The sequence below is a fragment of the Alteromonas portus genome (genome assembly GCF_005117025.1).
GTDB lineage: Bacteria > Pseudomonadota > Gammaproteobacteria > Enterobacterales > Alteromonadaceae > Alteromonas > Alteromonas portus.
The window spans coordinates 288,358-403,700 of the sequence record NZ_SWCO01000005.1 but is presented as its reverse complement, the minus strand read 5'-3'; the positions used below and the strand labels follow the sequence as shown (position 1 = coordinate 403,700).

Here is a 115,343-nt window from a genome sequence, read left to right as displayed (position 1 = left end):
TATTTTGTTTACCAGAGGTACCGCTAAATCAGATATATCCCGCGTAACTGTACCACCTGTTTTAAGCACAAAGTCACTGGCGCCAAGGGCGAGTGCTTCCAAGGTGATAGTTGCACCTTTCTGCGTTAAAGAGGACACCATGATAATTGGGCATGGATACAGCTTTTTTAGCATGGCTAAGCAGGTCATGCCGTCCATTACCGGCATATTTATATCCAAGGTGATGCAGTCGGGTTCGAACTCTACGGCTTTCGTCAATGCCTCTTCGCCGTTACGCGCCACCTGAACAACAAATCCTTCTTTTTCAAAGAGTTGAGTAAACAGCTTTCGCATTAACGCAGAGTCATCAACGATAAGTACTTTAACTGTCATACACTACCTCAATCGTCTTCTTAACACTGCTGTTGTGCCGCGGCTACGGCATTGTCATTGAGTAACACATTGGGTTCGATGATCTGAATGATGCGCTTTTCGTCATTAAGTTTTATCAAGCGGTTTAAAAACTCTGACTGCATATCAGAGAGTGACGGCGCATTTTCGATGGTTTGTCTTACCACCGTTTTTACTTCCGCCACACCATCGACGATGAACCCCGTGCGCTGCTTGTCTTTGGTTAGAACAACAATGCGCTGGCGCTCTGAGGTCTCGCTGCTAGGCATACCCAAGCGACTGCGCAAGTCGATGACAGGCAGCACCGTACCACGAAGGTTCACAATTCCTTTTAAGTAATCGGGCGTGCTCGGCACACTTTCTAGTTTTTCAGGCACGCGCGTAATCTCTTGAGTATCGTCAATGCTCACGCCATATTCTTGCCCGTTAATCCAAAAGATGACGTATTGTTCGCAATCATCTTCATCGATAGTCACATCATTGCCTTCGCTCATTTGCGACTCCTGCTTGATATCGTCTTCAATGCTGCTAAGTGCGCTCATTAATGCACGACCGTAGATATTAGAAAGGTTAATAATTGACACTAGTCGTTTGCCGCCATCGCTGCGATATACTGCTTCTAGCAAGCCTGATTCCGCGCCGTCATTACATACTGAAGGTACACTCTCTAGCTCTGAATCAGATATAGACACCACATTACTAACTTTAGCGACGACAAAGCCTACACTGCCGTACTCACTGTTTTGCGTTACCACTATTCGCGAGGCTTCATTGATATCGGTATGCATCATGCCAATAGCATTGGAAAGGTCGACAATTGGGATAATGCGGCCACGAAGATTTACCAACCCCAACACTGCTGGCGCACTGTCTGGCAACTGAGAAATTTCTGAAGGTACTCGCACGATTTCTTCTACGTCTTGGAGATGAAAAGCGAACTCTTGCTCTTCAAGAGAAAAACAAACTAGCTGCTGTAGACTGTCATCCTCTTCGGCTTCTTGAACTTCGTCGTTATCAATACGTTTCATTCCCGACAACTGCATGGCATTACCGTCCTGCTTAGTCACAGCTTGCGCCTTAGCAAGTGCAGATACATCTAGAATTTGCTCGACTGGCTGGTCGCTTTGTTTGATGATGCCCAGCATATAGTCATAGGCGATAGAGTCTGTCATTGCCGATTTATCAATGACTGTGTCGTTAGGTGCGCTGTACACACGAAGTACTCTATCGACCAAGAAACCAACGCTGCCAAGCTCAGACTCAACGACAATAACGCGAGTCACATCACTTGTTTGTGTTTGGGTTCCCAGCAAAATCGCGCTTAGGTCATAAACGGGCAATACATTCCCACGAAGATTAGCTAAACCAATCATTTGCGGCGGCCCCAGCGGTACCGACACCATTGTCGGCACGCGAATAATTTCCCCTACGGACAACATAGGAAAAGTAAAACGCTCTTTGTTGACCAAGAAGGAGACAAACTGTTGTTCGCCGTCCGCCGCTTGTTCTGTATTGCGTTCAGTTTCGTCAAAAGTGTTATCGTTACTCATGAGGCAGCTCCTCGTTAAAGCCTAGGGCGATGGATTAGCCGTTTTGCATTTCATCTGCTACTGAAGCGATTTCTTCAATAGACTTAGCCAGTATCTCCATGCCCTTACTTTGCTGGTCGGCCGCGTTGAGTGCCTGCTGACAGTTACTGCTCGCTTGCTCATTTGCTGTCGCAATTTGCTCTAGCCCACGCTGGGCCTGTGTAACACCGGCAGCAATTTCTTCACCCCGCTCTTTCATCGCTTGGTTATATTGCACAACTTCGTTGATGTCAGTCGCAATTTGTTCGACATCTTGCGTCGTTTGCTTCGCTTTCATGACCTCTCTATACGCGCTTTCAGCAACGTTTGTTAAGTCAGTTTTCACGCTCATGGTTTGATCTTGAATGGCTTTGATGAGGTCTTTTATCTGCTCTACGTTTTCAGCCGCTTCATCAGCTAGGCTTTGAATATCTGCTGACACAACCGCAAAACCTTTGCCATACTCACCTGCTCGCGCCGCTTCTACCGCACCATTAACCGCCAGCATGCTGGTTTTCACTGATACTGTGGTGATAGTATCGATAACCTTATCTATTTGACGTGTCATGACTTCCATCTCACTGATGGCACTCACATTTTCCTTGCTAGTTTCAAGGGCGAGGTTTATGCCGCTAACCATTCCCTCAATCAACGCACGGTTTTCTTTAAGCAATCCAGTAATAGCATTCCCTTTCTCTAACGCTACATCACACTGCGCTGAAGCTTTATCAACGCCTTCTCTTAACAGGTCGATATTTCCTACGGCTTGGTCGACAGAGCTTGCCGCTTGTTGCGAGCCATTATTAACTTGGGTCAGTGCCGTCATGATTTCACTGGATGAACGATTGATTTCTTCAAGGGTTGCTGACAATTCTTCTGCTGACGATGCCACCTCTTCTGCGCTCTTATTAATGTCTGTACTGTTTTTAAGCTCTTCAGTGATTATTTCTAGTGACTGTGCGGCCTGTTCAGCCTGAGATAAAGCTACGCTCTGCTCAGAGACATTAGATGACACTTCCTGGGCTGCAGTTGACTGCTCGTCGGCAGCACACGAGATTGCTTCTGAACCGGTTTGAATTTCTTTGGCTGCGGCATCCATACTCTTGACCTGTGCCTGTAGTTCATCTGCACCATCGGCAATACTCTGCATGTCTGATTTGATGGTTGTAAGCTGTTCGGTAACCGCTTCGCCTTTAGTCACTTCCTCAAGCGCTGCTTCTGAAGACGATTTAACCGCATCAGAGACTCGATTTGATTGCTCTTGAATACGCTCTATTTGTTTGGCTATGTCAGCAGCGCTCTTATCGGAGACTTCTGCGAGTGCGCGCACCGTATCAGCGACTACGGCAAATCCCTTTCCGTGCTTACCAGCCCGTCCCGCTTCAATAGCAGCGTTAAGCGCTAGCAAGTTAGTCTGATCGGCAATGCGGGTCACTTGTTTTACAGCTTCGCCGATGTTCGATGCTTGTTGCTCTAACTCGCTCATCATCACCACTGAGCGTGATTGATGCTCAGACGCAGTTTTAACGCTGGTCATCATGGTGCTTAAATCGCCAACCACACGCTCAAGGTAAGTTTGAAGCTCGTTGGTTTTGTCCATTGTCGAGCCTGCCAATTCAAGCTGCGCAACCAGGCCACCTGAAATCTGAGTGATAGCCGCTAAGCTTTCTTGGCTTGCACTGCTTGACTCTTCGGCCCCGGCGGCAATCTCGTTAACCGCCGTTGAGAGTTGGTCGGTGGCACTTGATGCCTGGTTAATACCGCTGGCTAACTCTGTTGTAGCCGAAGCTACTCGCTCTGCTGCCTGTTGCTGCCTTGCTAACGTTCTCGCTTTGCGGCGCTCCTCTTCCGCTTCTTTTCTCATTTTTGCATCTACGCGAACGGCAGGTGCGGCTACTGGGTCAGATGATTTTTTGAGCGCCATAATTAACCTCGATATATAAATGGCTGTTAATGCACCCTTTAAATATCGTTTAAATCTCGACCGCTAAAAGTATAAATCCGTATACGTTTATATAAAAACAAGCACCCAACACGCAAATTCTTGCGCCCCAAACTAAAAATGTCATTAAAGTCACAAATGGCACTTTTTGACATTGCCATATAAAAACAAAAACTTATATATTAGATGTTATGCAAGGCGAGAATGGCAATTTTGTCAAAGTACAAAAGTCTAATAATCTGGTTAGAAGTGTGCTTTTTTTGAAAAGAAAATGTTTCAAAATGAGCAGTTTATACTTAGGTATAATAAAAAAGCGGCCATTGGCCGCTTTGATTTGTTGCTATTTAGATCGCATTCACTGCAGTGCACTAATAATAGGAACGTTAGCTTCTGGAAAGTCAGAGGCGTTAAGTGCTTTCACATTTACCCATCGAGACTGCTGCCCCTCTTTGCCATGGGGCTCACCTGAAAAATCACACACGCGATGAACATCTAGTTTAACTTGCTTGTCGCCGTAATCATGGGTGATCACAATCACAGGTTCACTGCGGTTCACAATAATCCCAACTTCTTCAGCAAGCTCACGTTTTAACGCCTGAAGTACAGTTTCACCGGCTTCTACTTTACCGCCAGGAAATTCCCATTTTCCGCCCTGATGGACATTGTCAGGGCGAAGAGTAATAAATATATCATCGCCGCGGGCGATAACGCCCACAGCAACGTGTACCACTTTCATTACTTAAGCTTACCGTGACACTGCTTATACTTTTTACCAGAGCCACAAGGACATGGGTCGTTACGGCCTACTTTCGCACCTTCGCGAACTTGCGTACGTACTTTGTCGCTTGCCTCTTCTGGCGTTGCGTTCGCTTCTTCGTGCTCGAAGTTCTTAGGCACATCGTCAGCTTGACGACGTTGTTCTTCTACTTTTTGCACGTCTTCTTCAGCTTGTACTTTTACACGCGCAAGAATAGTGATCACTTCAACTTTAAGCGCTTCTAACATTTGTGAGAACAAAGCAAACGACTCACGCTTGTATTCTTGCTTAGGATTTTTCTGCGCATAGCCGCGTAAATGAATACCTTGGCGCAGGTGATCCATTGCCGCCAAATGCTCCTTCCAATGGCTGTCTAGGTTTTGAAGCATTACCGCTTTTTCAAACTGGCGCAGTACCTGCTCGCCCACTACCGCTTCTTTCTGCTTATAAGCATCCACGACTTCACCTAGAATGCGCTCTCGAAGCTTCTCTTCGTAAAGCTTGTCATCATTTTCAAGCCAAGTCTTAATTGGCAAGTCTACGGCGAAATCGGCGCGCATGCGCTCTTCAAGTCCACTCACATCCCACATTTCTTCAAGAGACTGTGGCGGAATGTACTCATCGACAACACTTGAAATAACATCTTCACGAATAGCTGCGATAGTCTCGCTAATATCGCCTTCATCAAGAAGTTCATTGCGCTGTTCGTAAATAACTTTACGCTGATCGTTGGCTACATCATCGTATTCAAGCAATTGCTTGCGAATATCGAAGTTACGGCCTTCTACCTTACGCTGTGCATTTTCAATGGCCCGAGTTACCCATGGGTGCTCAATGGCTTCACCGCGCTCCATACCCAAACGCTTCATCATATTGCCCATTTTTTCAGAGGCAAAGATACGCATAAGTGCGTCGTCTAATGACAGGTAGAAACGGCTTGAACCCGGGTCGCCCTGACGGCCCGAACGACCGCGAAGCTGGTTATCAATACGGCGAGACTCGTGACGCTCTGTACCAATAATGTGTAAACCACCTGAAGCAAGAACAGCGTCATGGCTTTCTTTCCATTCGGCTTTGATCTTCTCGATTTGCGCTTCAGTTGGATTTTCAAGCTTCTCTACTTCTGCTTGCCAGTTACCACCTAGCACGATATCAGTACCACGACCCGCCATGTTGGTTGCAATCGTAACCGCACCAGGTTTACCTGCCTGAGCAACGATATCCGCCTCGTGTTCGTGGAACTTAGCGTTTAGTACCTTGTGAGGAATCTTCGATTTCTTAAGAATGCGAGAGATAAGTTCTGAATTCTCGATAGATACTGTACCTACAAGGGTAGGTTGACCGCGTTTAACGCACTCTTTAATGTCTTCAACAATGGCTTCGTACTTTTCTTCTGCCGTTAGGTAGATGAGATCAGCCATATCTTTACGCTGCATAGGGCGGTTAGTTGGGATAACTACCGTTTCCAGGCCGTAAATATGGTTAAATTCGAAGGCTTCTGTATCTGCTGTACCTGTCATACCCGCAAGCTTGTTATACAAGCGGAAATAATTCTGGAAGGTAATTGACGCAAGGGTTTGGTTTTCGTTTTGAATACGAACCCCTTCTTTCGCTTCTACAGCCTGATGCAGACCTTCAGACCAGCGACGGCCTTCCATCGTACGGCCGGTGTGCTCGTCAACAATTACAATTTGGTCGTCTTTTACAATGTAGTCTACGTCTTTAGCGAATAGCTTATGTGCACGAAGCGCAGCGTTAATATGATGAAGCAGTGAAATATTACCTGCAGCAAACAGCGACTCACCTTCAGGTAGCATGCCTTCTTGCTGAAGTATTTCTTCAACGTGAATTTGACCGCGCTCGGTAAGGTGTATTTGTTTGGCTTTAAGGTCAATCGTGTAATCACCATCGCCTTCTTGGCCTTCTTCGTCTTCTTTTTCTTGCTGAACAAGCTTAGGAATAATGGTGTTGATACGGCGATATAGCTCTGAGCTATCTTCGGCCTGACCTGAGATGATTAGCGGCGTACGGGCTTCGTCAATAAGAATTGAGTCAACTTCGTCCACTACGGCGTAATTTAGCGGGCGCTGAACGCGATCTTGCGGGCTAAACGCCATATTGTCACGAAGGTAGTCAAAACCAAATTCGTTGTTCGTACCATAGGTGACGTCTGCTTGGTAAGCTTCACGCTTTTGCTGAGGCGACATACCAGGTACGTTACAGCCAACGCGCATGCCTAAGAAAGTAAATAACTGGTTACTCCACTCAGCGTCACGGCGAGCAAGGTAGTCGTTCACGGTAACAACGTGAACCCCTTTGCCTGACAAAGCGTTAAGGTAGGTTGGCAAAGTAGCGGTAAGGGTTTTACCTTCACCCGTACGCATTTCTGAAATTTTACCTTCGTGAAGTACTTGACCGCCTAGCATCTGCACGTCGAAGTGACGCATGCCGTATACCCGTTTACTCGCTTCGCGCACGGTAGCGAAGGCTTCAACAAGAATATTGTCAAGGGTTTCACCCTTTTCAATACGTGCTTTGAATTCGTCAGTTTTAGCCTTTAGCGCCTCATCAGAAAGCTTTTCAAATTCTGCTTCCAGTGCATTAATGGCATCTACGTTTTTGCGTAATTTTTTTAATAGTCGGTCGTTTCTGCTACCGAATACTTTTCGAAGGATGCTTGAAAACATTAGCTTTTATATTCCACTACTTGTCGAGGCGCCGCACATCGTGCACAGCTAAATTAAACGTATAAAACACAACGTTCACCACGTTGTGTTTTGCGATGTTCTAAAATAATGCTTCTTCGTTTTAAATGACTTTAAATTATAAAGGCACCGTCTACGAGAATTACCTGGCTGCTGCCTGCGCTACTTTTTGTAAACAAAAGGCAGAGGATCGACTTGTTTTCCGTTTCTTATTACTTCGTAGTGAACATGAACGCCCGTAGAGCGCCCCGTATTGCCCATTTTCGCGATAGGTTCCCCTTTAGTTACCACATCGCCTATTGAAACAGTAAGGGTGTCGTTATGCCCATAGCGGGTAACATAGCCATCACCGTGATCAATTTCTACTAGTTGGCCATAGCCGTAGCGCTCTCCTGCCCAGGTAACAATACCTGCAGCCGTAGCCACCACGTTTTCCCCAGCTTTACCTGCGAAGTCCAACCCTTTATGCATGGTAGGTTCGCCGGTAAACGGGTCGGCCCGCATACCGTAATAAGAAGACAACCATCCTGACTTTATCGGACGACCAGATAATTGGCTCTGTTCGTTGATATGGTGACCCCTGACCAAACTTTCAAGCATAGACAACTGTTGAGACTTTAAATCAAGGGATTGCTCTAGTTTGGCTATTTCGTGAAGGATGGGATCGTCTTGAAGGTTATCCGGTATCGATACCGGTACGAAAGCGTCCAGGTCAGTCGCTGACATACCTAATTCTGTTGCAATTTGCTTACCTTTCTCGTCTAGCAGGGTAGCTTGCGCAGATAGCTCTGCAACGTGAGAAAGCAAAGCTTTTAATTTTATTGTGGTTTGCTGTTTTAGCGCTTCAACGTCTTTCTGTTTTTCGCTGACTTCAGTTTGCGCTAAACGAACCCGAGCAACATCTTCAGAGACCGATTCCGTTGACCGGCTCGACACCAGCATAAAAATAGACGAGAGCACGGTTGCGCTCACGAGCGTACGGACACTAATACTGTGTCTGTAGCGTTTATTTTTACCTGCAAGTGTAATTGTTAATTTCATACCACGAAGAATGTTGCTTTTTCACGCCATTTTTTTTAACACTATGAATGTGTTTTTAGCCAAAGGCGACAGCCTTTAAGCGATATTTTTGTCGCATGGGTGAAATTTATATTAATTATTTGGCTACTGTATCATTTATTCCAGTAATTGCCATATGAAAAAAAGCCGCCCGTTAGGCGGCTTTTCAAATTTTTACGCTAACGCGGGTTGAGCATAACGAATCGGTGCCGTTTCCTGCGAGTCGTAGGTCACGAACTCCCAACACTCTTTTTGCGCAAGTACTGCGTTTAATAGCTTATTGTTCAGACCATGACCTGTTTTGTACGCACGCAATTCGCCAATTAGACTATGGCCGCCAAGGTACAAGTCACCAATAGCATCCAAAATCTTGTGCTTTAAGAATTCATCGTCGTAACGTAACCCTTCAGGATTAAGCACGCGGAATTCGTCTAGCGCTACAGCATTTTCCATGCTGCCACCTAACGCTAGGTTGTTAGCGTTCATATACTCTAAGTCACGCATAAAGCCGAAAGTACGGGCACGACTTACTTCGTTCACATACGAGCATGAATCAAAATCCATCACCATATGCTGACGAGTTTGACTGATCACGGGGTGGTCAAAGTCAATTTGGAAGTCAACGCGGAAACCGTCGTAAGGCACTAATTCGGCCCACTTATCACCATCTTCTACACGAACTGGCTTTTTAATACGAATAAATTGCTTAGGCGCGTTTAGCTCTTCGATACCGGCAGATTGAAGTAAGAATACGAACGGGCTAGCACTTCCGTCCATAATTGGCAGCTCGTTACTGTCTACTTCAACAATAATGTTGTCGATACCTAAACCTGCAAGTGCAGACGCTAAGTGCTCTACCGTTTGGATAGTTACACCGTCTTCGTTATTCAGGCACGTACACAGCATGGTATTACCTACCGCGTTCGCACGCGAAGGTATGTCAACATGTGGTTCAAGGTCAACACGCCTAAACACGATACCCGTGTTTGCTGGCGCAGGTCGGAGAGTCATTGTGACCTTTTCCCCTTTATGAAGCCCAATTCCGGTCTCTTGTACCGATTGCTTGATTGTACGTTGTCTAATCATCTACTTAAGCTTTTACCTATTAAAAAAGCGGGCGCGAATTATAGTGAGTTATTACTCACATGTCAAAAATACCCGATCTGACGGATTTAACTCTGTCAGATTACGTATTTAATCAACCTATCCACGCGAAATTTTTCACGCTGTGTAAATACACCTTACTAGGTAAGACATCACAAACGCAAAATAATTCCCTTCCGTTTCAGGCAGCTAAATTAGTCTGCCTGCTTACGAAGAAACGCAGGAATATCTAAGTATTCCAAATCGTTGTCTGGCTGCGCACTATCATCAGCTTTTAGCGCCTGGTTGCCCTCTGTACCGCCTACTGCAGAACGTGGCTCACTTGATTGCGTGCTACCATATTCTTTTGCAGGCTGAGTTAGACGAGAACCTTCAGAGCTAACTAGCGAAATGTCAGGCTTGCGCTCTGCGCCAATACCGGTTGCAACAACCGTAACGCGAAGCTCATCTGTCATTTCCATATCGATAACCGTACCAACAACCACTGTGGCATTTTCTGAAGCAAATGCTTTAACGGCGTTACCTACAGTCTCAAACTCGTCGATAGCGAAATCTGGACCCGCTGTGATATTCACAAGAATACCGCGCGCACCTGACAAGTCGATATCTTCAAGAAGCGGGCTAGCAATTGCTGCTTCAGCAGCTTCTTCTGCACGGTCAGGACCGCTTGCAGCCCCACTACCCATCATGGCTTTACCCATTTCAGACATAACAGTACGTACGTCTGCAAAGTCAACGTTGATTAGACCAGGGCGAGTGATAAGCTCGGCAATACCTTGAACTGCACCGCGTAATACGTCATTTGCTGCGCTAAACGCTTGAAGAAGCGGCGTGCCCGGACCCATAACTTTAAGTAGTTTTTCGTTTGGAATAGTAATTAACGAGTCAACGTTGTTAGACAGTTCGACAATACCCTGTTCAGCAAACGAAGTACGCTTTTTACCTTCAAATGGGAATGGCTTAGTTACCACCGCTACCGTAAGAATACCCATTTCACGTGCAATCTTCGCCACTTCTGGCGCTGCACCCGTACCTGTACCACCACCCATACCGGCAGTGATGAAAACCATATCTGCACCGTCTAGCGCCTGACGAATGGTTTCTCTGTCTTCTTGTGCTGCTTCACGACCAATGTTCGGATCAGCACCCGCACCTAACCCTTTCGTTACACTTGAACCAATTTGAAGTGTAACGTCTGCACTTGAGCTGCGAAGCACCTGTGCATCGGTGTTAACTGCAATAAATTCTACGCCTTCAATGCTTTGAGACACCATGTGCTCAACAGCATTGCCGCCGCCGCCACCGACACCGATGACTTTGATTACGGCTTCTTCGCCGTGACTATCCATTAATTCGAACATACTTACTCTCCGGTTGTACGTCTTTTTAAACACTACGCCAGGTCATTCCCTTAGGCTAATTGCTTCCTGCTAGCCTTGATGCCGTAGCTATAGCGCCCCCAAATAAAATTAAAATTCACCTTTAAACCAGCTTTGCACTCGATGAAATAAACTTTCACCGGTCTTCTGCGTACTGGACTTCTTATTATCAGATTGTACTTTGCCATATTGCAGCAGTCCTACGACTGTCGCAAAGCCAGCATCATCAACATATTCGGACAAGCCTTTTACGTTGATGGGTTTGCCCACGCGCACGGGCATCTGGAAAAGTTCTTCGGCAAATTCAACAGCACCTTCCATCTTAGCGGTACCGCCAGTAAGTACAAGACCTGCTGCGATTTGCTCTTCCAGACCGCTGGCACGAATTTCATCATGTACCAGCTCAAAAAGTTCTTGATAGCGAGGTTCTATGACCTCAGCTAACGTATGGCGAGACATCACTCTAGCTGGGCGTCCACCCACGCTAGGTACTTCAATGCTGTCTTCCATACTCACCATATCTTTCAATGCACAGGCGTAATTCACCTTAATTTCTTCTGCATTGCTAATAGGCGTTCTAAATATTTTAGCGATGTCACTAGTAATTTGATTACCCGCAACCGGTATAACGGCGGTGTGGCGAATGGCACCATCTGTGAATATAACCATATCCATTGTGCCGCCACCGATATCAACCACGCATACGCCAAGCTCACGCTCGTCGTCAGTGAGAACCGCATAACTCGATGCCAATGCTGAGAAGATCAACTGATCGGCATTAAGTTCACAACGCTCTACACATTTCACCATGTTTTTCGCCATATCGTCGGCACAGGTAATAATGTGAGCATCAGCTTCCATTCTTACTCCTGACATACCAATAGGGTTTTTAATCCCTTCCTGCACATCAATAGTAAATTCTTGTGGTAACACGTGTAGTAGACGACGTTCAGCTGCAATTGGCACACTGCGCGCTGCATGAATAACGTTATCTACGTCTTCTTGTGTTACTTCCTGATTGTTAATCGGTACCATGCCATTTTCATTTTGGCACTTAACGTGGCGACCCGAGATAGACATGAAAACTGAAGACACACGGCAATCTGCCATTAACTCCATCTCGTTCACAGCACGCTGCACTGACTTAACCACCAGGTTCAAATCGTTAACGCCGCCCTTATCCATGCCTTTCGATGCATGGGTGCCCACGCCAACAATACTGATTTGATCATCTTCTAGTAATTCACCCACCACAGCTTTTACTTGGCTGGTGCCGATATCTAGTCCTACAATCAAATTGCGTTCAGCAGGTTTTGACATGGTTTCCTTAACTCTCTTCATCTGTGGCGCTGTCGTCTTTCCATCCGACTGCTACGCCCGTGTCATAGCGAAGGTCGACGTATTTCACCGCCTTCTCTTGTTGCGCCAGAAGTGGATAAACATCAATAAAGCGTTGTAGCCTATCGATAAACTCCTGACGTCCTAAATTCAATTTAATGCCGTTTTTCAACTGCACTTGCCATGCAAATCGCTCGCTTAAAGATAACTCTTCTAACGTCATATCCGTTGTCGCGATTAGCGCGTGCATGGCGTTGTAGCCCTCAAGGGCCGTTTTTTCACTGCCGCCCGGCCCGTAAAGGCGTGGTAAATCTAATTTCACACCTTCGTCGTTAAACGTATCGCCATAAGGGTTTAACAACAAATCTTCATTCCATTGCGCAACAGGCTGCTGCTCAACCAAATAAATTTTTAACGTATTCGGCCATTTTTTTCTTACTGACGCGCGATAAACCCAAGGCTGCGATTCAACAAGCTCAAATACTTCGTTGACATCAAGCGCAAAAAAGCTTCCAGGCTGCGCCTTGCGTATTAATCGCTCTAGCTTGGTAATATCAATGTGCTGATAATCACCAGAAAAATCGATAACCTGTACCGGCATTTGCTGTTCATCTTGCAAATACTGGTTTGCTTTAAGCCCACCAAACACTAATCCTGCAATAACAAACAGTAAGAAAGCGACGCCGCCCCACACTGCCGTTTTACTTTTGCCGCTCTTTACAGAAGCAGGCTTACCTTGATTAGTATTGGTATCTGCCACGTTTACGCCTTGTTTGCAACGTCATCAAAACTAGTAGAAAGAATACTTAGTACCAGTTCATCAAAAGTTAATCCTGCAACTTTGGCTGCCTTGGGCACCAAACTTTTCTCTGTCATGCCAGGTACTGTGTTCGCCTCTAGCAAATAAAATTGCCTTTGGTTGTCCTGCATAACGTCAATTCTTCCCCAACCGCTGCCAGAAATAGCGTCAAAAGCACGAGATGCCAGTTTTGCTAGCTGTGCTTCTTGCTCTTCAGACAAGCCGCTTGGGCAATAGTATTCTGTTGTATTATCCTGATATTTCGCAGCATAATCATAGAATGTATGTGGAGTAGACATGCGAATAGACGGCAACGCCTGTCCCTGCAATACAGAAACAGTGAATTCGGGGCCATCTATGTACTGCTCTAACAGGACTTGATTATCGTATTTAAAGGCGTCCTGAATGGCAGTTTCGAGCTGTTTAGCGCTTGTCACTCTCGCCATGCCAATACTCGACCCTTCTCTGGCCGGTTTTACCATGACTTCATTCCCCAATTTATCCATTATAGCGCTGCACTTACCAGCTTCAAAGTGCCTTTTATCAGCAATTTCATATTTTGCAGTGGGTAAGCCTAAACTTTGCCACACTTGCTTAGTATGAATTTTGTCCATTGCCAGCGCAGAGCCTAAAACTCGGCTTCCCGTGTAGGGGATTTTTAGGAACTGAAGGGCTCCTTGCATAGAACCATCTTCACCACCGCGACCATGCAGCATAATGAGTGCTCTATCGACATTGAGGTCGATAAGGTCGGTCAGAGGTCGCTCTGCTGGGTCAAACGCAAACGCATCGACGCCTTGTCTCAACAGTGCATTTAACACCGCATTGCCCGAATTAAGCGATACTTCCCGTTCGGCAGAATCTCCACCAAGCAGCACAGCCACTTTGCCATACTCGCTCGGCGAGTGGGTTTTCTGTGAGTGAATACTTACTGAGGGTATAGACATCTTATTCCCCTTCCTTTGCAAGTGATGTTGCTTCAAGTTCATGGCGGGCTAGAAGCTTAGCAATCTGTCCAATATTGCCTGCGCCTTGGGTCATAACGATGTCGCCATCTTGCATGATATTCGCCAAAATAGCTGGCAAGGCGTCTTTGTCACCTACGTATACAGGCTCTATTTGTCCGCGCTGACGAATGGAACGGCATAGCGCTTTACTGTCAGCCCCTTCAATAGGTTGTTCACTGGCGGCATACACATCCAGAAGTAAAAGAGCATCAACGCTCGACAGTACTTCAACAAAATCTTCATAAAGGTCTCGGGTGCGCGTAAAGCGATGTGGTTGATAAACCATAACCAAGCGTTTATCAGGCCAGTTTGCACGAGCCGCAGCAATAGTTGCCCTTACTTCCGTTGGATGGTGACCATAGTCATCCACCAAACACACCTCGCCTTTGCTGGTATTAAACGTACCTAGCTGCTCGAAACGACGGCCTATTCCACCAAAGCTGGCTAGTGCGCGAATGATAGCGTCGTCATCTACACCTTCATCCGTAGCTACAGCGATAGCAGCAAGGGCATTAAGAACATTGTGGTTGCCGGTAAGATTCAACGTTATATCTAACGGTTCGCGTTCCGGGCGAATAACTGTAAAATTCGCTTTACCGAATGACAAAGACACGTTTTCTGCGCGATAGTCATTATGTGATTCAAAACCGTAAGTAAGAATACTTCGGCCTATACGAGGGCGAATCTCTTGAATATTCGCATCGTCACCGCATACGATGGCCTGCCCGTAAAATGGTAGGTTCGACAAGAAATCGACAAAGGTGTCTTTTACCTTTGAGAAATCGCCACCATAAGTATCCATATGGTCGGCTTCAATATTGGTCACTACAGAAACCATCGGCTGCAAATGAAGGAAAGACGCATCACTTTCATCAGCCTCTGCAATCAGATAGCGGCTTTTACCCAAACGCGCATTGGTGCCTGCACTGTTAAGCAAGCCACCGATAACAAACGTAGGGTCATATTCCGCTTCTGCAAAAATCGTTGAAATTAAACTGGTTGTGGTCGTTTTACCGTGAGTGCCTGCCACTGCGATACCGTGGCGGAATCGCATCAGTTCAGCCAGCATTTCTGCACGGCGAATGATCGGAATGCGCTTTTCACGAGCAACAATAATTTCTGGGTTTTGTTCATTGATGGCGCTAGACACCACAATAACGTCCATGCCTTCAACATTTTCAGCGCGATGGCCAATTTTCACATCAGCGCCTAATTCGCTTAAACGCTGTGTCATTGGCCCTTCTTGAATGTCAGAGCCAGCAATAGCATAGCCTTCATTTAACAATACTTCGGCAATACCACCCATACCGGCACCGCCGATACCAATAAAGAATATATTTTTAACCCTGCGCATTTGCGGGCTTTCAAATGGGGTTTTAAAAACCATTAGTCCCCTACTCCTACCACGCTTTTTACGTGGCTTACTACATTTTCCGTGGCATGAGTGCTTGCACATGTTTTTGCTACAGCGCCCATCTTTAAGCAGTCTTCAGGGTGTTGTAACCACTGACGCACCGCCTGCCCTAAATTTTCTTTTAAAACTGATTGAGCGATCATCAGTGCCGCATTTTGCTTTACTAATGACTGCGCATTTTTTGTTTGGTGATCGTCAACCGCGAATGGTAGCGGAACGAAGATCGCTGCCCGCCCCGCTGCTGCAACTTCACTTACCGTAAGCGCACCGGCTCTACATACAATAAAGTCTGCCCATTCATAAGCTGCGGCCATGTCGTCGATAAAGTCGCTGACATCGATTTTCGACATATCTGCGCCCACCGACGTGTAGGTTTTGATGACACCTTCACTGTTACCTCTACCGCACTGGTGCTTTATCGATAAGCTTTCCAATACACCGCATGTTTCAGGCACAGTTTCATTCAGTACTTGAGCGCCTAAACTTCCGCCAACGACAAGCATATTCAGGCTATCCGTTCGCTCACTGCTGTTTTCAAGAGTGGCTTCGCTATTACTCGCGTTAATGTCTACAGATTTGGGCATTACCTGCCAAATTTCATCACGGACAGGGTTGCCAACAGTATGCACCTTAGCCCCTACACCTGAAAATTGTTCTTTAGCATCGTTAAAGCCAAGTAATACGCGGCTTGCGATTTTACTGAGGAGCTTATTGGTCATGCCCGCAGCAGCATTTTGCTCATGTACTATCACAGGAATACCTAAGCTTTTTGCGGCAACGCCGCCTGGGCCGCTGGCATAGCCGCCAAACCCAATAACGATGTCAGGCTGTAGGCGTTTTATAATTCGTCTTGCTGAAAACAAACTTTTTACTAAAGCAACAGCACCTTGAAGACGTGCCGAAACACCTTTGCCACGAAGCCCTTTTACCGGAATAAAGTGAATAGGTATGTCGTGCTTAGGCACAACTTGCGCTTCCATTCGCTCGGCGGTGCCTAGCCAATGAATGTCCCAGCCTTCATTTCGAAGCGCGTTTGCCACTGCAAGTCCTGGAAAAACATGTCCGCCAGTACCGCCAGCCATAATTAAGCAACGCTTAGCCATTATCTGCCTCCTGCGCTACCCGCGCGAGTATGGCTTTAATGCCAGCTTTGCCTTCATCTTCCGCACTTGATGTTTTAGTGGGTTTAGCTTCAACCGTCGCTGTAGAAAAGTCAGCTTCGTCGCTCTTGTCCTCTGCACTCGCCCCACTTTCAGCATGTGCCGCTTTAGTTTGCGACGCGCTTGTAGGAATAGGCTTTTTACGACGGGCTTTGCTTTTACCGGACTTGCTATCGCCTCGACCAATCGCCTGTACGCCATCAACCCGTAATTCAAAATCGATACGAAGTAATATGGCTACCGCTACTGACATAATGATAAGTGATGAACCGCCGTAACTAACTAGCGGCAGTGTTAGCCCTTTGGTTGGCAGGATACCCGCGCTTGCACCAATATTTACCGCCGTCTGGAAACTGAACCAAATGCCTATGCTGTAAGCCATGTAACCATCAAACGCTCGCCCTTTTTCAAGTGCCTTATTTCCAATGCTTAGCGCACGTAATACCATCCATAAAATAAGGCCAAGTACGGCAAGCACGCCAACAAAGCCGAGCTCTTCAGCTAAAATAGCCATAACAAAGTCAGTGTGTGCTTCGGGTAAGAATTCCAGTTTTTGCAAGCTATTGCCTAGGCCTTGCCCAAACCAGTTACCGCGGCCATAGGCCATTAAAGACTGGGTAAGCTGATAACCAGCACCAAATGGGTCGGCCCAAGGATCTAAAAAGGAGGTAACCCGTTTCATTCGGTATTCTTCAAACACAATAAGCGCTACAACCGCCAATATGCCCGCAAACACCAATGCAAAGAACTGCCAAAGTCTTGCACCTGCTAAAAACAACAGGCCAATCGTGGTGGCAAACATCACGACTACTGTACCTAAGTCGGGCTGAAGCAAAAGCAACATTGCAAGTGCAAAGAACACCACAAGGGGCTTTATGAAGCCTTTTAGGTTCTCGGTAACCTCTTCGTAGCGGCGAACCAAATAACCCGCCAAATAGGCAAAGAAAAAGAGCTTAGCTGGCTCGGCAGCTTGAATGGTTATAGGCCCAATTGCTAACCAACGGGTACTACCATTCACGGTTCTCCCCACCACCAATACTGCTAGTAATAGCGCGATAGCCGCAAGCAGAAGATAGGGATTTGTCATGCGCCAAAACTGCATAGGCAAATTGAGCACTACCATAGCGGCAATGATCGCCCCAACTATATAAATACCGTGGCGAATAGCAAAATAAAAAGGATTGTCGTGCAGCCTATCGGCCACCGGCATAGACGCCGAGGTAACAATAACAACCCCAATGCTCATCAGTGCAAGCGCAATCAAGATCAGCGTTACATCATAGGGTTGCGTTGTCGAGGGCTGCCCGTCGTGCTTCGCGGCAAATAACGCGCTAAGTTTAGTAGAGGCAGTCATCATGATGTAACCTCCACAGCGCCCTTGTCCTTACTGTGTAAATTATGTAGGTCGTGTACATCTTGTTTAAACACGTCACCGCGATGCATATAGTTTTTAAACATATCTAAACTTGCACACGCAGGCGAAAGCAATACCACATCACCAGGGGCTGCAAGTCTCGTTGCTGCTTTTACGGCGTCTTTCATGGTTGCCACACGAGTAGTATGCGCAAAACTCTTTTCAAACAAGTGTGCATCTTTGCCCAATGCAAACACGTGCGAGACATATTTAGTCAGATAAGGCGAAAGGCTGGCTATATCAGCACCTTTAGCGTCACCACCAGCAATAAGAATCAGCTTTCCTTGTATAGTCGGGGCTAACCCTTCAAGGGCAGCTACCGTGGCGCCAATGTTGGTTGCTTTAGAATCGTCGATATAGCGGATGTCGTTTACACAAGCTATTTCCACACAGCGATGTGGTGCAGATTTAAAACTGTATAAGTGTTTAACCGCGAGCTCTGGCGAAACACCTAGCTGAAGGCAAATACCCAATGCAGCCATGATGTTTAGTACGTTATGCATGCCCGCTAAATGGATATCGCTAAGGGCAATAAGCTTTTCGCCATTAAACGTAATGTATAGACTTTGTTCATCGTCACGAGCACTACCATCACCGTCAAAAGACGCAATCGCAAACCCTGTGGTCGACTCTCCCAGTCCATATTCAACGATGGTTTTTGACGCTAGCGCGTCTTCATTAAATTCAGCATTAGATACGGCATTTAATGCAGCATTCCCCTTAGCATCAGCAATAAGCTGCTCGTCTGGCGCTACAAACTCACCGTCCCGCCATACAATCGCAGATTTCGCGTTATCAAAAATGCGATGCTTGGCTTCGATATAGGCTTCAAGGGTACCGTGACGGTCTAGGTGATCATCGGAAATATTAAGCACTGTGGCTGCTTCAAGTTCCAGGCTAGACGTAGTTTCAAGCTGAAAACTTGATAGCTCCATCACCACTACATCGGCATCACTTTGAAGCGCTTCAAGCACAGGGCGACCTACGTTGCCCGCTTCAATACTTTTTACGCCACAGCTTTTAAGCAGATGGTTCACTAATAAAGTAACCGTGGTTTTACCGTTAGAACCGGTTATTCCTACTACGCGCTTTGCTGGCGTAGCGCCGTTTTTGGTGGCATTTAAACGGGCGAACAACTCAACATCGCCGATTACTTCAACGCCACACTTTTGCGCTAAAGCTACTTGTTCAATGTTCAGAGCAAGCCCAGGGCTTAACACCAAGGTGTCTACGCCTTCAAAGTAGTTTTCGCTTAGTGCACTGCAAGTGATCTTGTTTGCCATAAACGCTTGCATGTCGGTATCAAGACCAGAATCAGGGTCGGTAACTAGAGTAAAATTAGCACGTGTATCAAACGCTTTAACCGTTGCCCGCTTTTGCAACAAAAAGCGCACGCAAGCCTGACCTGTGACACCTAGGCCACCGACTACATAACTATGCTCACGTACGTTATACGCCATTACGATTTATCTCTTTACCGCTTATCTAAGTTTGAGGGTAGCTAAACCCACTAAAACCAAAATGATTGAAATGATCCAAAAACGCACGATAACTCGCGGCTCTGGCCAGCCCTTCAATTCATAGTGATGGTGAATAGGCGCCATACGAAAAATACGCTGGCCCCGCAATTTGTAAGAACCCACCTGAAGGATGACCGACAGGGTTTCCATAACAAAAACACCACCCATGATGATTAACACGAGTTCTTGGCGCACTAATACAGCTAACACACCTAGTGTGCCGCCTAACGCTAATGAACCAACGTCACCCATAAATACTTGTGCCGGATACGTGTTAAACCATAAAAAGCCTAAGCCAGCCCCGACCATGGCGGTACACACAATCACCAGTTCACTGGTAAGCGGAATATGAGGAATATTCAGGTATTCGGCAAAGTTCGCATTACCTGTTACATAAGCAAATATGGCAAATGCGCCCGCCACTAAAATAGTGGGCACGATGGCAAGTCCATCCAATCCATCGGTAAGGTTTACCGCGTTACTTGTGCCTACAATGGCAAAGTAGGTAATAATGATGAAGAACGCACCTAACTGCGGAAACACTTCTTTGAAGAAAGGCACCAGTAGTGAGGTTTCAGCGCTTATTGTTGCACTGCTGTATAGATAGAATGCGACGCCTAACGCAACCACAGATTGCCAGAAATATTTCCAACGGGCGATGAGCCCTTTCGAGTCTTTGCGGATCACTTTTCTGTAGTCGTCAACAAACCCAATAATACCGTAGGCCACAACCACGGTCAGGGTTACCAATACATAACGGTTAGTAAGGTCAGCCCAAAGCAGGCCGCTTACCACAATTGCTGCGAGTATAAGTAACCCGCCCATAGTGGGTGTGCCTGATTTTGATAAATGGCTTTGCGGGCCATCATCACGTACAGTTTGACCGATTTGCATACGCTGCAAATAACGAATCATCTTAGGGCCAATAAGAATGGCAATAAGTAACGCGGTCAGCGTGCTTAAAATTGCGCGAAGGGTAAGGTATGAAAATACGTTAAACCCTGAATCGAATTGTGTCAGCCAGTCGGCTAGCCAAATTAACATGCTATTCGCTCCCGACGGCTATCGTGCTTTCCCAGCGTAGAGGCCTCGACCGCCTCTACCACACGTTCCATTTTGGAACTGCGTGAACCTTTAACTAAAATTGAAATATCGCGCTGCTGCACTAACAAATCACTCTCCATTGCGGCCAACAAACTTTCAACATCGCTGAAATGGCCACCGTTTTCATTAAACACAGCACTGGCTGATTGACTCAAAACACCCATGGTATACAGGAAATTAATTCCTTTTTGTTTAGCGTATTCCCCTACCTGCTCGTGGTAGAAACGCGCTTTTTCGCCTAACTCTTTCATGTCGCCCAGCACAAGAACGCGAATGCCTGAAAAGCTGCTTAACGTATCAATTGCTGCATTAACAGACGCTACGTTGGCGTTGTAGGTGTCATCTAATAGGCGAACTTGTTCGGTAAGCTGTTTCACATTCAAGCGACCGCTAACTTGCTTCATAGCAAGTAGACCGTCGCGCACGTTTTCTAGTGTGGCGCCAACTTGCAGCGTTAATGCCGCAGCGACAAGAGCATTCCCCACGTTGTGAACGCCAGGAATAGTCAGTTGAATAGACATATCACCCTGCGGGCAAACCAAGTGGAACGCGGCGCAGCCATCTAATCCAATGGTGATATCTTCTGCTCTAAAGTCGGCATTATTTTTCTGCTGCGGGGAAAACGTAAGCGTTTTAGTCTGTTTAAGTTTGCCTTGCCAAAATTCGGCAAACTGACTATCAACGTTAACTACCGCCACGCCATCACTGCCTAAACCTTTAAAAATTTCACTTTTGGCGCGCGCTACACCGAGCAAACTTCCAAAGCCTTCTAGATGAGAAGCGGCGGCGTTTACGATAGTCGCTACGTCCGGCTTAACAAGGTTCGTGGTATAAGCGATTTCGCCAATGTGATTTGCGCCTAACTCCATCACTGCATATTCATGCTGAGGTTCAAGGCGTAGAAGGGTTAGCGGCACACCGATATCATTATTGAAGTTACCGTTTGTGGCTAATACATTGCCTCTTCGCTCCAAAATAGCGGCACACATTTCCTTTACGGTGGTTTTGCCACTACTTCCGGTAATCGCAATCGTTTTGGGCGCCACATAAGCTTTTACTGCCGCACCTAAGAGGCCAAGTGCTTCTTTGGTATCTTCAACCATGATGACAGGTAACGTGGTCGCTACGTCTTCACTGGCAATAACCGCGCTTGCTCCCGCTTTTTCGGCCATTGAGACAAAATCGTGGCCGTTAAAATTCGGGCCTTTCAAGGCTAGATACACTGCGCCATCTTCAAGGGTGCGGGTATCGGTACTTACTGCTGATACTTCGATGTCAGCAGCGCCTTTTAATAAATTTCCGTTAACCTTTTCGGCTATCCATGACAGCGTTGTTGTTATCATTTGCTGTACTCCTGTTGCAGTCGCGCCACAACTGCACGTTCGTTATAGTTAGTCTTTTTGTCACCGATAATTTGGTAATCTTCATGGCCTTTTCCGGCCACAATGATGATGTCGCTTTCATGCGCATGCTCAAGGCAATGACGAATAGCTTGCTCGCGGTCGGGAATAGACACTGCCAGCTCACGGTTCTTCAAACCCGCCATGATATCCTCGGCGATAGATTCAGGGTCTTCACTTCTGCTGTTATCAGTAGTGATCACAATAGCGTCAGCACCAACCTCGGCAGCCTGCCCCATTAGCGGTCGCTTGCCTTTATCACGGTCGCCACCGCAGCCAAACACACACCACACTTTACCCGTTGTATGAAATTTGGCGCTTAACAGCACTTTCTCCAGAGCGTCTGGCGTGTGCGCGTAGTCCACCACTAGGTTCGCCGCACCCGTTATAGGGAAAACTTCCATTCGCCCGGGAACAGGCGTGATTGCATTTACCGCGTTAACCACGTCATCAAAACGCTCGCCTTCAGCGAGTAACGTACCTATAGCGCTAAGTACATTGCTGATATTGAACTTTCCAAATAGTGGCAGCGAAATAGCAGCGCTTCCCCACGAACTCACCAGTTCAAAGCTACATCCACCTGCATGATAAGAAGCATTTGTGGCGAAACAATGGCGACTTTGAGGATTGTTATGCGCTCGCATCAACTCACTTTCACCGCTTTCATCCAGACCGCTTTCGTCTATACCTGTCCAGACGCGTGTAATCGTCTTATCTGCTGCACCATCCCACTTCTTACTTTCATCATCATTAGCGTTTAATACCACAGCCTTTAAACCTGGCTGCTGAAGCAGCAAGCGCTTTGCTTTGCCGTACTCTTCCATGGTGCCGTGGTAATCGAGATGATCTCGAGTAAGGTTGGTGAAAACAGCGATATCGGTTTTTACTGTACCAAGCCGCCCCTGAACCAATGCGTGAGAGCTTGCTTCAAAAGCCGTATGGCGCACTTCGCTTTGCACAAAGTCTGCCAACAAATATTGCATACGTATGGCATCGGGCGTGGTGTTTGCTGCAGGCGTGTTCGACCACTGGGTTTCATCGCCCTCAAACACACTACTTCCTAAGGTTCCTATGCTTGCGCTACGTGTGCCCAAAGCATCTTTCAACTGGGTAAGCAATTGAACTGTAGAGGTTTTTCCGTTTGTCCCTGTTACCGCTACCGTAGTCATTTTCTGGGCTGGGTAGTCATAAAATGCAGCAGCTAATGCAGAAAGCATTTGCGGTAGTTCATATAGCGAAATGATGACACTGTGATCACGCATTTCCATTTGACCATGGGCACTACTGTCTTCAGTTTGCGCCAGAATTACACGGGCCCCTAAACTTATTGCCTGGGGTATAAAATCTCGTCCATCACGTTCATGACCTTTCACCGCTACAAATGCTAAGCGCGTATTCACTTCTCGGCTGTCTAGCGTTAAACCCTCAATGCGAATATCGGGGGCATCTACACCAAATTTCGCCAACAAGGCTTTTATACTTTGAATAAAGGCACTAACTACCACTTTGACCTCCTTTCAATAAGCGACTAGAAGTAACCTGTTTGTCATCGGGCGTAACGTTCAGCATATGCAGTGCGCCACTCATAATTGATGAAAAGACAGGAGCAGCAGTATCCCCAGCATGATACAAATCACCACCAGGTTCGTTGATCAATACAATTGTCACTAATCTTGGGTCAGACACTGGTGCAATACCGGCGAAAATATTGACGTACTCTTCACCGTAGCCGCCGGCTACCGCTTTTCTACTTGTTCCTGTTTTACCTGCTACGCGATAGCCCGGAACCGCTGCTTTTGTTGCCGTGCCGCCACGCTGGGTGACGCTTTCCATCATTTGAACAATGGCTTTTGCGTTTTCTTCGCTGATCACCCGTTCTGATTGGGCTTGCCACGACGGTTGTTCCGGTGACTTGATGATATTAAGTGGTGTTTTTATACCGCCGTTTGCCAACGTTGCGTAAAGACGCCCTAGCTGTGCTGTAGTGACAGAGATACCGTACCCAAACGACAGCGTGGCTAATTCAAACTCAGACCAGCGGCTGCGCTCATGGAAAATACCGCTACTTTCCCCAGCCATATTAAGTCCGGTATCGCTCATTAAGCCCATGTTGTAGTAAGTATCCAGCAGGAACTGTTTAGGCACTGAAAGCGCCAGCTTCGATGTGCCCATATTGGAGGAATGCTGAATAATTTCTTCCAGCGTTAGCTCGCCATAGTTGCGTGAGTCTTTCACTAGGCTACCGCCTAAACGCATCCAACCTGGATGGGTGTTTACTGAATCTTCAGGCTCAACTTCACCGAATTCCAATGCAGTGAGGACAGCTAGAGGCTTCAATGCTGAGCCTGGCTCGAACGCATCAGTAATAACCCGGTTACGCATTCTGTGTGCAGACAATTTGCTTCTGTCGTTCGGGTTGAATGACGGTGCATTCACCATAGCTAATACATCACCACTTTTTACATCAATTACGATGGCGGAAGCCGAGCTTGATTGATAGTAAATCATGGCTTCTTTGATTTCTTTATAAGCAAGTGCTTGAATGCGCTGATCGATAGTTAACTGCAGGTCACCGGCTTTTTCACCAGATTTAGTTTCTAATATTTCAACCTGGCGGCCTTTCGCATCGCGGCGTATTTTACGAGAACCAGGCGTGCCTGTTAGCCACTCGTTATACATGCGCTCTAAGCCTTCAACGCCCGTGTCGTCAACATCGGTTACCCCAATTAACTGCGCTGAAACTTCACCAGTAGGATAGTAACGGCGGCTTTCACGACGAAGATAAATGCCCGGAATGTCTAGTTTGTCAACGTACTCTGCCATTGCAGGCGAGACTTGACGCTGTAAATAAACAAAACGGCGCTTGGGGTTGGCTACTTTTTCTTTCAGTTCATTGACGTCTTGGCGCAGTACATCCGCCAGCGCTTCCCAGCGGCGCTCTTCCTCAAAGCCGTTATTTTCATGGATAATCTTAGGGTCTGCGTAAATGGCCCGAACAGGAACACTTACCGCCAGTTCGACACCATTTCTGTCGGTAATAAGCCCGCGATAGGTCGGCATATCTCGGGTTCTAAGCGTGCGGTTGTCACCCTGTTGAATTAACTCGTCTGGTTCAATAACTTGGATGTAGGCCGCTCGAGCAGCTAGCACGCCGAAAACCAGCATGATTACCACAAGTACAACGACAAAACGCCAATGCACTAAACTTGGCGTTACATTTTGCTTTGCACCGGTCTTTTTACGCTTACGAGAAAGTGCTGTTGTACTCATTTCAACTTCACCACTACTTCATCGTCTGCGGTTGGACGGTACATTTCTAACTGTTTTTCAACCAGGTTTTCTATGCGGTTGTGCTCGGTCAACGCACGTTGCTCAAGCACTAGGTTTCGCCATTCAACATCCAGCTCATCTTTCTCTTGCATAAGGTCTTCAAGAGCAATGACCTGCTGTCTGTTGTGATGACTGCTAAGCGTTACCGCCATGGCACTTGCGATAACCATTAAATACAACAAAACCCGCAACTTGTTGCGGGTCAAATCTGAAACAATTATTAGCAATAATTTAAAATTAGTGCTGGCCTTGTCTGGCGCGGCTTTGGTCATAACTTTTCTGCCACACGTAATACCGAACTGCGAGAGCGAACGTTGTTCGCAATCTCCTGTTCTGAAGGTTTTATTGCTTTACCCAGAGCTTTTAGCACTTTATCTGCATCTATTTCAGCCTGAGTAATCGGCAAGTTGTGTGGTACTGATTTCCCTTTACTTTGCTCCTTAATGAAACGTTTTACTAAACGGTCTTCAAGCGAGTGAAACGAAATAACGGCAAGACGGCCTTCTTTCGCCAACACTTGCGTCGCCGCTTTAAGGCCAACGCGAAGTTGCTCTAGCTCCGCATTGATATAAATGCGAATGCCTTGGAATGCACGAGTTGCCGGATGTTTAAACTTATCCTTTACAGGAACCGCTTCGTCGATAATTTTGGCTAGCTGAGCTGTGCGCGTGATGGGTGTTTCTTTGCGTGTGTTCACAATGGCGTGAGCAATGCGCTTGCCGAATTTCTCTTCGCCAAACTCTTTGATAACCTGCGTAATGTCTTGCTCTTCGGCGTTAGCCAACCAGTCGGCTGCACTCTGTCCACGTGAGGTATCCATGCGCATATCAAGGGGGCCGTCACGAAGGAAGCTAAAGCCACGCTCAGCATCGTCTAATTGAGGTGAAGATACACCTAAATCCATTAGCACGCCGTCAATCTTACCGGTTAGCCCTAGCGCTTCGATTTCTTCTGCCATATCACCAAACGGTGAGTGGATAATGCTAAAACGCTTATCATCGGCAAAGCGTTCAGCCGCTTTAATCGCTTGTGGGTCACGGTCAAATGCTATAAGACGCCCGTTTTCACCCAATGCATCCAAAATATGCGCTGAGTGCCCCCCACGGCCGAAAGTGGCGTCTATGTAGATACCGTTCGGCTTAATCGCTAGAGCTTCAATGCATTCATCAAGCAATACTGAAATATGTTTAAATTCGCTAGGCTGCGTCATAAAGAAAAGTCCTGTAATCGTTCGGTAAGTTCAAATTCGCCTTTGCGTTCGGTGTCTATATCAGCTTCAACTTGTTGTGCCCAAATATCGGCATCCCAAATTTCGAATTTGTTTAACTGACCAACTAACATGACTTCTTTTGAGAGTTTTGCGAAACTTCGCAGTGGAGTAGGAACAAGAATGCGCCCGCTTTTATCCATCTCACCTTCTGAAGCATAACCTAGTAGCAATCGCTGCAAGCGACGCTCAGCTGGGATCATGCTTGAAAGTTTAGAGAGTTTAAGCTCAATCTCTTCCCATTCGGGAAGTGGGTAAAGTAGCAAACAACTTTGTTGTGTATCGACTGTGCAGACCAGTTGTCCCTGACAATCATCCAGCAGCGACTGACGATACTTCGTCGGTATAGCCAGTCTGCCTTTTGTATCCAGATTGATTGCGTTAGCGCCGCGGAACATTCCCCTAGCCTTTTATTATTTGCTCTTGGTTTTCTTGTTTTTTGAGTACTAATCTGCAAAGTGATGATGATTTGATCCACAATTCGCCACATTTACCCACTGAGATACAGTTTAGGTACCAATGATCCCCACTGTCAAGTAGAAAAAAGGCGTGAAAGCCGCATAAACACTGGGATTAAACTGTTTGGATATACAGTACTTTTGGGAAGTGTATGATTAGGCGCGTAAAAAAGATTAAAAAATATTCAGATGGGCAAAAATAAAGGGGAAATTAATCGATGAACTGCTGTTTTTATCTAAACAAAGAGGTTAGGTCTCGCAAGCGGGTACAATGCTACATTACCTGACGTAGAGCAAAAACCAAGTGCAAAAATGAACGCTTACATCGTACATTAGCTTTTAATAGGTGTTTACGAAGCGCAGTGGATTACGCCACATTTCTTATAAAGATCTTTGTTCAAAACAAACGTCTGCATGTGAATAGCGCTTACAACCGAGAAAAGGCTTAAAGAAAAAAGAGTTAACACCTTAGGGCGTTAACTCTTCGCAATTCATCAATAGCTGACAATAGCGTTAGTATATAGCTGGCCCGCTCTTAGAAACGATAAGAGGCAGTGAGCGAGGCCACGTCACTGTCTACGTCGCTATCGATATCTGTTTCATAGCTAGCTGACACCGAAAACTGCTCATTGACCCAATAATCGAGTGAAACACCTGCGGCTTTCACGTTATCGAAACCATCTGGTGCATTGGTATAGCTATAGCTTCCTTGAACACTCAAACCTGGGCTAAAGAAGTATCGTGCACTTCCTGATAAAACATCAACATCGTCTGCTATGTACTGGGCGGTGAAGTCCCAGCCAGTTCCCCCATTACCTACCGTGGTGTAGCGAGTAAATACAAGTGGTGAAGTTTCATTCTCACTTTCGCTGTAACTTTGTCCACCGGCATTAAAGTCGTACGTGGCACGCTGATAGATGACACCTGCACCAATTTGCCATTGACGGGATAAGTTAAATCCGACTTTGAAATCAATATTGGTGTAATCCTCTTCACTAAATTCGTCGTCAAATTTGCTGTGGGCACCTTCTACAGCAATCATCCATGTATCGTCTAGGTAGAAAGTACTGCCTAGATTAAATACATCAATACCATCTAAATTAGCGTAACCACCAGACAAGCTAGACACGCGCTGTAGATAAGGGTTGATAAGGTAAGCGCCGCTATTTCCGCTAACTTCATCAAGGTAGCGCACATATCTTGCACCGTAGAGGTTGTCATCTAACCCCTCAAAATCAACAGCGGTAACTTGTACTTCGTTTTGCGTAGCTGCATGTGATGCTGAGACTGTAAATGCTGAAGCTGTAATGAGTGAAAGTGCAGTTAGCGTTGTTGAAAGTTTATTGGATTTGATATTCATGTCTTTTGTCCTTAAAAAATGTGTTGGGAACGTCATGTAAGATAAGGTATTCAAACTTAACGGTTTCTGAACGAAACATGACGAAGTCTGAACGAGTGCAAGATACATTAAAAAACCCGCTGTTAAGCGGGTTTTTTATATTTAGAATGAAGAAGCAATTAAGCTTTTGGTGCTGCTTCAGCGTCAGCTTTAACTGCTGAAAGCTGCATGCTGCGAATTGGGTTTTCTGTGTCGTTAGAAAGCTCAACAAGACGGTTAAGCTGACCAACAGACATCATTACTGCGTAGATAGCACCTAGGAAGCCTTGCTTGTGTAGCTCAAGTACCTGCTCTTCTGGTAGCTCAAGAAGCTTCTTCTCGTTGATGCTCATCATGCCAGTAACATTGCGCTGTTTACCATCTTGATAAGTTAGACGAATTTGAATTGGATCAAGAAGGTCTAGTTCAACCACTTTAGCAACAAAACGCTGAGTTAGCATTTCGCTATTTGCAAGGTCTGCCAAGAACTTCTGACGGCTATCAAGGAACTCAGTGGCTTCACCAGCTTCTGTAAATAGTGCTTGGCCTTCATCAGAAATAAGGTCAGAGTTTTCATCAATGTAAACGCCTAGCTTATCGCCGTCTGGACGCACGTCAAACGGATAGCGAAGGATATTCATTGGTACATGAGGGCCTTTCCAGCTGTCGCCAGTTAGGAATAGGTTTTGACCCTGCTCCATACCAAGCATAGTTACAACATGGTGACGCTGAGTATTATTGTCTTCAATAAATACTAACGGCATAGTGGCTGCTAGTTGAGCAAACTCACGGATTGATGCTGCTGCAAGGTGTGTATTTTTCGCAAAGCTGAAAGATGTATTTACCGCAACCTTTAGGTCTTTATGCTTTTCTTTGTCTAGCGGTACAAAATTAATAGCCATATTTATTTCTCATACTTGTTAGCTGTGGCCCCGGCTTGATTATGTGAGAAGAGCGGGTGCCACTAAAAAATTACGTCGGCCGCGCTGATGCATAGTAGTCATCGATAATTGGCGGAGCGCTTGGGAGTATCCCGTATTCGCGCAATGAAGTCACGCAGTCTTCACCATAACAAGTTTTAAATTTTTATTGCAATGTAAACTTGAAGTAAACAAGCACAAACGCTCTAAAAATGAGCAATATCGACTATTTTAGGGCTTAGCGGGAGCGATATAAGCTAAATGCATAGCAAGTAAAAGCCTATTGTCGCGGTTCGCATTATCCTTTAGTCTCGTATTGCTATTAAGTTAGCAGTTGTTGACCTAAGCGATACAAAAACAAAATAAGGATTTACTATGAAGGGGCGCTTCCCACTCTCATCTTGCGCATTACTTATCTCTGCGCTTTTTGCTTCACATTCTGCACTTGCTGATACCCCCACGTATTCAGCATCTGAAAAAGCCATCAAGATCGCACAAGAAACTATTATTGTAGATGGTCACATTGATGTACCTTATCGCGTAAAGGAAAAGTGGGTTGATGTCACTAAAGCCACGCAGGACGGCGACTTTGACTACCCTCGCGCAGTATCTGGTGGCTTGAACGCTCCTTTTATGAGTATTTACGTGCCCGCTAGTTTAGATAACTCGCCAGAGTCTACACAGCTTGCCCATGAGCTCATCGATTCAGTAGAAGCCATTGTTGCCCGTGCACCTGATAAATTTGCCATTGCTAAAAGCCCTTCTGACGTAAAAGCACAATTTGAAAAAGGGTTAATTTCACTGCCAATGGGTATGGAAAATGGTTCGCCTATTCAAGGTGACTTGGCGAATCTAACGGCTTTTTACGAGCGAGGCATTCGCTACATCACCCTTGCTCATAGTCAAGCCAACCATATTTCTGACTCTTCGTATGACCTGCGCAGAAAATGGAAAGGCCTTAGCCCGTTTGGCAAAACCCTAGTGGGCGAAATGAACAACATCGGCATTATGCTGGATATTTCCCATGTGTCTGACGACGCCTTTTACCAAGTTATTGAGTTAACAAAGGTACCAGTTATAGCATCGCACTCTTCACTGCGCCGTTTTACACCTGGCTTTGAACGCAACATGGACGACGAGATGATCAAGAAGCTCGGTGAAAATGGCGGTGTGATCATGATTAACTTTGGTTCTAGTTTTGTATCTAAAGAAGCTGGTAAGTGGCGTAGTGGCCTTACTGCTGCGCGCAAAGCATTGATCGAAAAAGAGGGTGAAGACAGCCCTAAGCTAGAGAACTTTGAAGAGAATTATCGCAAAGAAGTGCCTTACCCTTATTCAACCCTAGACGAAGTGCTTGACCATATCGACCACGTGGTAAAACTGATTGGTGTTGATCATGTAGGTATTGGTTCAGACTATGACGGTGTAGGTGACTCACTCCCCATTGGGCTTAAAGATGTGGCGAGTTTTCCAAACTTAGTACAAGGATTGCTGGATAGAGGTTATAGCCGTGCCGACATTGAAAAGATATTGAGCGGAAACCTTTTACGCGTTTGGCAACAAGTTGAGGATTATGCGAAAGAGCATGCGGAAGGTTATTCGGAAGATCATGCGGCAGCGCACTAGTCGCGCAATGCTTTAAAAACGAAGCGTAGGGAAGCGTGTTATCGCTTCCCCATGCTTTTTCTACTGTATCGCACGTTCAATTCTATTATTTTTTGCGTGACACAATTAAGTAAAACACGCTTGGCAATACCAACAGCGTTAATACCAGTGCACTCGCCATACCGCCTACCATAGGCGCCGCAATTCGCTGCATCACCTCACTACCAGTTCCAGTGGCATAAAGCACAGGCAGCAAGCCCACAATAATAGAAAGCGATGTCATCATAACAGGGCGAAGCCTTGCCGAGGCGGCATGGACAATAGCCGTTTTAACAAGCTCAACTTTTTTAGTGTTGCCATTTTCTTTTTCGTGGCTAGTGAGTGCTTCTGATACATATTGGTTTAGATAGACCAGCATGATAACGCCTATTTCTACCGCTACACCTGCTAAGGCAATAAACCCAACACCTACCGCCACCGACAGATTAAAATTAAGAAGGTAAAGCAACCATACACTGCCCACCAGCGCCAACGGTAAGGTAGCGAGTATGAGTGCCACATCGCGAAAGCGTTTAAATGCCAGATAAAGCAAAAGGCAGATAATGGCCAACGTTAGCGGTATAACCACCGACAGTTTTGCTTTCGCGCGCTCTAGGTAAGCAAACTGCCCCGCCCACGTAATAGAGTATCCAGTGGGTAAATCAAGGTTCTGTGACAAATGACGTTTCGCGCTATCTACATAGCCCCCTAAGTCAATACCTGTGGCCGAGTCTGACGAGATATCAATGTATACCCATCCATTTAATCGGGCATTTTCGCTTTTAATCCCGGCCGGCCCGTCGTCAATACGCACAGTTGCCACATCGCCAAGAGTAATGTGAACACCGCTTGGCGTGACAAATGGCATGGATGCTAAAGATTCAGGCGTATCGCGGTAGTGCTGTAAAAAACGCATGGCAATAGGAAAACGCTCACGCCCTTCCACTGATTGTGTAATCACTTTGCCGCCCACCGCCGAGCCTACAATACTGTGAACATCGTCTATCGTCATGCCATAACGCGCCGCCAACTGCCTGTCGATATCGATATAAACGTAACGGCCACCCACCACCCGCTCAGCGTAAACTGATGCTGTATTGGGCAGGTCTTTAAGCAGTATCTCAATATCCTTTCCAATGGCTTCAATGCCTGCTAGGTCAGGCCCCGCAATCTTGATCCCAACAGGGGTTTTTATCCCGGTTGCCAACATGTCGATGCGGGTTTTAATTGGCATTACCCACGCATTGGTCAGCCCTGGAAATTGCACCAGAGCGTTAAGCTCTTCTTTGAGCTTTTCAGTGGTCATGCCCTCCCTCCACTGGGCTTTCGGTTTAAGCTGAATGAAGGTTTCAATCATAGTCAATGGTGCAGGGTCTGTGGCCGTATCGGCGCGTCCTATTTTCCCGAATACCGTTTCAACCTCGGGCAAGGTTGCAATAAGCTTATCTGTCTGCTGTAAAAGCTCTCTGGCTTTACCCACCGAAATACCCGGGTAGGTTGTAGGCATATACATCAAATCGCCTTCGTCCAGTTCGGGCATAAATTCACTACCTAGTTGGCTTAACGGCCAGTACATGGAAAGCAACAAGCAAAATGCCCCCGCCAAAGTGAGCAGTGGGTAGTTAAGCAACCGCGTCAGCAATGGTTGATATACGCGCTCTAAAGCTCTATTTACCGGGTTCTGGGCTTCAGATCGTATTTTTCCGCGTACAAAATAACCCGCCAGCACAGGAATTAGAGTAATTGCCAGAGCCGCAGCTGCTGCCATGGCATAGGTTTTGGTAAAGGCAAGAGGCGCAAAAAGACGCCCTTCTTGCGCTTCCAATGCAAAAACAGGAATAAAGGATACGGTGATAATTAGCAGCGCAAAGAATAAAGCTGGACCAACTTCGGTGGTCGACTTAATCACCAGTTCCCAGCGTTTGGCTGCCGAAAGCTTTGCAAATGTTGGCGCAGAGGCTGGTATAGATGTTCGCGACTGGGCACTCCCTGTCCCCCCCTGACTTGTTGAATCCCTTTGACTCGCCAAAGCTCCCTGACTTGATGAAACAGCATGCTGATGAATGTGCTTGTGTAAATTTTCAACCACAACAATAGCGCCATCCACCATTGCACCGATAGCGATAGCAATGCCACCTAAAGACATGATGTTGGCATTAAGTCCCTGCAGCTTCATTACGATAAACGCGGCGAGAATACCAATAGGCAAACTGATTAGCGCAACCATAGATGAACGTAAGTGAAACAAGAAGATAGCGCACACCAAACCGACAACCAGTAATTCCTCCACCAACTTATTGGAGAGGGTATCGACGGACTTATCAATAAGGGTGGAGCGGTCGTAAACGGGGACGATGTTCACCCCTTCCGGCAAGCTCGCTTTTAGTGAATCCAGCTTAGCTTTAACCGCATCGATAGTGGCTTTTGCGTTTTCGCCATAGCGCATCACTATAATGCCACCCACGGTTTCGCCATTCCCGTTTAGTTCAGCAATACCGCGGCGCATCAACGGGCTTTCTACCACTTGAGCTACATCGTTAATCGTTATGCTAACGCCGTCTTTGATAACGCCTGTGGGCAACGCCAGTATGTCATCAATGCCCTGAATATAGCTTTGTGCACTAACCATGTACTCTGCCTCGGCCATTTCAATAACCGAAGCGCCTGACGCGCGGTTACCCCGTTTAAGGGCAATGTCTATCATGGATGGCTGAATGTTATAGGCACGTAATTTTTCAGGGTCGACAATAACTTGGTATTGTTTAACCATCCCTCCAACGGACGCCACTTCAGATACGCCTTCAACTGACTGAAGCTCAAACTTTAAGAACCAGTCTTGCAACGCCCTTAATTCACCAGCATCTAGCGCATTTGGCTGACTAACATCGTTCTCCAACGCATAAATGTAAACCCAACCTACCCCTGTCGCATCTGGACCTAGCTGAGGTGTCACGCCTTCTGGAAGTTGCGAAGACGCTTGGCTTAGGTATTCCAATACTCTGCTCCGCGCCCAGTACATGTCGGTATCATCATCGAAAATGACATAAACGTACGCGTTGCCAAAGAACGAATATCCGCGCACCGTTTGTGCTCCGGGCACAGACATAAGTGCTGATGTAAGTGGAAAGGTCACTTGATCTTCGACCACTTGTGGCGACTGACCGGGATAGTTTACTTTCACTATAACTTGGACATCAGATAAATCAGGGATAGCATCGACGGGGGTGTTTTTCACCGCCCAGACACCTGCAATACTGAGCATAATAGCGCTCAGCAATACCAGTATTCTATTGTTTACCGACCAGCGAATTACCGATTCAATCATGGTGCATATGCTCCTTATGATTTATCGATTTTTGTTCTGCCGACTTGTGAACCATTGACTTATGAACCGATGACTCGTGAGCATCGCTTTGCTCTCCATCGCCCTTCAGGTTGCTCGTATCATGTTTATGATTGCTGTGACCTGAGTCATGCATTATGCCCCTGTCCATTGCATGTTCACTGCGCTTTCGCATATCGATAACCGTGAACTCTTCGCCAGTCACAAAGGTGAACATGATGTTGTCACCTTCTTTGAACTGAGATAAGTCAATATGCTTTGATACAGCAAATGACATTGTCGCAGGTCCCCGCCCCCATTTTTCAATCGGACCGCGAGCGATCACTAACTTTGCGTTATTCGAAGCGCCATTCGTTTCGGTGTCAGCCGGCAATTCAATTGTCTCAATAGTACCTGTTGTCGTGGCCTGGTGATCTGGCGCTTTCATTCGCTTAAAGTCACTGCTTTTCGACGACTCTGAATCAATCAAAAATTGTGCTGATACCACAACATCATCCTCTGGCAACAAGCCTTCGACTACTTCAAAATGTGTACTATCGCTTTGCCCCAGCGTTACCCGTACTGACTTAAAATTGCCATCGCCATCACTGAGTACCACTTTTACGCCTTCAGCCGTGCGAATGACGGCACTACGAGGAACCAGTAACGCCGCTTTACGTTGAGTAGGCATAATTACAACGTGGGCAAACATATTGGGCTTTAACGTGTGGTTGCTATTGTTTAGCGGTATGCGCACTTTCAAGGTTCGGGTTGTTTCTGACAAAGACGGATAAATATACTCTACGTGGCTTTCCCATTTAGCACCTACCCCATGGGTCATTTCATCAAGGGTAACCACAGCGCTATTATGAGGCGCGATAATTTGCGCGTATTTTTCAGGCACCTCAGCAATCACCCACACCGAATCTAGCTGCGCGATGCTCATCAAGGTTGTCCCGGGCTGAACGTAAAACCCCTCCCGAATATTCAGCGCTTCTACTACACCGCTTTGCGGCGCGTTAAATGTAACGGTTTGTGTTACTCGTCTAGTTTTTTGTAATGCTTCAATAACGCCCTTTGATAGCCCCAGAGTTTTTAAGCGCTCGGCTGCGCCTTCAATTAAACGTGCGTCTCCTCGTCTAAGGGCTAGAACGAATTCTTCTTGTGCGCTAACTAATTCTGGCGAATACAGGGTATAAAGTGCCTGCCCTTTTTCAACTTGCTCACCTTGGGATTTAATGAAAAGCCTGTCGACCCAACCAGATACTCTAGGGTGGATGTGCATAATACTCTCTTCATCGTAAGCCACGTTGCCCACCGCCGTTACGGTCTGTTGAAGTGTTCCAATGGTAACAGGCGCGACTTTAACCCCCATATTGTGCTGAACATTTGGCAGAATCATTACGGTACCAGGCGTACGCTCATTACTTTTCGCAGATGCTGCGTCGTCATTGGCGTATACGGGGACTAAGTCCATTCCCATCGGTGACTTTCCCGGTTTGTCACGGCGGTAGCTGTCATCCATAGGCGCTACCCAATATAAAGGGGCTTTATTGCCTGCTTCGTCGCTGTGGGCACTTTTCTCGCTGTGGGTACTTTTATCGCTGTGGGCACTTTTATCGCTGTGGGCACTTACACCGCTGTGGGTGTTTACTCCGCTGTGGGTGTTTACTCCGCTGTGGGTGTTTACTCCGCTGTGGGCACTTTCACCATTTCCGTGTTTTGATGAATCAGACAACAATAGTGAGGCCAAGCCGAACGCTAACAGGCCGCCAAATAGCAGACCTATTAGCAAGCCTTTTATTAGCGTGCTTTTTGTATCTGGAGCAGGGCGAGTTGAAGATGTCATATTAACTACTCTTTATTCGAAAAATGGGCGTGAGTGGGCAAGTACAAATAAGCAAGTGACACCAGTGTTCTGGCGCGCTCGATGTCTATTTTGAGTAAATCATCCTGTACCTGTACTTGCTTGAGGTTGGCATTAACAACATCACTAATATCACCGGTGTCTGTGGTGTAAGCTGTCAGTTCCGCTTCAGAAAGTTGCTGTGTTTCACCAATTAACGCCGTTTCATAAAGCGCTTTGCGCTCACTTAGCGCTGACAAGCGTGATTTAAGCACCTCTGCGTTCGCGGCAAGCTCGTTCACTTTCAATCGGAAGTCCGTTTCAGACGCACTCATTTTGGAAGCCGCCGCGGCTATTGAAGCGTCTTGACGAGATTTATTGAAAAACGGAAGGTCTACTTGAACACCCAATGACACAAAATCAGCTCGGCTTGCGCCATTTTGCGCGTCTTGTCTGTATCCATAACTTGCTTCAAATGCCCACTGAGACTTAGTTTGCTCTCGCGCTATGTTCACATTTTGTGCTTCTATCTGGGTCTGAATTTGAAGCAGCATAGCCTCAGGATGATGCTGTAGTATTGAAAAAGGCTCACTGCGCTCAATAACCGTTAAGAACGAAGAAAGACTAAGGCTGCTGTCGTTTAAGATAGCATCGACATCGATACGCTTTGGATAAGAAGGCGTTGACTCATGCATTGATTGAGTCAGCGGCGCGCTCAATGATTCATCTAGTGGCGCACCAAACCATTTTGATAGTGCCGATCTCGCTTCATTTTTTTGTTGATAAGCCTGCACGTATTTATCGTCTAAAGACAATAATGCCAAACGCACTTGCAGTATGTCTTGCTGGGCCGCTGCACCAACGCCTTGACTGTATCTGGAGTCAGTAAAATCGAGAAGCTGTGTAAGCAGTGATTTTTCTTTATCCAATAAGCCAATACGATGCGTTGCATAAACCCAATCTAACCAAGTAAGGGTAACTTCACGTTTAAGCCACGCCTTTCTTGCTTGGCTCTGCACCGACATTTGATCAGCCATAACCTGATACTTTCGCTGGCTGTAAAGATTTTCATCGCCTCGCGGTAACTGCTGCTTCAAACCAACTTTAAATTGCGTCATAGGCTCTTGGTCAAATGCGAAGCCGTCGGTAGGCAAGTTTTGTACAGACGCTGAAACCTGAGGGTTTGCCCAATATGATGACGCCTCGGCTTCTGCATTAAAGCGCTCCTTGCGATGCACATTCCCTTTAAGCAAAGGGTCGTTTTGAATAGCTAGCTGCAGCGCTTGCTCCAGGCTTAGGGTTTGCGCCACAACAGGCTTATTAGCCATCAAAAATAAAGAAAGCACAAAAAATAGAGCGAACGAGGCCCTTATTTTATTGTGCTTGGCAGTGCCCAGTTTTTTAGGTGCCGAATAGTTACTCATGTATAACATCACTTTTCAGGTGTAAGGCGTAGTGACGTTGCATGCTTTTCGCTGAATTCGACAAAGGGAATTAGCAAAACCACTTACCACGCGTTACATAGATAAAAGATCAGAGATATCTCAAAACGAAAAGACACCTCGTTGAATCAAAAACGTCTCTGCGGCAAAGCAAATCCGCAAGATGGATCTATGCTGTGAAAAGTGATTTAGGTGGGCGAAACTGCCCGAAGTGAGGAGGTGTACTTTGCCCTAGAATAGGCGCAATGGCAGCCATTCTGGCTACTGATACTTCGGTTTCAACGGTAGGCTGAATTAGCGCACTAGCGCTCAGGTTAAAACAGTGATCGGCTGGGCATTTACATTCATCCTTGCAGCAAGACATGTCGCTCATCTGTGATGCTTTCACGCTATTCACGCCTGCATCGCTGACCGGGACGCTGTTGAATTGGGCAGGCTTGCTCATGCTGTTTTTAGCACTTAAATCCGCCTGTGGTGACGACAATTCTTGATGCTGACAATGTGTATTAGCAGATTCAGGTGATTGAACCCGATGGTTAACATGAGCAGCATCCACCTGCGGTGTCATCGCCGACATTGAATGGTCATGTTCGTATGAATGTTCAATAGACACAGCGCTGCCTGACGACACAAGGGCCATCATTAAAAACAAGGTAAGAACCCACGAACTTGCATTCGCCGACCTATACCTTTTGAGCGTTAAACCAATCCGAAACTTTCTCAAAGACTCTACTTAGAAAATTGCTGTCTATTGCAACGAAATAATAGCGTGATGAAACCGAGCAGTAAAGCCAGGCGTTGATCTCTCTAAGCTAGGGCCTGTTGACCTTGTTGTTCACCACAGGTCAACAGGCCCCAGTAACTTATTCAAACTGCGACAAATAATCACGCAACATAAGGCTCATGGTCGAAAACAGCGGGTTTGCTTTAGGTACCGCACATTCTTCCTGCTGATTAACCATACTTGCATTGAAATTCATTTTATTGAGCAAGCTTGTATTCACAACTAAATCTGCATGGCACAACCCGTACGATTCATCGATAACAAAAAAGGTATTCGGACCTTTACTTGCGTCCATTAACTGCTCTATGCCGCGAATTGGCGTAGTTACATCAGCTTGAGAATGAGCGGCAAATAATGGCACTTCAATTTGCTGCCCTTCTTCGACTTTGTCGCGAATGGTGTTTATTAAATCCATCAATTCTAACCCTGCTAAACCCGCTACATTAGGATATTTGTAAGGGTTAGGGCCATGGGTTTGATAACTTCCATCAATCACTCGTGCTAAAAGTTTAATACCCCAAATTCGAGACATACTTTCAGCGTTATCAGACAGCGCCAGCGCGCCAGAAAATAACATAAGACCATCGATATTATTTAGTTCGTTATTGGCATTGTCTAAATAATGTTCAACCGCCAGTGCGCCACCTGTAGAGAAGCCGCCTACAAGCAAAGTATCCCCCATGCTATCAGCCAATTTAATGACTTCATCCACGTGTGACTGCCAGCGCTCTGCTAAATCCCAGTCAGACATATCGTCATTGGCATCTCGCTTTCCATGGCCGGGTAAAAGCGGCACGACTACGGTAAAACCCTGTTCAAATAATATGTTGGCGATTTCACGCATGAAGAAAGGCGAATCACTCAGGCCGTGGATAAGGACTGCCACCTTGCTGCTTGATTTGTTGGTCAGCATGAAAGGTGAGTTTCCTTCATTACGCAATACGTTGCTGCAAACAGAAAAGCGATTGAGTGCTGTTTCTCTACACGGCTGGGTTTGACCCCATTCTTTTTCGTAAAATGCTTTGAACTGATTTTGAAGATCTGAAAAACTTCTGCTTTTCATTCCGCTAGTATCGGGTATAGATAAATTTGCGGCTATAGCCATATTTGCACCTAAAAGCGCAACAATACCTATGAGCAATTTTACAAAAAACTTCGATGACACCATTATTCTCCGCTACGGATAATTAATAAAAAAACGGGAGCAGTTTACCATGCTCCCGTTTCTTGTGACGATTAATACGTATATAACGTTAGCTAAAGTAAACCTCTAGGTCGTCAGAACCACCGATGTGCTTACCGCCAATGAAAACTTGCGGCACGGTTTCACGACCGCTAATCGCCGTTAAGCTGGTTAGAGAGGCATCTTTGCCCAACACGATTTCTTCGTACTCGTAACCTTTTTCATCAAGCAGTTTTTTCGCTTTAGCACAGAAAGGACAACCCGGTTTTGTGATGATAGAAACGGGTGCGTTAGTTTGCTCTTCTGGCGCAATGTAAGCCAGCATGGTATCTGCATCTGACACTTCAAACGGGTCGCCAGCAACATCAGGCTCAATAAACATTTTGTCTACCACGCCGTCTTTCACTAGCATTGAATAACGCCAGCTTCTTTTGCCAAAGCCTAAGTCCGCTTTATCTACCAGCATACCCATGCCGTCGGTGAATTCACCATTTCCGTCAGGAATAACCGTAATGTTCGCGGCTTCCTGATCTGCGGCCCATGCGTTCATCACGAAAGTATCGTTCACCGATACACAAACAATGTCATCAATACCGTGTTTCGCAAATTTTTTCGCTAATGCGTTATAACGTGGTAAGTGAGTAGAGGAGCACGTGGGTGTAAATGCACCAGGTAAGGAAAATACCACCACGTTTTTGCCAGAAAATAATTCATCTGTCGTTTTCGTTACCCATGCATCGCCTTGGCGGCATGGAAATGACACGCTTGGTACTTTTTGGCCTTCTTTAGAAGTAAAGCGACTTTCTGACATAACAACCTCTTATCGGTATTTCTACTGTGAATTTGTGTATAAGCGTAGAAGACTAGATTGAGTTATCACACAAATCAATAGGTATTGTCTTACATTCGTTAATATCGATTTTGATGCTGAACCTCCTCAATAGCCTGCCTATGCTTTTATTCGAGGTTAAGTGGGGTTGTAACACCATTTGCGATCAACTTAAGACTTAACATTTTAACGTAAAGCGATATTCGAGGGTTATCACCATGATTATTTTGGTTGGTGGAGAAAAAGGCGGTAGCGGAAAGAGCTGCTTGGCACAAAACATTGCGGTTTATCTTCGTACTGAAAAAGGTGCCAAGGTGTTGATGGTGGACTGCGACCCGCAGCGAACGACTTCCGACTGGATCCAAGAACGCAAAGCAAATCCTCGACTTGCTGAAATTAACTGCGTTCAGTTATACGGAAAAATACGTAACGAATTACTTAGCCTTCGACAGTACTACGACTACGTTGTAATAGACTGTGGTGGTCAAGACAACCTTGCTTTGCGCTCGTCAATGGCAGTTGCCGACCATATTCTCATTCCACTTAGACCTAAACGCCGCGACCTTAAAACGGTGCCTCACATGGAAGACATTTTATCTACCTGTAAAATGGTCAACCCAAAAATGAACGCAGCCTTTGTCATTACTCAGTGCCCGTCACTTCCAAGCTTGGCTAACCGCATTCTAGAGGCAAAAGAGGTGTGTCGTTCATTTGGTATCCCTGTATTAAACGCAGTCACCTTTAGCAGAAACATGTATGACGACTCTGAAGAATCAGGGCAATCGGTGATTGAAAGTGAGCCCGAAGGTAAAGCAGCCACGGAAATAAGGACCCTGTTTGAAGAGTTACTAGCTGGCAAAGTGGAGGATGCTTATGAGTTTACTCAACCTCAAAAAGTCGAAGCCGTTAGCTAAGCCCAACCTTCGCTCTGTAGAAGATTTCATTGACGATGCACTGCTGTACGCACAAGGTAAAGTCGATGTGCGGGGACGAAAAAACAACATCACTGGCGTTAGCAATATTCAAACGCAATGCGTTGCACAAGTTAAGAAACCAGCGAAGCCAGAAGGTATGAGACATGCTACCTTTACGTTAACGCCGCAATGTATTGAAAAACTTGCAAACATTGCTCAGAACACAGGTAAAGCTAAGTCTGCATTGATTCGAGAGTGGATTGAAAACAACAGCAAAAATTAAACTAAAGTATTAATCCAAATACGTATTAAATTCGTTTTATCCTTCACAATAATAAAGTTGCCAGGGCGGAAGCCTATTGAGATACTCAGCAATGATATATTCTGACAGCGTATGGGAGATACAACAGAATGGGCAGTGGAGGATTGAGCACAGTGCGCGTGCTAATGTGTGCCCTACTATGTGCTATGTGTCTTTTGCAGGTTAAGCCGGTAAACGCTGTTAACTCAATTAATAGCGAAATCACGGGCGTTGAAAATCTTCTAAAAGCGAAACAATATGCCGATGCTGACAGCAAGGCACTTTTATTGTTAGAGCAAGCCTTGCAACAACAGCAGATGTCTGCCGATGCTTTTTCATCACTCGGCCTGCTTCTTCAAAACGCTTCTCGCTTTGAAGTATCAAAAGCTATCTTTAACGCTGCGCTAGAGCGCTACACCGTTGAGGGTAAGCTTAGTAGAATGGCGTCAACTCTTCTTCAGCTTGCTATTTCTGAAAGGCATCTATCAAATTACGCCATGGCAATGACTTATGTCAGGCGTGCCATGTCTATTGCACAAATTGAACAAGACGACCTCTTAAAAGCACGGTTGAACCTTGAATTAGGGATAATTCAACAAGAACAAGGCGAAATTGAAACCGCCCTTGAACCGTTGAAGCAAGCCCTAAGTTACTTTCGTGAAAATAATATGGCGAATGAAATGAGCCTCTCGCTTCTTCGCATTGGCGAAATTTATAGTTTGCTAAATCAAGGAGCGCTAGCCCATACCTATTACCAAGATGCTTTTGATAGCATTGAAAATACGGGTTCGCCCAAACTACTTGGCACTATTAAAGCGCGTATGGGTGCACTAGCACTGAAATCGGGCTCCATTAAGCAAGCAATTGAAACTATTAACGAAAGCCTGACCCTTCTGCTTACCAGCGATGATGTTGGTGCAATTGCCCAAGCAAAAATGTTGATGGGAAAAGCGCTTGTAGAAAATGGCGATATTCCGAAAGGCAGAGACCTACTAAAAGAAGCCATGCAGTTTGCAAGCTCATCGGGCCAAGCCAAATTAATGAAAGAGGGACGACTGGCCCTTGCTCAAGCATACATGAAAGAACAGAGCTTTGAACTGGCTTTAGCAGAAGCAAGAACGGGTACTATTGATGCACGCAAAAATAGGGATATTCGCGGGCAGTTGAGCTTTCTATCACTACAGCTAAGTGCCTTTGTGTCTCTAGGAGAATTCAAAAAGGCGTTAGACGTTCAATCAGTTATTCAACAGTTGCGTGAAGTGTTGCTGGACTCAGAAAACAAATCAGCTATAGAAGGGCTACAAGCTGAAATTGAGCTTGTACGCCAGTCTCGAACGCTAGAAAAATTAGAAGAGTCGAAACAGCTCGTACTTGCTCAAGCCGAGCGTGAAAACTTACAAACCACCTTATTTTGGAGTGTATCTTTAGCCGCTCTGTTACTGACATTTTTAGTATGGAGCCGTTACAAACAGCGCCAACAAACTATTATTTTACGTCGCGAAGTAAGACAGCAAACCTTAATCTTGCAAGAGAAAAACCAAGAACTAGAAAGAGCCTACAAAACTCTTGAAGAAGTGAGCTTGCGCGACCCCTTGACCGGGTTGTACAACAGACACTACCTCGAATCACAACTTCCAGGCGAAATTAGGCGCAGTCAATTTTCAGCGAAACAAAATATCGAGGCCAATAAATCTAAGCAAGACCTACTCTGCCTGCTTATTGATATCGATCATTTTAAACGCATTAACGACGACTATGGGCATATGGCTGGAGACAAGGTGTTGTCGGCATTTGCCAATGTCCTTAAAGAAGTATTCAGACAAACCGATCTTATTATTCGATGGGGTGGCGAAGAGTTTTTGGTTGTTTGTCGACAGTCAAATAGAGAAGAGCTACCAGAATTGGCTGAGCGATGTCGAGAAATGGTCGCTCGAACTTCTTTTGATATAGGTTTAGAAGACCCCATTAATATAACCTGTAGTATTGGCTTTTCATTGCTTCCTCCTGATAAGGAAGATGATTTTGATACTGCATGGAAGCGAACATTTGCTGTCGTCGATTACGCGCTTTACGCCACTAAGCTTTCCGGAAGAAACGGCTGGGTAGGCGTTATAGAAACACTAAAAAGCCCGAGAGCCAACCCAACGTTGTTAGATACTAGGTTCAACTTTCCTGGTTCAAGAATTGCCACGTCCTTCAATAATGTGGCAAGTATCACGTGGCCAGACACCCTCGATAAATAGCAGTAGAGGAAATGAGATATGTATAGAGGAAGCTGTAGCTGTCAAGCCATTCAATATGAAATTGAACATATTGATGAATTAGAAGCTGACGATGAAACGCTCACTCAAACCGATACCAGTAAACTGAGTATGACAGTTGAAAAAGAGAGGCTTGTAGTTGACTGCGCACCTTCTTCCTTAGCAGAGTTACATGAAGCTAATGGTGAAACCCATCATGTCTGTAATGTATGCGGAAGCGTCATTTTTGTGGAGCTGTGCCCCAATAAAGTAAGGCTCGAAGTCGCATTTACTGGTCACGACGCACTAGCAGAGCCGCATTGTCAGTTCGTACTTTAAACACATTTGTAAAAGGTGTTATACAAGCCCCTTGAATACTTCTAGGGGCTTAATAATTTGGGCAAACCATTACCTCTGAATTACCCACAACTCACAGGTAAAGTGAACCCGCCTTTAATCGCTACTTTTAATATCTTCCATATGATACTTGTCAATTAGCGAATACAATGTAGGCCGTGTTACGCCTAGCAACTCTGCCGTTTTAGACATGTTTTTATCTGCTTTTTGATAAGCTCTTCGTATGGCACGGCTTTCAGCTATTTCTCGCACTTCACGCAAGTTTAGTGTCTCAGGCTCATCATGGGCATCTACTGGCATCAACCCTAGGTCATCAGGCTGTATTACCGTACCTTCAGCCATAATGACTGCTGACTTGAGTTTGTTTTGCATCTCGCGAATATTCCCCGGCCATTTGTGAGCCAACATGGCATTGACTGCTGTTTCTGAAAAGCTCTTGGCTTTGGCTTTAAATTCTTCGCGATAAATATTTAAAAAGGTACGAGCAAGCAAAATAATGTCTTGATCCCTCTCCCGCAGAGGGGGGATCATAATAGGCATTTCACCCACTCGGTAATATAAATCTTCTCTAAAAGTTTCTTGCGACACCATTGACTGCAAATCTCGGTGAGTCGCACAGATAACGCGTATATCAACAGGGATTTCATTACGACCGCCTACGCGCTCTATCACTCTTTCTTGTAAGAAGCGGAGCATCTTAGCTTGTAGACCTATCGGCATGTCCCCTATTTCATCAAGAAACAGGGTGCCGCCTTGCGCCGTTTCAATCTTACCTATTGTAGTTTTATTCGCGCCTGTGAATGCCCCTTTTTCATAACCAAATAACTCACTTTCTAATAAATTCTCTGGTATTGATGCACAGTTAATCGCCACAAATGGTTTGTCTTTTCTGGGGCTGTGTTCATGAATACTGCGTGCAAATACTTCTTTACCCGTTCCACTTTCACCAAGCAGTAACGTGCTGATATCCGTATTGGCAATTTTCTCGGCTCGGCGCACGACTTTTTGGATAGCCTCGCTATTGCCGACGATCCTCGACATACCTGAACGAGTGCGCGATAAAATACTGTTCTCGTGCTCTAGTTTCGACAAGTTCAAAGCGCGATGGACAAGGAGTTTGATGGTATCCGAATCGATAGGTTTTTGATAAAAATCGTAAGCACCAAAATCGATAGCTTTAAGGGCATTTTGTTTATCACTGTTGCCGGTAACAACAATCACTTTGGTTCTTGGCGCTAACGCGATAATGTCGTGAAGAATTCGCAACCCTTCTGACGCATTAGCGGGGTCTGGAGGAAGCCCTAAATCTAGCGTCACAACCTTGGGCTCAAAACGACGTAGCTGCGCAATGGCAGAGGTATGATCGTCAGCAAAAACAACATTGTAATCCGTAAGACTCCATTTAAGCTGTTTTTGAATGCCTAAATCATCATCTACTACCAAAATGGTATCGGTCATTTTATCATCCTATTAATCTACTTCATCCGTCCAAGGAGTGTGGATTTTCAACTGGGTCATCCACTTTTTATAATTGTCTATATTATCCTATCGGAAAATACAGTGTAAAACAGCTACCACGTCCCGGTTCACTTTGCACTGTCAGTTTGCCACCGATAGACTCGATGTAGGTTTTCGCGTCGTAGGCACCAATTCCCATCCCCGCGTTCCCCTTTGTAGTATCGAAAGGTTTGAATAAGCGCGTTTCAATAAACGTTTTATCCATTCCTACACCGGTATCTTCTATCATGATAAGCTGAGTATTATTGTCGGAATTAGCAGTAATAACCACTTCTACTTCACCATCATCATCCGTTGCTTGCTGTGCGTTGCTAATTAAATGATAGAAAACATTGGCCACTTTTTCTCTATCTACCACCACAGGTGACTCTTTAAGCACATGTACTCTGGGTAAAGGACTTAATCCCGAACAACGTTTACTTACCACATCTTTCGCAATATCCGATAGCAAAAGCTCGGCGTTCACGCCTTCTTCTACCGCTTTTTTATCGGTTAGTTGCTTGAGCATTTTTTCCATTCTTGACTTAGTGTGCTCTAAAGTTTCGAATGTGTCGTCGATAAATTCTGGGTTGTGTTTATGTTGTTGAGCGTTAGCAAGAATAAGGTCAACTTGGGCAAGCACATTTTTTAAGTCATGTAGTACAAAAGCAGACATGCGATTGAACGCAGCAAATTGTGCATTTTCTGCAACAACTTGGGCAGCTTCATGGTGCTGCATATAGGTACCTACTTGCTCAGAAACAGCAGTGAGATAATCTTTTACTTCCCAATTGAGGCTTATCTTTTCTTTATCACCTGACGCAAGCACGGCAAATCCCCATAAACCACCGTCTTTAAGGAAGGGGACAAAAAGTTGATATCCCCACTCTTTTAAGGCATTGCGATCTAATTTTAACCCTTCGTAGTCAAATGGTTTAACTAAATAAGCGTCCGTATCAATAATCCATCCGTTTTTGTCGCTATATTGCGCTAGGGTCTCTAGAATAGTGCAAGTAGCACTATCGCTGCCCTTCTCGGCCGATTCTGAAATCGGTGAAGCTTCTGCTACACATTCATAGCCATTTGACGTCACTTTAAAAAGTTTGCCAGATTCATATTGGATCGCGTTAAGCATACCCGTTAGACCGGCATGAAAAACATCGGAAGAAGTATCGCCAGTGCGAGTAAGCCATTGGGTTAATTTTACCCATTCAACGCGATAATCAAATTGGTTAGCAAAGAAATGCTTAGTGATAAAGACTTTGATTTTGGTACGAAAAGCGTTTGACAAAAACACCGTAGCCAACAGGGCAAATGACATCATCACAAGGATAATTTGCACGGTAGCGCCCCAGTTTCCGCCCATATAGTTTATGGCATAACCTACAACGGCCATTACAAAAAGGTAGCCACCTGCTACTAATAAGAGCGAGCTGTGCAAAACTACATCACGGGAAATGAATATATCAATGCCCCAGTGATGAATACGTCGAATCGATATCACCAGTAAAGGCATTAGCAAGAAGTAGATATACCCCCGAGCTGCGATGTAACCTATCTCCACCTGGTTGACCATAGTAGCGTTCGCGTAGGTTACAAATTCAAATAGGTTTGTGGCACCCAAATAGATAATAAGCGGTTTAAATGCCCACTGCTCTCTTCCTGCCTGACGATAGACAACCTCTAGAAGCACAAGTACTTCCAAAGAAAGTACAATGAGAACAAGAAAACTCCACGCTGGGTTTATTGCCAGTAAGTAAGGGGTGAATAGTGCAATAAGTGCAGGAGCAACAATGATAAGGGTTATCGGGCGCTTTAATACTGCGGCAATATTACTGAAGTTTGTTTGAATACAAGCGGCCAAAAACAGCAGCCAAGCTAGCTGCTTTACTACGTCAACGCTAAGTAGCCAGCGAAGAGAAATGGGGCCAAAGAACGAGGTGATTAAGCTTGTCGACCATAACAATGTAGCGGCTGTAGCTAACACCAGTAAGTGTTTCGCTACTCCGGGCTTTCTGACGGTTAGCAACAACAATAAGAGGGCTAAGTGTGCCAGGCTGTTTAACCCATAGCCTAGATCTGAAATCATCCTTTTATCTCACCTTTATTATTATTTAGGAGACGCTAACCTAAACGTTTACAACGCGCTGCACGAACACTACCGTTTTTACACTGTCCTTCTTAATGCTGCGAAGCTCTAAACAGAGCACGGGTTCTTACAATGACGACCTTGACCTTTTTTGCGCTATCAACTTAGGTGGAAGCCTAGCAAAGCAAAGTAAGTGTGTTAATCAACAATAAGAACCTGTGCTCCATACATAATTTTGGAAAACCTGCGCGTCGAGGTTTATCGTTTACGTATGACTAACGAGCCAATCGAATATCCCGCACCGAACGAACAAAGAACGCCTACATCTCCGGCAACAAGGTCTTCATGATTTAAACCAAAAGCAATCACGGAACCCGCTGAGGCAGTGTTAGCGTATTCGTCCAATACAATTGGTGCTTCCGTGCGATCTGCATCGCGCCCTAACAGGCGTTTGCAAATTAAAGTATTCATGTTGATATTTGCCTGATGCAGCCACCAACGCTTAACACCGGATGGCGTAATGTCGTGGCTTGCTAAATGCGCTTCGATATGGGCTGCTGCTAAAGGGCATACCTCTTTAAAAACCTTGCGCCCAGCTTGATGAAAGAGCTTATCAGGTCCATACGGGTCAACATCTTCAGCGCGCGTCATATAGCCAAAGTTTGAACGGATATTGTTCGAGAATTTCGTCAGCGCTTTAGTACTTAGTACATCGTAAACGTGTTCGCTCTTCGCTGTTTCAGCAAGCTCTAAAACGGTTGCCGTTGCTACGTCGCCGAAAATAAAATGGCTATCGCGGTCTGCGTAGTTAATTTGTGGCGAAACTAACTCTGGATTTATTACCAGTACGCGAGTGGCATTTTTAGCGCAAAGCATTTCATACGCGCGGTGCATACCGAACGTAGCTGCTGAGCATGCTACCAACATATCAAAACCGAAACCTTCAATATTTAGCGCTTCTTGTACTTCGATAGCAATAGCTGGATATGCACGTTGAGTATAGGCACAAGACACTATGACAGCATCAATCTCTGAAGCGCTTACATTGGCTGACGCAAGTGCAAGTTTAGCGGCTTCGACCGCAATTTCAGCTTGGTGTGAAAGCTCGTCATCTGCTCGTGGCGCAATTTTTGGCTTCATTCGAGAGATATCTAGCGCACCCTCTTTTTTATAAATGTACCGGCTTTTTATTCCAGACGCTTTTTCGATAAATTCTGCACTTGAGTAAGGCATTGCAGAAACATCACCTGATTCGATTTGCGCTTTATTTTCTTCGTTAAACGCATCGGCATAAGCGTTGTAACTCTCTACCAATTCTTCGTTGGTAATACTGTCATCTGGGTGCCATACACCCACACCACTAATCACTACTTGTTGAGACATAAGCGTTCTCTACTATTTGTTAACACCTCTGGCTTACAGAAGCATTGCATCACTTTGTGTCCTTGACGCAATGGTGCCAGTGCAATTAAGCCTAGCCGTATTTCTCATTGAAGATACGACCGCGTTTGATGAGCTATAGCTTACCTTAATCCTCCAGCGGTGTAACTATGATGCATGTAACGAAGTCACCTTTGCCAGCCAAGTATGCGTTCGACCTAAATTGACTTGACCAATAAAACATCATCTAGGAGATTGGTACCATAAAAGTCATTTACTAAAATGAAATAGGTTTAAGACATAATTGCGCCAGTCTAACCCACGCCAACAAAAACAATTAAAGAAATAAATTTCAAGTACTTACAACAAAAATACTGACTAAACAAAAAACTAAGAAAGAATATCTTAAATTATCCCTCTACATTTCATTTACAAAATGGTGACCTCAGCCTCGATATTGGTTGACAAATTGGCAAGATAGAAATAGGGTTAAAATATGAAATTGGTAATAACAATAGTCACTAGATTACGAAACACTGATTGTTCGGCAGTAATTCAGTTAAAGACTAGGTGATACCAATGGTGACAAGGTTGTATCTAACCTTCGAAAATTTACTTATGAGGAAAAGATAATGTCTAAACCATCAATTGGTTTCATCGGGCTTGGTCTAATGGGCGGCAACATGGTTGAAAACCTTTTAAATAAAGGCTTTCCAACTACGGTTATGGATTTAAATCCAGAAGCTGTTGCAAAATGCACCGAGCGTGGAGCAAAGGTCGCTACCACTGGCAAAGAGTTGGCTGAAAGCTCAGACATCGTAATGTTGTGCTTAACCACATCAAACATCGTTGAATCTGTGATGTACGCGGATGACGGTATTATGGCCGGACTTAAAGAAGGTGCTGTAGTTATTGATTTTGGTACCTCTATCCCTTCTTCAACAAGAAAGATTGGCGCTGACCTGGCAGCCAAGGGTGTAGGCATGATAGATGCACCACTAGGTCGTACGCCAGCTCATGCGAAAGATGGCCTACTTAATATCATGGCCTCTGGCGACAAAGAAACATTTGAAAAAGTTAAACCTGTTCTTGATGAACAAGGTGAGAATGTCTTCTATCTTGGTCAGCTTGGCGCAGGTCACACCACCAAACTGATTAATAACTTTATGGGTATGACCACGGTTTGTGCAATGTCACAAGCGTTTGCGGTAGCAGAGCGCGCCGGCGTTGATCGCCAACAACTTTTCGACATCATGTCGGCAGGTCCGTCTAACTCACCATTTATGCAATTCTGCAAAAACTATGCAGTCGACAATAATAGCGACCTAGGCTTTTCTATCGCTAACGCTAATAAAGACTTAGGCTATTTTTTGAAAATGGTAGAAGACCTAGGTACTGAGTCAAAAATTGCTGAAGGTTCATCAGCTAATTTGCAAGCTGCTTTGGACGCGGGTTTGGGTAACGGCAACGTTCCTGAAATTTACGACTATTTCGTGAAATTAAATAAGTAATAAACGAACGCTCTGGCGAAACTATACACAACCTAAAAGAGAAGTGATGCCGTGAAAATTCAAGGTCTACGTTGGTGGGTAATTACACTTATTGCTCTCGCAACAATTATAAATTACATCGATAGACAAGCTTTAAGCGTATTATGGCCTGCTATCGTAGAAGACTTGTTTCCCGATGAATCAGCGTTAGAAAGGAAACAGATTTACGCTAATATCTCCATCGTGTTTGTTTTTTCTTACGCGTTTGGTCAGGCGATTTTCGGTAAGATTTTCGACTGGATTGGAACGCGAATTGGTTTTGTTCTCTCTATTGGTGTTTGGTCCCTCGCCACCATCGCGCATGCCTTTGCACAAGGCATGCTGAGCTTCAGTATCTTTAGATCAATTTTAGGAATTGCGGAGGCAGGCAACTGGCCAGGTGCGACCAAGGGTAATGCCGAGTGGTTTCCTACCAAAGAACGTGCACTAGCCCAAGGTATATTTAATTCTGGTGCAGCTATTGGTGGCATTATCGCATTCCCCATTATTGGTTTTTTAACCCTGCATTTCAGCTGGCAAGCGGTATTCATTATTGTAGGTGCCATTGGTTTATTATGGCTATTGCCTTGGGTGATTATTGTTAAAGCTCCACCAGCAATGCACGCGTGGATAACTGAAGAAGAGAAGCACTATATTCTCTCTGGTCAGCGCACCATGAGTGAAGAAAAAGATGAAAGTGGTAACACCAAAGAAGCGGAAGAATACAGCCCTTCAACGGGTGAGCTTCTTTCTCGTAAGCAAAGCTGGGGGGTAATTATTGCGTCAGCAGCTATCGACCCTATTTGGTGGCTGTTTGTATTCTGGATCCCTATTTATCTTAACGAAGTTTACGGCATGAACGTTACCGAGATAGGCATATACGGCTGGGTACCTTACGTGGGTGCGATGCTTGGCGCATGGTTCGGTGGTTTACTAGCGCAAAACCGTATTGCAGCAGGCTGGAATACGGACAAGACAAGGAAGCTGGTTATCACCTTGGGTTGCTTAATTATGCTACCTGCACTTATTGCCATGTCGAACCCTGGAGCGCCTACAGTTGCGGTACTTATCATGGCTGTCATCTTATTTGGTTTCCAAACAGCGATAGGCAATGTACAAACCCTTCCCAGTGATTTGTTTGGCAAAAAAGCGGTGGGCACGCTATCAGGTTTTTCAGGTATGGCAGCGAAACTAGGGGCTGTAGGTTTAACCTCTTTAGTGCCATGGCTTACCGCCGATGGTAATTATACGCCAGCGTTTGTCATTGGTGCATCGCTAGCGATTATTGCAATTGCAGCCATCTGGCTTCTTATTCCAAAAATAGAAATGCTTAAGCCTAAGCAATAGCAGACTGCTGCGCTACCAGAGCCACACGGTTTCTGGTAGCGCATTTTGCGCATGGAGCTTAGTCAAAATTTGCATAGAAACTTACATCGTCTCAGTTCTAAAACATTTCTACTCACACGACTAAAAGTACTTCGTCCCCCATCCTATCTGACCAATTTTCCCCCTTGCTTGTAAAAGGCTAATTTTAAACATCTTAATTTTTAAGAAATTTAGTAAATTTGCTAGCAAATGTTAATAAATTGTGTTTTTATTAGCCTTATTACCAATTTGGTAAAAACAAATACACATATTGGTAACACCAAAACAAAATAATAACTTTACCACCCTATAATTAAACTCGGAGCACGATGCCATCATGAAGATTAAAGCATTTGCACTTTGCGCCATAGCCGCAGCCATTACGGGATGTGATGTAGATTCTGATAACAACCCGAATACTTTAGGCAGCATCACACTATCTGGTACGCCAACTTCTGGTGAAACGTTAACGGCGTCAGTTAGCGATCCAGACGGCATCTCTTCAACAGTGAGCTATTTTTGGTACGCGGATAACCAGCTCATTGCGGATGCAAGCGGAGAAAGCTTTACGCTAACTGACGATCAAATTGGCGCAGCTATTACAGTGCAAGGTTCTTATACTGACGATGGTGGTATTAATGAGTCTCACGTGAGCGAACCGACAAGCGATGTAATGGCAATTGCCTTTGACTCAACTATCGCTATTTCTGGTGACGTTGTAGTTGGCGGTATGCTTACTGCTGTGGTGTCAGATGACAATGGTGTTCAACCTGAAAGTATTGTCTACACATGGTTTGCAGATGATGTCGCTATTGAAAATGAAGTGACATCAACACTTACTCTTACAGAAAATGAGTTTGGTAAGGTTATTACCGTATCAGCAACATTCACCGATGACCGTGGTTTCGATGAAGCGCCAGTGTCCGCACCCACAGATCCGGTAGGCCGCGTAAACTCAGAAGGTGAAGTTACGATTGTTGGTACACCCACGGTAGGCAATATACTGACTTCCGAAATTAGTGATGAAGATGGTGCTACTGGTGACATTGCATACCAATGGTTTGGCGATGACGTAGCAATCGATGGTGCGACGCAAAGTAGCTACCTTGTCGAAGCAAGCCTTGTAGGCCAGGTCATTACGGTAGAAGCCTCTTATACTGATGATAACGGTTTTGAAGAAGTTATTACCTCAGAACCTACCATTCCTGTTAATGAGCAAGCTGTTGACGAGGCTGGCTCAATTGAAATAACGGGAACAGTTCCATACTTGGTAGACGGTGTTTTAACGGCAACACTGACAGACAACAACGGGTTTGACGAAGCAAACGTAGAATACACGTGGTTTGCTGATGGCGTAGCCATTGCTGATAGTAACAGCAGCACTTACACGCCGAGTGCGAACGCTGGCGCGATTATTTCGGTGGAAGCCTCTTACACCGATAATGACGGTTTTGAAGGTTCAGCAACAGATGCTGTTGATACCATTGTTTATACTACTGTGGTTAACGATAAAGCCGGTCTTGAAAGTGCACTTAATAGCGGCCTTGCCGACGGCGATGTCTTAGGTCTAAACACCAACGTTTATGCTGACCTAGCACCAATTTTGTTAACCAGTGCTGTAACCATGACTGCAGTGGAAGGCGAAACCCCGGTTATTTCTGGTGAAGCATGTGTGAATATTGCAAGCACGGTAGACGGTGCTGCGATAAAAGGCATGCGTTTTGAAAACATTGATACGGCATTAGATTCTTACTGTGAAAGCGAAGCCGCTGCAGTTATTTATTCGGAAGGCAATAACTTCACATTTGCTGAAAACACAATGGATGGTGACCAAACCACCTTGAATGAAGAAACCCACCATTGGCTGGTAATTAATGGTGAAGGCGCAATGATTGAGCGTAATACCTTCCGCAATAGAAACAACGCGGTTAAAGGTTCAGTGATCAAGCTTTCTTCATCGGGCCTAAATCATACTATCCAGTACAACTTGTTTGAGGACGCAGTTAACCCGAACTTCAACCAATCAAGTCTGTTACTGCTTAACGTTGGTAGTACCACGGGTTCAGATGCGGCAGACGACGCAAACTTCGTTGTTCAGTACAACCGTATTGATAACTTCACTTCAGGCCGTCGCCTAATGCGCGTGCAAACTTCAGGCGCGACCATTCAGGGCAACACTATCATTGATGCTAATGGTGGTATTTCTTTAGAAGATGGTGGGTTTAACACCGTTGCTGACAACATCATTATTAGAACCACCGATATTTCTGGTTCAGACGACCGCCCAAGTGGTGTATTGATGACACCTCTCGGTCATACGGTAACCAATAACTACATTGCAGGTATTCGTTCAGGAAATAAAGAAGCTGGCGGCTTAGTGTTTACTGCTAACCCATTTTCGCAAGCAGACGGCGGTGTACCTAACGCAGGTAATCAAGCTGTGCTAGACGGCAGCGGTGACCTAACGCTAACCGTTACTAACAATACAGTACTGAACTCACTACAACCTATCGTATTCAGTACCGAGATTGGCAGTAGAGCACCAGTGGGTGATTGCGATGAGTTAACCGCAGATAACGCGCCAATTCTTTATGGTCTTACCAAAAACTTCTTTGTAATCGACTTCGATGCTAATGCTATTGCAAATGGCTTTAACGAAGAAGGTAAAGAAAGCACGCTTGGACTCGCATTTGATTCTGAAGCAATTAGTAGTGACCACGCCTTCGAGTATGACTGTGACCTTATCAATCACGAGGAATCCCTACTTTCTAACAACTTTGGCTTCACCGATAGCTATGCGTCAGGCGATGTTGAAGACGAGTCTTGGGTAGATATTCGCAACCTTAATGGTAACGGCGAATTTGATACCGATGGCGCTATCGACCAAAACCCAGCAGACAATGGCAAGGAAGTGCCAGAGTTTGTTACTGCTACCAATGGTTTAATTGAAACCGACCCGAATGGAGCACAATCTGTAGCGGGTGCTAAAGGCCTCTACTACATCCAGTCTACTGATGTAGGCGCGGGCTCTACATGGACAGCGGATAATTAATACACAAAACACAACTACCCTACACATCAAGTCACAGCGCCCTTCGGGGCGTTAGTGCATCGATAACACAACGGAGAAATTGTAATGTCGTTGAAAAAAAGCACACCCTTTACCCTAAACCCAACCGCGCGTTGGGTAAAAGCTGCATTTATCGCTGGTGTAGCCAGCACTGCTGCTTTCTCACTACAAGCGCAAGAGGCGCAAGAGGAGGCCGCCGCTGAAGACGTAGAAGTTATCGACGTTGTTGGTTCACGTCGTACCATACAAGATCAGATTTCAATCAAACGTGAATCTACTACCGTTGTTGACGGTCTGTCAGCTGAAGATATTGGCGATCTGCCAGCTCTTTCCATTGGTGAAGCGCTAGAATCAATCACGGGTGCTGCTTCGCATCGTGAAAATGGTGGTGCCACCGAAATTACTATTCGTGGTCTTGGTCCGTTCTTAAGTGCTACGCACATTAACGGTCGTGAGGCGACTAACGGTAGTGGTGACCGCTCTGTTAACTTCTCACAGTTTCCAAGTGAACTTGTAAAGAAGATTGCTATTTATAAAACTCAAGACGCCTCTATGATTGAAGGTGGTGTGGCTGGTGTTATCGCCTTAGAAACTGTTGCCCCGCTCGACTATGGTAAACAGCGTATTCAGGGTGAAATTAAAGGCAACTATAACCCTGACGAAGGCAATGTAGATAATTCACTTCACAGCGACTTAGGCTATCGTGGAACGATAAGCTATGTTGATCAATTCGAATTTAGCAACGGCTCTGCATTGGGTATCTCTGTTGGTGCTCAGCGTCAAGATATTACACAGCCTGAAGCCGAGTACCGAAGCTCTAGCCCAACGGGTTCGTCACTGTGGGCATGTTTGAACGATCCTACTAACACCAACGAAGGCTTTTTCCGCAGCAGCGCTGGCGACTGTGAAGACCAAGTTAGCGGTAGCTCAAACCAAGGTTACAACACAGAAATCGACCCAGAAACTGGTGAAGCGGTTAGTGCAGGTTCACCTTATGCGTGGACAGGTAGCTCGCGTAGCTATCGTCAGAACGAAACATCTGATGAACGAGACGCGTTCTTTTTAGCACTTCAGTTCCAGCCTAACTCGGCTTGGGATATTAACACTGACTTCCAGTACTCGAATCGCTTGCAACAAGAAGCAAGACACGACTTAATCTTTTTACAAAAACGTGCGATTCCAGGTTTAACTGGACCTACGTTAGTAACCAATGATGTAGGCGGTATTCTGCATTGGGAAGGACAAGATCGTATTGAAAGTTCTGGCGAACAGTTTTCACGTGACGAGACTTACCAAGGTTTCGGTATTAATGTTGAGCATTTTGCTACCGACGCTTTAACACTAAGTTTCGATCTTGCTTACTCAAAAACAGAGCGTGAAGAGCTTCAAATTTCAAACCGTGCCCGCACCGAAGATAGACAATCTTTCTCGTGGGATATGGGCGATAATATTCCTCATTTCACGGTACAGAATTTTGATGTGACTGATATCACTAACTTCTACGATAGCCTACGTACCCGCGCAGACAGAGAAAACACGCGCGAGAATGAAGTTAAATCGGCTAAAGTAGATTTTAGCTATATTCTTGACCACAACGTGTTCGTTAGCGTCGAAGGTGGCTTACGTGCCTCTGAAATGACATTCGTTCAGCTAGGCGGTTCTCAGGGTAACGGTTCTAGAACTGAATGGACCTTCTCTCCTACTGAAGGCTCAACTGATGAAGAAGAAATCGCCCAAGCGATTGCGCTTATGCAAGGTTGTCAGATTGACTTTCCCGAAAGTGATTTCCTATCGTCTGTTTCAGACGGTGATATCATCACTCACGTTGATTCAGACGGAAATACAGTAGCTAGCGGCACTGGTTCTTCATGGGCAACTTATGACAATAACTGCTTCGCTCGTGCCGTTGCTGCGTCGAATGGTGATGATTTTGCTTACCCAGAACTTGAGTATGAAAACGCTGGAACAATTGACGTTACTGAACGTACTTATGCTGGTTATTTAATGGCAAATTACGACACAGAAATGTGGGGTAAGTTCGTCCGCGGTAACTTTGGTGTTCGCGTTGTAAATACTGAAGTTACTTCAATTGGCTTTAGAAACTCATTTGAAGTTATTGAAGGAGAGCTTGGTACGCTAACGCTCGTTGAAGATGACTCGGTAGTTGAACGCATTGAAGGTGGCGGTAGCTACACAGAGATACTTCCAAGCTTTAACTTCGTAATGGATTATAGTGACGACATTTTATTACGTGCTGGCATTTACCGCGGCATGTCTCGCGCTAATCCATCAGATTTGGGCTACAGCCGTACCTTCCAAACGGATGACGAAGTGGCTCCTACGACAATTTCAGACCTAATTGTTGGCGTAAACGGCTCAGGTAACCCTAGCACTAAGCCGCTAATGTCTTGGAACTATGACGTGGCCATTGAATGGTATCCAAATGAAGATTCAATCTTTGCTTTTGGTGTGTACTACAAACAGTTTAACGGTGGTTTCCAACAACAAACTGTCTTAGAAGACTTTGTGATTGAAGGCGACACCTATGCCCTACCAATCACCAACTCTGTAACAACAGATGATAGCAGTAGCATCATTGGTATAGAAACCTCGGTTGCCTATCGTTGGGATAGCGGTATCGGTGTGAAGTTTGGTTATAACTATGCTGACACAGATTATGAATTCGAAGACAGTTTGTACGGCGATACTTTTGTTACCGAACTTGATGGCAGCACAACGCAATTAACTCAGGGTATTGTGCCACCGGGTTCGGTTCCAGGCTTCTCTGAGCACGTATTTAGCGGTCAGGTTTATTACCAAATTGGCGACCTAGATACTGCACTTATCTATAAATATAGAAGCGAGTACTTCCAGCCTTATACAAGCAATGGTACCCGCCTTCGCTACGTAGATGAGGTAGGTGTATGGGAAGCCCGTGCATCGTACAAGGTTAATGACCACGTACGCGTTAAGGTTGAAGCTATTAACCTATTCAGTGCACCTAAATCTCAAGACTACTTCGTACAGGGTAACCTTGGCGAAGTTAATGACTATGGCCCACGCTTATTTGCAGGCGTAACGGTTAAGTACTAAGCACTTCCAACCATAATAAGTAATGCCTTAAAAAGTAAGGCATCGCGTAATACTAAAAGCCCGAGCTCTAGCTCGGGTTTTTTATTAGACAATAAAAAACCCGCTTGGCAAAGCGGGTTCCTGTCTAACTATTGAATGTTAAATTACAGTTGGTTGATTTGCCAAACTGTAACTGTGCCGCTAACTTCGTTGCCAACGACAAGAAGAGGAACGCCACTTGGACTGTCATCGGCACTAACAAATACCAAACTTTCTGGTGCTAGGTCACCAATAACATCGTCGCTGGTAAGTCCTTCGGTAAGGTCGCGATTAATGACATATTCTGCAAATTGAACATCATAAGGATTTGTAACGTCGTAGACGAAAATACCGCCCATACGCTCAGTGCCAATGAAAGCGTAAGTACGGTCGCCAACTTGGCCCACAGTTAATGCTTCTGGCTCAGGTCCTTTGTTCTCAGAACGTGAATCGCTAGCATTTTCGTCGTCACCATTGTTGAACTGCGCCCCGTGAACTGAAGCTGTAATACGCTCAAAATCGTCGCCAGAATCATAAACCACTAGGCCATTTTGATCCCAAATGGTAAATGAACGTGCACCGTATGCATATGCCGCATCGTATTCACCGTCACCATCTGCATCACCCATAGCTGAAGTTACGCGTAAATCATCAGCCTCACCTGTAGCCTGTAGCATGGCCAGTTCAGAGTTTGCAGCAGCAGTAAGGTCTTCTACTTTCACTTCATCTGTGTAGGCAAGGCAACCATCATCCTCGTCGAAATCAACCCCGCCAGCAGCAGTACATGCAGCTTCATCGGCAGCTTCGAAGAAGTACTCACGGGCATCACCTTCGTTGGCAGTTAGAATGAAAGTCGCGTCTTTCCAGGTAAAATTAGCGATAGTATCTGGCTGATATACGCCATAAATGCCAGTATATTGGCCAAAGCTAACCGCATCGTTCTCTTGTATATCAATATTAAGTCCAGCCCAAGATTTGGTCCCAAGACCAACCACATCAACGGTCAATTCTTCTAAATCTACAATTGCTAGGCCATTGTTTTCCTGAAGACTTACATAAGCGACATCATTTGTTGCTGTGATGTACTCAGGTTCCAGATCTTTCGCCACCGTAGAAGTAATTGCTGTACCGTTGATAGTTCGCCCCGCTGGGTTTGGAAACATCATGCCCTGAGCCATTAAGTCAGCTTCTGTACCATTGAACGCAGTAAAACCTACAGTAGTTCCGGTTTCTTCAGGCTCGCCGCTAGCTAAAATATTAATAACGGTGATCGAACCTTCAGGGTCAATGGTGTAGTCATCAGAAGGCTCACCTTCGTTCGCTACTAACACCTTGCCACCGTCTGGAGTAAAAGTGACCATGTCTGGCAGTGCACCTACCTCTACAGAGTCTAAAAATGCAGGAGCGGAGCTGTCTAAACCGCTATAAAAGAGCACATAACCATTGTCAGTTTTAACGTCGGCAGGTACAGCAACAGCCATAAGATCACCGCTTATTGCAATACTTGTTAAGCTGCCCAGCGCCACACCGTTAATATCAGCAGGCAAAGCAATAGTAGTTAGCGTTAATGAAGTCGTGTTAATTGGGTCTGCCATTGTGGCGGTGTTAACACCAGAGGCATCAATAACAGCAATTGTATTCGTTTCACCATTCGTGGCGTAAATGGTGCTGGTACCGGCATGGTATTGAACGATTTCAGCCGCTGTTTGGTTGCCCAAAAAGGCGCGACCAACCACATCCATGGCAATGCCAATAGAAGCATCAGTACCATCGCTACCATCTGTGCCCGGGTCACCTTGTTCCCCTTGCGGCCCCTGTGCCCCTGTTTCGCCTTGCTCACCATCGTCACCGTCAAGGCCACACCCTGAGAGCGCTGCTGAAACTAAAAATGCTAGTAGTCCATATTTAAACTTGTTACGCACTGCCATTTGATTTCCTTTTTTATTTGTTTTTGTCGTACGTTGCGAGGTCAGAGAAATCTTGGATTTCTGAACCCAGTACACCAGAAAATTTATTCAACTTCTATGTATAAATTAGAATCAGTTTATGACACAAATATTAAGAAGGCAAAAGCCTGTAACTTTTCTATAAAAAAGCAACTATTTACGTGCTAAGCGCTAATTGTAAGCATTTATTTCAATTTAATTTATAGCCAGATCACTTTAATGAGAAAGCTGGAAAACTGTCATATTGGATGATTAGCGCGAACGTCTAGTTTTATTTATACGTGCTATCTGATACTAATACTGCTAAATCGATGTATACACTGAAGGGCATGCATTTTTCGTGTTTTAAATACGCAAAATGGCGTCTTCAGCAAATAAAAGGATTAACCATGAAATTGAAATTCACTGCTTCAGCGGTTATTGCTGCTGCACTCACATTAACTGCTTGTGCGACTTCACCGACGGGCAGAAACCAAGTACTTCTCTATTCAGAGACCCAGTTAGCGCAAATGGGCGACCAAGCTTTTACTGGCATGAAAGAGGAACTAAAAATTTCTAATAAAGCCGTACAAAATTCGTACGTAGAATGTGTTGCAAACGCTATTACGGCTCAAGTACCTACGAGTGTTTTTAGCGGTCAATGGGAAGTCGTAGTATTTGACGATGAACAGGTTAATGCGTTCGCACTGCCCGGCGGAAAAATAGGTGTTTATACAGGCTTGTTAAATGTAGCGGAAAACCAGCACCAGCTTGCTGCGGTAATTGGTCATGAAGTTGGTCACGTTATAGCAGAGCATGGTAACGAGCGTATGTCTCAGTCAACGTTGATTAATGTAGGTAGTCAAGCAGTAGGTCAAATATTGGCAGCGAACGAAGTCCCTCAATCGGGCCCTATAATGGCGGCAATAGGTTTAGGTGTTCAGGTAGGTGTCCAGCTTCCGTTTAGTAGAACACATGAGTCAGAAGCGGATGTCATCGGCCTTCAGCTGATGGCAAAGTCTGGGTTTGATCCAAGACAATCTGTGAACTTATGGCAAAACATGGATGCTGCTAGTGGTGGTGAGCGCCCTATGGAACTATTATCAACCCACCCTGCGCCCCAAACAAGAATTGATAATCTACAGGCAAATATGTCTGGTGCGTATGCTGACTACCAAGCAACTGCATATCGTCCGAACTGTCGCTAAAAACTGGTATCAAGGATGACGCTGTTACATCGTAATTAAGCTAGATACAAAAAAACGCTGCGAAATGCAGCGTTTTTTTGTTTAGAGCAGTCGAGTTTATTCGCTGTCTGTTTTGTGTAGGTGAACATCCATTTGAGGGAATGGAATTGAAATACCTTCTTCATCAAAACGTAGTTTAACGTTTTCAGTGAAGTCGAATTTAACACCCCAGAAATCGGCAGAGTTAACCCATGGACGAACAATGAAGTTTACGCTGCTGTCAGCCAGTTCAGACACCGCAATTTTCGGCGCAGGTTCAGCAAGAATTCTGTCGTCTGCTGCAACCATTTCTTCAAGGATCTTCTTCGCTTTAAGAAGGTCTGCGTCGTAACCAATACCCACAACCATATCTACACGACGAGTATCTCTTGCTGAGTAGTTAGTAATATTACCGCCATAGATATTACCGTTTGGAACAATAATTTCTTTATTGTCTGGTGTATTCATTGTAGTGGTAAAGATACCGATCTTAACAATAGAACCCGCAGTACCCGCAGCCTCAACAAAATCACCTGCTTTAAACGGCTTAAATACAAGTAGCATTACGCCTGCTGCAAAGTTTTTCAGTGAATCTTGTAGTGAAAGACCAATAGCTAGACCAGCCGCACCTAAAATAGCGACAAGAGAAGTAGTATCTACACCTAGTTGGTCAAGTGACGCAACAATGACGAACAGCATCAAAATAGCGCTAAGTATCGCCTCTAGGAAATCTACCAGCATGTCATCATATTTAGACTTAGACATTAAGCGTCTAAATACAGACAAAATAAATCCAACTACGATCTTACCGACTACATAAATCGCAATTGCCATTAAGATGTTGATACCCCATGGAATGGCGTAGTCGTTTATGTACCTTTCAACATCGCTTGCTGAAAAAAGCGAAAGTTTCTCTTCCATAATATGGTCCTTGTCATGGTTTGTTGTAATTAACGCAAATACGTTAGCAGCTAATCGTATTATCACCAATACTTAATCGGTTTAAAAAGCGTAAATTCGCTCTAAAGTCTAAGCCACATAGGCTATTGATAGTGTTAGCATTATCCTAAAGTAGCGATACATAACGTCATTTACCGTTACTTCATAGACTAAAGTTTGAGTATATTTTTCAGTAATTGTCACACGCATGTCACCCAATATTTGTACTATCTCATACCGAAGCCTTGATGCGCTTTTTCCAATTTATTGGAAGTTACCGAGTTTTAAGACATTTTTTTTGATGATTTTTTAGCCACAAAGTTTTAGACTAAAGTCTCATAAGAATTAAAGCGTGCTATCTATTTCGATACACTTGCTATCAATTCTTTATGAACGGGCTTTAGCAAACTATGTCAATTAAAGGATTAACGCATGTTGCTTCTATTAACCCTATTTTCAGTCGTTCTGTGTCTATTTTTGTATTCACTACGCACTGATAAAGGAAAACACACCAAGTATGCAAGAGCGGAATACCGCCCAGAACCAACATCGAAGTCTTCTTCCACCGTGTTGAAATCAACTTCGAACAACTCTTCGCCTACTGCAGCGTAGAGTTAATTTACGAGTCAGGTGATTTTAATATAGGCCGCATGCTGTTGTTTATGTAAGTTTTTACCCAATAATTTACATGGTGCCGTCGACAGCATTGCAACCTGTATGTACACACACGTATCATACGCATTAAAACCAAACACACGAATTATTATGCGTATACCGAGAGTTTATTACCCCAATCCTATCCCGTTAGAACAAGAGTTTGAGTTAACTGAAGACGCCGGTCATCACATCGCCACGGTACTGCGCATAAAGCCCAATCGCCCTATCGTGCTTTTCAATGGCGACGGCAATGAATACAGCGCGCAAATTATTAGCGTTCAGAGAAAAAAAGTGACGGTCGAGGCCGATGCTTGCCTATCGCTAGCAAAAGAATCTCCCCTTCATCTGCATTTGGGGCAAGGTGTATCTAAAGGCGATAGGATGGACACTGTACTACAGAAAAGCGTAGAGCTTGGCGTAACGGAAATAACACCCGTTATTACTGAGCGCTGTACAGTTAAACTCGACGAGTCACGTTGGGAAAAGAAAGTTCAGCAATGGCAGAAAATTATTATTGGCGCCTGTGAACAAAGCGGTCGCAACATAATTCCCGTGCTCAATGCACCAGTTAGCTTAAATCAATGGCTGTCATCATCTACCAATACCACAAGACTCGTTCTTGCACCGGGCGCGGAACAAAGTTTGGCAAGACAACCTTATAATACTCAAGGTTTTCGTTTGCTTATTGGCCCTGAAGGTGGGTTATCTGAAACAGAGATTCATCAGGCAAACGAAAACGGCTATCAGTCGGTAAGTTTAGGCCCACGAATTTTGCGCACTGAAACAGCGGCGATCACCAGCTTGAGTATACTTCAAGCTCAGCACGGCGACTTCTAATTGCGTATGTAAAAGAAACTTTTAAGTCCGAATAGGGTTAGCTCAATAACTTGAAGAATTACGCTGTGCCCCAATATATGCTTACAAATTGAAAAGCCGACTGTAGCGGCATTTTATTAACATTCAAGGTGAGAACATTATGCAATATACCGTTGGCGTAATTATGGACCCCATCGCAAGCGTTAAGCCACATAAAGATACAAGCTTTGCGATGATGCTTGAAGCTCAGCGCCGCGGTGCAAAGATCGTTTATTTTGAATTAAAAGATCTTTACTTAAACAATGGTAAGCCAATGGGTTTAGGCAAAACCGTGTCAGTGAAAGATCAAGCGACAGATTTCTATACCATTGAAGATGAATCAACCCTGCATTTAGGTGATATTGACGTCTTACTTATGCGCAAAGATCCTCCTTTTGATAGTGAGTTTTTGTACGCGACTCAGGTGCTCTCGCTTGCACAAGACGCGGGGGCGTTGGTTGTAAACAATCCTCAGGCGCTGCGTGACTACAACGAGAAGTTGTTTACGTCGTACTTCCCAGAACACATTCCACATACTTTGGTAACGAATAATCAAACGCTTATCCGTGAATTCCATGCCAAGCATCAAGATATTATTTGTAAGCCCCTAGATGGTATGGGTGGCGCCTCTATTTTTAGAGTAAAGCCGGACGGAAACAACTTAGGCGTAATCATAGAGACGCTGACTAAGTTAGGCGCGCGCTATATGATGGTACAAGAGTACCTTCCAGAGATTAAAGACGGTGACAAACGCGTGTTAATTGTAGATGGTGAAGTTATGCCGTACTGCTTGGCGCGACTGCCCACTAAAGGGGAAACCAGAGGCAACTTAGCCGCTGGCGGCACGGGTCGTCCGCAGCCCATTTCTGACTCCGATCGCGCTCTGGCCGAAGCTATTGCGCCAACGCTAAAGGAAAATAACATCTTATTTGTAGGGCTTGATGTTATTGGCAGTAAAATAACCGAAATAAACATTACTAGCCCAACCTGCGTAAGAGAAATAGAAGCGGCTTACGATATTAATATTATGGGCGCATTGTTCGATGCCATCGAAAAGCGACTAGCCAGTAAATAAAGTAAGTTTGCATTAACAGTCTGGTGCGGCTTGTGTCATTAAAGATAAATATGAGCGAATGGAGTGCGTTTACCATCAATAGTGTAAAAGCCCTGACAAAGTAAAAGATAGTAGATAAAAGACAAACTATGACGGAATTAAAAAGCCTACAAAATCACTTTCTGGTCGCGATGCCTAGTTTGGATGATCCGTATTTTTCTCGCTCGCTCATTTATATTTGTGAACACAATGCTGAAGGTGCTATGGGTATTGTAGTCAACCAGCCTTCGACCATGAACGTGAAACAGCTTCTCGAGCAAACTGACAAAGAGCTTGATGTGTCTGACGACAAAGCAGAGCAAATCGTGTTGGCTGGCGGCCCTGTAAGCCAAGAGCGAGGTTTTGTGCTGCACTCCTCTCAAAAAGCATGGGCATCAAGCCTGAAACTAGCGCCAGGGATCATGGTTACTACATCAAAAGACATCCTCACCGCAATTGCTAACGATGAAGGCCCTGAAGATGTATTGATTGCTTTGGGGTACGCGGGCTGGACTGCTGGGCAACTTGAAAAGGAAATGCAGGAAAACGCATGGCTTACCATAGAAGCAGATGAAGATATTCTGTTTAACACGCCAATGCATAAAAAGTGGCAAGCAACGGTAAATAAACTCGGTGTTGATGTATGGCAACTAGCGCCGGGAGCTGGGCATGCCTGACATAGGAAACCGCACTGTACTTGCATTTGATTTTGGTACCAAAAGCATTGGCGTGGCGGTAGGTCAGGAAATTACCGGTACAGCTTCTCCTCTTGCAGCGCTAAAAGCACGAGACGGTATTCCTGATTGGACGCAAATAGAAAAGCTTTACGAAGAATGGCAGCCGCATATTGTAGTGGTGGGTTTACCCCTTAATATGGATGGTACTGAGCAGGAGATGACTCAACGGGCCCGCAAATTTGCAAACCGCTTACATGGGCGTTTTCGCGTTGCGGTTGAAACCTGTGATGAGCGACTTACTACCACTGATGCTAAGGCTATGCTGTTTGAGTTAGGTGGCTATAAGAAATTGACCAAAGACAAGGTAGATAGCGTCTCAGCCTGCGTAATTTTCGCTAGCTGGAGTGAGAGTCAGTACGAATAGTTGTTAGGGCCTGTTGACCTTGGCTGTACACCAAAGGTCAACAGGCTCTAGTATACTGCTGGCTCTTGCTGTTATTACTTTTCTGCCCCACACTGCCAGCAGACATCAAAAGCGGCGCCGTTTTGTTCACGGCATTCAGCACAAATCCAGTCTTCACTAGATACTGCCTTATCGTTTGATTTCTGAATGAAGAGCTCAATAACTTTCGACGCTCTTGCATACCAGCTATCGTCAACCAGCCACACTTCTTGTTGAGAGTCTTGCCAAGGCAGTTCACCGATGGCACCGCCTGCAAATTCGTTTTTAACCATGTAGGGGATAGACAGCGCGTCAAGCTCGCTGCGAACCGCTTGCATTTCAAAAGCGTCTTGTGAGGTGAAGAGTTTTTTCAACGGCTATCCTTTTATTAAACAATCGAACGCGAACTGGTATTAAACAAGAAAGCAGCCCGTGGGCTGCTCAACGTGCCAGAGAAACACATCATCTACTGATTGTTTATCCCTTTGCTACTTTATCTAGTGCACCAATGCTATTAATACATCAGCATGATGCGACAGCAATTAGTCATCCATATCAATAGATACATTTGACAGTGTTCCCAAGCTAGAACCGTCACTAGTATCAAGCTTGATCATTAAGCGCAGATCATTTGGCGAGTCGGCATGGTGAAGCGCCTGGTCCATATCAATCTTGCCCGCTTTGTAAAGGTCGTAAAGTGCCATATCGAAGCTCTGCATCCCCTGCTCTTTACCTTTTTTCATTGCCTCTTTTAGTGCGCCTATTTCATTGCGCTGAATAAGGTCGCGTACTAGCGGCGAGTTCAGCAATATTTCTATTGCCGCTACCCTGCCCTTTCCATCTGGGGTAGGTACTAACTGCTGCGCGACAATAGCACGAATGTTTAAGCTTAAATCGAAACGCAGTTTATCGTGCTGATCTTTAGGCGCTAAGTGCATAATACGCTCAATAGCTTGGTTTGCGTTGTTAGCGTGCAGCGTTGCCACACATAAATGCCCCGTATCAGCAAACGACATGGCATATTCCATGGTTTCCATTGAGCGAATTTCACCAATCAGAATGACATCAGGCGCCTGACGTAGTGAACTTTTAAGCGCATCATCGAAAGACTGGGTATCTATGCCCACCTCGCGCTGAGTAATTACGCAATTTTTATGCTCGTGTACAAACTCAATGGGATCTTCAATAGTTAATATATGCCCGTGCGAGTTTTCATTTCTGTGCCCAATGAGCGCAGCCAATGACGTTGATTTACCGGTTCCCGTTCCACCTACAAATAGAACAAGACCGCGTTTAGACATAATAATTTCTTTTAGTACTCGCGGCAGACCCAAGTCATCTGCTTTAGGAATTTGTGTCACGATTCGGCGAATAACCATACCCGCTTGGTCGCGCTGCCAAAATGCTGAACAACGGAAGCGACCAATACCTTCTCGCACAATAGCAAAGTTACACTCTTTTGAAGTATGAAACTCATTCTGCTGCTTTTCGTTCATCGCTTCATGAACAAGTGCGAGTGATGCCTCTTCCGAGGTCGCGCTTTCCGTCACTGGCGTCAATTTGCCGTTAATTTTGGCGCTGACAGGAAACCCCGCGGTTACGAACAAATCTGATGCGTTGGTATCGACCATTTTTTGTAATAGTGAATCTAGCATAATGGCCTCTAGAAATTGTTCATTGACTGTTTATCAACTGACTTTGCGGCCGCGTCCTGTTTGGTAATCACACCCATAGCTACTAAGCGCTGAAGACATTGATCCATAGTTTGCATACCGTGAGCCTGACCCGTTTGAATAACCGAATACATTTGCGGTACTTTATCTTCACGAATTAGGTTTCGAATTGCTGGGATCCCTACCATGATTTCATGGGCAGCAACTCGGCCTCCCCCCACTTTCTTAAGCAGGGTTTGTGAAATTACCGCGCGTAATGATTCCGACAACATAGAGCGCACCATGGCTTTTTCTTCAGCCGGGAAAACATCAATGATACGGTCAATGGTTTTTGGCGCAGAGTTGGTATGTAGTGTACCAAAGACTAAGTGGCCGGTTTCGGCAGCTGAAATGGCAAGGCGTATGGTTTCTAAGTCACGTAGCTCACCAACTAGAATAACATCAGGGTCTTCACGAAGTGCCGAGCGCAGTGCGTTGTTGAACGAGTGCGTATCGCGGTGCACTTCCCGCTGGTTCACTAAGCTAAGTTTATTGTCGTGAACGAATTCGATTGGATCTTCAATAGTGAGAATATGTTCGCGCTTATGCGTGTTGATATGGTCGACCATGGCCGCAAGCGTGGTACTTTTACCTGAACCAGTGGCGCCTGTAACAAGAACAATTCCGGTAGGCTGGTTAATGATGTCTTTAAATATTTCAGGCGCACCTAAGTCGTCTAGCGTTAGCACTTTACTTGGAATGGTACGCAATACCGCTGCTGCGCCTCGGTTTTGCACAAATGCGTTGACACGAAAACGCGACAGACCATTCACTTCAAAAGAAAAATCGGTTTCTAAGTTTTCTTCGTACTCTTTGCGCTGCATGTCATTCATAATCTCATAAACGAGACCATGAACTTGTTTGTGATCGAGGGCAGGCACGTTAAGTTTACGCATCTCGCCATCTACACGAATTATTGGTGGTAGGCCCGCTGATAAGTGTAAATCTGAGGCGTTATTCTTAACACTGAAAGCCAAAAGTTCGGTAATATCCACAACCACTTCTCCAAAACAAGGTGAATAATGCAAACAATAGCAGAAAGACTAGATTCCGCACGAAAAGGAATAGACCAAGCCGCTACCAGTGCACATCGTCCACCAAATTCCGTTAAATTGCTAGCGGTTAGCAAAACAAAACCCGTATCAGATATCATGGAAGCGTATGAAGCCGGACAACGTATGTTCGGCGAAAATTACGTGCAGGAAGGTGTTGAAAAGGTTCAGGAACTTTCTCACTTAAGCGATATAGAGTGGCACATGATTGGTCCAATCCAATCGAATAAAACCAAAGTGGTAGCCGAACACTTTGATTGGGTTCAGTCTGTAGATAGAGAAAAAATTGCTCGCCGCTTGAACGAGCAGCGACCTAAATCCATGCCGCCGCTAAACGTGTGTATTCAAGTAAATATTGATGACGAAGAGAGCAAGTCTGGGGTGGCGCTAAGCGAATTAGACGCGCTAGTAGCATTTGTCGGCTCTCAAGAGCGCCTGATTTTACGCGGTTTCATGGCCATACCTAAAGCGGACCCTAGTGAAGAGCAGCAGCACGCTACACTAACCAAGCTTAAAGAATTATTTGACCACTACCATACATCATTGAGCAATTTTGATACCCTATCCGTAGGAATGAGTAGTGATATGGCAGAAGCAATTCAACACGGGTCAACTATGGTCCGCATCGGTACCGCTATTTTTGGTAAACGAAACTAGCGCGAGCAAACCTAACGAATAGCGCTTCGCCTCGCTACACAGACTTAAACGCAACCAACAAATAGGATTTACATGCAACAGAAAAAATTAGCATTTATTGGCGCGGGTAACATGAGCCGCAGCATCATCAGTGGTCTTATCAAATCAGGGTACGCGAAAGAAAACATCCTTGCGGCAAACCCTTCCACACCAAAGTTAGATGGCCTGAAGGCCGAGTTTGGTATTCACACCACACAATCTAACGATGAAGCCTGCCAATTCGCTGATGCCATAGTGCTTGCGGTAAAACCACAAATAATGGGCGATATGTGCGGCGAACTCCAAAAAAACAATGATCTATCGGGCAAGTTGTTTATGAGCATTGCAGCTGGGCTTCCGGTAGCCAGATTGCAAGAAATGCTAGGTGGTGAATACCCAGTTGTTCGCATTATGCCAAACACCCCAAGCTTATTAGGTAAAGGCATGTCTGGAATGTATGCCGACGACACGGTTTCTGAGTCAGACAGGCAATATGTTGACGATGTTATGAACAGCGTTGGCGAAACAGTATGGGTAGACAAAGAAGAGGGCATTAACGGCGTTATTGCTGCAGCGGGCAGCAGCCCAGCTTATTTCTTCTTATTCTTACAAAATATGCAGGAAGAAGCCATGAACATGGGGTTTGATAAAGCGCAATCCCGCTTAATGGTTCAGCAAGCGATGTTAGGCGCAGCCGAAATGGTTTGTAACAACCCAGACCTTGAATTAAGTGAGCTTCGTGCCCAAGTTACGTCTAAGGGCGGCACTACCGCAGAAGCCGTTAACACTTTCATTAATGAAGGTTTAAAAGATATTGTCAGCAAGTCGATGCGCGCCGCCGTAGCACGTGCTGAAGAAATGGCAAAACAGCTATAACGTTTTAGGAAAAACACAACATGAACGCAACGGTATTTTTGGTTGATACCTTATTTAGCCTTTATTTGATGGTGGTTATTCTGCGCCTTTGGTTACAAATGGTTCAAGCAGACTTTTATAACCCAATGAGTCAATTTGTAGTAAAAGCAACCCACCCTATTGTGGGGCCGTTGCGCCGTATCATTCCTTCAATCGGCAGGTTCGATACCGCTACTTTTGTTTTAGCGGTGGCGGTATGCGCGCTTAAGCTAATAACCCTAGGGTTAATGTTTGGCGGTAGTCTAAACCCTGTAGGTATCGCGATTTTGTCAGTGATTGGCGTGATAAAAGAAACCCTGTCGTTAATGTTCTGGGTGTTGCTGCTACGCGCTATATTAAGCTGGGTGTCTCAAGGCCAGTCTCCGGTTGACTATGTTCTATATCAGCTAACCGAGCCTTTTTTAGCGCCAATACGCAAAGTCATTCCACCATTAGGCGGCTTAGACTTATCGGTGCTTATTGCTATCATCGCATTACAGTTTTTACAGCTTCTGATCCAAGACACTTTCCCCATGTAACTAATGTAAGTTCAAGACACTTTTAGGGAAAGTATTGGCTTTGCAGTTTGGTTCATAGAGCAAAACAAGCTGTAATGGGTAAGAATTGAAAATAAGATCAAGGCAGAGGTAGTTTCTATCATGGGTGGAATAAAACATATCAAAAAAGCTTACGTAGCACTTCTTGTGATGGCTGTGTCATGCTTAAGCTTTTCCGCACTTGCCGAGCAGAAGCAAACGCTTGGTGAATGGGATGTTCACTATATGGTGGTGAGTACGCCATTCCTGACACCAGAAGTGGCCGCTAACTATGGTATTGTAAGAAGTAAATTTAATGCATTAGTTAACATTTCTGTATTGGACAAAGTTTCCGGTAAAGCGCAACGGGCAGATGTCACAGGTACGGCTAAGAATCTGTTAGGTAACTCGCGTAAGCTGACGTTCAAAAAGGTGGAAGAAGGCGATGCCATCTATTACCTTGCCGTGTTGCCATTTCGCGATCAGGAAACTTTCAGGTTTGAGATTGACGTTCAAAAAGGTGCCAGCAAACAAACGCTGAAGTTCCAGCAAAAAATGTACGTAGATGAATAACGTTTTAGGCAGGTAGTTGTTAAAAGGTGCTAATCGCAAGCGCCCACTCATAACACTTTCGCGTTTAAAAAAACTAGCTAAATAGCAAAGCGAGATATCCGTTAGCCCGGTATCTCGCTTTTTTATTATGTTAAAAATATGGTAACTACACTTTACCAATTCAATGAGGTGGTAAATAATCAAAGCAACTGGTCGGGCAAGTTAGTGAGCACCGATTGCACGTTTATAGGTGTAAAGATCACGATAAACAGTCTAGCGTAAGCTTTAACTAGCTACCGTTATGAACTAAGCGCTAACTGCCTACAAAGCAAATAATACAGAGAATAACTATGAATACGCCCTCACCTCAGACTGTATCTCAAACAGCTACACCACCGTCTGCGAATAACTCAGAACAACCGACAGCTTTTTTCCCTAACCTTTTAGCCCCATTAGATTTGGGCTTTACCACACTTCGCAACCGCACCCTAATGGGTTCAATGCATTTAGGCCTGGAAGAAGAAAAAGGCGGTTTTGACAAACTTGCTGCATTTTATGCTGAGCGAGCGAAAGGCGGCGCGGGGCTTATCGTAACGGGTGGCATTAGCCCTAACATTTCAGGCTGGGTTGCGCCCTTTGCGGGCAGAATGACCCGTTCTCGTCACGCGAAAAAGCACCGTGTTATTACTGACGCCGTGCATAAAGAAGACGGCAAAATTTGTATGCAAATACTGCATTCGGGCCGCTATGGTTATCACCCACTTGCTGTTTCTGCTTCACCGATGAAGTCGCCTATTACCCCTTTTAAACCTCGCGAACTGTCCTCACGCGGTGTAAGAAGCACAATTAAAGACTATGTTAAATGCGCCAGCCTAGCTCAGAAGGCGGGGTATGACGGCGTGGAGATTATGGGTTCGGAAGGCTACCTCATAAATCAGTTTTTCTGTGAGCGCACCAATCATCGAAATGATGAATGGGGTGGCAGCTTAGAAAACCGCGCTCGCCTAGCGATAGAGATAATAAAAGGTGTACGCGAGAAAGTGGGCACTAACTTCATCATTATTTATCGCCTGTCTATGCTGGATTTAGTCGAAGGCGGCGCTAAGTGGGACGAGGTTGTATATTTAGCCAAAGAAATTGAAAAAGCAGGCGCTACGCTAATTAATACCGGCATTGGATGGCACGAAGCAAGGGTACCTACTATCTCCACATCTGTACCTCGCGCGGCGTTTACCTGGATAACCGAACGCATGAAAAAAGAGGTGTCTATTCCTCTTATTACCACTAACCGTATCAATACGCCTGAAATTGCAGAGTCGGTACTCGCACAAGGCCATGCTGATATGGTGTCGATGGCGCGACCTTTCCTAGCTGACGCTCATTTTGTAGCCAAGGCCATGCGCAATGAATCTAAGTTAATCAACACTTGTATTGCGTGTAATCAGGCCTGCCTAGACCATGCGTTTGAACAAAAACGCGCAAGTTGCTTGGTGAACCCACAAGCGTGCTATGAAACCGAACTTACCTTCCCGCCTACGCAAAATAAGAAAAAACTAGCGGTAGTAGGTGCAGGACCTGCGGGTTTGGCGTTTTCCATGTATGCCGCAGAGCGCGGTCACGAAGTGCATTTATTTGATAAAGCAAGCGAAATTGGTGGTCAGTTTAATTACGCGAAGCAAGTGCCAGGTAAAGAGGAGTTTTATGAAACCCTACGCTACTTTGACAATCAGTTAGCTCGTGTGGGCGTTACGATTCACCTTAATACCGAAGTGAACGCAAAGAGTCTTGTCGATGGGGGATTTGATGACGTGGTGCTTGCCACCGGTATTAACCCTCGCAAACTGACTATTGAAGGCCACAACCACCCTAAAGTGATGAGTTATCTAGATGTCTTGCGCGACCACAAGCCAGTAGGCAAGAAGGTGGCTATTGTTGGCGCTGGCGGCATTGGTTTTGATGTTGCAGAATTCTTAGTAGAACACGAACATTTAGCCAAAGATAAAGAAAAATGGCTGGCGCATTGGGGAATAGATAAAGACTACGCAGCACCGGGTGCACTAAAAGAGAAAGCCATTGAGCCTTCTGATCGCGAAGTGTATCTACTTCAACGTAAAACCTCTAAAGTGGGCAAAGGGCTAGGCAAAACAACGGGCTGGATCCACAGGCAATCATTGAAACACCACAATGTTCAAATGATAAATGGTGTGAGCTACGAGAAAGTAGACGATGAAGGCCTTCACGTACTGATCAACGACACACCAAAAGTATTGCCTGTCGATAACGTTATTGTATGTGCAGGCCAAGAGCCATTTAAGCCTTTACAGCAACCTCTAGAAGAAGCAGGATTTAGCGTACACATTATCGGTGGTGCTGATGTAGCGGCTGAACTCGACGCTAAGCGAGCTATTCGTCAGGGCGCTGAACTGGCTGCGCGAATTTAAGCGCGCAGCCAGCTCTTAGAAACTCATTCGTTATTGGCTATGTTATTGGCTATTTTGAATAGCCTGTAGCTTGGCGGTGTAAAGCGCTCTGTTCTGTGAAGGCAGTGAAAGAGAGAGCGCTTTTTCCATCATACTTTCAGCTTTGATCACCTCGCCCTGTAAAAAGTAAGTTTTAGCCATAGCCGAGTAACTCTCCCCCAAATAAGGTCCTGTAGCGATGGCTTTATTGAAAAACATTTCTGCCTCTGAAAGCTTACCTTTAGCTAAGAATGCATTGCCTAAATCTATCCATCGATAGGGGTTGTCATCGTCTGTCTTTAAATACATATCCCCAATACGCGATAAGGTTTCTACGTCGCCTATTTTCTTAAGTAGCACTGCAAAATTTGATAGCGTATGAACCGATTGAATATGATTTTCAATTGCGAATTCATATAGTCTTCGAGCCTCTTCTTCATAGCCGTTAGAGCGGTAAAGTACAGCGAGAGAGTTAAGTGTGGAGGCATTCGCAGTGTTTAACTGCATTGCGCGATACAAATAACTGTAGGCTAAATCAGGATTATCACTCATCGCTTTAGCAGCCATGTTTTGGTAATACATTGAGATAAAGTCAGCCTCGGAGATATAAACTCCCCGGTCGTTGCGGCTTGATGGAAAATAATCGATGATCGCTCTTCCCCTGAAAACAATGCTGTCGCCTGTTTTTTCAGGTTCAGGCCCTAGAATAATGCTTCTAACATGAGTTGACGTAGTGAGCGTTTTTCCAAACCGTCGATACAGTGGTGGGGTATGGACTTGTTGATAAATCACATCAAGGTTAACCAGCTTGGCAAGCGCTGTAGTAAGTAAAGCAAGCGACATGCAGTTTCCGTAACGCTTGTTCAGAACATCTTGTGCTTTTAGCGTATCGCCAGCGTAACTGAAGTTCGAGACTAAATTATCTAGATAATAAGCGAGACGAAAATTAGGCGATACGTGTGCTTTTGTGGGCGAATTATAATAAGAGAGAAAGTGCTGCTTTTGCCGCTCGGATAATGCAAAGAGCGCCTCTGGCTCTTCCACATCGACCAATGCGAATTCGCTAATCTGCCAGTTGAAAGGTGCTAACTCACTTTTACCCTGAACATTGCTGGTCTTAGTACTCTGGCACGCAGCGGTTGTCATCAGTGCCACAACTATAAATAACAGTTTTGTATTCAACATGCTTTCCCTTTCTGACTTTCCCTCTATTTAAGAGTAATTGTTCAAAAAGCGCTTTACAAGTAAGACACCAATCGCGATTAGAAGGGACTTTTTGTATTAAAACTGATCGAACATGATAGCGTTGCCGTCGGGGTCTTTTACGATCAGGTGCCCTGGGCCGCTGTCTCCTTTCACAGGCACGTCCAATGCGATCCCTTGCTCAACTAAACTCGCCTGAAGTGCTCTAACATCGCTGGGGTTAAATGTCATAATATTGTCTTCAAACATTCCTTCAAATAAGCCAATCATAGTGGTGCCATTTTTCATCATTAGCCATTTGTCTTCCACCGACCCACAGGAAGGCATAGCTGCGAAGCCCAAGGCTTCGTAAAACGCTTTTGACTTACTGATATCTTTTACCGCTAAACTTAACGAAAATAATCCTAACTCCACTTCATGCTCCCTGATAATCTTCAAAAATTGCTCACTCTTACCAATCCCCATAGATAATTGCGGTAACACGCCGCGATTACGAACATTTTAAATCCCGCTGCGTGGGTAATAATCTATGCGGATTGGTATCACTACTCTAGTGAAGCTATTAAACAATATCACTGCTATTGGTCGCAAAAATAAAAAAGCCAGTAATGACGAACATTACTGGCTTTGTTTTATATATCAGCTTTTTGCCGTGCTTAACTTATCGTTGATTGCGGTTTAAAAAGTTTAAGCCAAGACTTTAACCCTTAACTCTTTTGGCTAGCAATCCAGCGGTCAATTTTCTGCTCAAGAATAGCAAGAGGAATGCCGCCCGTATTTAACACTTGCGCGTGGAACTCACGGATGTCGAAATCATCACCTAATGCCTTTTCTGCGCGTGCGCGCAGTTCTTGAATTTTAAGCGCGCCGACTTTGTAAGATAAAGCTTGCGACGGGATCGCAATATAACGCTCTACCTCGGCTACAACTTCCGTACGGGTCATACCTGAGTTATCAAGCATAAAGTCGATGGCTTGTTCTCTGGTCCAGCCTTTGGCGTGAATCCCCGTATCTACCACTAAACGCATGGCGCGTAGCTGTTCATCTTGAAGTGTGCCATAACGATTCCACGGATCGTCAAAGAACCCCATTTCATAACCCAGCGTTTCAGAATACAGCGCCCAACCTTCTCCGAAGGCGGGTAGGAAACTAAAGCGCATAAACGACGGTAGCCCTTCATTTTCTTGCGCTAAACTCACTTGGAAATGGTGACCTGGAGCGCCTTCGTGCAGGTACAAGGTAACGTTGCCCGTGGTTAGACGACTAGGTAAATCGTAAGCGTTAAAGTAGAAAGTACCAGGACGAGATCCGTCTGGCGTGCCCGGCTGATATGAGCCACCCGCACTGAATTGCTCGATAGCAGGGTCGTAAGGTTTTATTTCTAACTCAGACTTTGGCAATAGTGAGAAGTACTGATCAATTTTCTCATCAACTTCACGGCCAATATCATAATAGCTCTGCGTTAGCGCCTCACGGCTTTCAGGCTTGAACTTAGGATCGGTGCGTACATAGTCAAAGAACTCGTTTAACGTCCCTTCAAACTTCACTTCGTCCTTAATTTCAAGCATGTCATTTTTGACACGCTCAACTTCTTTTAAACCAAGATTATGAAGTTCATCAGGCGTCATCGGCAGTGTGGTTGAACCTTCCACCATCAATTGATAGAGCTTTGCGCCACCTTTCATATCGCTAAGGCCAATGCTTTCACGGGCAACAGGCAGATACTCGTCGCGAAGGAAATCGCGCATTCGCGTGGTTGCATCGTAAATCTCTTGCGTCGCTTTCTCGTAGTCAGCGGTTAAACGGGCCTTTTCTTCGTCAGAGAAACTTTCGGGGAACATGGTAATTGGCCCCCAAAACTGTGACTCTTTAATTGGGATAGCCAGCTGAGTATCGAACTGCTTGATCACGCGATCGATAGTCAGCTTAGTTTCAAGAACACCGCTTTCCATGCCCTCGCGGAACTTTCCAATAGCGCGGTCAGAAATAGCAATGTAATCCTTATGGCGAGATAAGTTATTATCGTAATCTTCTACTGTTTTAAATGGCGCTGCCCCCTTCCCGCTCGCAAAGGTCGGGTAGAAGGTGTGGAACCCACTGAAGTGATTAATAGGACGTACTTCCGTTAGCGCTTCAATCTCGTCGGTGGACATTTTAAGCGAGCGCTCTTCGTTATATTTAAATACGTCGTAAGCAAGTTTATCGGTATCGCTTAACTTACTGCGGTCAATGTGTTTAAGCTCTGACAAATTCAGCAAAGTCGCTGTTTTTCCCGCTAAAGCATGAGAGTCAGTCAAGAAGTCGCCCATTCTGTCTGCATAACGCATATCGCCGCGAAAAATGGCCATAATTGGGTTTAGCTCAATATCACGCTGGTCAGCGGCTGCAAATAACGCAAAAAGTTTATCGTGCTCAGATGCTTCCTTTGACACTGAAGTACTTTTTGATGAACTCTGCACATTTGCGTTACTGTGTTCATGTGCCACCGCCGAGCTAAGGCCCAGTGCCATGGTTACTGCACTACTAACAAGTAGTGTTTTAAATGCTTTCATTTTTCTTACCTTGTTATTTCGTCGCTGTTTTTGCTTAAATTTCGCAAAAACAGCGCTGTCGTTATGTATTTTTTTTCTTGCTAGTAGCACGATTTACTCTGGTAAATTAGCCATCTCTTTTCGCCACGCTCTCTCATACGCCTCACGGCCCAATATACGCTGCGCATAAGCGGCTACGTTGTCTATTTTACCGTCTAGCGTAATATCAAGCTTGCTGCCTTTTGCCCACGCCAAAATATGACCTGCTATTATGTCGGCCATAGTAAACATGGTGCCGCATACAAATTCTTTATCGCCCAGCATAGAAGAAAATACCGGCAGTACGCGCTTAAATTCCCATACCGCCACGTCACGCATTTGTTCAAGTCTTTGCTCTTTAGGCAGTGCGAAAGTGTGCTTTGCCAAATTCCAAATGGGTTGCTCTAACTCATTAGTAAGAAACAACATCATTTCTTCATATTTGGCACGCTCAAAACTACCTGGCTCTGGAATGAATTCATGCATGCCATGACGTTCAGCTAAAAAAGTGACAATAGCGGCTGACTCGGTCAAGGTACCTTCGGGTGTCGCTAGGGCTGGAATTTTCGATGCTGGACTAATGGCTTTGTATTCTTCTGATAGATGTTGCCCTTGTTTTAAGTCAACTAAATTGAAGTCAAAAGGTAAACCTAGCTCTTCCAATGCCCATGCCACGCGCACCGAGCGGGTTTTCGGGTAACCATAAAGTGTATACATGCCTATGTCCTTTGATAGCCTAATTGGTGCTAACTGTAAGTCGAATAGGAAAAAAGTGCTACTGCCATATTGTTACTGAGTTTTAACACTGTAACTTCTGTAGGACAGGGCCAGTAAAATAAGGTGAGGTTACCTGTGGAAAAACAGCATACCGAGAAGCTGCAAATAGACGAATTAAAAAGGGGAAGAATACGAAAAAGAGAATGTAGAGGTCAGTAACTTTTTCACGTAGCCATTATAAGCATTTCAGTAAATCCCAGTAGCTAACCGCTTACACCCGACTCGATTGTAGCTTCAAAGCCCTAATCTACTTAGTATTGCGCACCAACCCTGGGTTATTCGCCACACTGGTTCGCTTTATGCTCATCTAACTTTATAGCTTTTAACAAATGGGTTAACAAATGAGTGAAGGAGAACACGATGAAAAAACGTTTATTATCTACTATAGCAGGCTCGCTAACATTAATGTTAAGTGCGAGCAGTTTCGCCGGCCATCATGAAAACGATGGAAAAGAAGTGATAATGAATAACCTAGAGACAGGTATGAGCATGGGCTCGGTAATGGTGAGCAGCTACGACGATGACGGTGTAGTATTTACGCCTAACTTGTCGGGGTTAACGCCAGGTGCCCATGGTTTTCATGTTCATCAAAATGGTGATTGTTCACCCTCAATGAAAGATGGAAAAAAGGTGTTAGGTGGGGCCGCAGGAGGCCATTTTGACCCAGAAGATACCGGTAAACACCGTGCGCCTTGGTCTGAAAAGGGCCACGAAGGCGATTTACCAGTGCTTTATGTAGAAGAAAATGGAAAGGCAACCCAGCCTATCTTTGCACCAGAGCTTGAACTAGATGATATTGAAGGCCGCGCCTTAATGATTCACGCAGGTGGCGACAATTATTCTGATTCACCTAAAAAGCTAGGTGGTGGTGGCGACCGCGTAGCTTGTGGCGTAATTGGGAAATAAACTAACGCTATTTCATCTTATACAAAAACGACTTATACGAAAAAGCGGCTTCAAAGCCGCTTTTTTATGCATCACTTGATTAAAACAATTTGCCTGCTCTCACTTAACAAAACGACGGTTCTGTTCATAAAGACTAGCAATACTTGTTAGGCCTTGTTCAATCGGTATTCCAATGTGATATTGGCATTAAGAAGTTGAGATACCGGACAGTTTTCTTTTGCTTCCTGTGCAATTTTCTCAAACTCGTCTTCAGTAATTCCGTCAATTTCTGCATCAAGGCTTAGTGCTGACTGCGTAATTTCAAAGCCGTCATCGCTTTTCTCTAAACTGATTTTTGCAGTAGTATTTAACTCGCCGTCATCATACCCCGCGTCTGAAAGCGCAAAAGAAAGTGCCATGGTAAAGCAACTCGCATGCGCAGCACCAATCAACTCTTCTGGGTTAGTCCCTTTACCATCTTCAAACCGCGTATTGAACCCATAAGGCTGGTTAGATAAAGCCCCTGTTTCTGTAGAAATACTGCCCTTTCCTTTTTTACCTAAAGGTTTATATGCTGCACTACCTGATTTGACTATAGACATGTTTCCTTCCTTACTTTTCTACTAAATTGAATAAGCGCCAAGCGCTTTTTTTAGGTCGTTACAGGGATAACCGGCTATGTGAAGCAAATAATGTGTGCAAAACCAACCTGTCACACAGATTGAATCACGTATTGCCGCTTACCTAGACCCACGTGTGATTAACGTAATGCAAGTGCTCTGCCGATAGGAATACTTTTGCTCTGCCCCCTGTCATGGGGCTCTATAGCGTGATTTTACTAATTCAAAAACAGGTGGCTGTAATATCAATGACAGTAGGCTACAGGGTGTGATGAAAATTTTACTTACTTTCTTTTTATCTTTTTCGGTATCTAAGATTTTATACTCAGGCCGATATAGCTGGCCGCTGACCACGGCTAGCCCTCTTTTCTCAACACCTAAACAGAGAACTTCAGGCAGCTATGAAATTAATTGCGGTCTAAACCGTTCTTTATCTAACACTCGTATAGGTTCACTGACCTAGCCGCACTTTTAAATAAAAGCGCGCGGAAAGAAAGCGCAGTCATAACGCACTGCAATATTGCTCAGTCAAGACGTAAAGGTAAATGATGAAATCAACAATCACCGCTGTATTTTTCGGCGCAACGATAAGTGCTTCGATATTTACTCCAACGACAAACGCCGACGAAGCTATTTTAGCTGGGGGCTGCTTTTGGTGCATGGAGTCTGATTTTGAAAAGTTAGAAGGGGTTACTGATGTAGTGTCGGGATTTACCGGCGGGAACACCCCAAATCCGACGTACAATGGCAACCACAAAGGGCACTACGAGGCGGTAAAGATCACTTACAACGGCGATATGCTGTCTTATGAAGATATTCTTGATCATTTTTGGGTGAACATTGACCCTTTCGACAGCGAGGGTCAGTTCTGTGATAAAGGACCCAGCTACTTAAGCGCTATCTTTGTAGCAAACGAAAAAGAGCGTGCTATAGCCGAAAAAACAAAAGCTGACGTAGTAGCCCAGTTTCCCAATCAAAAGGTAGTAACGCCCATACTCGATGCTTCTACCTTTTACCCGATTAAGGGCGATGAAATTGGTCACCAGGATTTTTATAAAAAAAGCCCCGTACGTTATAAGTTCTACCGATGGAACTGCGGCCGTGACCAGCGCTTGGAAGAAGTTTGGGGTGAGAAAGCCCCGGGTAAGAATAAGTCGTAGCCCAGCAACTCAACATCTACGCCCAGCGCTAAACCAAAGCGATACCACGAACTATACCAAAAGCCATACCAAAAGAAAGAACGCCACACAATACTGGTAGCCCTAAGCTTTTGTATTTGCGCCAAACAAGCACAGTGACAACAGTGCCTATCGCGGTTGCAATCCAACTCGCCGTTGACGGCGCTTTTGGAATAAGTGATGCCCCTAGCATAGCGGCAATCATCAGCGGCCCCAACACGCTTAACCACGTAGGCAAGCGCGCTTCGGTGTTATTAGCCTTATGTTTTTTAAAGTGACGCTGAGTCCACAGCAACGGACCTACGCGCAATGCGTATGTCCCAATGGCTGCAACAACAATGGCTATCCAGATATCAACGTGCATGAGATTGCTTCCTTTCAACGCGCAAGGTAAGAAGGTAGAAGGTTATCGCACCGCATAGTGCAGCCAATGGTATTGCAGCGTTTTTAAACGTGCTGAGAGCTAAAAAGAGGGCCGCCGTCATAGTAACAAGCAAGGTAGCGCTCCACAGTTTACTTGAGAATTTTGGTGCTAATAACACAAGGAAAAGCGCAGGCAAAGCGAAGGGCATCACGCTGTCTAATATTGGCCAATGTTGAGTAAGGGAATCTCCTGCGATACCGCCAAGTGCCGTTCCTGCTATCCAACTAAGCCATGCCACCATAGATACACCTTTAAACCAATCTACCTTTTTAGCGTCTTCCATTAGCGGTAATCGAGTATGGGCTAACGCAAAAATCTGGTCAGTAAGACCATGCATTAAATAGGGCCAAGCCTTACTTTGCGGCAGATAAGGCACCAAGTTTGGCGCATAAACCACATGACGAACATTAACGAGTAACGTCATACAAACCGCTAACCAAAGTGGCGCACCTGAAGCCACCATGGCAACTAAAAGAAACTGCGATGCGCCTGCGTAGATGAACACGGAAATAAGCGTGGCTTCTAGTGTGGAAAAACCGGCTTGAACTGCAATCACGCCAAATGAGATAGCTACGGGAATATAGCCACCTAGCAAAGGTAAACCGTCAATAACCCCCTGCTTAAGTCCGCTTTTTGATGAACCTTGACTCATTCCTTTGCCTCTTTGTGATACACAATTGTAATAAGACATGTCGCCCACTCATCTAGCGTTTTATAGACATGAGGCAAATCGGCACTAAATGTTAAGCTTTGGCCCGGATGCAGCCATTGAGTGTTTCCACTATTCCCAGCTTCTAGAGAGCCGCTAACAACGGTAATGGTTTCTTCTGTTCCAGTAGCGTGAGCTTCTGCCTCTCGAAAAGTATTGGGTGCAACCGACATCCAATAAGCATCGACGTTGGGTACACCTTGCCCCTGGTCAATTAAACGTACTTCAACCCCCTTCTCACCAACGCTCGCGCTAAGAGGCTGTACAAGCTGACCGAATGGAACGTCTAGCTGCTTAGCTAACCGCCAAATGGTGTCTAGCGTCGGGTTGCCATTGCCCTGCTCTAATCTGGAAAGGTTAGATTTAGCGATACCTGCCCCCGCTGCTAATTGCGACAGCGAAACACCTTTGTCTTGCCTGAGCTTCTGCAAATGCCTACCGAGGACGTTGAGCGTTGATTGATTCACACAATACCGACATAAAAATTGTTCCATTTAGAGAACGTTCTATATATAGAACACTTTGAAGTCAAGAAATTTGTTCGTTAACCAGGAAATAGAGGTGGCATTATGAAACCGCCATTGTTGGCATACTTAGGCAAATGTTAATGTGTGTCAGAGTAATAAACTGAAAGGCCAAGTTTATTTGTGTATAAAAAACAGGCACATTTGCTTTCTTCGGTCACTCGTACGATTTCCTATGAATGACGCGCGATGAATTCCATTAACAAAGGCACTACATTTAAATCGTTGAATTGGTTAAGAAACCTTATCAGTTACCGTTACTTAGTGACCGGACAGTGCTACGATCTTTGATATTAAATGAGCGTGTAAAATCAAAGCATGTGACTTGTTGATCGTTGCTAAATATCCCCGATCAATAGTGTCTGACAATTGAAAACCGGCAAACATTTCGTTTGGCCGGTTTTTGTATTTAACCAAAGCGCTTTAGCTAAAGCAGGCACCAAGCAACAGATTGGTTAAGTTTAAAGAACAGAAGGACGTTTATGACGAATAAAACTGAAAAGATTTTTTCTGACCAAGCCTCGTCCAAGAAGGCTTGCTCAGAACAAACATCAGCGGTGGGTGAATACTCACTGGCCACTATTACATTTTGGCTCGCTTTCGGAACCTTTGTTATTGGTTGCAGCGAATTCGCAGCAATGGGTTTATTGCCCTATTTTGCGGAAGATTTTGGCATTACTGAAAATGTTGCAGGTCATGCGATAAGCGCCTACGCCATTGGTGTTGTAGTGGGCGCGCCGCTAATCACTATCTTTTTTTCCAGACTTGCCCGACGCACCATGCTTATTTCAATGATGATCTTTTATGCCGGTGGCAACCTTTTAACCGCATTAGCATGGTCAGAATGGACCATGAATATAGCTCGATTTATTGCAGGCCTTCCTCACGGCGCTTACTTCGGCATTGCCATGCTCTTTGCTGCAGACATTGCCGGAAAGAATAAACGGGCGCAAGCGGTCAGCAACGTCATTTTAGGCTTGGCTATTGCCAATATTATTGGTGTGCCCTCAATTAGCGGTATCGGGCAAATGTTTGGATGGCGAACTGGCTTTTTTATTATTTCAGCTTTTGCGTTAGTGACTGCACTTATGGTGTGGAAAACTGCACCGTACCGCGGACCAAATCCAGATGCCAAGCCACTAACTGAACTTAACGCTCTGAAAAATAAAGACGTACTGCTTGTATTACTCATGGGCGCAATTGGCTTTGGAGGCATGTTCTCGGTGTACTCTTACTTTAGTGCCTCGTACCTTAATACTACGTCTTCGCCTGAGTGGGGAATATCGGCCACATTGCTTATCTATGGCATAGGCGTAACCTTGGGCAATGTTATTGCAGGCCGCTATTCTGAAGGCAGGCTGCTGACTTCAGCGATTACGTTTCAGGTTTTACTAGGCCTTTCAGCTGCAGCTTACGCCGCGTCTATGGGCAATCCGTATCTAATGGCTGCCTCACTGTTTTTCATCGGTATCGGTGGAGGTATGGTAGTGCCACTTCAAACGCGTTTAATGGACGTTGCTGGCGAAGCTCAGACTTTGGCTGGCGCCATGAATCATGCAGCATTCAACACGGCTAACGCGCTTGGCCCCTGGTTGGCTGGAATGACACTGTCAGCAGGTTACGGCTATACATCGACGGGTTGGGTTGGCTTAGCGCTGGCCGGCGGAGGTGTATTGGTATGGATAGCTATTGTTATGACTGCTCGCAATACTCAAATTAAAACAGCAACCGTATCTGGTTAAATGAGCGTCTAGCGCTGATAACCTTTGTTGTCAGCGCTAGTTAATGACATTACCTCGGTATTACTCGTCGTCGTTTTCACGCTCAGAACTATTGCGAGAAGCACTTCCCCACACATCTTCAGGAATGTCTCTTTTAGGCGCTGGCGCACTGGCTATCGCTTCAGCCTGCTTTTTCTCTTGATTTGACCACTTAACACGAATTTTCTTACCGTCTATAACTTTGGCGTTAAGTTTTTCAATGGCTTTATCGGTTTCTTTCTGTGTGCTCATTTCTACAAAGCCAAAGCCTTTAGATAACCCTGAAGCCTCATCCATCACCAAATCGCACGACGCTATCGTGCCAAACTCAAAAAACAAGTCTTCAAGATTTTCCTGAGTAAATGTTTTAGGTAAATTGCGAACTAATATGCTCAAGGTTTAGCCCTACTTTGTGAATAATTGGTAATGCGGTCAGTGTAGCATGCAGCAGTGAGTATGATAGCTAATCTTGCCAAGGTTTTGCTATTTATACTTCTTTAGGGAATGAAAGAATTCGAATCACATTTTTTTAGGTGGGAACGTTAACCTAAAAGTAAATATAGCCATCGCACGACTTCGATGGCTATATAGCTGGAGCGAATGCGTTTCTTTAGGTACTGAACGAAGCTGTTCAGTACTGTTCAATTATCAATTGATAAAGGTATTAACTTTCTTGATTGCGTAAAAATACTAATTCAGTTGATGAGCTTTGTTCTTCGCTGAACGCATAACCGTCTACGTCGAAGTTTTTTAAACCTTCCACATCTTCTACTCGGTTTTCAAGAATATAACGCGCCATCAAACCACGGGCTTTCTTCGCAAAGAAACTGATAATTTTATAGTGACCGTTTTTGCAGTCTTTAAAGGTTGGCGTAATAATCATGCCGTCTAAAGACTTCTTCTTTACCGCTTTGAAGTACTCGTTCGAAGCAAGGTTGATCAGCACATTATCCCCCTGCTCTTCTAGTGCTTTGTTGAGTACATAAGTAATGCGATCTCCCCAAAACGCATACAAGTCTTTACCTTCGGGGTTTGCTAGCTTGGTGCCCATTTCTAGACGATAGGCCTGCATCAAGTCTAAAGGACGAAGCAGTCCGTATAGACCAGAAAGAATACGAAGATGTTTCTGTGCATATTCTACGGTATCGCTCCCTAGCGAGTATGCATCTAACCCAGTGTAAACGTCGCCATTAAACGCATACATTGCTTGACGGGCATTGTCAGGCGTGAAGGGGGTAGAAAACTCAGCAAAGCGGTTAGCGTTCAACGTTGCTAACTTGTCGCTTATTTTCATCAGTGATGATAGGTCAGCCGGCGATAGAGTGCGGCAAACTTCCATTAAACGTTCAGTGTCATCAAGCATGGCAGGCTGACTAAACTGGCTCACTGGGATTTCGCTTTCAAAATCTAGGTTTTTTGCTGGGGATACTACAACTAACATTTCGACTCCTTAATTTTTACGCTTGTATTGTACCACCTGATACGCACTAAAAAGCAAAATGGCATTAGAAAGACGCAAATTGGCTTAACCGAGAAATCCGATTAGCTAATTTGTCACTATTCGATATATGAATTGTCACACGGGTTTGATATAAATAACGTTACAAATAATTATTCAAATACTAATTGAGTTGCGTCCATCGTATACGCACCTCAATTACCAAAGCGCTGCATGTAACCGGTACTATTTCTTAAGAAGTCAGGACTGTGTATTGAGAACGCGAGCGCGAAACCCTACATAAGCGCAAGCGAACCGTTTTATTCAACTGGCTTTTCCAGCGAGTTGTCCAAATTTATTTTGATAAAGAACAGAGAGAATTATGAGCAATCAGTTAGCTTCATTACGTGATATCACTACCGTTGTTGCCGACACGGGCGACATCGATGCCATCAAAAAGTATCAGCCAGTCGATGCCACAACTAACCCGTCGCTACTTTTAAAAGCGGCTGGTCTTCCTCAGTATGCAAGCCTAATTGATGATGCTGTTGCCTGGGCAAAACTTCAGTCAAACGACGCTGACCAACAGCTTACCGATGCCGCAGACAAACTAGCAGTAGCCATTGGTAAAGAAATCTCTGCCACTATTCCTGGCCGAATTTCAACTGAAGTAGACGCGCGCCTGTCGTTTGACACTGCCGCTACTATCGAAAAAGCGGAGCGTTTGGTTCAGCTATATGAAGACGCTGGTATCGATAAGTCACGTATTCTTATTAAAATTGCGTCTACTTGGGAAGGTATCCAAGCGGCAGAGGAACTAGAGAAGAAAGGCATTCAGTGTAACTTAACGCTTTTATTTAGCTTTGCCCAAGCACAAGCATGTGCAGAAGCCGGTGTTTATCTTATCTCTCCATTTGTAGGCCGTATTCTAGACTGGTACAAAAAAGCGACTGGTACTGAGTCATACGCGCCAGACGAAGATCCAGGCGTAGTATCTGTAACTAAAATCTACAACTACTACAAAGAGCACGGCTACAAAACCGTGGTGATGGGCGCAAGCTTCCGCAACATTGGTGAAATTCAAGCGTTGTCAGGTTGTGATCGTCTAACTATTAGCCCAGCTCTGTTAGAAGAACTGGCCAATGAGCCGGGTGAGCTGGAAGTTAAGCTTAAAGACAACGGCGCTACAAAAACACCAGGTGATCGCTTAACCGAAGGCGAATTCCGTTGGGCTATGAACGAAGATGCTATGGCAACTGAAAAGCTTTCTGAAGGCATTCGTAACTTCGCTGCTGATCAAGAAAAACTTGAAACCATGCTTCGCGAAAAGCTAAGCGCGTAAGGGACTAATTTAACAATGACTGTTTTAACTTCTCTTCCTGAATGGAAAAAGCTGTCTGAGATTGCTTCAACGGTAAAAAATGCACACATGCGCGATTGGTTTGCACAAGATGCAAGTCGCGCAGACAAAATGCAGCTTGAAGCCTGCGGTATTTTTCTTGATTACTCGAAAAACCGTGTAAATGAAGACGCGCTTAAAGGGCTTTTCGACCTTGCACGAGCGTGCAAACTAGAAACCCTTCGCGACGCGATGTTCTCTGGTGAGCAAATTAACTCAACAGAAGGTCGCGCTGTGCTTCACACCGCGCTTCGTAACTTCTCTGACCGTAAAGTGATGGTAGATGGCGAAGATGTCATGCCTGAAGTGCATGCTACGCTTTCAAAAATTGAAGCGTTTACTGCATCGGTTCACAGCGGTGAACACAAAGGTTATACCGGCAAACCAATTAAGCACATTGTAGCAATCGGCATTGGCGGTTCATTCCTCGGCCCTAAAATCATGACAGAGGCACTTAAGCCGCATACTGTTGATGCTGTGAAGGTTCACTTTGTTGCCAATGTTGACGGTTGCCACATTCACGATGTGCTATCTAGCATTGATTTTGAAGAGACCCTGGTGGTCATGTCATCAAAATCATTCTCAACCCAAGAAACACTTCAAAATACACTCACGGCTAAAGACTGGTTCTTAAAGTCTGGCGGTACTCAAGAAGATATTGCTAAACACTTTGTAGCCGTGTCTTCGAATGTTAAGGCTGCCACCGAGTTTGGTATTAGCGCCGATAACATTTTCCCTATGTGGGATTGGGTAGGCGGTCGTTACTCGCTGTGGTCAGCTATCGGCTTACCTATCTCGCTTGCCCTTGGGTTTGAAAACTTCAAAGGCTTGCTTGAAGGTGCGTTTGATATGGATACCCATTTCACCACTGCACCGCTAGAAGAAAACATGCCTGTATTGCTTGCGCTATTAGGCGTATGGTACAGAAACTTCTTTGATGCACAGTCTCATGTGTTGCTGCCTTACTACCACTACCTTCGCGGTTTACCTGCTTACGTACAGCAGTTAGATATGGAAAGTAACGGTAAAGAGGTTACGCAGGAAGGTGAGAGCGTAGATTATCCTACTGGTCCAATTATTTGGGGTAGCGAAGGAACAAACGGTCAGCACAGCTTTCACCAGCTTATTCACCAAGGCTCTGCCGTAATTCCAGCAGACTTTATGCTACCGCTTAACGTGCCTAATCAAGATGACACTCATCATGCCATGCTTGCGTCTAACTGTTTTGGTCAAACCCAAGCGCTAATGCAGGGTAAAACTTTTGAAGAGTGTTATGCAGACCTTGATGGTAAAGGGCTAGACGATGCTGAACGCAAACGCTTGGCGGCTCATAAAACCATGCCGGGTAACAAGCCTAGCAATACTTTCTTGTTTGATAGCCTTACACCTAAAACACTTGGCGCGTTGGTTGCAATGTATGAGCATAAGGTATTCGTTCAGGGTGTTATCTGGAACCTTAACTCATTCGACCAATGGGGCGTTGAGTTAGGCAAAGTACTAGGAAACCAAGTACTTGCAGGCATTCAAGGCGAAGCAGACAAAGATAATTTCGACGCTTCAACACAACAATTGATTGCAAAATTCAGAGCAGCGAATGCACCAAAATAAGGAATGCGAGGTGATTTAAAATCACCCACTTGGTGCAAATAACAAACTGAACGGCTAGCTTTTTCGGAAGCTAGCCGTTTTTTGTTGCGGTATTCATCGACTATACGACAGACACTTTTGATATCCGTAGCACTGTATAATTGATTACTAATAAAACAAATAGGATCAAATACATACAGTTATTGTTTACGCTTTAAACACACTGAGCTTTCCTTACCCTTGTCATCATATCGTCACAATTTGTTAATAAAAGGTAAATTAAACTATTTTATTTTAGTGGCGGCTGTGATACAAAATTGTACAGAGGGAATTAAAAACAAAAACTCTGTATTAGTTGTAGTGGTATAAAAAGGAGATCCCAGTGGATAAATCAGATCTATTTGCCATGTTAGACATCGAAGCAAGCCCAGCAAAAACCAAAAGTAAAAAACGTAAGTGGAGAGAAATCGAAGCGCTACAAGATCGCTACAAATTAGAAAAAGAACTTGCCGAACTCGACTGTGGTTTCGAGTACGAGCTAGAAACACTGGAAAGATAAAACTAAGGCCGCCTGTTATACAGGCGGCCTTTTTACTTTCTAGCGTGCTGTAAATGCTTCGCCATGCAAGCATGGTGTCTCTTTGCTGGTTCTATGTAATAGCTAAGGAATACGCTTTGTGGCTACATGCGGCAGACCGCATAACCTAGCCTCATAGGTGTTTGATTAGATGTTTAACTAGTTAACCATCGAGCTATTTAAGGGGCGGTGAATAAGGCAACCACACCTGCGGTGTGGCTAGTTGCTATTTTTGCCAGTCGCTATACCTGCCAGTTATACCTGCCAATTGATCGGTTCTTTACCCTTGGCAGTAAGGTATTCGTTAGTTTGACTGAAGTGTTTACAACCAAAGAAGCCTCTGTGTGCTGAGAGTGGCGACGGGTGAGGTGCATGTAAGACATGATGTTTTTCACGGTCTATATGCTTACCTTTCTTCTGCGCGTGACTTCCCCACAGAAGGTACACAACGTTGTGGCAATGTGTGTTGACCACATCTATAACCTTGTCTGTGAAGGTTTCCCACCCCCATTTAGCGTGACTGTGGGCTTTCCCTTGCTCAACCGTTAGCACGGTATTGAGTAAAAGTACGCCTTGTTCTGCCCAATACGTCAGCGTGCCATGATTAGGCTCGCTAAAACCGTCTATATCGGCTGACAATTCTTTGTACATGTTCTTCAAAGATGGCGGTGTTTTAACACCCGCTTTTACCGAAAAGCAAAGACCATGAGCTTGATTCGGCCCGTGATACGGATCTTGTCCCAGGATCACGACTTTAACTTCATTTAACGGCGTGTATTTTAGCGCGTTAAACACATCTGATTGAGGTGGGTAGATAACGCATCCCGCTTCACGCGCGTGCTCCACGCGCTCAAGCAACGCAACAAAATAGTCTTTTTGCTTTTCGTCACTTAGCGCGCTTTGCCATGTTGGAACCAGCGGTGTCATTACTTAAGTAAATCCATCATATGCTGCTTGAGTGCATCGTAAGATGCAGGTAAATCTACCGCCAAGCTGTCTTCGCCAGCTACATCGGCTAGTGCTTTAGGCAGGCTAATTGGATTGCCCAACACGTTTTCAACCGTTTCTCTAAACTTAGCCGGGTGCGCAGTTCCCAAGAACAAACCAATTTCACCGTCTTCTAAGTCGTGGCTTACCGCACGATAGGCAATAGCGGCATGCGGCTCGCTGGTATATCCTTGTTGCGCTAATTGACGCATTGCAAGCTGAGTATACTCTTCGTCTACCATCTCACCTTTAAGGCACGCTTTGTCGATGTAACCACGCTCGATAAGCGCCTCAATACGCGGCCAGTTGTTTGGCTGACTCACATCCATAGCGTTAGACATGGTTGCAACCGTCGTTTTAGGGTCCCACTCGCCTGTTTTCAGATAGCGAGGAACAGTATCGTTTAGGTTAGTTGCTGCGATAAAGCGCTTAATAGGCAGGCCTAAAGATTTGGCTATCATACCTGCAGTTAGGTTACCAAAGTTACCGCTAGGTACTGAAATAACAAGCTGGTCACGCTTCTCTTTAGGCAGTTGGCTTACCGCTTCAAAGTAATAGCAAACCTGCGCCAATAAACGGCTGATGTTGATTGAGTTTGCTGAGTTTAAGTGAAGACCTTCACGCACATCAGGATCGTCAAACGCGGTTTTTACTAGCGATTGACACGCATCGAAGTCTGACTCTACAGCAACGGTGTGAATGTTACCGCCTAGTGTAGTAAATAGCTTTTCCTGAAGCGCACTGATCTTGCCTTTAGGGAATAAGATAACCACGTTGATGTTATCAATACCGTGGAACGCGTGAGCAACCGCGGCACCCGTATCACCTGAAGTTGCGGTTAGAATAGTTATTGGCTTACCTTCGCTAATACGCGACAGGGTTTGTGCCATAAAGCGGCCGCCGAAATCTTTAAACGCCAGCGTTGGGCCGTGGAAAAGCTCTAGGCAGTAAACGTTATCATTAACTTGCTCGACTGGTGCGCCAAAAGCAAAAGCCGTTTGAACAATTTCTTCTAGCTCGCCATTATTCAGCTCATCGCCAATAAGCGCGCGAAGTACTTCAATGCTGCGCTCAACGAATGGTTTTTCCAACAGTTCGTCAATATTATCTAGAGTGGGAATATGCTCTGGAAAATAAAGCCCTTGGTTTTTACCTAAGCCTCGCTTAACGGCTTCAGCAAAACTTGCTGTGTCCGATGAATCTTTTAAATTTACCAATTCCACTTGCTGTTACCTTTTTATGTGGGCAGATACTCTGCCCTTTAAATCTTTTTAAAATTTCTGTGTTTTAAAGAAAGACTATGTCTTTAAGAAAAACATGTGCTTTTAAGAGACCATGTACCTTTAAAAATCATATGCCTTTAAGAAACTATATGCCTTTAAGAAAGAATGGTACCTTCGCTTGGTATTTGGCATACATGGCTAAAGCCATCTTCATTTTGAATGTAGTTCGCCGTTAAATATGCTGCGACTTTTTCCGCCTGCTCTTTGCTTAGGCATACGGCAAACACCGTTGGTCCTGAGCCCGATATACCAAACGCGAGCGCGCCCGCTTGCTCACTAAACGCACGTGCTTCATCAAATCCAGGCAGTAACGATTTTCTATAAGGCTCAGCTATAACATCTTTCATTACCGACGCCGCCAAATCAAAGTTACCCGCATGCAAGGCATGAACAAACACACCTAACTGTCGTCCGAATGTTAGTGCCGTCGCCATATCCACTTGCTTAGGTAGGATATCGCGAGCAGCCGCTGTTGATACGCTAATACCTGAATAGCAAACGGCATAGTACCATTCGTCATTTAAAGGCAAAGATAGCGTAACCGGCGCATCGCTACCTGTCATTAACGTCATACCGCCTAAATAACAAGGTGCAACATTATCATAGTGAATACTACCGCTTATTTGCCCTTCTAGCTCACCCATCATAATAAGTAGCGTATCTTCATCAAATGGGGTATCGAAGTAAGCATTTAGTGCTGCAAATGCTGCAACAATAGAACTTGCACTTGAACCTAAACCACTGCCAATAGGTAGGTTTTTATGCAGCGTTAGCGCAACAGTCGAGGTTGGCTTTCCAGCCTTTTCCATTTGCTCACAGAAATAGTGATAGCACTTAGTTACAATGTTGCTATCTGCATCGCCTGGGAGTTTATGCGCAAAGCGCCCCACCGTTTCTAATGAAAATGACTCAGCCGCCTTTATTTCAACTTCATCACCAAGCTTAGTGCCGTCGACAGGCGCAAGCGCTGCGCCCAGTACGTCAAAGCCTAAGCTCACATTTCCAATTGATGCAGGCGCAAAGGCCTTGAATACTTTCATATTATTTCTCTTACTTCGCGTTTGGCGTAGCTCTTAACATTAGCTCTTCAAATTAGCGCTTATAATTAGCGCTTAATGCGCCATTTGCTTCCACGGCATAGTACGCAGAATGTCAGCAAACACACCTGCAGCCGTTACCGTACCACCTGCACCATAACCTCTAATCACGTAAGGAATGGGGCTGTAGTAATCGCTGTTAATGGCAAGCGCATTCTCACCGTCTTTTACCTGCGAAAGCGGATTACTTGCTGGTACCGCCTGAATGCTTACTTTGCATTTTCCATCTTCAATGCTGCCGATATAACGAAGCACTTTACCCTCTGCTTTCGCCGACTCAACCTTTTCGCCAAACGACGCATCTAGTTCTGGTAGCTGCTTCATAAATTCGTCAGTTGAACAGTCTTCAGCAAAGCCTTCTGGCAGTACAGACTCAATTTCAATATCAGATAGCTCTAACGCTAAATCAGCTTCACGGGCCATAATAAGCAACTTACGGGCAACGTCCATACCGCTTAAATCGTCGCGCGGGTCTGGCTCGGTGAAACCATTGTCTTTGGCTGTTTGTGTCGCTTGCGACAGGCTCATGCCCTCTTCAAGCTTACCGAATACGTAAGATAGGCTACCCGAAAGAATACCTTCGAATCGATGCAATACATCGCCTGCACTAAATAGCTTTTGTAGGTTATCGATAACAGGAAGACCCGCACCCACCGTTGTTTCATAAAGATATTGACGATTGGTACTAAGTGCTGTTTTACGTAGCTTACGGTAGTAAGACATCTCGCTGGTATTCGCCTTTTTGTTTGGCGTTACCACGTGAAAACCGCTTTCCATCATATCTACGTATTGCTGTGCAATCGCTTCGTGACTGGTACAGTCAACAATCACCGGGTTCACCAGACTATTGTCGTTAGCGAACTGATGTAGGCGTTCAACACTCAATCCTTCGCTTGCCGATTCAAGTGCAGACTTCCAGTCACCACTTAAATCAATACCTTGACTGTTTAACAGCAGCTTACGGCTATTTGCAATACCATAAACTCGAAGCTGCACGTTGCGTTTAAGTAATGCAGGCTGTTGTTTCTCAATCTGACCTAGCAGTTCAGTGCCCACATTGCCACACCCTACTAGGAATACGTCAATGGTATGGCGGTCAGAGAAAAAATTCTGGTGAATGACTTTTACTGCTTTCTTAGCACGCTTACTTTCAATTACCGTTGAAATAGAGCGCTCTGAAGAGCCTTGTGCAATAGCTACGTTGTTTACTCGCGCTTGGGCAAGCGAGTTAAAGAAGCGCGCAGCCAACCCTTTGGTTTGACGCATACCGTCACCAACCAAAGTAACAATGGCCAAGTCATGACGCACTTCGATAGGATCTAGCAATTGATTTTGAAGCTCTAGCGCAAAAGCATCTTCAAGTAGCGTTAATGCACGGCTGGCATCTTTGCTTTGAATACAAAAGCTAATTGAGTATTCTGATGATGACTGAGTAATAAGGCTAATTGAAATATTAGCGTTAGACATCACCTCGAACACACGGCTTGCCATGCCCACCATGCCTTTAAGGCCTGGCCCTGCAACGTTAAACATGGTGACGTTATCAAGCTGTGAAATACCTTTCACAGACGTCCACACTTCGCTTTTCTCATTACTTATTAGCGTACCAGGTGCAGCTGGATTGAGTGTATTTCTGATCAGGCAAGGAATGTGGTGCTGTGCAATTGGGCCGATAGTTTTAGGATGAAGCACCTTGGCACCGAAATAAGACAGTTCCATCGCTTCTTGATAAGTAAGCTTATCTAGCAGTACTGCACCTTCCACTTGATTCGGGTCAGCGTTGTAAACACCGTCTACGTCTGTCCAAATTTCACAGCAGTTTGCATCGATACACGCCGCTAGAATGGCCGCAGAATAGTCAGAGCCATTGCGTCCCAGCGTTACTTTCTCGCCCGCTTCATTAGCGGCAACAAACCCTGGCATAACCAAAAACTCACTGCCGTCTGTAGGTACATCTGAGAAACGCGCTTTGCTTAGCGATACATCGGCAATGCTGTCTAAATAATCGCCCTCGGCAAGCACATAGTTAACCGGGTCAATAACGCGATTAACTATACCTTTAGCTGTTAGCATCGCGCTAAAGAGCGTTACCGAGATGTACTCACCAATACTTAGAATACCGGCAGCAACATTATCAGGTGCAACACCAAGCAGCTTAATACCCTCAAGGTGCTGTTTTAATACTGACAAATGACTATTGATGAAAGCCACCACGCTTGCGTGTTCAAACCCGTCGAGCTCTTCATTCAGGTCGTTGGCGATGCCTGTAACCGTGTCGTTCAGTTTATCGAATAATGGCTGGAAATCTTCACCCGCGGCTGCTTGTTCACAAAGGAGTGAAAGCGCGTTCGTTACCCCCTTTGGGGCAGAAAGTACAACCGCAGCACCGTCGGTTTGGTGGGTTGCCGTGCTAATTTCCATAACGCGCATGTATCGCGGTGCATCGGCTAGAGAAGAACCCCCAAACTTTAAGACTTTCATATGCTGCTCCTTAAGGTTACGCATGCTAAAACGTGTGTAAAAAAAAGCCCGCTCTGTGTTAGGCGGGCTTTCGTTGTCTTTTGCTTACTTGCACTAGTCAGCGACCGCCCTTTTTAAGGTGGTAATTAACATAATGGTGGTGCGAGTAAGTAGAATCTTTTTCATACAAGCAATTTGCCGTATAGACGTCTATAAGTCAACCGCAGTTTTCACTACACTGTATTGCAAAAAGTGAAACACTCTTAAACTAATATTTCTTTTTAAGGTACAAATGATAATTTCAGTATAGACACTTACACGCATCCTTCGAAGCACAGTAAGTTACCCATTGTGCTCACAGAGGAAACATTGGAGCCGCGCTTCAGCTATCTGAGACAAGATGTTGAGCTAAAAAATCCACCAGTAACCTTATTTTAGGAGCAACATTTCGGTTTGAAGGAAATACAGCCCAAATAGCCTCTTGTTTGTCTTTGTACTCGGGGAATAGCTCAATTAGCTGACCTGAGGCTAGTGCTTTACGCACGTAAAATCCGGGTAGCTGTGCAATACCCAAACCAGCAACCGCGGCGCTGCATAGGGCATTCCCGCTGTTATACCGTACCCTTCCCTGCACGGGAATTGATTGAATTTTATTATCGATAAATAAACGCCAATAAGGTTGTGACCCCACCAGCAACGAGTGCTCTTTTAACTCTTCAATACTTCTGGGCTGACCTTGCTCTTTAAAATAATCCCTACTTCCACATACAAATAAATGTCGGGTAGCTAGCTTTTTGGCAACCAGTGTCGAGTCTTCTAGTTTGCCAATGCGGATAGCTAGGTCGAGACCTTGCTCTACAATATCGAGCTTTTCGTTTGAAAAGGTGCATTGTACGCTAATGCCGGAATACTTTTGCATAAAGGTATTGAGCAAAGGCGCGATGAAGGCTTCGCCAAACGCTACGGGAGCGGTGAGTTTAATTAGCCCTTGCGGCGATGCTTGTAATGCGCTTACTGCTAGCTGAGCATCTTCAAGCACTTTTAATGCAGGTAATACTTGCTGAAAATACTGGGTACCCGCCTCAGTAAGTGACACGCTTCGCGTTGTGCGCTGTAATAATTTAACGCCAAGCTGCTTTTCGAGCGATGCCACTTTACGACTTATCTGTGCCACGGATGTATCGAGCTTGTTCGCAGCTCCGGTAAAATTGCCAACGTCGGCCACAGCACAAAACTCTGCTATTCCCTCAAGATATTTCATTAATGCCACCCGTTAATTGAGCGTTACCCAATGCAGTATTCTTTTTTCTCCAACCATTTTATTTGCTAAACCCAATTATTACAAATATGCAAAAGTAATTTACTTAAACTGTATTTATCATTAGTAATCCGTCTCCTATACTTCGGTCTATAAAGCATCATCAAATATTTATGATTAAGGAGTCATTACATGGCATCGTTTAAAGATTCGTTGCAAGAAGGCCAGACGCATATCAAGTCAAAAGCTGCAGTGGCTTGGGGCCCGGGTGAGCCCTTAAAGATGGAAGAAGTTGACGTAGAGCTTCCTAAGAAAGGCGAAGTACTTGTACGCATCGTTGCAACTGGCGTGTGCCACACTGACGCATTTACCCTGTCTGGTGATGATCCGGAAGGTGTATTCCCTTCAATTTTAGGCCACGAAGGTGGTGGTATTGTTGAAATGGTGGGTGAAGGCGTAACCAGCGTAGAAGTTGGCGACCACGTTATTCCTCTTTACACTGCAGAATGTGGCGAGTGTAAATTCTGTAAATCAGGTAAAACTAACCTTTGCCAAGCGGTGCGCGAGACGCAAGGTAAAGGCTTAATGCCAGACGGCACAAGTCGTTTCTCAAAAGACGGTGAGCCAATTTATCACTATATGGGCTGCTCAACGTTTTCTGAGTACACAGTTCTACCAGAAATATCGCTAGCGAAAGTAAACAAAAATGCGCCGCTAGACGAAGTCTGCCTACTTGGTTGTGGTGTAACTACGGGTATGGGTGCTGTACTTAAAACTGCAAAAGTACAGGAAGGCGACACGGTTGCTATTTTTGGTCTAGGCGGCATCGGTCTGTCAGCCATCATTGGTGCACGTATGGCTGGCGCCGGCCGCATTATTGGTATTGATATTAATGAAAGCAAGTTTGACCTAGCGAAGCAGCTTGGCGCAACTGATTTAGTTAACCCTAATAATTTCGACAAGCCTATTCAGGAAGTGATTGTTGAAATGACCGATGGCGGCGTTGATTACTCGTTTGAATGTATCGGCAACGTAAACGTTATGCGCTCTGCCCTTGAATGCTGTCATAAAGGTTGGGGCGAATCTGTAATCATTGGTGTAGCTGGTGCAGGGCAAGAGATTTCAACACGTCCGTTCCAGTTGGTGACAGGTCGTGTATGGCGCGGTTCCGCATTCGGTGGCGTTAAAGGTCGCTCAGAACTGCCAGGTATTGTTGAACAATACTTAAACGGTGAGTTTGGCCTTCAAGAGTTTATCACTCACACCATGGGCCTTGATGAAATAAACGAAGCGTTTGATTTAATGCATAAAGGCGAAAGCATTCGCTCTGTTGTGCATATGGACAAATAAGCATTAGAGCCAAAGCGCAGATATTTTTGTATAAAAAATAAAGGCCCGCATAAATGCGGGCCTTTTCGTAATTACTATATATGTAAACCTACTTGGCTCTCTTTCGTCTTATCAGCGCCAAAGCCGATAGAGGTAGCAATATTGCTAAGCTTGCCGGTTCAGAAACAGAAACACTGGAAACGCTTGCAGAAAAGCTAGGCGCTGCAGTTACTACGATGTCGTCAACAAAGTTGCCTAAAGTACCTGTATTAATGGTAGAGAAACGAATAGTAGTCAGGGCAGTTTGCGCAACAAAGTCACCGTAGAATTCAGACCAGCTTTTAATCGCATGATCGTCAAACACCTGACTGAATAAAACACTATTAGTATCACTGAGTATGTCTAACTGAAAACTCTCTCCACTGCGTCGTGCAGCATAGGCAAATGACACATCGTAAGTATTTCCTGCTTCGGTAGAAAAAGTCTGAAAAATCGAATATCGACCACCATTTCCATTAGCATTTAGTTCAGCGTATTGGCTACCGTCAAAAGCATTTAAACGTTGAAAGTTATCCCAAAGCTCCATATTCGTGCCGCTCCAGCCGTCTACAGTTCCTGCGGTGAAGGCCTTCCAGCTATTACTTCTGATATCGTTATTTTCAAAACTACCGTTTAATATCAGGTTTGCATGAGCGGACGTACTCACACCAAAAACTAAAGATAAAACTACTAACCACTTGCTCATGTACTTCTCCGAAATCACATGTGATCCTATGATTGTATTTTACCAAGTGGTCCAACCTGTGTATCTTATTCTTTAGCATGTTGTAGAAAAGTATAACTAAATAACTCCCTGCTCTAACGCTTTGAGCACGGCCCTTGTTCTATCTCTTACGCCAAGCTTAGCCATAATCGATGAAACCTGATTCTTTATCGTTCCTGTAGATTTGAACATCGCATCCGCAATTTCTTTATTACTGTAACCCGCAGCGATCAAACGGAGAATGTCGACTTCTTTCTCAGTAAGTGGCTCTGGATTTTCGAACGACTCAAATTCTACGTTCAGTCCTTTCAAGCCTTGCAACACTTTTTCGGTTACCGCGGGCTGAATCAGCGTTTTGCCATTTTTTATTTGTGTAATAGTGTCAACCAGGGTTTCTAGCGATACATCTTTAAGCAGGTACCCTTTTGCACCAGCCCGCATAGCGCCGTTTACCAGCTCGTGATCGTCAAACGTAGTAAGCATTAGCACTGGCGTACTAATCCCTTTATCACTCAGTGCAAGCAAAGTATCGATACCCGATAATTTGGGCATGCGAATATCCATTAATATCACATCACAGTTTAAAGCGTTTTCACTATCAATGAGCTGCTGACCATTTTCGTATTCGCCAACAACTTCAACGCTATCATCAAGCCCTAAAAGTGATTTGATGCCTTCCCTCACCAGCATTTGATCTTCAACTAAAATAAGGCGTGTTTTCATTCGCCCTCCGGTATGTGAATTGCGATGCGAAAACCCTGCTCGGTTTGCTGCCAGCTGATAGTTCCATTTAGCTCATTAACCCGTTCCTGCATTCCTTTTAGGCCATTGCCAGCCACCACATGACTTGAAGTGTCAGATGCCCTTGGTCCCTCTTCCTTTCGAACTCCTTTTGCACAAGCGCTTTCTGAATAGCTACATGATGCTTTGTCGAAAAGCGGTATGCTACTTGGCTGCTCATCCCTGAGTTTATTATCTGCAGCATGCGGCACCATACTGTCGTGCATTAGTAGGTTGTAAACGCCGTTGTGTTGCGTCAGTGATAGGGAAAAATAATGCGCCTGTGTATGGCGGATCACGTTAGTTAGCGCCTCCTGCATACTTCGCAAAAGGCAATCGGCAATTCGCACGTTGGTTAACATTAAATTGTCGTCAATGTGCAGATTTACCATCGGCCTAGGCAAATCTTTAATTAGTGCGTTTACCGCTAATGAAAAATCAATAGCCGCATTTTCCCGAATGTCAGAAATCGCTTCTCTAACATCAGAGAGCAAAAGCTTAGCGATACTGTGGGACTGGTCAACGTGTTGCTTTATGGCTTGCGATTCAGTGCTTTCTAATAAATCCGCCTTTCTAGACGCGACTTGAAGGTTGATGGTAAGCGCCGTCAAATGATGCCCTAAAACATCGTGAATGTTTCGCGCTATACGCAGGCGCTCATCTTGAGTAAGCGCTTGCTTCATTAGTTGCTGAGTACTTAATAATTGTCTATTAAGCGCGTCAGCTTCTTCACGTGCTTTCGATTCTTTAATGGCCGTGTTTGACATGATCATGGCAAATAAATTGAATGTCCAAAACAGCGCGCCGGTTAAGACAGCTTGCTGCTCTTGCCACACCCATCCTTGGATTAGGATTGTGGGCAGAGCCAATGGTATTGAAAGCACGACGCACGTTTTCCAATTAACATAATAAGGAAGAATGGCGGACCAAATAACAATGAAGATGGCAAGGTAAGCATAGGGAAGCAAAAACTGGCACAGTACCGCTAATAGAAACATCGCCCATAACGTTGGCAGCCTTAACGAAAGCATACTGTGGTCATGCCTACTGACAATCACAAAAGACACAGCTAGCATGCAAAAAATAGCAATGGCAGAGAGGGTTCGCCAATGTATGAACGAGTATTGATGATACAAGAAGTAAAGTGCAGAGCCGCTTACAAACATCCACGTAATGCATGCAGATGCGCGCTCAATATCGATGCTCACCCGCCAATGAGCAGGGATTGAGATTTTCATTCGTTTCTGACTACCTATATCTTTTCGTTCTTATAGCGTTACTTTGACAAAAAACACAGTTCAATGCATAGGCCAGAAGTCACTTTTTATTTCATGACTTCTGGCACTGTTGTCAATCTCGTGAAGTTATCACTATAAGCCTACAATTTTGTTCATTGCCAAAGGAAAGCAAGATGCAAACAATTCATGGCTTTATAGTAACGCTTCATATTTTAACGGGTGCTCTGTCACTTTTACTGTTTTGGGTGCCTAGTCTTACGAAAAAGGGCGGAAAATCCCACAAGCAATTTGGTGGTTACTATATAAAAGCAATGCTATTTACGTCTATTAGTGGCGTTATCAGCTCTACCATGGTGTTGTTTATTCCGCTCGTCATCTACCCAACAATGCCCGAGCACGCTGAGTCTGTTGCTTATTTCACTGCCTATCTTAGAGGTCAATATCTCTTTTTGCTGATGTTAAGCCTGTTGGTATGGAACAACGTAAGGCATTCCGTAGCGGTGCTTAAAGCGAAACAAAATCTTGAGCAACTGCGTACTATCGAGTATCTGTGGCTACCCGCTCTGCTTATTGTTGTAGCTTCTATTGCATTGTATCAAGGTATTACGTACGGCATTACGTTAACCTGTATTTTTGCCCCTATCGCGCTGTTAAATGCCATTGGTATTGCGCGCTATGTTTATCAAAAAAACATCGTTGCAGGTGCGTGGGTAACTGAGCACATTGGGCATATCATTGGCTCTGGTATTGGAGCATATACCGCATTTTTTGCCTTTGGAGGACGCGTACTATTTGAAGGCTCGCCGTCACTGCAAATTGTCAGTTGGATTCTACCTGCTCTTATAGGCGTTCCTTTTTCAATCTGGCTTAGTTGTAAATACAAACCAAAGTCGTCTGTTAATAAGTCGCCTTCTTTGAAGCCTAAGGTGGTAAAAAGCTAAGGCCTTACCCAAATTCCAACGGCTTTTATCAATGCTAATGTTGGGCCTGTTGACCTTTGCTGTATGTCAAAGCTCAACGGGCGCTAAATGCAAAACTGAGGCTTTACCGTTTGGACAACACACAATCAAATGTGTAACGTAAGAAATGGCAATAACGCCACCACGAACCAGTGTGAACATCGAGCGCTAAATTATGAAAAAGCACCAATCAGCAGCACTTAAAATATTGAAAGATACACTATCATTTCAAACGTCTAAGCGTAGTCTCGCTGTTGTTGCGGCCTGTATTAGTTTAGGGCTAGGTTTAAGTGCACATGCGAACGCATATCATGAAGACAATTCAACACCGCAAGCCAGTGACCAAGCGCAAATGAATGCCACACCGACACTTGCAACGCTCACTAACTTCCAAAAAAACGCGCCCTTCATGTATTCTTCGGGCTTACCTGATGCCTCTCATCTTTCTTTGCTGAAAGAGGAAGGGGTGACGCACGTTATAGACTTGATCCCAGGAAATAGAACTAGTGAGATTTTAACTACCTCAGAATTAGGGCTCGACTACTTTAATGTGCCCGTTGATTGGGAAGGCCCCACATTAGCCAACTTTTTAAACTACGCAGCATTCATGCAAAGCGTAGATATCGAAGAAGACAAGGTACTCACGCACTGTAAACTGAATTGGCGAGGTGCCGCTTTTACCTATCTTTATAGAATTAACGTACTGGGAGAAAGTGAACAAGCTGCCAAAAAAGACCTTATGGCTATTTGGCACCCGAATCCTACATGGTACGCGTTTATGAACGACGTTATTTCTCATTACAATGAGGTAAACGGTCAACAAGTAGCAATGTCGTTTGAGGCTGCCGCTCCTGAAAGCCATTAGATTTTTGGGCTACTTCATAGTTTTTTTAAACCACTTCCCCCCTATTAAACATATATGAAATTTCAGATGCGTCATTGACACATACGAAATTTCATATACGATACATCACATACGAAATTTCATATGTGATGATTTTTATGTCGACTTGTTGTGAACCTGGGCAGTTAGCGCCCTTAGCATTTTTTAAATGCCTGTCGGAAGACACTCGCTTAAAGACGCTGCTTATGCTTAGCGTAAAAGGCGAGCTATGCGTCTGCGACCTCACCGATGCGCTTCAACTAAGCCAGCCAAAAATTTCGCGGCATCTTGCTGATTTACGAAAGTGCGGCTTAGTGCTCGATACCCGTAAGGGCAAGTGGGTGTACTACCAACTTCACCCTGACTTACCCGCTTGGGCACTAGAGGTTATCAAAAACACTGCGTCCAATAATAGTACATACATCGAAGATCCATTAGCGAACTTGTCCTGCGAGAATTGCTAACGCTCACATACTTTGATGTACATCACTAAGGTGCTTGTCCTTAGCACATTGCAAGCTGCTTACTTTTTAACTTTTCTAATTTTTTGATAGCTATTCAAAGTAGCATCAGCCATTTAAATAAGGTTTTTATATGAAGATTTTATACATTTGTACGCACAACCGTTGCCGCAGTATTCTTTGCGAAGCCATCACTAATGCCTCTAACGGTAATGTAGAAGCGCGCAGTGCGGGCAGCCAGCCTGTCGGTGAAGTACACCCTCTTTCTCTTAAATACCTTGCAGAGCGAGGATTTGATACAAACGGGCTTCAAAGTCAGTCGTGGGATGAATTTGAAGATTATGACGCTGATCTTGTCGTCACCGTTTGTGATTCAGCGGCGGGTGAGTCATGCCCTGTTTATTTCGGTAAATCGCTTAAAGTGCACTGGGGCTTAGAAGACCCGTCAAAGTTAGAAGGTAGCGAGCAAGAGAAAGCCGCCGCATTCAACAACACCATAGATATTATTGAAAAGCGTGTAGCGGCATTAGCAGAACTTGCTGAGAAAAACTTAGATAAAGCAGCACTTAAAGAGGCACTATCAAAATTAGGTGCCCAGTAATGAGTAAAGGTGAATCAATGAGCCCAAATGTATCCGAAAGCCCAGACATATCATCAGCACAAAGCCCTTCTGATAACGCGGTAATGGAGCAAATGCATAAGCCGATTATGGCTAACTTTGCATCAACGTTCTCAGATCACAAGCCGCGCATTTTGTTACTTTACGGCTCGCTGCGAGAACGCTCTTACAGTCGTCTAGTTATAGAAGAGTCAGCGCGGTTGCTTGAATATTTTGGCGCAGAGGCCAAAATTTTTGACCCTCGCGGTTTGCCGCAGCCAGATACTGAAGATGAGTCACATCCGAAAGTTAAAGAGCTACGCGAGCTTATGATGTGGTCTGAAGGTCAAATTTGGTGTTCACCTGAGCGTCACGGCAGCATGACTGGCATTATGAAAAGCATGATCGATTGGGTACCGCTTAGCCTTGGTGGCGTGCGTCCGACACAAGGGAAAACGCTGGCCATTATGCAGGTATCTGGTGGCTCACAATCATTTAATGCGGTAAATCAAATGCGTATTTTAGGACGCTGGATGCGCATGTTAACTATTCCTAACCAGTCTTCTGTAGCAAAAGCGTTTTTAGAATTTGAAGACGATGGTCGCATGAAACCGTCCCCTTACTACAACCGCATAGTGGATGTAGTTGAAGAATTGGTGAAATTTACTTTGCTTACCCGCGACAACAAGGACTTTTTAGTTGGTCGCTATTCCGAGCGCGTTGAAAGCGCAGAGGAAGTGAGTAAGCGTGTTAATCAAAAATCGCTGTAAAATTAAGACAAAGGTGAGTAGAAATGGGGTTCTTTGAACGTTATTTATCAGTGTGGGTTGGTCTTTGCATTATTGCGGGGGTGGGCCTAGGTTATACTTTGCCTGGCGTATTCGAGTCTATTGCAGCGCTTGAATATGCACACGTAAATCTTGTAGTGGCAGTACTTATTTGGCTAATGATTTACCCAATGATGGTGCAGATAGACTTCGGCTCTATTAAAGATGTGGGTAAAAAACCAAAAGGCTTAGTGCTTACACTCGTGGTTAACTGGCTTATTAAGCCATTCACTATGGCGCTCTTGGGCTGGCTATTCTTTAAAGGTATTTTTGCCGATTGGGTAGACCCGCAAACCGCCACTGAATACATTGCCGGCATGATTTTACTGGGCGTTGCTCCTTGTACTGCCATGGTTTTTGTCTGGAGTCACCTAACAAAAGGAGACGCCAACTATACGCTGGTGCAGGTATCGATAAACGACCTTATTATGGTCGTTGCCTTTGCACCACTTACCGCCATGCTGCTTGGCGTAACAGATATCACAGTTCCTTGGGACACACTGCTTCTTTCTGTAGCGCTCTATGTAGTATTACCGTTGGTCGCGGGTTATATAACGCGCCGCCACTTGGAAAACAAAAACAACAGCGCGCAGAAAACAGGTTCAGGAAATGACGCTGTTAACGCGCTAGTAAGTAAATTTAAGCCGTTCTCAGTAATTGGGTTACTGCTTACTATTGTTATTTTGTTTGGCCTTCAAGCAGAAACTATATTATCGCAGCCCCAAGATATCGTACTTATTGCGATACCACTGCTAATACAAACTTACGGTATTTTTGCTATTGCCTACTTTGCCGCAAAACGCATGAAACTACCGCACAATGTTGCAGCGCCGGCATGTATGATTGGTACGTCAAACTTCTTTGAATTGGCAGTCGCCGTAGCCATTTCACTATTTGGCTTACACAGCGGCGCAGCACTTGCCACAGTGGTGGGCGTGCTGGTTGAGGTACCAGTTATGCTTTCGCTAGTGTGGTTCGCGAACAAAACCCGTCACTGGTTCGACTAACCTCTAATAAAAAAGGGCGAACACTTAGTTCGCCCTTCCTCATTGGCCTTTTTCAAGGTTTTTTATCATTCACTCAAGTTTCAGATCTTAAACCGCAATCGCTGGTTTGAAAGTATCGGGAAGTATAAAACCAAAGCGCTGTAAAACCAGCTTAAGCTCGTCTCGTTTAATGGGTTTTTCAATGAAACCTAAAGCACCTAATGACATTACTTTCTCTTGCATCATCGGCTGGATGTCGCCTGAAATAACAACAACAAAAGTCTCGAGTTGACGGCGTTTTATTTCACTTAACACGCTGAGGCCGCCAAGAACAGGCATCGTTAAATCTAATAATACAAGGTCGATAGTGTGATGTGCCAACACTTCTAAAGCATCCATACCGTTGGACACTTCATAGATCGACTCAGCAAAACCGTGAGGTAGGTTGATTCTGGCCATTTTCCTTGCAAGGGCTGAATCGTCGCAAATTAGAATATTAAAACCCATTAACTACAGTCTTATAATTGGTTACTAATCAGCCAATAGAATACATTAAACGAAAGTATAATAAAACAAGAAAAATATCGAATTATTGGGTACTTACTCGATAACAGCAAGAATCTTCCCTCTCCAAAAATTATGTTTTGTGTTAGATATAGCGTGTTGAAAGAAGGAAAACATCCCTATGCAAGAGTTAACTGCGACCCAAGACAAGAACCTGGTGAGAAAAGTTGCCTATCAAATTTTGTCTCACTTCGATAAGAGCTATCGTTGGTTCACCCGCATTACGCGCGGCGCTCAAGAAAGGTTTGAAAAGGGCAATTGGAAAGAAACCCAGTTAGCATCTAAAGAGCGGATTACCATATATGAACAAAGCCTGTCAGACGCGGTGGCCGAAATTTACCAGCTTACTCAGGTACACCAAAAAGATGATGCGTTCTGGCAAGAACTTAAAAAGGTATTTGCGCTACAGTTAGAAGGCCACCCGCAGTTCGAACTGGCTGAAACCTTTTACAACTCAGTAATTGGCCGCTTTTTTAAGCATAGAAAAATTGATAACGACATGATGTTTGTGCTGCCTAGTCGCTGCTTTCTGCCTGGCCAGGACAGAGATAAAGTAGTAAACAGCTTTGACACCACCACGACCGTACGTGAAATGTACGAATCGATATTTAGAATTTACCGTTACAATATTCCGTTTGAGAACTTTGAACGAGACTTGCAAAACCTTGAAACCGCCCTACGCGCTCGACTGAACAAAGAGCAGTTAGCCAGTGTTCAAGCAGTAGAAATACTAAAGCCTACTTTTTTCCGGGGTAAAGCGGCATACTTGATTGGCCGTATCTGTATGCCCGACGAAACCCTGCCCTTTGTCATCGCCATGAGAAGATACAATGAGCCACATATGTTCGTTGATGCCCTGCTAACTGACCGCAAAGACCTGAGCGTAATTTTTGGTTTCGCACGCAGCTATTTTATGGCTGATACTCAAAACCCTGCCGAGGTCGCCGCTTTTCTTCAAGAGTTATTACCAAATAAAAAGCACTTCGAATTGTATATGTCGATGGGGCATTACAAACACGGTAAAACGGTGTTCTATCGCAATTTCTTGCAGCATATGGACGAATCGAATGACAAATTCGAGGCCGCGCCAGGCATTCGCGGCCTGGTAATGATGGTTTTCCACCTGCCGTCCTACGGGGTGGTATTTAAAATCATTAAAGACGAGTTTGCTGAAAGTAAAAAAATCACCCGTGAGCACGTTAAGGAATGCTACAAATTAGTAAAAATGTCAGACCGTGTGGGTCGAATGGCTGATACTCACGAATACGTAAACTTTAGGTTTCCGTTAGATAGAATTGAACCCGAGCTAATCGAAGAACTCAAGGAAACGTGTGCCTCGAGTTTAGAATTCACAGAGTCTGAGCTAATTATCAAACACATGTATATTGAGCGAAAAATGACGCCGCTTAATCTATATCTACAAGAAGAAACGGATGAAGAAAAAATCACACGTGCATTAGATGAACTTGGGCTTTGCATTAAGCAAATTGCTATGGCAAATATCTTCCCTGGAGATATGCTGCACAAAAACTTCGGTATTACCCGTCATGGTCGCGTTATCTTTTATGATTATGATGAAATTTGTTTAATGAACGAACGTAATTTCAGAGCACTGCCAAAATCTGATGATCCCTATGCTATCGATACACTTTCAGTTGCGCCTAACGATGTGTTTCCCGAGCAGTTCGAGCATTTCATCGTAGGTAAGCGAAAGTTCAAAGATATACTTAAGTCACTGCACGGTGATTTGATGACACCTGAGTACTGGCATGAAGTACAAGAGAAGTGCGCGCGCGGGGATGTACAACACTTCACACCTTACAACCCAAGCATGCGTTTTGAAAGAGATTAGCGAGGATGGCATTTAGGTATTACTTAGTGCTGGCCGGCACCATGAAACGTATCAGTTGGGTTGGCGGTGCTTTTTGGCTTGGTTATCTACACATATCACCGCTTTATGCGAAAAAGCTTAAAAGTGATCGTTTCGTTGCTTAACACCCGTAAAAGTACATGAAAGCGATACTGCTTTGCGACTGCTTGTTTTTGCTTGCTGATGATCAAACACCGGTCAAAGGTGACAGCAATGCCAAACAGGTGTGTGAATGTAGATAAACAAAAGAAGCGTAATAATGAAAGTGCTACTTGTAGAAGATGATCCAAAGGTTGCCTCGCACATTGCAAATGGACTATTGGGTGAAGGGCATGAATGTATTACTGTAGGTGACGGAACATCAGGCTACCAACAGGCGTCCAGTAATGAGTTAGACGCTGTGATTTTAGACGTGATGCTGCCTGAACTCGACGGTTTTTCTGTTTTAGAAAAGCTTCGCGAAGAAGGAAACACAACGCCTGTCTTATTACTTAGTGCAAAGAGCCAAGTTGAAGATAAGGTCAAAGGCCTTCGCACAGGCGCTAATGATTATTTAACTAAACCTTTTGCCTTTGAAGAGTTACTTGCTCGCGTTGAGGGCCTTGCTGGCCGCAACAAAGAAGGCGAAGACAAGACCTTAATCAAAGTCGGTGATCTCACGCTAGATTTAGTTAATCGAAAAGTATTGCGTGGCGATCAAGAAATTGATTTGCAGTCTAAAGAATTTCAATTACTTGAGTGTCTGCTGCGTCATAAAGGCAAAGTTGTTACGCGCAGCATGCTGCTTGAACAGGTTTGGAACTACCACTTTGACCCACAAACCAATGTGATTGATGTTCACATTAGCCGCTTGCGACAAAAAGTGGACAAAGCGTTTAACGTGCCGCTTATTGAAACGGTGAGAGGAACTGGGTACCGCATAGCGGATGGGCTTGCATGATAGCAATACGCGATTTTACGCGTAGTTCTAGTTTTCGCGTAGGCGTATTGCTCACCACTCTTGCTTGTATTGCCATTGTTTTAATCGTTTATTTTTGGCGATTAACGAGCAGCGACTTGTTTATTTCCGAGTCTAACGCTGCCGTTAACGCCAAAGCGAACGCGCTTGTAACTCTCTATGAAAACCTTGGTATTGACGCAGTAAAGTCAGCCATTGCGAAAGATACCAACCAATCCTCTCTTAGCGCAAAAAATCCCTCTCCTTCATTCGAACATTTGCGTTCATTTGTCGCGTTGAGTAAAGATGAGCAGGTAGTTGCTGGGAATTTAGCCTCTATTCCACTGGTGTTAGAGCGACACAAAGGGGTTAACTTTGATACTGCAGAAATTGTAATTACCCGACCTAATAGTTCATCTCGGAAAACTTTGCGCCAAGCATTGATGAGAGAGGACGTTTTAGGCAATTACACCCTTTATGTTGGCCGTGGTATTGACGACCTATACAGTGCACAGTGGTTTGGCAAAACCTTTAGCTGGATTATTGTGGTGCTGCTTTGCACTTTGAGTATTCTAAGTTTCGCCATTGCTGTGTATGTGGTTAATCGAATTAATCGCATGTCGCAAACGGCTGATAAGATAATAAAGACCGGTAGCCTCGAAGAACGGCTCGAAATCGACAGCAATTGGGACGATCTAAGCAGTCTTTCTTTCGTTTTCAATCAAATGCTAGACACCATTGAAAGCTCGGTAAATAACATTAAGTCAGTTACAGACAGTATTGCTCACGACTTGCGCACACCGCTTTCTAGGCTTCGTAATACATTAGAAAGAATTGAGGACGACCAACTTCGCGAGGACACTACGCAAGAAGCAGATAACCTGCTTAATATGTTCAATAGCCTATTGCGCATTAGCGGTCTTGAAACCACAAACAAGAAAGAAGGTTTTTGCAATACAGACGCGCGGGCAATAGTAGAAGACGTAGTTGACCTCTATCACCCTCTTGCTGAAGAGCGCAACATTAAGCTATCTAGCCAACTTGAAAACGTCACTATGCTTGCCGACCCTAACTTACTTTTCCAAGCCGTGGCTAACGTATTAGACAATGCGATCAAGTATTCGAGTAAAGACAGTATGGTTACTGTGCAGCTAACTTCCACATCTCGCCATATTGTTATTGCTGTTAATGACGCTGGCATTGGTGTTGGCGAGCACGATATTGTGAATTTGGAACGACGGTTTTATCGCGCTGATGGTAGCAGGTCGAGTAAGGGTAATGGTTTGGGCTTATCTCTCGTTTCAGCAATAGTGAAACTGCACGATGGTAAAACATGGTTTGTACACGACCCACTTATGAAGGGACACGGACTAGGTGTCGTGTTTTGTTTTCCCCGTTAATGTGAGTCAACACAGGCTGTTTAGCGCGAGAAAAAGCGGGCAAACATACCCTACGTGTACTCGCTAAATTTACGCCCTTTTTCCAACGCTGACCTTTTTATAGGTCAGCGAATTCTTCAATGCTCTGTTTGTAAAATATCAATCAGTTTGCTTTTGCATAAAGATAGTGACTTCTGCCATCACAATACCGAACTTGCGAATGTACGAGCGGTTCATCATGGTGCTATCATCAAACGCCCAAAACCAATCATCGAAAGTCACCGAATAGGTTGTGTCGTCCACAGGTAAATCCATCTCGTAGTGAAAATTGAATGCGTTACCATAGCTAATACCCTTTGCCGGCCCTTCAATATCACTCGCCTTTCCGATAAAGCTTCCGTCACTTTGCTTAACAATAGTCCATGTGCGAGACGTTGGACCGTCGCCTACACCATAATCAAAGGTTTCATCAAGCGTTAGAGTGTCGCCCTTTATTGAGCCATCAATGTTTACAACAAACCGTTGGACCACTTCGCCTGAACGATTTTGTACTATGCCCCAGGCTTTAACATTTCCGTCAAAAAACTGCTCAATATTGAACACGGGCGACACCGACTGGTAGTCCTCGCCGTCAACAGAGACGGAGCACCCTGATAATCCCACTATTGATAACGTAGCAAATCCAACCCCTAAACATAGTTTCATCATATTTTTTATCATTTTATTTATCCTGCTTAATCAAGAGCTAATTCAACTTTGTGCCAATACGCAAACTGGGTTAGTTTTTTCCAAGTAACTTTTTTCTAAACTTAGGTTCCGAGGTTTCATCGCTTAACCAAATATCAAAAAAACGTTGTGTAAACCTTTTGTCACTTATCTCATCAGCTTTTTTGCCATTAACGTAAAACACGCTTGTGCCTTCTTTTGTTGCGATACCAGTGATCACATCCCCGTCACTTACATCAGGGAATATTTTCTCCATTAACGACAGCCATTTTTCTGCGTCGTCGGTAGAAACGTCTCCCTGCTTTTTCATTTCATCAATAGAGCGCTGAGCAATCTTTTTACCTTCGAGGTCCCGTTGGTAAGTTAAGCGAAGCGCGAAAGGAGGCTGATTAGCGTACTTACCATCAGGTGCAAAAAGCTCACCTGTGTAAACATCCCAAAAGTAGTAAGAAAACATGCCCTGGCCAACCAGCGCCGCATTAGGGACATACTCAGTAATGTTCTTCAAATTTGGCTCTTGTGCATGGGCGTTGTTTGGCATGGTTAGTCCGCTTAGTGACATGGAAACAAAAATAAGAAATGTAGAGGTCTTGGCTATTTTTTTAACGCCAGTCATGAATAAGGCGCTTGCGCCTCTTACGCCTCTTACGCCTCTTACGCCTCTTACGCCTCTTACGCAATAAGGAAACCAAAATGAAGCGTTAACCACAGCATTGGGTAAAACGTCGTTTTTCTTAATAACCATAAGTATGCTCTTATAAAGCGTAATAAAGACGACAGGTCTTTAATTGAATTTCTATCTGGTTATACTCTTAGCTTTGTGCAAATGATCAACTGTCCTTAGGCTCTCATCGTGCTTTCCCTTGATGAATTTAAAACGTCGCTCACCCTTCCCTCACCTTTGATCCCGTTCAAACCAAATTGGGAAGGTGCTGACAAGGTATTGCTATATGTTAAGCGTGATGACGCCATTCACCCCGTTATGTCGGGAAATAAGTGGCGGAAGCTGAGTCACGTCTTCACTAGCTCTTTGCCAAAGGCGGTAGTAAGTTTTGGCGGTGGTTTCTCCAATCACCTGCACGCGTTAGGGTTTGCTTGTTATCAACTTGGTATTCCTTTCACTGCCATTATTCGCGGCGACTACAGTGCAGCACCATCGCCAATGATAAAGGACCTGATGCAGTGGAATAGTTGCATTGAGTATGTGAACAGAGTGACCTACAAAAAGCGTGGCGATAGCGCCTATCTCAATGAATTGAAGCTGCGTTTTCCAGATGCTGTCATCATTCCTGAAGGTGGAAGTCAGGCGCTAGCGCTTCGAGGAATGAGAGATATGGTTGATGAAATTGAGATAGACTTTGACTTTATCGTTACGCCGGTCGCGAGTGGAGCCACTTTAGCGGGAATTGTCAGCGCATTAAATAAACGTAATGGTAAAGTGGGTACTGACTTTCGCTCTATTCACAAAGCCATTGGCATAGGCGTGCTAAAAGGTGAAGGCTATTTGGAAGGGTTGGTCGAGCAATTTCTTCCCGCTTTTCAATATCAAACAAGTTGGCATATTGAGCACAGCTACCATTTTGGTGGCTACGCGAAAGCGCCGAGTGAGCTTCAAACCTTTTGCAATGATTTTAATAATGCTTTCGAGCTTGATATCGAGCCGGTTTATTCTGGCAAAGCCTTTTGGGCGGTTAAAGATATGCTGGCTAAAGGTGTGTTTGAAGACGGGTCACGCATTGTTGTACTGCACACAGGCGGCTTGCAGGGTGCAAGATAAAGCCCTTTTATTACAAAGTTTTGCGAACACCACCTTTCGGTGTTACAACTATTTATGTGAGCTTGCTCACAATTCTTTTAAATACTAAACAACGATAACAACAAGAAGTTTGTCGCGGGATGCGGCATAAACATTAGCGCTTGCTACCTGCAAACTTCATCAAGGAATGATTATGAAAGATATTTTCTTCTTCGACTCAATGCTAACCCCTAAGATTATCACTTTCGTGTACTGGCTATTGCTTCTAGCGTCAGTAGTAAGTGGCGTAACAACAATGTTTGTAGGGTACGACTCGAGTTTTGTATACGGCCTATTTATTATTGTATCTGGCTGTATTGGCGCAAGAATCTGGTGCGAACTGCTTATCGTACTTTTTAAAATTCACAGCAACCTTCAGAAAATTGCTAATAAAGAGTAACGTTACTCCTTGTTAAAGGTGCCGCTCTGCGCAGCACCTTTAATTAAAACGAAATACTTAAAGCAAAATTACGCTACTGCAACAGTGTCCGTGTAACGTTTCAACGTATCTAAATAATCCATTTTACGCTTTTCAGAAAGCCAACTGGTTTTAAAGCTATTTTCAACAAGCGTGATCAGATCCTCTTTGCTGAATTGCCCTTCTTCTTGTAGGGCAATTAAATTCTCATTCAAGTAGGCTCTGAAATAAGATGGATCGTCTGAATTGATACTCGGCAGCAACCCCTTTTCCAGCATTTTTTTCAATTCACTAGAAGTGAGTGATTGAACAACAAATTTGTTTGATACAGGACAGACCGTTAGTCCCAAATTTTTTGATTTTGCAAGCTCGCACAAAGCATCAGATTCGAGAATATTTACACCATGATCAATCCTGTCGACCTTAATATCCTCAATTACTTGACGTATGTGCTCTTGCGTATTGTCTTGGTTAACATCACAGTGCATTGTCAGTTTAAGGCCCCATGAGCGCGCTTTTGAGAATACTTCTGCAAACTTTGACGGCGGGTTATTTTTCTCGTCGGAATCGAGCCCGACGCCGACTAACTTGTTGAGGTGGGGCTTAGCTAGCTGCAGATGTTCCATTGCTGATTCAGCCGACATATCTCGCAAGAAGCACAGGATAAGCTGACTTTCTACACCCAATTCAGTGCGCGCATCTTTTTGCGCTGCATGTATTCCGTTAATAACGCTATCGAAACTCACACCTCGAATTGTATGAGCTTGGGGGTCAAAGAAAAGCTCAACATAAACGATGTTCTGTGCTGCGGCTCTCTTAAGGTATGCCATAGTAAGCTGGTAGAAGTCATCCTCTTCTATGAGCACGCTCATACCCGCGTAGTAAATATCGAGGAAAGAGGGTAAATCATAAAAATCATACGCCTTTATCATTTCTTCAGGTGTTTTGGCCTTTAGTGAAACGTTATTTTTCTGCGCTAAGGCAAAACTTAGTTCAGGCTCTAATGTGCCTTCAATATGAACGTGAAGTTCAGCTTTTGGCATATTTTCAATAAACTTTTTCATTTAACTTCCCTACTACTTAGCGCCTTTTAGCTACTGTAAAAACTTGGCGAGTATGTTGTTACCAACCGATAAGAAGTTAATTTGCAAAAAATGCGCCTAAGGAAACCAACTTCAGTCAAACGCTGTTGGTTGTATTGCAACTCTAGGGATTGAGAATATTGAGTTGGGAAAGTCTATTTATATGGCATTCCGACTTTGCTTCACCTCGGTCAACAATATGCTTTACTTTGGTGCGCTTCTGCCAATGAATTTGTGCAAATTGAATGCGTTGTAAAAACATAGTTCAGGCGCGCGAGTACCATAGGTATCAATCTGCTACAGGATAGCCAAACAACCGCTTTAACTTTGCTTTAATTCCTTTTGCCTGTTGAAGCTGTTCACGAAGCACACCTATTTGACTGAAGTTGGCGCTAAGTGGATTGTCCTTAGGCATTTTTCCTACAATGCCGTACTTTATCCTTATCGTTTTGTCTTCTTCAGCGAACGTGCCGAATAACTTATCCCATATAATAAGTACGCCACCATAATTTTTATCAATGTAAGGTTTATTCGTTGCGTGATGAATACGGTGATGCGTAGGCGTGTTGAAGATGCGCTCTACCCAGCCTAAGTGTCCAATCGTTTGAGTGTGCACGAAAAACTGATACGCCAGATTGATAGCGACAATGGCAAAGACCAGACTTGGCGAAAAACCAACAAGAATCATGGGTACCCAGAAGAGCCACATGCCCACAAACGGATACAAAACGCTTTGCCTGAAAGCCGTAGTAAAATTCATTTTTGTTGAACTGTGATGTACCACATGGGCCAACCAAAACCAGTGTATGTTGTGTGACGAGCGATGAAACCAGTAATACAAAAAGTCTTGTAGGACAAAACCTGCAAAAAGTGACAGCGCACTAAGCTCTATTTTAAATAGTGAAAACTGGTGCAACCAAATAAAAAAAGGCATTAGTAGAAGTAATACCACGGCATCAGAGCCCTGGTGAAGTAGTGCGAGTAAGGCGTTATTTACACTGT

At 44.8% G+C, this 115,343-nt stretch carries 98 protein-coding genes (2 of these 98 only partly in view); 37 read left to right on the top strand and 61 right to left on the bottom strand.

The features are described 5' to 3' along the window. The 24 genes from cheB to E5672_RS09585 all read right to left on the bottom strand — a co-directional run. Positions 1 to 372: the 5' end (the start) of a chemotaxis-specific protein-glutamate methyltransferase CheB gene (gene cheB / locus E5672_RS09700; RefSeq protein ID WP_136782008.1), read on the bottom strand. It extends 666 nt beyond the left edge of the window; only the first 372 of its 1,038 coding nucleotides appear in the window; the start codon lies at positions 370 to 372; its stop codon lies beyond the left edge, outside the window. A 20-nt stretch (positions 373 to 392) separates the two neighbouring features. Beyond that, positions 393 to 1,940, bottom strand: a complete 1,548-nt coding sequence (locus tag E5672_RS09695; RefSeq protein WP_136782007.1) for a chemotaxis protein CheW — start codon at positions 1,938 to 1,940, stop codon at positions 393 to 395. Between the two features lie 34 nt (positions 1,941 to 1,974). Next, a complete protein-coding gene (locus tag E5672_RS09690) occupies positions 1,975 to 3,882 on the bottom strand; it encodes a methyl-accepting chemotaxis protein (RefSeq protein WP_136782006.1) in 1,908 nt (635 codons plus the stop codon). 373 nt (positions 3,883 to 4,255) lie between these two features. Then, positions 4,256 to 4,636, bottom strand: a complete 381-nt coding sequence (gene mutT / locus E5672_RS09685) for an 8-oxo-dGTP diphosphatase MutT (protein WP_136782005.1) — start codon at positions 4,634 to 4,636, stop codon at positions 4,256 to 4,258. Continuing rightward, positions 4,636 to 7,344 carry a preprotein translocase subunit SecA gene (gene secA, locus E5672_RS09680; RefSeq protein ID WP_136782004.1) on the bottom strand — a complete coding sequence of 903 codons (2,709 nt, stop codon included), beginning with the start codon at positions 7,342 to 7,344 and terminating at the stop codon, positions 4,636 to 4,638. Before secA ends, mutT begins: the two co-directional genes overlap by 1 nt. Before the next feature lie 180 nt (positions 7,345 to 7,524). Continuing rightward, positions 7,525 to 8,403 carry a M23 family metallopeptidase gene (locus E5672_RS09675; RefSeq protein WP_039218651.1) on the bottom strand — a complete coding sequence of 293 codons (879 nt, stop codon included), beginning with the start codon at positions 8,401 to 8,403 and terminating at the stop codon, positions 7,525 to 7,527. Positions 8,404 to 8,595: 192 nt separating this feature from the next. Beyond that, complete coding sequence (lpxC, locus tag E5672_RS09670; RefSeq protein ID WP_014950423.1) at positions 8,596 to 9,507, bottom strand: UDP-3-O-acyl-N-acetylglucosamine deacetylase; 912 nt, start codon at positions 9,505 to 9,507, stop codon at positions 8,596 to 8,598. 212 nt (positions 9,508 to 9,719) lie between these two features. Beyond that, the gene (gene ftsZ / locus E5672_RS09665) at positions 9,720 to 10,886 is read right to left on the bottom strand and encodes a cell division protein FtsZ (protein ID WP_014977222.1); all 1,167 of its coding nucleotides are present in this window, start codon (positions 10,884 to 10,886) and stop codon (positions 9,720 to 9,722) included. A gap of 108 nt (positions 10,887 to 10,994) precedes the next feature. After that, the gene (gene ftsA, locus E5672_RS09660; RefSeq protein WP_071815699.1) at positions 10,995 to 12,224 is read right to left on the bottom strand and encodes a cell division protein FtsA; all 1,230 of its coding nucleotides are present in this window, start codon (positions 12,222 to 12,224) and stop codon (positions 10,995 to 10,997) included. A 7-nt stretch (positions 12,225 to 12,231) separates the two neighbouring features. After that, positions 12,232 to 13,002, bottom strand: coding sequence for a cell division protein FtsQ/DivIB (locus tag E5672_RS09655; RefSeq protein ID WP_136782003.1), 771 nt, complete (start codon positions 13,000 to 13,002; stop codon positions 12,232 to 12,234). Between the two features lie 2 nt (positions 13,003 to 13,004). After that, positions 13,005 to 13,988 carry a D-alanine--D-alanine ligase gene (locus E5672_RS09650; protein WP_136782002.1) on the bottom strand — a complete coding sequence of 328 codons (984 nt, stop codon included), beginning with the start codon at positions 13,986 to 13,988 and terminating at the stop codon, positions 13,005 to 13,007. 1 nt (position 13,989) lies between these two features. Further along, positions 13,990 to 15,435 (bottom strand): UDP-N-acetylmuramate--L-alanine ligase, encoded by a 1,446-nt coding sequence (gene murC, locus E5672_RS09645; protein ID WP_076010827.1) that lies wholly within the window; start codon positions 15,433 to 15,435, stop codon positions 13,990 to 13,992. Next, positions 15,435 to 16,565, bottom strand: coding sequence for an undecaprenyldiphospho-muramoylpentapeptide beta-N-acetylglucosaminyltransferase (murG, locus tag E5672_RS09640; RefSeq protein ID WP_136782001.1), 1,131 nt, complete (start codon positions 16,563 to 16,565; stop codon positions 15,435 to 15,437). Before murG ends, murC begins: the two co-directional genes overlap by 1 nt. Beyond that, positions 16,558 to 17,979, bottom strand: coding sequence for a cell division protein FtsW (ftsW, locus tag E5672_RS09635; RefSeq protein ID WP_136782000.1), 1,422 nt, complete (start codon positions 17,977 to 17,979; stop codon positions 16,558 to 16,560). The genes murG and ftsW overlap by 8 nt, the downstream gene beginning before the upstream one ends. Next, positions 17,976 to 19,496, bottom strand: coding sequence for a UDP-N-acetylmuramoyl-L-alanine--D-glutamate ligase (gene murD, locus E5672_RS09630; RefSeq protein WP_136781999.1), 1,521 nt, complete (start codon positions 19,494 to 19,496; stop codon positions 17,976 to 17,978). The genes ftsW and murD overlap by 4 nt, the downstream gene beginning before the upstream one ends. 21 nt (positions 19,497 to 19,517) lie before the next feature. Then, a complete protein-coding gene (gene mraY, locus E5672_RS09625) occupies positions 19,518 to 20,600 on the bottom strand; it encodes a phospho-N-acetylmuramoyl-pentapeptide-transferase (protein ID WP_014950432.1) in 1,083 nt (360 codons plus the stop codon). Further along, a complete protein-coding gene (locus tag E5672_RS09620) occupies positions 20,594 to 22,003 on the bottom strand; it encodes a UDP-N-acetylmuramoyl-tripeptide--D-alanyl-D-alanine ligase (RefSeq protein ID WP_136781998.1) in 1,410 nt (469 codons plus the stop codon). The genes mraY and E5672_RS09620 overlap by 7 nt, the downstream gene beginning before the upstream one ends. Continuing rightward, complete coding sequence (locus E5672_RS09615; protein ID WP_136781997.1) at positions 22,000 to 23,565, bottom strand: UDP-N-acetylmuramoyl-L-alanyl-D-glutamate--2,6-diaminopimelate ligase; 1,566 nt, start codon at positions 23,563 to 23,565, stop codon at positions 22,000 to 22,002. Before E5672_RS09615 ends, E5672_RS09620 begins: the two co-directional genes overlap by 4 nt. Then, positions 23,555 to 25,330, bottom strand: a complete 1,776-nt coding sequence (locus E5672_RS09610) for a peptidoglycan D,D-transpeptidase FtsI family protein (protein ID WP_136781996.1) — start codon at positions 25,328 to 25,330, stop codon at positions 23,555 to 23,557. The genes E5672_RS09615 and E5672_RS09610 overlap by 11 nt, the downstream gene beginning before the upstream one ends. Next, positions 25,327 to 25,662: a cell division protein FtsL gene (gene ftsL / locus E5672_RS09605; RefSeq protein ID WP_136781995.1), complete on the bottom strand. Its 336-nt coding sequence runs from the start codon at positions 25,660 to 25,662 to the stop codon at positions 25,327 to 25,329. The genes E5672_RS09610 and ftsL overlap by 4 nt, the downstream gene beginning before the upstream one ends. Continuing rightward, a complete protein-coding gene (gene rsmH / locus E5672_RS09600) occupies positions 25,659 to 26,600 on the bottom strand; it encodes a 16S rRNA (cytosine(1402)-N(4))-methyltransferase RsmH (protein WP_136781994.1) in 942 nt (313 codons plus the stop codon). Before rsmH ends, ftsL begins: the two co-directional genes overlap by 4 nt. Beyond that, a complete protein-coding gene (mraZ, locus tag E5672_RS09595) occupies positions 26,597 to 27,055 on the bottom strand; it encodes a division/cell wall cluster transcriptional repressor MraZ (RefSeq protein ID WP_012519465.1) in 459 nt (152 codons plus the stop codon). The genes rsmH and mraZ overlap by 4 nt, the downstream gene beginning before the upstream one ends. A 595-nt stretch (positions 27,056 to 27,650) precedes the next feature. Beyond that, positions 27,651 to 28,475: a hypothetical protein gene (locus E5672_RS09590; protein ID WP_136781993.1), complete on the bottom strand. Its 825-nt coding sequence runs from the start codon at positions 28,473 to 28,475 to the stop codon at positions 27,651 to 27,653. Positions 28,476 to 28,633: 158 nt separating this feature from the next. After that, positions 28,634 to 29,395: a SapC family protein gene (locus E5672_RS09585; RefSeq protein WP_136781992.1), complete on the bottom strand. Its 762-nt coding sequence runs from the start codon at positions 29,393 to 29,395 to the stop codon at positions 28,634 to 28,636. 393 nt (positions 29,396 to 29,788) lie between these two features. Here E5672_RS09585 and E5672_RS09580 point away from each other — a divergent pair, with 393 nt between their 5' ends. Then, positions 29,789 to 31,039 (top strand): dipeptidase, encoded by a 1,251-nt coding sequence (locus E5672_RS09580; protein ID WP_205676485.1) that lies wholly within the window; start codon positions 29,789 to 29,791, stop codon positions 31,037 to 31,039. A gap of 85 nt (positions 31,040 to 31,124) precedes the next feature. Here E5672_RS09580 and E5672_RS09575 read toward each other — a convergent pair whose 3' ends face one another. From E5672_RS09575 to E5672_RS09550, 6 genes are all read right to left on the bottom strand, one after another. Beyond that, complete coding sequence (locus E5672_RS09575) at positions 31,125 to 34,382, bottom strand: efflux RND transporter permease subunit (RefSeq protein ID WP_136781991.1); 3,258 nt, start codon at positions 34,380 to 34,382, stop codon at positions 31,125 to 31,127. Next, positions 34,375 to 36,228: an efflux RND transporter periplasmic adaptor subunit gene (locus E5672_RS09570; RefSeq protein ID WP_136781990.1), complete on the bottom strand. Its 1,854-nt coding sequence runs from the start codon at positions 36,226 to 36,228 to the stop codon at positions 34,375 to 34,377. Before E5672_RS09570 ends, E5672_RS09575 begins: the two co-directional genes overlap by 8 nt. 5 nt (positions 36,229 to 36,233) lie before the next feature. Beyond that, positions 36,234 to 37,649 (bottom strand): TolC family protein, encoded by a 1,416-nt coding sequence (locus tag E5672_RS09565; RefSeq protein ID WP_136781989.1) that lies wholly within the window; start codon positions 37,647 to 37,649, stop codon positions 36,234 to 36,236. A gap of 187 nt (positions 37,650 to 37,836) precedes the next feature. Continuing rightward, positions 37,837 to 38,280, bottom strand: coding sequence for a hypothetical protein (locus tag E5672_RS09560; RefSeq protein WP_240692200.1), 444 nt, complete (start codon positions 38,278 to 38,280; stop codon positions 37,837 to 37,839). Between the two features lie 250 nt (positions 38,281 to 38,530). Then, complete coding sequence (locus tag E5672_RS09555) at positions 38,531 to 39,619, bottom strand: alpha/beta hydrolase (protein WP_205676484.1); 1,089 nt, start codon at positions 39,617 to 39,619, stop codon at positions 38,531 to 38,533. 85 nt (positions 39,620 to 39,704) lie between these two features. Continuing rightward, positions 39,705 to 40,445, bottom strand: coding sequence for a glutathione peroxidase (locus tag E5672_RS09550; RefSeq protein WP_136781987.1), 741 nt, complete (start codon positions 40,443 to 40,445; stop codon positions 39,705 to 39,707). 236 nt (positions 40,446 to 40,681) lie between these two features. Here E5672_RS09550 and E5672_RS09545 point away from each other — a divergent pair, with 236 nt between their 5' ends. The 4 genes from E5672_RS09545 to E5672_RS09530 all read left to right on the top strand — a co-directional run bounded on the left by E5672_RS09545 (position 40,682) and on the right by E5672_RS09530 (position 44,257). Further along, a complete protein-coding gene (locus E5672_RS09545; protein ID WP_136781986.1) occupies positions 40,682 to 41,377 on the top strand; it encodes an AAA family ATPase in 696 nt (231 codons plus the stop codon). After that, positions 41,337 to 41,660: a replication protein RepA gene (locus E5672_RS09540; RefSeq protein WP_136781985.1), complete on the top strand. Its 324-nt coding sequence runs from the start codon at positions 41,337 to 41,339 to the stop codon at positions 41,658 to 41,660. The genes E5672_RS09545 and E5672_RS09540 overlap by 41 nt, the downstream gene beginning before the upstream one ends. Before the next feature lie 128 nt (positions 41,661 to 41,788). Then, positions 41,789 to 43,921, top strand: coding sequence for a tetratricopeptide repeat-containing diguanylate cyclase (locus E5672_RS09535; RefSeq protein WP_136781984.1), 2,133 nt, complete (start codon positions 41,789 to 41,791; stop codon positions 43,919 to 43,921). Between the two features lie 18 nt (positions 43,922 to 43,939). Then, the gene (locus tag E5672_RS09530; RefSeq protein WP_136781983.1) at positions 43,940 to 44,257 is read left to right on the top strand and encodes a GFA family protein; all 318 of its coding nucleotides are present in this window, start codon (positions 43,940 to 43,942) and stop codon (positions 44,255 to 44,257) included. Between the two features lie 114 nt (positions 44,258 to 44,371). Here the strand turns inward: E5672_RS09530 and prsR are convergent, their stop codons facing one another. The 3 genes from prsR to E5672_RS09515 form a co-directional block, all read right to left on the bottom strand. Continuing rightward, complete coding sequence (gene prsR / locus E5672_RS09525; protein WP_136781982.1) at positions 44,372 to 45,733, bottom strand: PEP-CTERM-box response regulator transcription factor; 1,362 nt, start codon at positions 45,731 to 45,733, stop codon at positions 44,372 to 44,374. An 82-nt stretch (positions 45,734 to 45,815) separates the two neighbouring features. After that, entirely contained in the window at positions 45,816 to 47,861 is a 2,046-nt protein-coding gene (gene prsK, locus E5672_RS09520; RefSeq protein ID WP_136781981.1) for an XrtA/PEP-CTERM system histidine kinase PrsK, read from the bottom strand. Between the two features lie 258 nt (positions 47,862 to 48,119). Beyond that, positions 48,120 to 49,244 carry a beta-ketoacyl-ACP synthase III gene (locus E5672_RS09515; protein ID WP_136781980.1) on the bottom strand — a complete coding sequence of 375 codons (1,125 nt, stop codon included), beginning with the start codon at positions 49,242 to 49,244 and terminating at the stop codon, positions 48,120 to 48,122. Positions 49,245 to 49,873: 629 nt separating this feature from the next. On the opposite strand from E5672_RS09515, the gene E5672_RS09510 reads away from it, so the two are divergent. The 4 genes from E5672_RS09510 to E5672_RS09495 all read left to right on the top strand — a co-directional run bounded on the left by E5672_RS09510 (position 49,874) and on the right by E5672_RS09495 (position 58,298). Beyond that, positions 49,874 to 50,752: an NAD(P)-dependent oxidoreductase gene (locus E5672_RS09510; protein ID WP_136781979.1), complete on the top strand. Its 879-nt coding sequence runs from the start codon at positions 49,874 to 49,876 to the stop codon at positions 50,750 to 50,752. Between the two features lie 51 nt (positions 50,753 to 50,803). After that, positions 50,804 to 52,117 (top strand): MFS transporter, encoded by a 1,314-nt coding sequence (locus E5672_RS09505; RefSeq protein ID WP_136781978.1) that lies wholly within the window; start codon positions 50,804 to 50,806, stop codon positions 52,115 to 52,117. Positions 52,118 to 52,472: 355 nt separating this feature from the next. Beyond that, complete coding sequence (locus tag E5672_RS09500; RefSeq protein ID WP_136781977.1) at positions 52,473 to 55,187, top strand: poly(beta-D-mannuronate) lyase; 2,715 nt, start codon at positions 52,473 to 52,475, stop codon at positions 55,185 to 55,187. Between the two features lie 84 nt (positions 55,188 to 55,271). Continuing rightward, the gene (locus E5672_RS09495; RefSeq protein WP_136781976.1) at positions 55,272 to 58,298 is read left to right on the top strand and encodes a TonB-dependent receptor; all 3,027 of its coding nucleotides are present in this window, start codon (positions 55,272 to 55,274) and stop codon (positions 58,296 to 58,298) included. 143 nt (positions 58,299 to 58,441) lie between these two features. Here E5672_RS09495 and E5672_RS09490 read toward each other — a convergent pair whose 3' ends face one another. Then, positions 58,442 to 60,244: a choice-of-anchor I family protein gene (locus tag E5672_RS09490; RefSeq protein WP_136781975.1), complete on the bottom strand. Its 1,803-nt coding sequence runs from the start codon at positions 60,242 to 60,244 to the stop codon at positions 58,442 to 58,444. Positions 60,245 to 60,651: 407 nt separating this feature from the next. On the opposite strand from E5672_RS09490, the gene E5672_RS09485 reads away from it, so the two are divergent. Beyond that, entirely contained in the window at positions 60,652 to 61,449 is a 798-nt protein-coding gene (locus E5672_RS09485; RefSeq protein WP_136781974.1) for a M48 family metallopeptidase, read from the top strand. A 96-nt stretch (positions 61,450 to 61,545) separates the two neighbouring features. On the opposite strand, the gene E5672_RS09480 is transcribed toward E5672_RS09485, so the two are convergent. After that, positions 61,546 to 62,388 (bottom strand): mechanosensitive ion channel family protein, encoded by an 843-nt coding sequence (locus E5672_RS09480; RefSeq protein ID WP_136781973.1) that lies wholly within the window; start codon positions 62,386 to 62,388, stop codon positions 61,546 to 61,548. A 783-nt stretch (positions 62,389 to 63,171) separates the two neighbouring features. Here E5672_RS09480 and E5672_RS09475 point away from each other — a divergent pair. The 4 genes from E5672_RS09475 (at position 63,172) to ruvX (ending at position 66,112) form a co-directional block, all read left to right on the top strand. After that, on the top strand, positions 63,172 to 63,900 hold the full coding sequence (locus E5672_RS09475) for a 16S rRNA (uracil(1498)-N(3))-methyltransferase (protein ID WP_136781972.1): 729 nt from the start codon (positions 63,172 to 63,174) through the stop codon (positions 63,898 to 63,900). A 139-nt stretch (positions 63,901 to 64,039) separates the two neighbouring features. Then, positions 64,040 to 64,993 carry a glutathione synthase gene (gene gshB, locus E5672_RS09470; RefSeq protein ID WP_136781971.1) on the top strand — a complete coding sequence of 318 codons (954 nt, stop codon included), beginning with the start codon at positions 64,040 to 64,042 and terminating at the stop codon, positions 64,991 to 64,993. 128 nt (positions 64,994 to 65,121) lie between these two features. After that, positions 65,122 to 65,688 (top strand): YqgE/AlgH family protein, encoded by a 567-nt coding sequence (locus tag E5672_RS09465; protein WP_136781970.1) that lies wholly within the window; start codon positions 65,122 to 65,124, stop codon positions 65,686 to 65,688. Next, positions 65,681 to 66,112: a Holliday junction resolvase RuvX gene (gene ruvX, locus E5672_RS09460; RefSeq protein ID WP_136781969.1), complete on the top strand. Its 432-nt coding sequence runs from the start codon at positions 65,681 to 65,683 to the stop codon at positions 66,110 to 66,112. Before E5672_RS09465 ends, ruvX begins: the two co-directional genes overlap by 8 nt. 74 nt (positions 66,113 to 66,186) lie before the next feature. Here the strand turns inward: ruvX and E5672_RS09455 are convergent, their stop codons facing one another. The 3 genes from E5672_RS09455 to E5672_RS09445 form a co-directional block, all read right to left on the bottom strand. After that, positions 66,187 to 66,504 (bottom strand): putative signal transducing protein, encoded by a 318-nt coding sequence (locus E5672_RS09455; protein WP_136781968.1) that lies wholly within the window; start codon positions 66,502 to 66,504, stop codon positions 66,187 to 66,189. A gap of 168 nt (positions 66,505 to 66,672) precedes the next feature. Further along, positions 66,673 to 67,785 (bottom strand): PilT/PilU family type 4a pilus ATPase, encoded by a 1,113-nt coding sequence (locus tag E5672_RS09450; protein ID WP_136781967.1) that lies wholly within the window; start codon positions 67,783 to 67,785, stop codon positions 66,673 to 66,675. 8 nt (positions 67,786 to 67,793) lie between these two features. Next, on the bottom strand, positions 67,794 to 68,837 hold the full coding sequence (locus E5672_RS09445; protein WP_136781966.1) for a type IV pilus twitching motility protein PilT: 1,044 nt from the start codon (positions 68,835 to 68,837) through the stop codon (positions 67,794 to 67,796). A 27-nt stretch (positions 68,838 to 68,864) separates the two neighbouring features. Between E5672_RS09445 and E5672_RS09440 the strand changes: the two genes are divergently transcribed. The 5 genes from E5672_RS09440 to E5672_RS09420 all read left to right on the top strand — a co-directional run bounded on the left by E5672_RS09440 (position 68,865) and on the right by E5672_RS09420 (position 73,992). After that, positions 68,865 to 69,551: a YggS family pyridoxal phosphate-dependent enzyme gene (locus E5672_RS09440; RefSeq protein WP_136781965.1), complete on the top strand. Its 687-nt coding sequence runs from the start codon at positions 68,865 to 68,867 to the stop codon at positions 69,549 to 69,551. Between the two features lie 72 nt (positions 69,552 to 69,623). Beyond that, the gene (gene proC / locus E5672_RS09435) at positions 69,624 to 70,445 is read left to right on the top strand and encodes a pyrroline-5-carboxylate reductase (protein WP_014950466.1); all 822 of its coding nucleotides are present in this window, start codon (positions 69,624 to 69,626) and stop codon (positions 70,443 to 70,445) included. Between the two features lie 20 nt (positions 70,446 to 70,465). Then, complete coding sequence (locus tag E5672_RS09430) at positions 70,466 to 71,002, top strand: YggT family protein (protein ID WP_136781964.1); 537 nt, start codon at positions 70,466 to 70,468, stop codon at positions 71,000 to 71,002. A gap of 96 nt (positions 71,003 to 71,098) precedes the next feature. Then, entirely contained in the window at positions 71,099 to 71,572 is a 474-nt protein-coding gene (locus E5672_RS09425; protein ID WP_136781963.1) for a DUF4426 domain-containing protein, read from the top strand. 329 nt (positions 71,573 to 71,901) lie between these two features. Further along, on the top strand, positions 71,902 to 73,992 hold the full coding sequence (locus E5672_RS09420; RefSeq protein WP_136781962.1) for an NADPH-dependent 2,4-dienoyl-CoA reductase: 2,091 nt from the start codon (positions 71,902 to 71,904) through the stop codon (positions 73,990 to 73,992). A gap of 42 nt (positions 73,993 to 74,034) precedes the next feature. Here E5672_RS09420 and E5672_RS09415 read toward each other — a convergent pair whose 3' ends face one another. The 4 genes from E5672_RS09415 to E5672_RS09400 form a co-directional block, all read right to left on the bottom strand. After that, positions 74,035 to 75,195, bottom strand: coding sequence for a tetratricopeptide repeat protein (locus E5672_RS09415; RefSeq protein ID WP_136781961.1), 1,161 nt, complete (start codon positions 75,193 to 75,195; stop codon positions 74,035 to 74,037). 96 nt (positions 75,196 to 75,291) lie between these two features. After that, positions 75,292 to 75,627: a VOC family protein gene (locus tag E5672_RS09410; protein WP_136781960.1), complete on the bottom strand. Its 336-nt coding sequence runs from the start codon at positions 75,625 to 75,627 to the stop codon at positions 75,292 to 75,294. Positions 75,628 to 75,920: 293 nt separating this feature from the next. Then, on the bottom strand, positions 75,921 to 77,765 hold the full coding sequence (locus tag E5672_RS09405; RefSeq protein ID WP_136781959.1) for a DUF885 domain-containing protein: 1,845 nt from the start codon (positions 77,763 to 77,765) through the stop codon (positions 75,921 to 75,923). A gap of 93 nt (positions 77,766 to 77,858) precedes the next feature. Then, complete coding sequence (locus tag E5672_RS09400) at positions 77,859 to 78,500, bottom strand: glutathione S-transferase family protein (RefSeq protein ID WP_136781958.1); 642 nt, start codon at positions 78,498 to 78,500, stop codon at positions 77,859 to 77,861. A gap of 420 nt (positions 78,501 to 78,920) precedes the next feature. Here E5672_RS09400 and sodC point away from each other — a divergent pair, with 420 nt between their 5' ends. Next, complete coding sequence (gene sodC / locus E5672_RS09395; protein WP_136781957.1) at positions 78,921 to 79,466, top strand: superoxide dismutase family protein; 546 nt, start codon at positions 78,921 to 78,923, stop codon at positions 79,464 to 79,466. Between the two features lie 146 nt (positions 79,467 to 79,612). Here sodC and E5672_RS09390 read toward each other — a convergent pair whose 3' ends face one another. After that, entirely contained in the window at positions 79,613 to 80,047 is a 435-nt protein-coding gene (locus E5672_RS09390; protein WP_136781956.1) for an OsmC family protein, read from the bottom strand. Positions 80,048 to 80,613: 566 nt separating this feature from the next. Here E5672_RS09390 and msrA point away from each other — a divergent pair. Next, a complete protein-coding gene (gene msrA, locus E5672_RS09385; RefSeq protein ID WP_136781955.1) occupies positions 80,614 to 81,225 on the top strand; it encodes a peptide-methionine (S)-S-oxide reductase MsrA in 612 nt (203 codons plus the stop codon). Positions 81,226 to 81,253: 28 nt separating this feature from the next. Here the strand turns inward: msrA and E5672_RS09380 are convergent, their stop codons facing one another. Genes E5672_RS09380 through E5672_RS09370 form a run of 3 tightly spaced genes read right to left on the bottom strand, consistent with a single transcriptional unit; the run spans position 81,254 to position 82,843 of the window. Next, complete coding sequence (locus E5672_RS09380) at positions 81,254 to 81,607, bottom strand: AzlD domain-containing protein (protein WP_136781954.1); 354 nt, start codon at positions 81,605 to 81,607, stop codon at positions 81,254 to 81,256. Beyond that, on the bottom strand, positions 81,597 to 82,319 hold the full coding sequence (locus E5672_RS09375) for an AzlC family ABC transporter permease (protein WP_136781953.1): 723 nt from the start codon (positions 82,317 to 82,319) through the stop codon (positions 81,597 to 81,599). Before E5672_RS09375 ends, E5672_RS09380 begins: the two co-directional genes overlap by 11 nt. Beyond that, positions 82,316 to 82,843: a helix-turn-helix domain-containing protein gene (locus E5672_RS09370; protein ID WP_136781952.1), complete on the bottom strand. Its 528-nt coding sequence runs from the start codon at positions 82,841 to 82,843 to the stop codon at positions 82,316 to 82,318. Before E5672_RS09370 ends, E5672_RS09375 begins: the two co-directional genes overlap by 4 nt. Before the next feature lie 539 nt (positions 82,844 to 83,382). Here E5672_RS09370 and E5672_RS09365 point away from each other — a divergent pair. Beyond that, positions 83,383 to 84,642, top strand: coding sequence for an MFS transporter (locus tag E5672_RS09365; RefSeq protein WP_136781951.1), 1,260 nt, complete (start codon positions 83,383 to 83,385; stop codon positions 84,640 to 84,642). A gap of 60 nt (positions 84,643 to 84,702) precedes the next feature. On the opposite strand, the gene E5672_RS09360 is transcribed toward E5672_RS09365, so the two are convergent. Both E5672_RS09360 and yaaA read right to left on the bottom strand, forming a co-directional pair. Continuing rightward, positions 84,703 to 85,056: an RNA recognition motif domain-containing protein gene (locus E5672_RS09360; protein ID WP_136781950.1), complete on the bottom strand. Its 354-nt coding sequence runs from the start codon at positions 85,054 to 85,056 to the stop codon at positions 84,703 to 84,705. 268 nt (positions 85,057 to 85,324) lie between these two features. Beyond that, the gene (yaaA, locus tag E5672_RS09355; RefSeq protein ID WP_136781949.1) at positions 85,325 to 86,101 is read right to left on the bottom strand and encodes a peroxide stress protein YaaA; all 777 of its coding nucleotides are present in this window, start codon (positions 86,099 to 86,101) and stop codon (positions 85,325 to 85,327) included. A 379-nt stretch (positions 86,102 to 86,480) separates the two neighbouring features. Between yaaA and tal the strand changes: the two genes are divergently transcribed. The 3 genes from tal to E5672_RS09335 all read left to right on the top strand — a co-directional run bounded on the left by tal (position 86,481) and on the right by E5672_RS09335 (position 89,643). Beyond that, positions 86,481 to 87,440, top strand: a complete 960-nt coding sequence (gene tal, locus E5672_RS09345) for a transaldolase (protein WP_136781948.1) — start codon at positions 86,481 to 86,483, stop codon at positions 87,438 to 87,440. A 15-nt stretch (positions 87,441 to 87,455) separates the two neighbouring features. Then, positions 87,456 to 89,105 carry a glucose-6-phosphate isomerase gene (gene pgi / locus E5672_RS09340; protein ID WP_136781947.1) on the top strand — a complete coding sequence of 550 codons (1,650 nt, stop codon included), beginning with the start codon at positions 87,456 to 87,458 and terminating at the stop codon, positions 89,103 to 89,105. Positions 89,106 to 89,466: 361 nt separating this feature from the next. Beyond that, positions 89,467 to 89,643: a DUF3545 family protein gene (locus E5672_RS09335; protein WP_012519516.1), complete on the top strand. Its 177-nt coding sequence runs from the start codon at positions 89,467 to 89,469 to the stop codon at positions 89,641 to 89,643. A gap of 273 nt (positions 89,644 to 89,916) precedes the next feature. Here the strand turns inward: E5672_RS09335 and ung are convergent, their stop codons facing one another. From ung to E5672_RS09310, 5 genes are all read right to left on the bottom strand, one after another. Beyond that, positions 89,917 to 90,588, bottom strand: a complete 672-nt coding sequence (ung, locus tag E5672_RS09330) for a uracil-DNA glycosylase (RefSeq protein ID WP_136781946.1) — start codon at positions 90,586 to 90,588, stop codon at positions 89,917 to 89,919. After that, positions 90,588 to 91,871 carry a threonine synthase gene (thrC, locus tag E5672_RS09325; RefSeq protein ID WP_136781945.1) on the bottom strand — a complete coding sequence of 428 codons (1,284 nt, stop codon included), beginning with the start codon at positions 91,869 to 91,871 and terminating at the stop codon, positions 90,588 to 90,590. The genes ung and thrC overlap by 1 nt, the downstream gene beginning before the upstream one ends. Positions 91,872 to 92,026: 155 nt before the next feature. Further along, a complete protein-coding gene (gene thrB, locus E5672_RS09320) occupies positions 92,027 to 92,971 on the bottom strand; it encodes a homoserine kinase (RefSeq protein WP_136781944.1) in 945 nt (314 codons plus the stop codon). A gap of 72 nt (positions 92,972 to 93,043) precedes the next feature. Beyond that, a complete protein-coding gene (thrA, locus tag E5672_RS09315; protein ID WP_136781943.1) occupies positions 93,044 to 95,509 on the bottom strand; it encodes a bifunctional aspartate kinase/homoserine dehydrogenase I in 2,466 nt (821 codons plus the stop codon). A gap of 361 nt (positions 95,510 to 95,870) precedes the next feature. Beyond that, complete coding sequence (locus E5672_RS09310) at positions 95,871 to 96,749, bottom strand: LysR substrate-binding domain-containing protein (protein ID WP_136781942.1); 879 nt, start codon at positions 96,747 to 96,749, stop codon at positions 95,871 to 95,873. A gap of 189 nt (positions 96,750 to 96,938) precedes the next feature. Between E5672_RS09310 and E5672_RS09305 the strand changes: the two genes are divergently transcribed. Next, the gene (locus E5672_RS09305) at positions 96,939 to 98,096 is read left to right on the top strand and encodes an S-(hydroxymethyl)glutathione dehydrogenase/class III alcohol dehydrogenase (protein WP_136781941.1); all 1,158 of its coding nucleotides are present in this window, start codon (positions 96,939 to 96,941) and stop codon (positions 98,094 to 98,096) included. Positions 98,097 to 98,184: 88 nt separating this feature from the next. Here the strand turns inward: E5672_RS09305 and E5672_RS09300 are convergent, their stop codons facing one another. The 3 genes from E5672_RS09300 to E5672_RS09290 form a co-directional block, all read right to left on the bottom strand. Beyond that, positions 98,185 to 98,820 (bottom strand): carbohydrate binding domain-containing protein, encoded by a 636-nt coding sequence (locus E5672_RS09300; RefSeq protein ID WP_136781940.1) that lies wholly within the window; start codon positions 98,818 to 98,820, stop codon positions 98,185 to 98,187. 96 nt (positions 98,821 to 98,916) lie between these two features. After that, positions 98,917 to 99,561, bottom strand: coding sequence for a response regulator (locus tag E5672_RS09295; RefSeq protein WP_136781939.1), 645 nt, complete (start codon positions 99,559 to 99,561; stop codon positions 98,917 to 98,919). Next, a complete protein-coding gene (locus E5672_RS09290; protein WP_136781938.1) occupies positions 99,558 to 100,856 on the bottom strand; it encodes a sensor histidine kinase in 1,299 nt (432 codons plus the stop codon). The genes E5672_RS09295 and E5672_RS09290 overlap by 4 nt, the downstream gene beginning before the upstream one ends. A gap of 173 nt (positions 100,857 to 101,029) precedes the next feature. On the opposite strand from E5672_RS09290, the gene E5672_RS09285 reads away from it, so the two are divergent. The 6 genes from E5672_RS09285 (at position 101,030) to arsB (ending at position 105,591) form a co-directional block, all read left to right on the top strand. After that, a complete protein-coding gene (locus E5672_RS09285) occupies positions 101,030 to 101,797 on the top strand; it encodes a hypothetical protein (RefSeq protein ID WP_136781937.1) in 768 nt (255 codons plus the stop codon). 193 nt (positions 101,798 to 101,990) lie between these two features. After that, entirely contained in the window at positions 101,991 to 102,680 is a 690-nt protein-coding gene (locus E5672_RS09280) for a protein-tyrosine phosphatase family protein (protein WP_136781936.1), read from the top strand. Positions 102,681 to 102,817: 137 nt separating this feature from the next. After that, on the top strand, positions 102,818 to 103,162 hold the full coding sequence (locus E5672_RS09275) for a metalloregulator ArsR/SmtB family transcription factor (RefSeq protein WP_136781935.1): 345 nt from the start codon (positions 102,818 to 102,820) through the stop codon (positions 103,160 to 103,162). Between the two features lie 130 nt (positions 103,163 to 103,292). Then, positions 103,293 to 103,760: an arsenate reductase ArsC gene (locus E5672_RS09270; RefSeq protein ID WP_071815780.1), complete on the top strand. Its 468-nt coding sequence runs from the start codon at positions 103,293 to 103,295 to the stop codon at positions 103,758 to 103,760. Further along, positions 103,760 to 104,527, top strand: coding sequence for an arsenical resistance protein ArsH (arsH, locus tag E5672_RS09265; protein WP_136781934.1), 768 nt, complete (start codon positions 103,760 to 103,762; stop codon positions 104,525 to 104,527). The genes E5672_RS09270 and arsH overlap by 1 nt, the downstream gene beginning before the upstream one ends. A 23-nt stretch (positions 104,528 to 104,550) precedes the next feature. Further along, entirely contained in the window at positions 104,551 to 105,591 is a 1,041-nt protein-coding gene (arsB, locus tag E5672_RS09260) for an ACR3 family arsenite efflux transporter (RefSeq protein WP_131137601.1), read from the top strand. Between the two features lie 87 nt (positions 105,592 to 105,678). Here arsB and E5672_RS09255 read toward each other — a convergent pair whose 3' ends face one another. Then, positions 105,679 to 106,077, bottom strand: coding sequence for a response regulator (locus tag E5672_RS09255; RefSeq protein WP_136781933.1), 399 nt, complete (start codon positions 106,075 to 106,077; stop codon positions 105,679 to 105,681). Positions 106,078 to 106,255: 178 nt separating this feature from the next. Here E5672_RS09255 and aceK point away from each other — a divergent pair, with 178 nt between their 5' ends. The 3 genes from aceK (at position 106,256) to E5672_RS09240 (ending at position 110,341) form a co-directional block, all read left to right on the top strand. Continuing rightward, on the top strand, positions 106,256 to 107,986 hold the full coding sequence (gene aceK, locus E5672_RS09250) for a bifunctional isocitrate dehydrogenase kinase/phosphatase (protein WP_136781932.1): 1,731 nt from the start codon (positions 106,256 to 106,258) through the stop codon (positions 107,984 to 107,986). A 277-nt stretch (positions 107,987 to 108,263) separates the two neighbouring features. After that, positions 108,264 to 108,944: a response regulator transcription factor gene (locus tag E5672_RS09245; RefSeq protein ID WP_014950502.1), complete on the top strand. Its 681-nt coding sequence runs from the start codon at positions 108,264 to 108,266 to the stop codon at positions 108,942 to 108,944. Continuing rightward, positions 108,941 to 110,341 carry a HAMP domain-containing sensor histidine kinase gene (locus tag E5672_RS09240; RefSeq protein ID WP_136781931.1) on the top strand — a complete coding sequence of 467 codons (1,401 nt, stop codon included), beginning with the start codon at positions 108,941 to 108,943 and terminating at the stop codon, positions 110,339 to 110,341. The genes E5672_RS09245 and E5672_RS09240 overlap by 4 nt, the downstream gene beginning before the upstream one ends. Positions 110,342 to 110,479: 138 nt before the next feature. Here the strand turns inward: E5672_RS09240 and E5672_RS09235 are convergent, their stop codons facing one another. Together E5672_RS09235 and E5672_RS09230 are read right to left on the bottom strand one after the other, a co-directional pair. Continuing rightward, on the bottom strand, positions 110,480 to 111,040 hold the full coding sequence (locus tag E5672_RS09235) for a DUF3833 domain-containing protein (protein WP_136781930.1): 561 nt from the start codon (positions 111,038 to 111,040) through the stop codon (positions 110,480 to 110,482). A 58-nt stretch (positions 111,041 to 111,098) separates the two neighbouring features. Then, positions 111,099 to 111,791 carry a chalcone isomerase family protein gene (locus E5672_RS09230; protein ID WP_240692199.1) on the bottom strand — a complete coding sequence of 231 codons (693 nt, stop codon included), beginning with the start codon at positions 111,789 to 111,791 and terminating at the stop codon, positions 111,099 to 111,101. A 108-nt stretch (positions 111,792 to 111,899) separates the two neighbouring features. Between E5672_RS09230 and E5672_RS09225 the strand changes: the two genes are divergently transcribed. Both E5672_RS09225 and E5672_RS09220 read left to right on the top strand, forming a co-directional pair. Next, a complete protein-coding gene (locus tag E5672_RS09225) occupies positions 111,900 to 112,823 on the top strand; it encodes a 1-aminocyclopropane-1-carboxylate deaminase/D-cysteine desulfhydrase (protein ID WP_136781929.1) in 924 nt (307 codons plus the stop codon). Between the two features lie 172 nt (positions 112,824 to 112,995). Beyond that, positions 112,996 to 113,241 carry a DUF4282 domain-containing protein gene (locus E5672_RS09220; RefSeq protein ID WP_136781928.1) on the top strand — a complete coding sequence of 82 codons (246 nt, stop codon included), beginning with the start codon at positions 112,996 to 112,998 and terminating at the stop codon, positions 113,239 to 113,241. 68 nt (positions 113,242 to 113,309) lie between these two features. On the opposite strand, the gene add is transcribed toward E5672_RS09220, so the two are convergent. Continuing rightward, positions 113,310 to 114,323 carry an adenosine deaminase gene (add, locus tag E5672_RS09215; protein WP_136781927.1) on the bottom strand — a complete coding sequence of 338 codons (1,014 nt, stop codon included), beginning with the start codon at positions 114,321 to 114,323 and terminating at the stop codon, positions 113,310 to 113,312. A 307-nt stretch (positions 114,324 to 114,630) separates the two neighbouring features. Further along, on the bottom strand, positions 114,631 to 115,343 hold the 3' portion of the coding sequence (locus E5672_RS09210; protein ID WP_136781926.1) for a sterol desaturase family protein. The gene runs 100 nt beyond the window's last position; only the last 713 of its 813 coding nucleotides appear in the window; its start codon lies off the right edge, out of view; the stop codon is at positions 114,631 to 114,633.

Excerpts from the sequence above, each read along its gene's own strand:
- E5672_RS09695 (WP_136782007.1), bottom strand. The coding sequence starts at position 1,940 with ATGAGTAACGATAACACTTTTGACGAAACTGAACGCAATACAGAACAA.
- E5672_RS09690 (WP_136782006.1), bottom strand. The coding sequence starts at position 3,882 with ATGGCGCTCAAAAAATCATCTGACCCAGTAGCCGCACCTGCCGTTCGC.
- mutT (WP_136782005.1), bottom strand. The coding sequence starts at position 4,636 with ATGAAAGTGGTACACGTTGCTGTGGGCGTTATCGCCCGCGGCGATGAT.
- secA (WP_136782004.1), bottom strand. The coding sequence starts at position 7,344 with ATGTTTTCAAGCATCCTTCGAAAAGTATTCGGTAGCAGAAACGACCGA.
- E5672_RS09675 (WP_039218651.1), bottom strand. The coding sequence starts at position 8,403 with ATGAAATTAACAATTACACTTGCAGGTAAAAATAAACGCTACAGACAC.
- lpxC (WP_014950423.1), bottom strand. The coding sequence starts at position 9,507 with ATGATTAGACAACGTACAATCAAGCAATCGGTACAAGAGACCGGAATT.
- ftsZ (WP_014977222.1), bottom strand. The coding sequence starts at position 10,886 with ATGTTCGAATTAATGGATAGTCACGGCGAAGAAGCCGTAATCAAAGTC.
- ftsA (WP_071815699.1), bottom strand. The coding sequence starts at position 12,224 with ATGTCAAAACCTGCTGAACGCAATTTGATTGTAGGACTAGATATCGGC.
- E5672_RS09650 (WP_136782002.1), bottom strand. The coding sequence starts at position 13,988 with ATGTCTATACCCTCAGTAAGTATTCACTCACAGAAAACCCACTCGCCG.
- murC (WP_076010827.1), bottom strand. The coding sequence starts at position 15,435 with ATGGTTTTTAAAACCCCATTTGAAAGCCCGCAAATGCGCAGGGTTAAA.
- murG (WP_136782001.1), bottom strand. The coding sequence starts at position 16,565 with ATGGCTAAGCGTTGCTTAATTATGGCTGGCGGTACTGGCGGACATGTT.
- ftsW (WP_136782000.1), bottom strand. The coding sequence starts at position 17,979 with ATGATGACTGCCTCTACTAAACTTAGCGCGTTATTTGCCGCGAAGCAC.
- murD (WP_136781999.1), bottom strand. The coding sequence starts at position 19,496 with ATGGCGTATAACGTACGTGAGCATAGTTATGTAGTCGGTGGCCTAGGT.
- mraY (WP_014950432.1), bottom strand. The coding sequence starts at position 20,600 with ATGTTAATTTGGCTAGCCGACTGGCTGACACAATTCGATTCAGGGTTT.
- E5672_RS09620 (WP_136781998.1), bottom strand. The coding sequence starts at position 22,003 with ATGATAACAACAACGCTGTCATGGATAGCCGAAAAGGTTAACGGAAAT.
- E5672_RS09610 (WP_136781996.1), bottom strand. The coding sequence starts at position 25,330 with ATGAGTACAACAGCACTTTCTCGTAAGCGTAAAAAGACCGGTGCAAAG.
- ftsL (WP_136781995.1), bottom strand. The coding sequence starts at position 25,662 with ATGACCAAAGCCGCGCCAGACAAGGCCAGCACTAATTTTAAATTATTG.
- rsmH (WP_136781994.1), bottom strand. The coding sequence starts at position 26,600 with ATGACGCAGCCTAGCGAATTTAAACATATTTCAGTATTGCTTGATGAA.
- mraZ (WP_012519465.1), bottom strand. The coding sequence starts at position 27,055 with ATGTTCCGCGGCGCTAACGCAATCAATCTGGATACAAAAGGCAGACTG.
- E5672_RS09590 (WP_136781993.1), bottom strand. The coding sequence starts at position 28,475 with ATGAATATCAAATCCAATAAACTTTCAACAACGCTAACTGCACTTTCA.
- E5672_RS09585 (WP_136781992.1), bottom strand. The coding sequence starts at position 29,395 with ATGGCTATTAATTTTGTACCGCTAGACAAAGAAAAGCATAAAGACCTA.
- E5672_RS09580 (WP_205676485.1), top strand. The coding sequence starts at position 29,789 with ATGAAGGGGCGCTTCCCACTCTCATCTTGCGCATTACTTATCTCTGCG.
- E5672_RS09575 (WP_136781991.1), bottom strand. The coding sequence starts at position 34,382 with ATGATTGAATCGGTAATTCGCTGGTCGGTAAACAATAGAATACTGGTA.
- E5672_RS09570 (WP_136781990.1), bottom strand. The coding sequence starts at position 36,228 with ATGACATCTTCAACTCGCCCTGCTCCAGATACAAAAAGCACGCTAATA.
- E5672_RS09565 (WP_136781989.1), bottom strand. The coding sequence starts at position 37,649 with ATGAGTAACTATTCGGCACCTAAAAAACTGGGCACTGCCAAGCACAAT.
- E5672_RS09555 (WP_205676484.1), bottom strand. The coding sequence starts at position 39,619 with ATGGTGTCATCGAAGTTTTTTGTAAAATTGCTCATAGGTATTGTTGCG.
- E5672_RS09550 (WP_136781987.1), bottom strand. The coding sequence starts at position 40,445 with ATGTCAGAAAGTCGCTTTACTTCTAAAGAAGGCCAAAAAGTACCAAGC.
- E5672_RS09545 (WP_136781986.1), top strand. The coding sequence starts at position 40,682 with ATGATTATTTTGGTTGGTGGAGAAAAAGGCGGTAGCGGAAAGAGCTGC.
- E5672_RS09540 (WP_136781985.1), top strand. The coding sequence starts at position 41,337 with ATGAGTTTACTCAACCTCAAAAAGTCGAAGCCGTTAGCTAAGCCCAAC.
- E5672_RS09535 (WP_136781984.1), top strand. The coding sequence starts at position 41,789 with ATGGGCAGTGGAGGATTGAGCACAGTGCGCGTGCTAATGTGTGCCCTA.
- E5672_RS09530 (WP_136781983.1), top strand. The coding sequence starts at position 43,940 with ATGTATAGAGGAAGCTGTAGCTGTCAAGCCATTCAATATGAAATTGAA.
- prsR (WP_136781982.1), bottom strand. The coding sequence starts at position 45,733 with ATGACCGATACCATTTTGGTAGTAGATGATGATTTAGGCATTCAAAAA.
- prsK (WP_136781981.1), bottom strand. The coding sequence starts at position 47,861 with ATGATTTCAGATCTAGGCTATGGGTTAAACAGCCTGGCACACTTAGCC.
- E5672_RS09515 (WP_136781980.1), bottom strand. The coding sequence starts at position 49,244 with ATGTCTCAACAAGTAGTGATTAGTGGTGTGGGTGTATGGCACCCAGAT.
- E5672_RS09510 (WP_136781979.1), top strand. The coding sequence starts at position 49,874 with ATGTCTAAACCATCAATTGGTTTCATCGGGCTTGGTCTAATGGGCGGC.
- E5672_RS09500 (WP_136781977.1), top strand. The coding sequence starts at position 52,473 with ATGAAGATTAAAGCATTTGCACTTTGCGCCATAGCCGCAGCCATTACG.
- E5672_RS09495 (WP_136781976.1), top strand. The coding sequence starts at position 55,272 with ATGTCGTTGAAAAAAAGCACACCCTTTACCCTAAACCCAACCGCGCGT.
- E5672_RS09490 (WP_136781975.1), bottom strand. The coding sequence starts at position 60,244 with ATGGCAGTGCGTAACAAGTTTAAATATGGACTACTAGCATTTTTAGTT.
- E5672_RS09485 (WP_136781974.1), top strand. The coding sequence starts at position 60,652 with ATGAAATTGAAATTCACTGCTTCAGCGGTTATTGCTGCTGCACTCACA.
- E5672_RS09480 (WP_136781973.1), bottom strand. The coding sequence starts at position 62,388 with ATGGAAGAGAAACTTTCGCTTTTTTCAGCAAGCGATGTTGAAAGGTAC.
- E5672_RS09475 (WP_136781972.1), top strand. The coding sequence starts at position 63,172 with ATGCGTATACCGAGAGTTTATTACCCCAATCCTATCCCGTTAGAACAA.
- gshB (WP_136781971.1), top strand. The coding sequence starts at position 64,040 with ATGCAATATACCGTTGGCGTAATTATGGACCCCATCGCAAGCGTTAAG.
- E5672_RS09465 (WP_136781970.1), top strand. The coding sequence starts at position 65,122 with ATGACGGAATTAAAAAGCCTACAAAATCACTTTCTGGTCGCGATGCCT.
- ruvX (WP_136781969.1), top strand. The coding sequence starts at position 65,681 with ATGCCTGACATAGGAAACCGCACTGTACTTGCATTTGATTTTGGTACC.
- E5672_RS09450 (WP_136781967.1), bottom strand. The coding sequence starts at position 67,785 with ATGCTAGATTCACTATTACAAAAAATGGTCGATACCAACGCATCAGAT.
- E5672_RS09440 (WP_136781965.1), top strand. The coding sequence starts at position 68,865 with ATGCAAACAATAGCAGAAAGACTAGATTCCGCACGAAAAGGAATAGAC.
- proC (WP_014950466.1), top strand. The coding sequence starts at position 69,624 with ATGCAACAGAAAAAATTAGCATTTATTGGCGCGGGTAACATGAGCCGC.
- E5672_RS09430 (WP_136781964.1), top strand. The coding sequence starts at position 70,466 with ATGAACGCAACGGTATTTTTGGTTGATACCTTATTTAGCCTTTATTTG.
- E5672_RS09420 (WP_136781962.1), top strand. The coding sequence starts at position 71,902 with ATGAATACGCCCTCACCTCAGACTGTATCTCAAACAGCTACACCACCG.
- E5672_RS09415 (WP_136781961.1), bottom strand. The coding sequence starts at position 75,195 with ATGTTGAATACAAAACTGTTATTTATAGTTGTGGCACTGATGACAACC.
- E5672_RS09405 (WP_136781959.1), bottom strand. The coding sequence starts at position 77,765 with ATGAAAGCATTTAAAACACTACTTGTTAGTAGTGCAGTAACCATGGCA.
- E5672_RS09400 (WP_136781958.1), bottom strand. The coding sequence starts at position 78,500 with ATGTATACACTTTATGGTTACCCGAAAACCCGCTCGGTGCGCGTGGCA.
- sodC (WP_136781957.1), top strand. The coding sequence starts at position 78,921 with ATGAAAAAACGTTTATTATCTACTATAGCAGGCTCGCTAACATTAATG.
- E5672_RS09390 (WP_136781956.1), bottom strand. The coding sequence starts at position 80,047 with ATGTCTATAGTCAAATCAGGTAGTGCAGCATATAAACCTTTAGGTAAA.
- msrA (WP_136781955.1), top strand. The coding sequence starts at position 80,614 with ATGAAATCAACAATCACCGCTGTATTTTTCGGCGCAACGATAAGTGCT.
- E5672_RS09380 (WP_136781954.1), bottom strand. The coding sequence starts at position 81,607 with ATGCACGTTGATATCTGGATAGCCATTGTTGTTGCAGCCATTGGGACA.
- E5672_RS09375 (WP_136781953.1), bottom strand. The coding sequence starts at position 82,319 with ATGAGTCAAGGTTCATCAAAAAGCGGACTTAAGCAGGGGGTTATTGAC.
- E5672_RS09365 (WP_136781951.1), top strand. The coding sequence starts at position 83,383 with ATGACGAATAAAACTGAAAAGATTTTTTCTGACCAAGCCTCGTCCAAG.
- yaaA (WP_136781949.1), bottom strand. The coding sequence starts at position 86,101 with ATGTTAGTTGTAGTATCCCCAGCAAAAAACCTAGATTTTGAAAGCGAA.
- tal (WP_136781948.1), top strand. The coding sequence starts at position 86,481 with ATGAGCAATCAGTTAGCTTCATTACGTGATATCACTACCGTTGTTGCC.
- pgi (WP_136781947.1), top strand. The coding sequence starts at position 87,456 with ATGACTGTTTTAACTTCTCTTCCTGAATGGAAAAAGCTGTCTGAGATT.
- ung (WP_136781946.1), bottom strand. The coding sequence starts at position 90,588 with ATGACACCGCTGGTTCCAACATGGCAAAGCGCGCTAAGTGACGAAAAG.
- thrB (WP_136781944.1), bottom strand. The coding sequence starts at position 92,971 with ATGAAAGTATTCAAGGCCTTTGCGCCTGCATCAATTGGAAATGTGAGC.
- thrA (WP_136781943.1), bottom strand. The coding sequence starts at position 95,509 with ATGAAAGTCTTAAAGTTTGGGGGTTCTTCTCTAGCCGATGCACCGCGA.
- E5672_RS09310 (WP_136781942.1), bottom strand. The coding sequence starts at position 96,749 with ATGAAATATCTTGAGGGAATAGCAGAGTTTTGTGCTGTGGCCGACGTT.
- E5672_RS09305 (WP_136781941.1), top strand. The coding sequence starts at position 96,939 with ATGGCATCGTTTAAAGATTCGTTGCAAGAAGGCCAGACGCATATCAAG.
- E5672_RS09300 (WP_136781940.1), bottom strand. The coding sequence starts at position 98,820 with ATGAGCAAGTGGTTAGTAGTTTTATCTTTAGTTTTTGGTGTGAGTACG.
- E5672_RS09295 (WP_136781939.1), bottom strand. The coding sequence starts at position 99,561 with ATGAAAACACGCCTTATTTTAGTTGAAGATCAAATGCTGGTGAGGGAA.
- E5672_RS09290 (WP_136781938.1), bottom strand. The coding sequence starts at position 100,856 with ATGAAAATCTCAATCCCTGCTCATTGGCGGGTGAGCATCGATATTGAG.
- E5672_RS09285 (WP_136781937.1), top strand. The coding sequence starts at position 101,030 with ATGCAAACAATTCATGGCTTTATAGTAACGCTTCATATTTTAACGGGT.
- E5672_RS09280 (WP_136781936.1), top strand. The coding sequence starts at position 101,991 with ATGAAAAAGCACCAATCAGCAGCACTTAAAATATTGAAAGATACACTA.
- E5672_RS09275 (WP_136781935.1), top strand. The coding sequence starts at position 102,818 with ATGTCGACTTGTTGTGAACCTGGGCAGTTAGCGCCCTTAGCATTTTTT.
- E5672_RS09270 (WP_071815780.1), top strand. The coding sequence starts at position 103,293 with ATGAAGATTTTATACATTTGTACGCACAACCGTTGCCGCAGTATTCTT.
- arsH (WP_136781934.1), top strand. The coding sequence starts at position 103,760 with ATGAGTAAAGGTGAATCAATGAGCCCAAATGTATCCGAAAGCCCAGAC.
- arsB (WP_131137601.1), top strand. The coding sequence starts at position 104,551 with ATGGGGTTCTTTGAACGTTATTTATCAGTGTGGGTTGGTCTTTGCATT.
- E5672_RS09255 (WP_136781933.1), bottom strand. The coding sequence starts at position 106,077 with ATGGGTTTTAATATTCTAATTTGCGACGATTCAGCCCTTGCAAGGAAA.
- aceK (WP_136781932.1), top strand. The coding sequence starts at position 106,256 with ATGCAAGAGTTAACTGCGACCCAAGACAAGAACCTGGTGAGAAAAGTT.
- E5672_RS09245 (WP_014950502.1), top strand. The coding sequence starts at position 108,264 with ATGAAAGTGCTACTTGTAGAAGATGATCCAAAGGTTGCCTCGCACATT.
- E5672_RS09240 (WP_136781931.1), top strand. The coding sequence starts at position 108,941 with ATGATAGCAATACGCGATTTTACGCGTAGTTCTAGTTTTCGCGTAGGC.
- E5672_RS09235 (WP_136781930.1), bottom strand. The coding sequence starts at position 111,040 with ATGATAAAAAATATGATGAAACTATGTTTAGGGGTTGGATTTGCTACG.
- E5672_RS09230 (WP_240692199.1), bottom strand. The coding sequence starts at position 111,791 with ATGGTTATTAAGAAAAACGACGTTTTACCCAATGCTGTGGTTAACGCT.
- E5672_RS09220 (WP_136781928.1), top strand. The coding sequence starts at position 112,996 with ATGAAAGATATTTTCTTCTTCGACTCAATGCTAACCCCTAAGATTATC.
- add (WP_136781927.1), bottom strand. The coding sequence starts at position 114,323 with ATGAAAAAGTTTATTGAAAATATGCCAAAAGCTGAACTTCACGTTCAT.